At 64.0% G+C, this 115343-nt stretch carries 112 protein-coding genes, 4 pseudogenes and 2 riboswitches (2 of these 118 cut by a window edge); of the genes and pseudogenes, 49 read left to right on the forward strand and 67 right to left on the reverse strand.

The window, feature by feature from the left end:
- The 4 genes from ACE37B_RS01510 to ACE37B_RS01525 all read right to left on the reverse strand — a co-directional run.
- Positions 1–578 carry the beginning of a flavin-containing monooxygenase gene (locus ACE37B_RS01510; protein ID WP_409921521.1) on the reverse strand. 1060 nt of this gene lie to the left of the window's left edge, so only the first 578 of its 1638 coding nucleotides appear in the window; it begins with the start codon at positions 576–578; the stop codon falls past the left edge of the window.
- Positions 575–1597, reverse strand: coding sequence for a TIGR03617 family F420-dependent LLM class oxidoreductase (locus tag ACE37B_RS01515; protein ID WP_409921522.1), 1023 nt, complete (start codon positions 1595–1597; stop codon positions 575–577). Before ACE37B_RS01515 ends, ACE37B_RS01510 begins: the two co-directional genes overlap by 4 nt.
- Positions 1594–3141: an AMP-binding protein gene (locus ACE37B_RS01520; RefSeq protein ID WP_409921523.1), complete on the reverse strand. Its 1548-nt coding sequence runs from the start codon at positions 3139–3141 to the stop codon at positions 1594–1596. The genes ACE37B_RS01515 and ACE37B_RS01520 overlap by 4 nt, the downstream gene beginning before the upstream one ends.
- Positions 3142–3248: 107 nt before the next feature.
- Positions 3249–4058, reverse strand: coding sequence for an enoyl-CoA hydratase/isomerase family protein (locus tag ACE37B_RS01525; protein WP_409921524.1), 810 nt, complete (start codon positions 4056–4058; stop codon positions 3249–3251).
- 433 nt (positions 4059–4491) lie between these two features.
- Between ACE37B_RS01525 and ACE37B_RS01530 the strand changes: the two genes are divergently transcribed.
- The 8 genes from ACE37B_RS01530 (at position 4492) to ACE37B_RS01565 (ending at position 14807) form a co-directional block, all read left to right on the forward strand.
- Complete coding sequence (locus ACE37B_RS01530) at positions 4492–4938, forward strand: PaaI family thioesterase (RefSeq protein ID WP_409921525.1); 447 nt, start codon at positions 4492–4494, stop codon at positions 4936–4938.
- Between the two features lie 65 nt (positions 4939–5003).
- Entirely contained in the window at positions 5004–6296 is a 1293-nt protein-coding gene (locus ACE37B_RS01535) for an acyl-CoA dehydrogenase family protein (RefSeq protein WP_409921526.1), read from the forward strand.
- Positions 6289–7740, forward strand: coding sequence for a flavin-containing monooxygenase (locus tag ACE37B_RS01540; RefSeq protein WP_409921527.1), 1452 nt, complete (start codon positions 6289–6291; stop codon positions 7738–7740). The genes ACE37B_RS01535 and ACE37B_RS01540 overlap by 8 nt, the downstream gene beginning before the upstream one ends.
- 144 nt (positions 7741–7884) lie before the next feature.
- On the forward strand, positions 7885–8682 hold the full coding sequence (locus ACE37B_RS01545; protein WP_348479492.1) for an enoyl-CoA hydratase/isomerase family protein: 798 nt from the start codon (positions 7885–7887) through the stop codon (positions 8680–8682).
- Between the two features lie 115 nt (positions 8683–8797).
- A complete protein-coding gene (locus tag ACE37B_RS01550; protein WP_409921528.1) occupies positions 8798–9928 on the forward strand; it encodes an amidohydrolase family protein in 1131 nt (376 codons plus the stop codon).
- 111 nt (positions 9929–10039) lie between these two features.
- Positions 10040–11911 (forward strand): flavin-containing monooxygenase, encoded by a 1872-nt coding sequence (locus ACE37B_RS01555; protein WP_409921529.1) that lies wholly within the window; start codon positions 10040–10042, stop codon positions 11909–11911.
- A 91-nt stretch (positions 11912–12002) separates the two neighbouring features.
- Positions 12003–13037 (forward strand): aromatic ring-hydroxylating oxygenase subunit alpha, encoded by a 1035-nt coding sequence (locus ACE37B_RS01560; RefSeq protein ID WP_409922871.1) that lies wholly within the window; start codon positions 12003–12005, stop codon positions 13035–13037.
- Between the two features lie 39 nt (positions 13038–13076).
- The gene (locus tag ACE37B_RS01565; RefSeq protein ID WP_409921530.1) at positions 13077–14807 is read left to right on the forward strand and encodes an N-acyl-D-amino-acid deacylase family protein; all 1731 of its coding nucleotides are present in this window, start codon (positions 13077–13079) and stop codon (positions 14805–14807) included.
- 96 nt (positions 14808–14903) lie between these two features.
- Here the strand turns inward: ACE37B_RS01565 and ACE37B_RS01570 are convergent, their stop codons facing one another.
- The 15 genes from ACE37B_RS01570 to ACE37B_RS01640 form a co-directional block, all read right to left on the reverse strand.
- On the reverse strand, positions 14904–15746 hold the full coding sequence (locus ACE37B_RS01570; protein WP_409921531.1) for a DODA-type extradiol aromatic ring-opening family dioxygenase: 843 nt from the start codon (positions 15744–15746) through the stop codon (positions 14904–14906).
- A 47-nt stretch (positions 15747–15793) separates the two neighbouring features.
- On the reverse strand, positions 15794–16705 hold the full coding sequence (locus tag ACE37B_RS01575; RefSeq protein ID WP_409921532.1) for an LLM class flavin-dependent oxidoreductase: 912 nt from the start codon (positions 16703–16705) through the stop codon (positions 15794–15796).
- 20 nt (positions 16706–16725) lie between these two features.
- Positions 16726–17886 (reverse strand): CaiB/BaiF CoA transferase family protein, encoded by a 1161-nt coding sequence (locus ACE37B_RS01580; protein ID WP_409921533.1) that lies wholly within the window; start codon positions 17884–17886, stop codon positions 16726–16728.
- Positions 17887–17900: 14 nt separating this feature from the next.
- A complete protein-coding gene (locus ACE37B_RS01585; protein WP_409921534.1) occupies positions 17901–19163 on the reverse strand; it encodes an acyl-CoA dehydrogenase family protein in 1263 nt (420 codons plus the stop codon).
- 37 nt (positions 19164–19200) lie between these two features.
- Positions 19201–20181 (reverse strand): NAD(P)H-dependent flavin oxidoreductase, encoded by a 981-nt coding sequence (locus ACE37B_RS01590; RefSeq protein WP_409921535.1) that lies wholly within the window; start codon positions 20179–20181, stop codon positions 19201–19203.
- Positions 20182–20197: 16 nt separating this feature from the next.
- Positions 20198–20611 (reverse strand): Zn-ribbon domain-containing OB-fold protein, encoded by a 414-nt coding sequence (locus tag ACE37B_RS01595; RefSeq protein ID WP_409921536.1) that lies wholly within the window; start codon positions 20609–20611, stop codon positions 20198–20200.
- Positions 20608–21801: a thiolase C-terminal domain-containing protein gene (locus ACE37B_RS01600; protein ID WP_348510294.1), complete on the reverse strand. Its 1194-nt coding sequence runs from the start codon at positions 21799–21801 to the stop codon at positions 20608–20610. Before ACE37B_RS01600 ends, ACE37B_RS01595 begins: the two co-directional genes overlap by 4 nt.
- A complete protein-coding gene (locus tag ACE37B_RS01605; protein ID WP_409921537.1) occupies positions 21801–23408 on the reverse strand; it encodes an AMP-binding protein in 1608 nt (535 codons plus the stop codon). The genes ACE37B_RS01600 and ACE37B_RS01605 overlap by 1 nt, the downstream gene beginning before the upstream one ends.
- Positions 23409–23413: 5 nt before the next feature.
- Positions 23414–23995 carry a carboxymuconolactone decarboxylase family protein gene (locus ACE37B_RS01610; RefSeq protein ID WP_409921538.1) on the reverse strand — a complete coding sequence of 194 codons (582 nt, stop codon included), beginning with the start codon at positions 23993–23995 and terminating at the stop codon, positions 23414–23416.
- A 50-nt stretch (positions 23996–24045) separates the two neighbouring features.
- Positions 24046–25149 (reverse strand): zinc-dependent alcohol dehydrogenase, encoded by a 1104-nt coding sequence (locus ACE37B_RS01615; protein WP_409921539.1) that lies wholly within the window; start codon positions 25147–25149, stop codon positions 24046–24048.
- On the reverse strand, positions 25146–26651 hold the full coding sequence (locus ACE37B_RS01620) for an acetyl-CoA acetyltransferase (RefSeq protein WP_409922872.1): 1506 nt from the start codon (positions 26649–26651) through the stop codon (positions 25146–25148). Before ACE37B_RS01620 ends, ACE37B_RS01615 begins: the two co-directional genes overlap by 4 nt.
- Positions 26645–27493 (reverse strand): MaoC/PaaZ C-terminal domain-containing protein, encoded by an 849-nt coding sequence (locus ACE37B_RS01625; protein WP_409921540.1) that lies wholly within the window; start codon positions 27491–27493, stop codon positions 26645–26647. The genes ACE37B_RS01620 and ACE37B_RS01625 overlap by 7 nt, the downstream gene beginning before the upstream one ends.
- 57 nt (positions 27494–27550) lie before the next feature.
- Positions 27551–28708 carry a thiolase family protein gene (locus ACE37B_RS01630; protein ID WP_409921541.1) on the reverse strand — a complete coding sequence of 386 codons (1158 nt, stop codon included), beginning with the start codon at positions 28706–28708 and terminating at the stop codon, positions 27551–27553.
- Positions 28708–28962 carry an OB-fold domain-containing protein gene (locus ACE37B_RS01635; RefSeq protein ID WP_409921542.1) on the reverse strand — a complete coding sequence of 85 codons (255 nt, stop codon included), beginning with the start codon at positions 28960–28962 and terminating at the stop codon, positions 28708–28710. The genes ACE37B_RS01630 and ACE37B_RS01635 overlap by 1 nt, the downstream gene beginning before the upstream one ends.
- A gap of 168 nt (positions 28963–29130) precedes the next feature.
- Positions 29131–30084 (reverse strand): SDR family oxidoreductase, encoded by a 954-nt coding sequence (locus ACE37B_RS01640; protein ID WP_409921543.1) that lies wholly within the window; start codon positions 30082–30084, stop codon positions 29131–29133.
- A 136-nt stretch (positions 30085–30220) separates the two neighbouring features.
- Here ACE37B_RS01640 and ACE37B_RS01645 point away from each other — a divergent pair, with 136 nt between their 5' ends.
- Positions 30221–30838 (forward strand): TetR/AcrR family transcriptional regulator, encoded by a 618-nt coding sequence (locus ACE37B_RS01645; RefSeq protein WP_409921544.1) that lies wholly within the window; start codon positions 30221–30223, stop codon positions 30836–30838.
- 20 nt (positions 30839–30858) lie between these two features.
- On the opposite strand, the gene ACE37B_RS01650 is transcribed toward ACE37B_RS01645, so the two are convergent.
- Complete coding sequence (locus tag ACE37B_RS01650; RefSeq protein ID WP_409921545.1) at positions 30859–32097, reverse strand: cytochrome P450; 1239 nt, start codon at positions 32095–32097, stop codon at positions 30859–30861.
- A gap of 106 nt (positions 32098–32203) precedes the next feature.
- Here ACE37B_RS01650 and ACE37B_RS01655 point away from each other — a divergent pair, with 106 nt between their 5' ends.
- The gene (locus tag ACE37B_RS01655; protein WP_409921546.1) at positions 32204–32632 is read left to right on the forward strand and encodes a PaaI family thioesterase; all 429 of its coding nucleotides are present in this window, start codon (positions 32204–32206) and stop codon (positions 32630–32632) included.
- 4 nt (positions 32633–32636) lie between these two features.
- On the forward strand, positions 32637–33761 hold the full coding sequence (locus tag ACE37B_RS01660) for an NAD(P)H-dependent flavin oxidoreductase (protein WP_409921547.1): 1125 nt from the start codon (positions 32637–32639) through the stop codon (positions 33759–33761).
- 41 nt (positions 33762–33802) lie between these two features.
- On the opposite strand, the gene ACE37B_RS01665 is transcribed toward ACE37B_RS01660, so the two are convergent.
- The 5 genes and pseudogenes from ACE37B_RS01665 to ACE37B_RS01685 form a co-directional block, all read right to left on the reverse strand.
- Entirely contained in the window at positions 33803–33958 is a 156-nt protein-coding gene (locus ACE37B_RS01665) for a hypothetical protein (RefSeq protein WP_409921548.1), read from the reverse strand.
- A 60-nt stretch (positions 33959–34018) separates the two neighbouring features.
- Positions 34019–34216 (reverse strand): annotated as a pseudogene (locus tag ACE37B_RS01670) (MarR family transcriptional regulator); the annotation flags it as partial.
- 167 nt (positions 34217–34383) lie between these two features.
- Positions 34384–34878: a hypothetical protein gene (locus ACE37B_RS01675; protein WP_409921549.1), complete on the reverse strand. Its 495-nt coding sequence runs from the start codon at positions 34876–34878 to the stop codon at positions 34384–34386.
- Positions 34879–35000: 122 nt separating this feature from the next.
- Positions 35001–35150: a hypothetical protein gene (locus tag ACE37B_RS01680; RefSeq protein ID WP_409921550.1), complete on the reverse strand. Its 150-nt coding sequence runs from the start codon at positions 35148–35150 to the stop codon at positions 35001–35003.
- 261 nt (positions 35151–35411) lie between these two features.
- Positions 35412–35699: pseudogene (locus ACE37B_RS01685) on the reverse strand (MFS transporter); the annotation flags it as partial.
- Positions 35700–35772: 73 nt separating this feature from the next.
- On the opposite strand from ACE37B_RS01685, the pseudogene ACE37B_RS01690 reads away from it, so the two are divergent.
- Positions 35773–36003, forward strand: a pseudogene (locus tag ACE37B_RS01690) (integrase core domain-containing protein); the annotation flags it as partial.
- 200 nt (positions 36004–36203) lie between these two features.
- On the opposite strand, the gene ACE37B_RS01695 reads toward ACE37B_RS01690, so the two are convergent.
- Positions 36204–37298, reverse strand: coding sequence for an IS5 family transposase (locus tag ACE37B_RS01695; RefSeq protein WP_409922866.1), 1095 nt, complete (start codon positions 37296–37298; stop codon positions 36204–36206).
- 136 nt (positions 37299–37434) lie between these two features.
- Here ACE37B_RS01695 and ACE37B_RS01700 point away from each other — a divergent pair, with 136 nt between their 5' ends.
- Positions 37435–38568 (forward strand): IS630 family transposase, encoded by a 1134-nt coding sequence (locus tag ACE37B_RS01700; RefSeq protein WP_409921551.1) that lies wholly within the window; start codon positions 37435–37437, stop codon positions 38566–38568.
- Between the two features lie 118 nt (positions 38569–38686).
- Here ACE37B_RS01700 and ACE37B_RS01705 read toward each other — a convergent pair whose 3' ends face one another.
- Positions 38687–39307, reverse strand: coding sequence for a TetR/AcrR family transcriptional regulator (locus ACE37B_RS01705; RefSeq protein WP_409921552.1), 621 nt, complete (start codon positions 39305–39307; stop codon positions 38687–38689).
- Positions 39308–39309: 2 nt separating this feature from the next.
- Positions 39310–40401 carry a hypothetical protein gene (locus ACE37B_RS01710; protein ID WP_409921553.1) on the reverse strand — a complete coding sequence of 364 codons (1092 nt, stop codon included), beginning with the start codon at positions 40399–40401 and terminating at the stop codon, positions 39310–39312.
- Positions 40402–40626: 225 nt separating this feature from the next.
- On the opposite strand from ACE37B_RS01710, the gene ACE37B_RS01715 reads away from it, so the two are divergent.
- The 5 genes and pseudogenes from ACE37B_RS01715 to ACE37B_RS01735 all read left to right on the forward strand — a co-directional run bounded on the left by ACE37B_RS01715 (position 40627) and on the right by ACE37B_RS01735 (position 45216).
- Entirely contained in the window at positions 40627–41292 is a 666-nt protein-coding gene (locus ACE37B_RS01715; RefSeq protein WP_409921554.1) for a UPF0158 family protein, read from the forward strand.
- Positions 41293–41633: 341 nt separating this feature from the next.
- Complete coding sequence (gene bioB / locus ACE37B_RS01720; protein ID WP_409921555.1) at positions 41634–42632, forward strand: biotin synthase BioB; 999 nt, start codon at positions 41634–41636, stop codon at positions 42630–42632.
- Between the two features lie 11 nt (positions 42633–42643).
- Positions 42644–44028 (forward strand): annotated as a pseudogene (locus ACE37B_RS01725) (transposase); the annotation flags it as partial.
- Positions 43979–44452, forward strand: a complete 474-nt coding sequence (locus ACE37B_RS01730; protein ID WP_409922873.1) for an SDR family NAD(P)-dependent oxidoreductase — start codon at positions 43979–43981, stop codon at positions 44450–44452. The pseudogene ACE37B_RS01725 and the gene ACE37B_RS01730, both read left to right, overlap by 50 nt.
- 5 nt (positions 44453–44457) lie before the next feature.
- Positions 44458–45216, forward strand: coding sequence for an SDR family NAD(P)-dependent oxidoreductase (locus ACE37B_RS01735; RefSeq protein ID WP_409922874.1), 759 nt, complete (start codon positions 44458–44460; stop codon positions 45214–45216).
- Positions 45217–45719: 503 nt separating this feature from the next.
- Here ACE37B_RS01735 and ACE37B_RS01740 read toward each other — a convergent pair.
- The 9 genes from ACE37B_RS01740 to ACE37B_RS01780 form a co-directional block, all read right to left on the reverse strand.
- Positions 45720–46490 carry a tyrosine-protein phosphatase gene (locus ACE37B_RS01740; protein WP_409921556.1) on the reverse strand — a complete coding sequence of 257 codons (771 nt, stop codon included), beginning with the start codon at positions 46488–46490 and terminating at the stop codon, positions 45720–45722.
- Positions 46491–47366: 876 nt separating this feature from the next.
- Positions 47367–47825: a MarR family winged helix-turn-helix transcriptional regulator gene (locus tag ACE37B_RS01745; RefSeq protein ID WP_409921557.1), complete on the reverse strand. Its 459-nt coding sequence runs from the start codon at positions 47823–47825 to the stop codon at positions 47367–47369.
- 139 nt (positions 47826–47964) lie between these two features.
- Positions 47965–48240: an alpha/beta fold hydrolase gene (locus ACE37B_RS01750; protein ID WP_409921558.1), complete on the reverse strand. Its 276-nt coding sequence runs from the start codon at positions 48238–48240 to the stop codon at positions 47965–47967.
- A complete protein-coding gene (locus tag ACE37B_RS01755; protein WP_409922875.1) occupies positions 48224–48763 on the reverse strand; it encodes an alpha/beta fold hydrolase in 540 nt (179 codons plus the stop codon). Before ACE37B_RS01755 ends, ACE37B_RS01750 begins: the two co-directional genes overlap by 17 nt.
- A 99-nt stretch (positions 48764–48862) precedes the next feature.
- Positions 48863–50434, reverse strand: coding sequence for an MDR family MFS transporter (locus tag ACE37B_RS01760; RefSeq protein WP_409921559.1), 1572 nt, complete (start codon positions 50432–50434; stop codon positions 48863–48865).
- Positions 50431–51669 (reverse strand): cytochrome P450, encoded by a 1239-nt coding sequence (locus ACE37B_RS01765; RefSeq protein WP_409921560.1) that lies wholly within the window; start codon positions 51667–51669, stop codon positions 50431–50433. The genes ACE37B_RS01760 and ACE37B_RS01765 overlap by 4 nt, the downstream gene beginning before the upstream one ends.
- Positions 51670–51694: 25 nt before the next feature.
- Complete coding sequence (locus ACE37B_RS01770) at positions 51695–52285, reverse strand: TetR/AcrR family transcriptional regulator (RefSeq protein WP_409921561.1); 591 nt, start codon at positions 52283–52285, stop codon at positions 51695–51697.
- A gap of 33 nt (positions 52286–52318) precedes the next feature.
- Entirely contained in the window at positions 52319–52918 is a 600-nt protein-coding gene (locus tag ACE37B_RS01775) for a PaaI family thioesterase (protein WP_409921562.1), read from the reverse strand.
- A 119-nt stretch (positions 52919–53037) separates the two neighbouring features.
- Positions 53038–54621 carry a DHA2 family efflux MFS transporter permease subunit gene (locus ACE37B_RS01780; RefSeq protein ID WP_409921563.1) on the reverse strand — a complete coding sequence of 528 codons (1584 nt, stop codon included), beginning with the start codon at positions 54619–54621 and terminating at the stop codon, positions 53038–53040.
- A gap of 160 nt (positions 54622–54781) precedes the next feature.
- Between ACE37B_RS01780 and ACE37B_RS01785 the strand changes: the two genes are divergently transcribed.
- The 5 genes from ACE37B_RS01785 (at position 54782) to ACE37B_RS01805 (ending at position 60514) form a co-directional block, all read left to right on the forward strand.
- Positions 54782–55264, forward strand: a complete 483-nt coding sequence (locus ACE37B_RS01785) for a universal stress protein (protein WP_409921564.1) — start codon at positions 54782–54784, stop codon at positions 55262–55264.
- A 249-nt stretch (positions 55265–55513) separates the two neighbouring features.
- Positions 55514–56311, forward strand: a complete 798-nt coding sequence (locus ACE37B_RS01790; RefSeq protein ID WP_409921565.1) for an SDR family NAD(P)-dependent oxidoreductase — start codon at positions 55514–55516, stop codon at positions 56309–56311.
- A gap of 195 nt (positions 56312–56506) precedes the next feature.
- Positions 56507–58009 (forward strand): class I adenylate-forming enzyme family protein, encoded by a 1503-nt coding sequence (locus ACE37B_RS01795; RefSeq protein ID WP_409921566.1) that lies wholly within the window; start codon positions 56507–56509, stop codon positions 58007–58009.
- A gap of 37 nt (positions 58010–58046) precedes the next feature.
- The gene (locus tag ACE37B_RS01800; RefSeq protein WP_409921567.1) at positions 58047–59693 is read left to right on the forward strand and encodes an AMP-binding protein; all 1647 of its coding nucleotides are present in this window, start codon (positions 58047–58049) and stop codon (positions 59691–59693) included.
- A gap of 65 nt (positions 59694–59758) precedes the next feature.
- Positions 59759–60514 carry an SDR family oxidoreductase gene (locus ACE37B_RS01805; RefSeq protein WP_409921568.1) on the forward strand — a complete coding sequence of 252 codons (756 nt, stop codon included), beginning with the start codon at positions 59759–59761 and terminating at the stop codon, positions 60512–60514.
- Positions 60515–60564: 50 nt separating this feature from the next.
- Here ACE37B_RS01805 and ACE37B_RS01810 read toward each other — a convergent pair whose 3' ends face one another.
- From ACE37B_RS01810 to ACE37B_RS01830, 5 genes are all read right to left on the reverse strand, one after another.
- A complete protein-coding gene (locus ACE37B_RS01810; RefSeq protein ID WP_409921569.1) occupies positions 60565–61710 on the reverse strand; it encodes an acyl-CoA dehydrogenase family protein in 1146 nt (381 codons plus the stop codon).
- A gap of 12 nt (positions 61711–61722) precedes the next feature.
- Positions 61723–62490: an enoyl-CoA hydratase/isomerase family protein gene (locus ACE37B_RS01815; protein WP_409921570.1), complete on the reverse strand. Its 768-nt coding sequence runs from the start codon at positions 62488–62490 to the stop codon at positions 61723–61725.
- Complete coding sequence (locus ACE37B_RS01820; protein ID WP_409921571.1) at positions 62487–63626, reverse strand: LLM class flavin-dependent oxidoreductase; 1140 nt, start codon at positions 63624–63626, stop codon at positions 62487–62489. The genes ACE37B_RS01815 and ACE37B_RS01820 overlap by 4 nt, the downstream gene beginning before the upstream one ends.
- A gap of 48 nt (positions 63627–63674) precedes the next feature.
- Positions 63675–64463, reverse strand: coding sequence for an enoyl-CoA hydratase-related protein (locus ACE37B_RS01825; protein WP_409922876.1), 789 nt, complete (start codon positions 64461–64463; stop codon positions 63675–63677).
- Between the two features lie 74 nt (positions 64464–64537).
- Positions 64538–65701, reverse strand: a complete 1164-nt coding sequence (locus tag ACE37B_RS01830; RefSeq protein ID WP_409921572.1) for an aromatic ring-hydroxylating oxygenase subunit alpha — start codon at positions 65699–65701, stop codon at positions 64538–64540.
- 92 nt (positions 65702–65793) lie between these two features.
- Between ACE37B_RS01830 and ACE37B_RS01835 the strand changes: the two genes are divergently transcribed.
- Positions 65794–66417, forward strand: a complete 624-nt coding sequence (locus ACE37B_RS01835) for a TetR/AcrR family transcriptional regulator (RefSeq protein ID WP_409921573.1) — start codon at positions 65794–65796, stop codon at positions 66415–66417.
- Here ACE37B_RS01835 and ACE37B_RS01840 read toward each other — a convergent pair.
- Complete coding sequence (locus ACE37B_RS01840; protein ID WP_409921574.1) at positions 66404–67291, reverse strand: SDR family oxidoreductase; 888 nt, start codon at positions 67289–67291, stop codon at positions 66404–66406. The genes ACE37B_RS01835 and ACE37B_RS01840 overlap by 14 nt on opposite strands.
- A gap of 748 nt (positions 67292–68039) precedes the next feature.
- Here ACE37B_RS01840 and ACE37B_RS01845 point away from each other — a divergent pair.
- The 3 genes from ACE37B_RS01845 to ACE37B_RS01855 all read left to right on the forward strand — a co-directional run bounded on the left by ACE37B_RS01845 (position 68040) and on the right by ACE37B_RS01855 (position 71363).
- A complete protein-coding gene (locus ACE37B_RS01845; RefSeq protein ID WP_409921575.1) occupies positions 68040–69335 on the forward strand; it encodes a DUF3644 domain-containing protein in 1296 nt (431 codons plus the stop codon).
- A 528-nt stretch (positions 69336–69863) separates the two neighbouring features.
- Positions 69864–70445, forward strand: coding sequence for a hypothetical protein (locus ACE37B_RS01850; protein WP_409921576.1), 582 nt, complete (start codon positions 69864–69866; stop codon positions 70443–70445).
- Positions 70446–70451: 6 nt separating this feature from the next.
- On the forward strand, positions 70452–71363 hold the full coding sequence (locus ACE37B_RS01855; protein WP_409921577.1) for a hypothetical protein: 912 nt from the start codon (positions 70452–70454) through the stop codon (positions 71361–71363).
- Positions 71364–71441: 78 nt separating this feature from the next.
- On the opposite strand, the gene ACE37B_RS01860 is transcribed toward ACE37B_RS01855, so the two are convergent.
- Together ACE37B_RS01860 and ACE37B_RS01865 are read right to left on the reverse strand one after the other, a co-directional pair.
- Positions 71442–72467: a tyrosine-type recombinase/integrase gene (locus ACE37B_RS01860; RefSeq protein ID WP_409921578.1), complete on the reverse strand. Its 1026-nt coding sequence runs from the start codon at positions 72465–72467 to the stop codon at positions 71442–71444.
- A 503-nt stretch (positions 72468–72970) separates the two neighbouring features.
- The gene (locus ACE37B_RS01865) at positions 72971–74728 is read right to left on the reverse strand and encodes a hypothetical protein (protein ID WP_409921579.1); all 1758 of its coding nucleotides are present in this window, start codon (positions 74726–74728) and stop codon (positions 72971–72973) included.
- Positions 74729–74890: 162 nt separating this feature from the next.
- Between ACE37B_RS01865 and ACE37B_RS01870 the strand changes: the two genes are divergently transcribed.
- A complete protein-coding gene (locus ACE37B_RS01870) occupies positions 74891–75280 on the forward strand; it encodes an ArsR/SmtB family transcription factor (protein ID WP_409921580.1) in 390 nt (129 codons plus the stop codon).
- 5 nt (positions 75281–75285) lie between these two features.
- Complete coding sequence (locus ACE37B_RS01875; protein WP_409921581.1) at positions 75286–76011, forward strand: SOS response-associated peptidase; 726 nt, start codon at positions 75286–75288, stop codon at positions 76009–76011.
- Between the two features lie 12 nt (positions 76012–76023).
- On the opposite strand, the gene ACE37B_RS01880 is transcribed toward ACE37B_RS01875, so the two are convergent.
- Positions 76024–76419 carry an HIT family protein gene (locus tag ACE37B_RS01880; RefSeq protein ID WP_409921582.1) on the reverse strand — a complete coding sequence of 132 codons (396 nt, stop codon included), beginning with the start codon at positions 76417–76419 and terminating at the stop codon, positions 76024–76026.
- Positions 76420–76500: 81 nt separating this feature from the next.
- Here ACE37B_RS01880 and ACE37B_RS01885 point away from each other — a divergent pair, with 81 nt between their 5' ends.
- The 8 genes from ACE37B_RS01885 to ACE37B_RS01920 all read left to right on the forward strand — a co-directional run bounded on the left by ACE37B_RS01885 (position 76501) and on the right by ACE37B_RS01920 (position 81655).
- Positions 76501–77277: a CDP-alcohol phosphatidyltransferase family protein gene (locus ACE37B_RS01885; protein WP_409921583.1), complete on the forward strand. Its 777-nt coding sequence runs from the start codon at positions 76501–76503 to the stop codon at positions 77275–77277.
- A complete protein-coding gene (gene gcvH, locus ACE37B_RS01890) occupies positions 77264–77650 on the forward strand; it encodes a glycine cleavage system protein GcvH (RefSeq protein WP_409921584.1) in 387 nt (128 codons plus the stop codon). The genes ACE37B_RS01885 and gcvH overlap by 14 nt, the downstream gene beginning before the upstream one ends.
- A gap of 28 nt (positions 77651–77678) precedes the next feature.
- Positions 77679–78167, forward strand: a complete 489-nt coding sequence (locus ACE37B_RS01895; protein ID WP_409921585.1) for an FHA domain-containing protein — start codon at positions 77679–77681, stop codon at positions 78165–78167.
- On the forward strand, positions 78160–79080 hold the full coding sequence (locus tag ACE37B_RS01900) for a MerR family transcriptional regulator (RefSeq protein WP_409921586.1): 921 nt from the start codon (positions 78160–78162) through the stop codon (positions 79078–79080). Before ACE37B_RS01895 ends, ACE37B_RS01900 begins: the two co-directional genes overlap by 8 nt.
- A gap of 82 nt (positions 79081–79162) precedes the next feature.
- A complete protein-coding gene (locus ACE37B_RS01905) occupies positions 79163–79648 on the forward strand; it encodes a bifunctional nuclease family protein (protein ID WP_409921587.1) in 486 nt (161 codons plus the stop codon).
- A gap of 174 nt (positions 79649–79822) precedes the next feature.
- The gene (locus tag ACE37B_RS01910; RefSeq protein WP_409921588.1) at positions 79823–80326 is read left to right on the forward strand and encodes a MerR family transcriptional regulator; all 504 of its coding nucleotides are present in this window, start codon (positions 79823–79825) and stop codon (positions 80324–80326) included.
- Positions 80327–80337: 11 nt separating this feature from the next.
- A complete protein-coding gene (gcvT, locus tag ACE37B_RS01915) occupies positions 80338–81396 on the forward strand; it encodes a glycine cleavage system aminomethyltransferase GcvT (RefSeq protein ID WP_409921589.1) in 1059 nt (352 codons plus the stop codon).
- A 4-nt stretch (positions 81397–81400) separates the two neighbouring features.
- The gene (locus ACE37B_RS01920) at positions 81401–81655 is read left to right on the forward strand and encodes a hypothetical protein (RefSeq protein WP_409921590.1); all 255 of its coding nucleotides are present in this window, start codon (positions 81401–81403) and stop codon (positions 81653–81655) included.
- On the opposite strand, the gene ACE37B_RS01925 is transcribed toward ACE37B_RS01920, so the two are convergent.
- Positions 81646–82335 carry a hypothetical protein gene (locus ACE37B_RS01925; RefSeq protein ID WP_409921591.1) on the reverse strand — a complete coding sequence of 230 codons (690 nt, stop codon included), beginning with the start codon at positions 82333–82335 and terminating at the stop codon, positions 81646–81648. The two genes, ACE37B_RS01920 and ACE37B_RS01925, sit on opposite strands and share 10 nt — an antisense overlap.
- A 9-nt stretch (positions 82336–82344) precedes the next feature.
- Positions 82345–85227 (reverse strand): aminomethyl-transferring glycine dehydrogenase, encoded by a 2883-nt coding sequence (gcvP, locus tag ACE37B_RS01930; protein ID WP_409921592.1) that lies wholly within the window; start codon positions 85225–85227, stop codon positions 82345–82347.
- Between the two features lie 23 nt (positions 85228–85250).
- Positions 85251–85358: riboswitch (glycine riboswitch) on the reverse strand.
- A gap of 1 nt (position 85359) precedes the next feature.
- Positions 85360–85443: riboswitch (glycine riboswitch) on the reverse strand.
- Between the two features lie 126 nt (positions 85444–85569).
- On the opposite strand from gcvP, the gene ACE37B_RS01935 reads away from it, so the two are divergent.
- Positions 85570–85725, forward strand: coding sequence for a hypothetical protein (locus ACE37B_RS01935; RefSeq protein WP_409921593.1), 156 nt, complete (start codon positions 85570–85572; stop codon positions 85723–85725).
- A 64-nt stretch (positions 85726–85789) separates the two neighbouring features.
- Here ACE37B_RS01935 and ACE37B_RS01940 read toward each other — a convergent pair whose 3' ends face one another.
- Complete coding sequence (locus ACE37B_RS01940; RefSeq protein ID WP_409921594.1) at positions 85790–86971, reverse strand: LLM class flavin-dependent oxidoreductase; 1182 nt, start codon at positions 86969–86971, stop codon at positions 85790–85792.
- Between the two features lie 14 nt (positions 86972–86985).
- Here ACE37B_RS01940 and ACE37B_RS01945 point away from each other — a divergent pair, with 14 nt between their 5' ends.
- Both ACE37B_RS01945 and ACE37B_RS01950 read left to right on the forward strand, forming a co-directional pair.
- Positions 86986–88848 (forward strand): glycoside hydrolase family 2 protein, encoded by a 1863-nt coding sequence (locus ACE37B_RS01945; RefSeq protein WP_409921595.1) that lies wholly within the window; start codon positions 86986–86988, stop codon positions 88846–88848.
- The gene (locus tag ACE37B_RS01950) at positions 88845–90305 is read left to right on the forward strand and encodes an AMP-binding protein (protein ID WP_409921596.1); all 1461 of its coding nucleotides are present in this window, start codon (positions 88845–88847) and stop codon (positions 90303–90305) included. Before ACE37B_RS01945 ends, ACE37B_RS01950 begins: the two co-directional genes overlap by 4 nt.
- A 121-nt stretch (positions 90306–90426) precedes the next feature.
- Here ACE37B_RS01950 and ACE37B_RS01955 read toward each other — a convergent pair whose 3' ends face one another.
- Entirely contained in the window at positions 90427–92385 is a 1959-nt protein-coding gene (locus tag ACE37B_RS01955) for a peptidoglycan-binding protein (protein ID WP_409921597.1), read from the reverse strand.
- A gap of 499 nt (positions 92386–92884) precedes the next feature.
- Entirely contained in the window at positions 92885–93286 is a 402-nt protein-coding gene (locus ACE37B_RS01960; protein ID WP_409921598.1) for a hypothetical protein, read from the reverse strand.
- Between the two features lie 75 nt (positions 93287–93361).
- On the opposite strand from ACE37B_RS01960, the gene ACE37B_RS01965 reads away from it, so the two are divergent.
- The 5 genes from ACE37B_RS01965 (at position 93362) to ACE37B_RS01985 (ending at position 96582) form a co-directional block, all read left to right on the forward strand.
- Complete coding sequence (locus ACE37B_RS01965; RefSeq protein WP_409921599.1) at positions 93362–94438, forward strand: threonine aldolase family protein; 1077 nt, start codon at positions 93362–93364, stop codon at positions 94436–94438.
- A 219-nt stretch (positions 94439–94657) separates the two neighbouring features.
- Positions 94658–94960, forward strand: a complete 303-nt coding sequence (locus tag ACE37B_RS01970; protein WP_409921600.1) for a WhiB family transcriptional regulator — start codon at positions 94658–94660, stop codon at positions 94958–94960.
- A 73-nt stretch (positions 94961–95033) separates the two neighbouring features.
- On the forward strand, positions 95034–95273 hold the full coding sequence (locus ACE37B_RS01975) for an AbrB/MazE/SpoVT family DNA-binding domain-containing protein (RefSeq protein WP_409921601.1): 240 nt from the start codon (positions 95034–95036) through the stop codon (positions 95271–95273).
- Positions 95270–95674, forward strand: coding sequence for a type II toxin-antitoxin system VapC family toxin (locus ACE37B_RS01980; RefSeq protein WP_409921602.1), 405 nt, complete (start codon positions 95270–95272; stop codon positions 95672–95674). Before ACE37B_RS01975 ends, ACE37B_RS01980 begins: the two co-directional genes overlap by 4 nt.
- Complete coding sequence (locus ACE37B_RS01985) at positions 95671–96582, forward strand: ribokinase (RefSeq protein ID WP_409921603.1); 912 nt, start codon at positions 95671–95673, stop codon at positions 96580–96582. Before ACE37B_RS01980 ends, ACE37B_RS01985 begins: the two co-directional genes overlap by 4 nt.
- On the opposite strand, the gene ACE37B_RS01990 is transcribed toward ACE37B_RS01985, so the two are convergent.
- Positions 96565–97083: a gamma carbonic anhydrase family protein gene (locus ACE37B_RS01990; RefSeq protein WP_409921604.1), complete on the reverse strand. Its 519-nt coding sequence runs from the start codon at positions 97081–97083 to the stop codon at positions 96565–96567. The genes ACE37B_RS01985 and ACE37B_RS01990 overlap by 18 nt on opposite strands.
- Before the next feature lie 60 nt (positions 97084–97143).
- Between ACE37B_RS01990 and ACE37B_RS01995 the strand changes: the two genes are divergently transcribed.
- The 3 genes from ACE37B_RS01995 (at position 97144) to ACE37B_RS02005 (ending at position 99552) form a co-directional block, all read left to right on the forward strand.
- Positions 97144–97542, forward strand: coding sequence for a hypothetical protein (locus ACE37B_RS01995; protein ID WP_409921605.1), 399 nt, complete (start codon positions 97144–97146; stop codon positions 97540–97542).
- Positions 97539–98699, forward strand: coding sequence for a hypothetical protein (locus tag ACE37B_RS02000; RefSeq protein WP_409921606.1), 1161 nt, complete (start codon positions 97539–97541; stop codon positions 98697–98699). Before ACE37B_RS01995 ends, ACE37B_RS02000 begins: the two co-directional genes overlap by 4 nt.
- A gap of 67 nt (positions 98700–98766) precedes the next feature.
- Positions 98767–99552: an enoyl-CoA hydratase-related protein gene (locus ACE37B_RS02005; RefSeq protein WP_409921607.1), complete on the forward strand. Its 786-nt coding sequence runs from the start codon at positions 98767–98769 to the stop codon at positions 99550–99552.
- A gap of 46 nt (positions 99553–99598) precedes the next feature.
- On the opposite strand, the gene ACE37B_RS02010 is transcribed toward ACE37B_RS02005, so the two are convergent.
- The 8 genes from ACE37B_RS02010 to ACE37B_RS02045 all read right to left on the reverse strand — a co-directional run bounded on the left by ACE37B_RS02010 (position 99599) and on the right by ACE37B_RS02045 (position 107532).
- The gene (locus ACE37B_RS02010; protein WP_409921608.1) at positions 99599–100057 is read right to left on the reverse strand and encodes an N-acetyltransferase family protein; all 459 of its coding nucleotides are present in this window, start codon (positions 100055–100057) and stop codon (positions 99599–99601) included.
- The gene (locus ACE37B_RS02015; protein ID WP_409921609.1) at positions 100054–100533 is read right to left on the reverse strand and encodes a hypothetical protein; all 480 of its coding nucleotides are present in this window, start codon (positions 100531–100533) and stop codon (positions 100054–100056) included. Before ACE37B_RS02015 ends, ACE37B_RS02010 begins: the two co-directional genes overlap by 4 nt.
- Positions 100534–100539: 6 nt before the next feature.
- Positions 100540–101046, reverse strand: coding sequence for a hypothetical protein (locus tag ACE37B_RS02020; RefSeq protein ID WP_409921610.1), 507 nt, complete (start codon positions 101044–101046; stop codon positions 100540–100542).
- Positions 101047–101160: 114 nt separating this feature from the next.
- On the reverse strand, positions 101161–102759 hold the full coding sequence (locus ACE37B_RS02025; RefSeq protein ID WP_409921611.1) for an FAD-dependent thymidylate synthase: 1599 nt from the start codon (positions 102757–102759) through the stop codon (positions 101161–101163).
- 84 nt (positions 102760–102843) lie between these two features.
- A complete protein-coding gene (locus ACE37B_RS02030; protein WP_409921612.1) occupies positions 102844–103455 on the reverse strand; it encodes a hypothetical protein in 612 nt (203 codons plus the stop codon).
- A 19-nt stretch (positions 103456–103474) separates the two neighbouring features.
- Positions 103475–106144 carry a DEAD/DEAH box helicase gene (locus tag ACE37B_RS02035; protein WP_409921613.1) on the reverse strand — a complete coding sequence of 890 codons (2670 nt, stop codon included), beginning with the start codon at positions 106142–106144 and terminating at the stop codon, positions 103475–103477.
- A 27-nt stretch (positions 106145–106171) separates the two neighbouring features.
- Positions 106172–106942, reverse strand: coding sequence for a twin-arginine translocase subunit TatC (gene tatC / locus ACE37B_RS02040; RefSeq protein ID WP_409921614.1), 771 nt, complete (start codon positions 106940–106942; stop codon positions 106172–106174).
- A complete protein-coding gene (locus ACE37B_RS02045; protein ID WP_409921615.1) occupies positions 106939–107532 on the reverse strand; it encodes a twin-arginine translocase TatA/TatE family subunit in 594 nt (197 codons plus the stop codon). Before ACE37B_RS02045 ends, tatC begins: the two co-directional genes overlap by 4 nt.
- Positions 107533–107567: 35 nt before the next feature.
- Between ACE37B_RS02045 and ACE37B_RS02050 the strand changes: the two genes are divergently transcribed.
- Entirely contained in the window at positions 107568–108305 is a 738-nt protein-coding gene (locus ACE37B_RS02050) for a glycerophosphodiester phosphodiesterase (protein WP_409921616.1), read from the forward strand.
- A gap of 34 nt (positions 108306–108339) precedes the next feature.
- Here ACE37B_RS02050 and lepB read toward each other — a convergent pair whose 3' ends face one another.
- The 7 genes in view from lepB to ACE37B_RS02085 are tightly spaced (at most 53 nt apart) and all read right to left on the reverse strand, a layout consistent with a single transcriptional unit that may run on beyond the window.
- A complete protein-coding gene (gene lepB / locus ACE37B_RS02055) occupies positions 108340–109035 on the reverse strand; it encodes a signal peptidase I (RefSeq protein WP_409921617.1) in 696 nt (231 codons plus the stop codon).
- 46 nt (positions 109036–109081) lie between these two features.
- On the reverse strand, positions 109082–110440 hold the full coding sequence (gene pafA, locus ACE37B_RS02060; RefSeq protein ID WP_409921618.1) for a Pup--protein ligase: 1359 nt from the start codon (positions 110438–110440) through the stop codon (positions 109082–109084).
- Positions 110441–110493: 53 nt separating this feature from the next.
- Complete coding sequence (prcA, locus tag ACE37B_RS02065; protein WP_409921619.1) at positions 110494–111177, reverse strand: proteasome subunit alpha; 684 nt, start codon at positions 111175–111177, stop codon at positions 110494–110496.
- Positions 111174–111968 (reverse strand): proteasome subunit beta, encoded by a 795-nt coding sequence (prcB, locus tag ACE37B_RS02070; protein ID WP_409921620.1) that lies wholly within the window; start codon positions 111966–111968, stop codon positions 111174–111176. The genes prcA and prcB overlap by 4 nt, the downstream gene beginning before the upstream one ends.
- Positions 111969–111977: 9 nt before the next feature.
- Positions 111978–112175, reverse strand: a complete 198-nt coding sequence (locus ACE37B_RS02075) for a ubiquitin-like protein Pup (protein ID WP_409921621.1) — start codon at positions 112173–112175, stop codon at positions 111978–111980.
- Between the two features lie 45 nt (positions 112176–112220).
- The gene (dop, locus tag ACE37B_RS02080; RefSeq protein WP_409921622.1) at positions 112221–113714 is read right to left on the reverse strand and encodes a depupylase/deamidase Dop; all 1494 of its coding nucleotides are present in this window, start codon (positions 113712–113714) and stop codon (positions 112221–112223) included.
- Between the two features lie 52 nt (positions 113715–113766).
- Positions 113767–115343 carry the 3' portion of a TolB family protein gene (locus ACE37B_RS02085; RefSeq protein ID WP_409921623.1) on the reverse strand. Its footprint extends 814 nt past the window's final position, so the window shows 1577 of its 2391 coding nt (coding positions 815–2391); its start codon lies off the right edge, out of view; its stop codon occupies positions 113767–113769.

The raw sequence follows: 115343 nt of genomic DNA on the forward strand, positions 1-115343 counted from the left end.
TGGGTGACCTGAACGCCGCTGGCTCCGGTGCCGATGATTCCGACGCGAAGGCCGGTCATGTCGAGGCCTTCCTGTGGCCAGCGGGCGGTGTGCGTCGAGATGCCGCGGAAGTCGTCGAGCCCATCGAAGTCGGGGATATGAGGTTTCGATGCGAAGCCGGTGCAGACCACCATGAACCGGCATCGCACTGCGTCGCCGTTGTCGGTGGCAACGTGCCACGTTGAGCCGTCCTCGTTCCAGGTCGCTCCTGTGACTCGGGTATCGAACTTGATGTCGCGGCTCAAGTCCCACTTCTCGTCGAGATAGGCGAAGTAGCTGCGGAGCGCTTTCCAGTCAGGAAACCGTTCGTCCCAGTACCAGTCGCGCCACAGGTCCTCGTCTGAGAACTCGTACACCGGGACGTGTGAGTCGACTCGCGCTCCCGGGTAACAGTTCCAATGCCAGATGCCGCCGAGCCCCGAACCGGCTTCGAGCAGCACAACGGAGAACCCCGATGCACGGAGCTTGTGTAGCTGAAAGACACCAGCGAAACCGGCGCCCACGATGACGATGTCGAAGTCGAGTTGATCATCGTTCATGGATGCGTGACCCCGCGGGCGACCTCGGCCCACTTCGCCATCGATGCAGGATTGCTCGACCAATCGAGGCCGCCGAAGTAGTTGACAACTCGAGTTGCCAGTCCGTCGTAGCGGCTGAGGATCTTGTCAGCGAGTTCGTCGAATGCGCCTGTCACGATGAAGTTGGACAGCAGGTCGTCGGAGACCTCGGCGGACATGCCGGCCATATCTCGGGCCTTTTGTCGCTCGCGAATACGGTCTGTTGTTCCCTCGAATCCAAGTTGCTCGAAGATGAACGCGTAGTTCGGTGTGGACCCGTAGAACGCGACCTGCATGCGAGCGAATTCACGCCACTTTGCTTCATCGCCGTCAGTGGGCACGATGAAGGTGGGCACGATGACTTCCAGCGTCGCGGCATCTCGTCCAGCCACTGCGGCGCCAGCCGCGAGATTGGGCAACACCGTCTCGGTGATGTATGTCGGGTGGTTCAGCGGATGGACGTGCACACCGTCGGCTATTTCACCCGCCATCCGCAGCATCCACGGGTTGACCGCTGCAACATCGATCGGCGGATCTGCGGCCTCGATCCTGCCTGGGGACCACTGGTCAGGCAGGAGGTCGAGATGAAAGAATTCGCCATCGACGGCGAGTTGCTCATCGCCGCGAAACGCCCGGAAGATGGCCTGCATGGCCTGCACATACTCTTTCAGTCGCGGGCCGGGATGATCGAATTCGGAGCCGTAGCGGCGAGTGATGTGGGCCTTCACCTGGGTGCCGAGCCCGAGACGAAAGCGTCCGGCGGTTGCCTCAGCAAGCTCCCACGCGATCTCAGCGGTGACCATCGGGCTGCGCGGGAACGCCACCGCGACCCCGGTCAGGATGTCGATTTCGGCTGCGAGCGCGGCGGCGCCACATCCCATGTATGCGGTACGCGCCCCTTCGGTGACCACTATTCCGGAGTAGCCGGTACGGGCTGCGTCGTCGGCGAACGAGGCCATTGAGCGAAGCGGTAGGCCGCCGGTCATCACGTCGAACTTCATGAGATGTCTCGTTTCTTCGAATCCCAGTGCGGTGCGCGCAACTTGTGCTTGTAGAGCTTGCCGGTCGGGAGGCGGGGGAGTTCGTCGTGGAACTCGAACCCCCTTGGGCACTTGAAGTGGGCGATGTGCTCACGAAGGAAGGCGCGTAGTTCGCGCTCCAAGGCGTCGTCGCCGCGCACCCCTTCTGCGGGCTGTACGGCGGCGTGCACCGCTTCGCCCATCTCGTCGTCGGGGATGCCGAACACGGCGATGTCTGCGACTTTGGGGTGCAGCACCAGACAGTCCTCGATCTCTTGCGGATAGATGTTGACGCCCCCAGAAATGATCATGAACGCCTTGCGGTCGGTTAAGAACAACCATCCGTCGTCGTCGACGTAACCAACGTCGCCGAGCGTTGTCCAACCTCGGCCTCGCGGGTCTTTGGCGCTTTCGGTCTTGTCGGGAGCGTTGTGGTACTCGTAGGCCGGACCATCTCCGAAGTAGACAGTGCCCGCCTCGTTCGCGGCCAGCTCTTTGCCGTTGTCGTCAAGGATGTGGATCGAACCAATCAAGGCTTGGCCGACGGTGCCCGGTCGCGACAGCCACTCGTCGGGCTTGACGAGACAGAAGCCGTTCAGTTCGGTTCCGGCGTAGTACTCCCAGAGCACCGGACCCCACCAGTCCATCATCTGCTGCTTGACCTCGACGGCGCATGGTGCGGCGGCGTGGACTGCCATGCTCATCGACGACACGTCGTAGGCGCTTCGCTCCTCGGGGTTGAGCTTGAGCATGCGCACGAACATCGTAGGAACCCACTGCGATGTGGTCACCTGGTGGAGTTCGATGAGGCGGAGTGCCTCGGTCGGATCGAATTTCTCCATGGCGACGACTGTGCCGCCCAACGACTGCACACCCAAACTGAATCCGATCGGGGCCGAATGGTAGAGCGGCGCAGGTGAGAGGTAAACGGTGTCGCTGTTCATACCGAAGATTCCACCGACCAGATTCCCGGTCGACACTCCCTCCTCGATGGTGGCTTCTCGGAGTGCTCGCTTGATTCCCTTCGGGCGCCCGGTGGTTCCCGACGAGTACAGCATGGTCTCGCCCAAGGGTTGTTCTGCGAGTGGTGTGATCGGCATCGCTTCGATCGCTGGAACGTACTGAACGAACCGCGGGTCGTGGTCGCCAATCAGTAGGGCCAGTTCGACATCAGGTGCAGCGCCGAGCGCATCGGCGGCGACGTCGGCTTTCGCTGTGGTCGTGACGAGCGATCGTGTTCCGGAGTCGGTGAGGATGTACGCGACTTCTTCGGCAGAGAGGTAGCTGTTGATGGTCGTGACATACAGTCCGGACCTCAACGCCGCCCACATCACTTCGAAGAACCGTGGCTGGTTCTCGCTGAAGATCGCAACGTGGTCACCTCGGGTGAGTCCAGCGTCGGCCCACACTCGAGCGAGCTGGTTGGATCGTTCGTCGAGCTGGCGATAGGTGACGATCTCGCCTGATTGGCCCATGATGACCGCTGGGTGGTCAGGCCTCGTCGTTGCATGTACGCCTGGATACATCTGTGCTCCCCTCGCTATAGATACTCATTCTGGCACGTGCGACAGATCCTGTCAGGTGCGTCGTATGTGCCTCGTGCATGTTCAATCCGAACACCGACAGGGGCCTCTCATCGGGCCAGGAACTCAGGTGGGCGCCGGGCCGCGTACGCGGCAATGCCTTCGCGAGCGTCGCTCGTAGGCAAGGAACCGACCTGCTCGGCAAGTTCGTGCTCGACAGCGCGTCTGAGCAAATCGGCTCGACCGCGATTCAACGTTGACTTGATTGCCTGGATAGCCAGCGGCGCGCCAGATGCGATCTCGCTGGCGAACTCGATCGACCGCGTCCGAACCGCATCTGCAGCAACACATTCGTCGGCGAGCCCGATCTCGACGGCTTCGTCACCGTTGATGCGAGCGCCCGTATAGAGCAGCCGTCGGGCGTGGGGTGTTCCGACGAGTTCGGGCAACGTGATCGACAACGCAAACCCAGGGTGGAAGCCGAGTCGGCTGAAGTTGGCCGACCATCTGGCTGTGGGGCACGTGACCCGGAAGTCTGCCGTCAATGCCAGACCGAGCCCTCCACCGATCGCCGAGCCGTGGACTGCTGCGACCACCGGCGTGTTGATCGCGAACAGACGAAGCGCCGTTTCGTACAGCGAGCCAGCGTCGACGATGCCATGTGTATCTTCATCGATCGCGCCGCTGGGCGACCCAGAAAATGACTCAGCATCGGGAGCCTGGCCAGCGAAGTTGCCGCCCGCACAAAACGACGTCCCGGCGGCGGCAAGCACGACGGCTCGGCAGCCGGGGTCAGCATCGAGCTGTTCGAATGCGATCGCCAGGTCGCTGACGAGTGCGCTGTCGAGAAAGTTGTGGGGCGGTCGCCGGATCTCGACGATGGTGACGAATCCAATTTGTTCAAATTCAAGTTCGGTCATCGGTCTCTCGTTCTCGACGGGGTTGCAGTGATCCTGAAAGCTAGTGCGGCGACGGCTTGATACAAAAGTCGGAGCGTGTCGTATTCAAGACAACGCGGCCCTTGATTCGATTCGGGAAGTTCGAGGTGGTCAGAACGCATCGACGGCGCGTCCCGAATCGGGACGTACACGGGGACGTCTCCGCAGGGACCGTTTGAAACCGTGATGAGATCGTGTGCTAGCACTTCTCGCCATGATTGACGCGACGAAGCCCGAGGTCTCAGCGGCGGCAACCGAGAATCGGATCGCGTGCGCGACCGCACTCCGCGAACTCGGCCACTCAATCGTCGGGCATGCGGCTGACGATCGGCTACTCGATCGCATCACAGCATTTGTCTCTGAGGCCACCGCCGAACTGGACTCGTCGCCTTCTCGATCGAGACCAGTCAGTGACATGAAACGCCGACTCTTCGACGACGTTCCGGCCGACGGGGCAACAATGGAACACTATCCGGACTGCATTGTGTCTGGTTTGGCGAACCCGATGGGTATCGCCATCACGTGTCACCGCGAGGGCGATGACGCCGTTGCGACCGTGTCGTTCGGTGCTGCCTTCGAAGGGGCACCTGGCCGAGCCCACGGCGGCATCGTCGCCGCTGTCTTCGACGACGTCATGGGTTTCGTATTGTCGATGGTCCGAACCCCGGCCTTCACCGGTCGCCTCGCGGTGTCGTATTTGGCCCCGACGCCGATTGGCACTGAGTTGGAGTTCCGCGCCCGGCTCCGCGACCGCGACGGTCGAAAGCTGTGGATCGATGGGGAGGCGACATGTGACGGGCAGCGGTTCGCCGAGAGCGAAGGCTTGTTCATCTCGGTTCCTCTCGACCGCCTGTCTACCTAACGAAGTTGGTCGTCGACGGCGACGCGGATTGCCTTCAATGAGAGACACATGACATGATGTGTCGCATGAACAACGATCTGCATGTGGATTCGTCTACCGACGCCGGGACCGATGTCGCCGCCGCTGCACGCGCTTGGTTCGAGGCGAACTGGGACCCGAATCTCGAACTCGGGGCTTGGTGGTCACTGTTGGCTGAATCGGGCTGGGGATTTCCGACCTGGCCAAGAGACCGCTACGGGCGTGAAGTCAGCGCGCACGACGCACCACTCGTGAATCTGGCGCGTCGCGAGGTCGGGGCATTGGGACCGCCCGCCGGGATTGCTGCGAACCTCGCTGGGCCGACAATCTTGTCGCACGGTACCGCGGAGCAGAAAGATCGTTTCCTTCCAGGCATCGTCCGCGGCGAGATCTGGTGCCAGCTGTTCAGCGAACCGGGTTCGGGTTCGGACCTGGCGTCACTGCAGGCCAAGGCGGTGCGCGACGGCGATCAGTGGGTCATCAACGGTCAGAAAGTCTGGACTTCGGGAGCGCACATCGCGAAGTACGGCATCCTCGTCGCTCGCACGAATCCAGACCTGCCGAAACATCAAGGCCTCACGTACATGGTCATCGAAATGGATCAGCCCGGCATCGAGATTCGTCCGATTCGGGAGATGACCGGTCGCTCGATCTTCAACGAGGTGTTCCTCACCGATGCGATCGTTCCGGTCGAGAACACCCTTGACGCTGTCGGGTCTGGCTGGGCGGTGGCACTCACGACCCTCGCAAACGAGCGAACGATGCTCAGCGCGGGGTCGTTCGGCAGTTCCGGCGGCGGCATGTCGATCACCAAGTTCGATCTCACTGCGCGAGCGGGCGACCTCGTGCGCGAGGTCAAGCCAAGTGACGACGCGTCATCGGGCGGTGTTGGCGCATTGTTGCTGAGTCTCATCAGACAATACGGGCGTGCCGATGACCCCATCTTCCGGCAGGAATGGGCGACCATTCACTCACTGCTCGAAATCGCACGGTTTACCGATCTTCGCGTCAAGGGAGCAATCGAGCGGGGTGGCCGTCCTGGACCCGAGGTCTCTGTTGGCAAGCTTGCCGCAAGTCATCTCCTGCGGACGCTGCGCGAGACGATGTTCCGAGTGTGCGGCGCAGACACAACGCTGTGGGGCGACGACGCTCCGTTGGGTGGTCGCATGCACGACATTGGGTTCTCGTCATACCTCATTTCGATCGGCGGCGGAACCGACCAGATTCAACGGAACATCATCGGCGAACGAGTCCTCGGGCTCCCCCGCGAACCCAGCGTCGACAAGGGTGTTGCGTTCAACTCGCTACTCGTCGGTACACAACTCGGTTCTGATGGCTGACCGGCCCGTGCGCGCTGCGGTGATCGGGGCCGGTGTCGCCGGAATTCTCGCTGTGATCGAGTTACGCAAGGCAGGCATCTCGAACGTCGTGTGCTACGAGAAGGGCGACCGAATCGGCGGAACGTGGCGCGACAACTCATATCCGGGCATTGCATGCGATGTGCCGTCGCACGTGTACTCGTACTCCTTCGCCCCAAATCCCGAGTTCAGCCGGATGTTCTCACCTGGGCAAGAGATTCAGGAATATCTCGAGCGGGTCACCGACGACTACGGCGTGAGGCCTCATCTGCGTTTGGGGGACGAAATCAAAAGGGCAACGTTCGCCAATGGGGTGTGGTCATTGGAAACAGCTGCCGGTGACGTCGACGACTACGAGATCGTGATTGCGGCCACCGGAGTCTTGCATCATCCGAAGCAACCGGCCTTCGACGGCCTTGATGACTTCAGAGGCGATGTCTTCCACAGTGCACGCTGGAACAACGATGTCGAACTCGAGGGACGGCGTGTCGGGGTCATCGGTACGGGCTCGACCGCGATCCAGATCACCGGCGCGCTCGTCGATCGAGTCTCTCATTACGAACTCTTTCAGCGCACCCCGCAGTGGGTGATGCCGATGGAAAACCGACCGTTCTCAGACGACCAGAAGGCAACGTTCCGCGACCGGCCTGAACAGTTGGAGGAACTTCGAGATTTTCTTGAAACGACGTTCGCCGAGAACTTCGCTGACGCCGTCGTCGATGCCGAGTCCGAACAGCTCGCCCAGATCGAAGAGACGTGTCGGGCTCACCTGTACGGCCAGGTCTTTGACCCAGCACTTCGGGCGCAACTCGAACCCGATTACCGCGCAGCGTGTAAACGGCTGGTCGTGTCTGGGGACTTCTATCAAGCGATCCAGCAGCCCAACGCAAAGTTGGTGACGTCGTCGATCGAGCACATCGAACCCCGTGGAATTCGGACCGATGACGGTCGCCTGCACGAACTCGACGTGATCGTCCTCGCAACCGGATTCGAAGTCGATCGATTCATGCGTCCGATGGAGATTTTCGGCCTTGGCGGGCGATCACTCGCCGACGTATGGGCTGACGGACCAGTGGCCTATTTGTCTGTGTCGATGCCCGAGTTCCCGAACTTGTTCATGCTCAACGGGCCAAACGGTCCAGTGGGCAACTTCTCACTCATCCAGGTGGCCGAGATCCAGATGGCGTACATCATGAAGCTGGTCTCACGGTTGCAGTCCGGAGCGTCGCAAGAAATCCACGCAACCGAACGGGCGATGCGCGAACACGAGGAGCTCCGGATCGAGGCTGCGAAGTCAACTGTCTGGGTGACTGGCTGCAACAGTTGGTATCTCGACGATCGAGGAATTCCAGCGGCCTGGCCATGGAAGTTCTCGCGGTTCCGTGAAGTGATGGCCGAACCGGATCTGGCGGCCTATCAATCGTGAACCGCTCGGGGCCGGACGCGGCGGATTGGCCGCGTGGGAAACGATCAGCACGACGTTCTGTGTCTCATCTCGGTGGGATGCTCCCAAGGAGGAGAAACGACTATGACGAACCCGACGAAATCTGCGGACCCAACTGAGCCAGCGTTGCTGGTCGACATCGACGATGGCATTGCCACGCTGACGTTGAATCGGCCGAGCAAGCTGAATTCGTTGAATCCGGAACTTGTGTGCCGGCTCGCCGATGCCTGGGACCAACTCGCGGCCGACCCGACGATCCGAGTTGCGATCGTCACGGGCGCCGGCGAACGAGCTTTCTGCACAGGTGCCGACCTGGGGCAGCTCATCCCGCTGTTCACCGGCGCCCGATCACCCGAGGACGAATGGGACGAACGCCTTCACGGCGACCTCAGACTGCTGGACAAGGCGCTCTTGCGACGCACGGATTTCTCGGTGCCGGTGATCGCCGCCGTTCGCGGGTTCGCGCTCGCTGGAGGCACCGAGTTGGTGCTCGGAACTGATTTGCGCATAGCGGCCGATGACAGCGAGTTCGGCCTCACCGAGGTCTCTCGCGGGATCATTCCAGCCGGCGGCGGGCTGGCCAAGCTCGCGCGTCAGGTGCCGTGGGCCAAGGCCGCCGAAATCGTGCTGGTCGGCGACAGGATCAGTGCCCAATCGGCTGCCGAGATGGGTCTGGTCAACCGGCTCGTTCCATCCAACCAGGTGATGCACGAGGCACAGAAGCTCGCGCGGCGAATGGCTGAGAACGGGCCGCTCGCAATGCGCAAGGCAAAGGAAGTCATGATCACCTCCAACGGCCTTCCGTTCGATGACGCCTACAAAGTCGAATCGAGAGCGGCCGGTGTGGTGATGGCGTCCGCCGACGCGATCGAGGGTCCGCGCGCATTCATCGAAAAGCGACCCCCGAACTTCAGTGGCCGTTGAAAGAGCGCCGACTTGTGTGGCGTTGTTCCCAAGGTCGGCATAAAACACAACCTGCGTCTTGTCTCATCGATGGCAAACCATCTAAGGTCAGAGAGATCCACACGAAGGGACCCTCATGTCTTTCAATTTTCCGGTGATCAGCGCCGACTCGCACATCACCGAGCCGCCCGACTGCTACATCGCCAACATCGACCCGGCGTATCGAGATCAGGCGCCGAACATGATCAACGATCCAGTTCGCGGCGATGTGTACGTGGTGCCGGGTATGAAGTCGACCGTTCCGATGGGTCTCGTCGCGGCTGCGGGAAAGCCAGCCGAAGAACTCGTCCAGGAGGGGGTCAAGTTCGACGAACTCCATCAGTCGGGCTACGACGCGACCAAACGGCTCGCCGACCAGGACCGCGATGGGGTTGCGGCCGAGGTGATCTATCCGACGGTTGGCATGGTGTTGTGTGGGCACCCGGACGTGGACTACAAGCGGGCGTGCTTCAACGCGTACAACAAGTGGATCACCGAGTATTGCTCGGAGTCGCCTGATCGGTTGCTCGGTTGTGGCCAGACGGCGCTGCGATCGGTCGAGGAGGGTATTGCCGACATCGAAGCGATCAAGGCGGCGGGGCTGCGCGGTGTGATGATGCCGGGGAACCCGGGAACCGAGGAGGACTACGACGATCCGATCTGGGATCCGTTCTGGGAGGCAGCCGTCGCGCTGGGTCTGCCGCTCAGTTTTCACATCCTGACTGCCAAGGGCGGCGGTTGGCGCGGCCCTCGTCTCAACAGCTTCATGTCGATCATCCGGAGTATTCAGGACATCATGGGAACCCTGGTGTTCGGCGGGGTCTTCGACCGTCATCCGAACTTGAAGGTGGTGTGTGTCGAAGCCGACGCTGGCTGGGTGCCCCATTACATGTATCGGATGGACCATGCGTACAAGCGGCACCGCAATTGGCTGCAGCCAGGTGTGTCGCTGAACCGTTTGCCCTCTGAGTACTTTGCCGAACACATCTATGTCACCTTTCAGGATGACTGGACGGCGTTCTCGCAGGCGGATCAGATGAACTGGCGACGCCTGATGTGGGCGAACGACTTCCCCCACTCGGACTCGACATGGCCGTGGTCGCAAGAAATGCTCGACGAGCAGACCAAGAAGCTGACCGCCGAACAAACCGAAGCAATTCTGTGCGGCAATGTCGCTGCCCTCTATGGCATCGACCTCAGCGCCCTGCTGACGTCCAGCGTCGCTTGATCGATTCGATCATCATGGCAACGACCGCACCACGTCCTGACCTCGGCGGCCGACATGACTGAAACCGGTATCGCAGCCTCGCTCGCCGAGGCTGACCTCAGGGTGCTGGTCATGTGTCTCTTTCACATGACCGGCGACCGAAAGTGGCTCGAGCCGCCGTATCGGCCCATGCGCGATGTTCGTCTGATCGCGGACCCCGACGCGGGCTTCGACGAGGCGGTGTCTGCCGAGATTCGTCAGGCTGCCGAGGACTGGTTGAGCCTCGAACGACGCACGCCGGCAGTCGATGACCCGGGCGCTGACGGATTCGGCGAATTGATCTCTATCTTCCTCGGCGAGCAGGTACCCGCCGAATACATCGCCCTCATTCGCCAAGACATGGGGTTCGAACCCAACGACGTCGACTGGCCCGACGGTGACGCGTCGGAGAATCAGCACGACGTGATCATCGTCGGCGCGGGAGTGTCGGGAGTGTGCCTCGCCGCGAAGCTTCGTCGACTTGGGATCGGGTACCGCGTGTTCGAAAAGAACGCCGAGGTCGGCGGTACCTGGTTCGAGAATCGGTATCCCGGCTGTGGTGTCGACACACCGAATCACTTCTACTCGTACTCGTTCGCCCCGAACTCGGAGTGGAAACACTTCTTTTCACCGCGAGATGAGCTGCAAACGTACGTCGAGGACTGCGCGACGGCGTTCGGGATTCGGGATCGCATCGAATTCGACACAGCGGTCACCGACGCATCGTGGGACCCAGACTCGAGCCGATGGAATGTCACCGTTCGTGGACCCGACGGAATCGAACGGGCTGAATCGGCGGCCGTTTTCGTGTCGGCGTCAGGTCACTTCAACCAACCAACCGTTGCCGAGTTCCCTGGCCAGAGTGAGTTCGCAGGCGAGATCTTCCACACCGCTCGATGGCCAGATAACGCGAACCTCGCCGGCAAACGAGTCGGCATCGTCGGTACCGGCGCCTCCTCGATGCAAGTCGTGCCCACCATCGCGGGCGAGGTCGACTCGCTCACGATCTTTCAACGGACGCCCCAATGGGCCCGTCCGATACCGGAGTACAACCTCCCGGTTGCCACCGAGTCGCAATGGCTGTTCGACAACGTGCCGTACTACGACCGCTGGTATCGGTTCGCCCAGTTCTGGCGATACGGCGACGGCCTCTTGCGGTTCTTGAAGAAGGATCCGAGCTGGGAGCATCCTGATCGATCACTGAACCGGATCAACGAACGCCACCGTGTGGAGATGGCCGACTACATCGCCGAAAAGCTCAGCGACCGCCCCGACCTGATCGACAAATGCACCCCGACGTACCCGCCGTTCGGCAAGCGGATCCTGATCGACAACGGTTGGTTCGACACGCTGTGCGAACCGCACGTCGAACTGGTCACCGATGGCATCGATCACTTCACGCCAACTGGTTGTGTCACTGCCGACGGGGTTACACACGAACTCGACGTGATGATCATGGCCACCGGCTTCACGGTGACAAATCTGGCCGCACGGCTCAACGTCACAGGGCGCAACGGGCGCCGACTGGCCGATGACTGGGCCCACGAAAACCCGACCGCACACCTGGGCATCACCGTGCCGGAGTTTCCGAACTTCTTCGTCATGTACGGCCCCAACACCAACATGGGTCATGGCGGGAGCGGCATCTGGTTGGCCGAAACACAAACGCACTACATCACCAAATGCATCGTCAACATGGCAGACGAGGGCGTTGAAACTGTCGAAGTGCGACCTGAAGTACGCCGCGCCTACACCGAACGAATCGACGAGATGCACGAGCAACTGATCTGGACCCACGAGGGCACGCGCACCTACTACCGCAACCAGTTCGGCAAAGTCCGCTCGCCGATGCCATTCCGTCTCGTCGACTACTGGCTGATGACCCGTGAACCCGACTTCGACGACTTCATCGTCACCGCACTCGAGTCCAAGGCTGCAGCCGAACCCGACGTCGTAGCAAGCTGAACCGATGCGCCCCGAACGACAACGCGAACTTCTCGCACGGGTCAACGCCCACCGCCGTGCCGGCAGGGCGACTGACGAGGCCGAGGCGACAATGGCGCTGCCAACAGCGACCTATACCGACCCGGACCGGCTTGCTGCGGAACGCCGACTACTCAGCAGCGCACCGACCGTTGTCGGTCTGTCCGGGCTGTTGCCGACCAATCGGTCGTACGCGACAGTGGACGTCGGCGGCGCCTCTGTGATTGTCACGCGCAACAGCGACGGGCACGTCTCGGCCATGTTCAATGTCTGTCGCCACCGAGGTTCGGAGATCACCTCTGGTTGCGGCGAAGCTGCTCGTCTGGCCTGCCCATATCACGGCTGGACATATCACCTCGACGGAACGTTGGCGGCTCGGCGCCGCGACGAATACTTCGACGGAGCACCGAGCGAGTCGTTGACCTCACTCCCCGTCTTCGAGCAACACGGCATCATCTGGGTCGCTGGAGATCCCAATGTCGAGATCCCACCGGATCCGCTGCAAGGTGCCGAAGCCGAACTCGCCCCATTCGACCTTGCCGGGTATCGACTGTTCGATTCGACCACGTTCACTCGACCGATCAATTGGAAACTCGCCGTCGACACCTTCTGTGAGGCCTACCACCTGTCGACGCTGCACAGAAACACCTTGGCGCCGATGATTCACGACGACTTCTCGGTGTTCGACGCGACCGGGCTACACGGGCGGATGATCTCGACACGCAAGTCGATCGATCAACTCGACCCGGCCGATGGCACCGCCGATGAGTTGCTGCCACACGCGACGATCCTCTGGTTCCTCGTGCCGAACACCGTGCTGATCCATCAGCAGGACCACGTGCAGCTCTACCAGAGTCGGCCAGGGGCCACCGCCGACGAGGCCCACCTCAGCGTGTCGCTCTATACCCCGCCGAAGTCGGAACGAACCGAGAGGTACTGGGCTAAGAATTTCGAGCTACTCGTCAGCGTCACCGACACCGAAGACTTCGCGACAGCGGCAGGTATCCAGCGCGGCTACCACACGAGAGCCCAAGATCACGTCGTGTTCGGACGCAACGAGCCGGCGCTACAACACTTTCACCGATCGCTCAACTCTCTTCTCGAGTAGCGCGGCGCCGGACAAATCTCGAACACGAAGGGGACTCAAATGACAGGACCACAGCCGGATCTCGTGATCCGAGGAGGCATCGTCGTCGACGGCAACGGCGGCCCCGAACGCGAGGCCGACGTGGCGATCGTCGGCGACACGATTGTCACTGTCGGACACGTCGAGCAGACCGGTCGGCGAGAAATCGATGCCGACGGTTCCCTAGTCACGCCGGGTTGGGTCGACGTTCACACCCACTACGACGGTCAAGCCACATGGGACCAACAACTCGCACCATCATCGGTCCACGGCGTCACCACGGTCGTGATGGGCAACTGTGGCGTTGGTTTCGCTCCCGTGCACAATCGAGATCATCAACGGCTCATCGAGTTGATGGAAGGTGTCGAAGACATCCCCGGCGCAGCGTTGCACGAAGGTCTCGCTTGGAACTGGTCCACGTTCGGGGAATACCTCGACGCTGTCGATTCGATTCCCCACGACATCGACGTTGCGGCGCAGGTGCCCCACGGAGCGCTGCGGCTCTTCGTGATGGGCGCCCGCGGAGCCGACGGCGACAAGGCGACACCGCAAGAAATCGAGGAGATGGCCGACCTCGCCAAAGAGGCCATCGAAGCAGGTGCGCTCGGCTTCACGACGTCGCGCACGTTGAACCATCGCACGAGCCGTGGCGATCCGACCCCAACGCTGAAAGCGGCGCGAGAGGAACTGGTGGGGATCGCGCGCGGTGTTGGCCGGGCCGGTACCGGAGTGCTCCAACTCGTCTCCGACTTCATCGACGTCAGCGACGAGTTCGGCAATCTCCGCGCGATGGTCGAGGCGTCGCTCCGGCCGGCGTCGTTCACCTTGGTCCAATCGCCGCGTGACCCCGATGGCTATCGCGGCATGTTGAATCTGCTCGATGAAGCACATGCCGATGGTCTCGAAATCCGGGGCCAGGTCGCCACACGCGGCATCGGCTTGCTGCTCGGGCTACAGGGAACACTCAACCCGTTCATGGCCAACCCGGTCTACATGGAAGTCGCCGACCTCGACGTGGCTGCTCGAGTCGCTGTCATGGGTGATCCAGCGTTCAAGGAGCGCTTGCTTGCCGCCGACGAAGGCCAACGCGACAAGTCGAAAGTCGGAGGTGGGATCGTTCGGATCTTCGAGAACATGTTCGTGCTCGGTGACCCGCCCGACTACGAACCCGACCCGAGCACCAACGTTGCCGCACAGGCCGGTCGGGCCGGCCGTGAACCACTGGAGTACGTGTACGACCTGCTCCTGCGTGATGTCGGTCGACTCTTTCTGTACATTCCTGCGCTCAACTACGTCGACGGTCGCCTCGACGCGGTGCGCGAGATGCTGCTGCACCCTCGAACAGTTCCGGGACTGAGTGATGGTGGAGCACACGTCGGCACGATCAGCGACGGCTCGTTTCCCACGACACTGCTCACCCACTGGTGCCGCGACCGCGACGGCGAACAACTGACGGTGCCATTCGTCGTGCAAGCGCAGTGCCGCGACACTGCGTGGGCGCTCGGCTTGCGGGATCGAGGCGTCCTGGCACCTGGCTACAAAGCCGACGTCAACGTGATCGATTTCGAACGACTGTCGATCGCCAGCCCGGAAATGCACTTCGATCTCCCTGCGGGAGGCCGGCGACTTCTTCAACGCGCAGACGGCTATCTGCACACCATCGTGTCCGGCGTCCCGATTTACGAATCGGGCCAATCGACTGGCGAGTTCCCCGGTCGATTGGTGCGAGGCGCACGGTCGATTCCGAGTTGATCTGAGCTGATCGCCATCGCAGGCCGTGTCATGTCCCACGGGGTCCGCTGGGTTCCATCTGGCCGGGAACTCTTCAGCGAGTCGCTGAGGCCACCGTCAGGCTTCGATGTTCACCGAAGCGCGCTCACCGAACGCGTAGGCCGAGACGTGGGCACCCATGACTTCGTCGGTGAAGACTCGGCGTCCGGCGTCGTTGCCTGCTGCGCCAGCGACGACCATCAGCGGCAGCAGGTGTTCTTCTCGAGGGTGCGAAGCTCGAGCTGCGGGTGCATCAGCCCACTGCGTGAGCGATTGGTGGCGCTGAGCTGGGTCGGCTGTGCAGGCTCGGGTGAGCCATTCGTCGAAGACCACGGAGTCTCGTCTGGATTGCTCGGTCCCGAAACGGCCCATGTTGTGATAGCTCATCCCGGTGCCGATGATGAGAACTCCCTCGTCGCGCAGGGGTGCGAGAGTTCGGCCCAACCTGAGGTGGAACTCCGGGTCGAGATCTGACTGGAGCGACATTTGCACGACCGGGATGTCGGCGTGTGGGTACATCAACAGGAACGGGACGAACACGCCGTGATCGAATCCTCGTTGCGGGTCGAAGCGGTGTGCTATCGCCGAGTCGTCGAGTAGATCGGCTACCCGCTCTGCGAGTTCAGGCGAGCCCGGAGCCGGGTAGGTGAGCTCGTAGGTGTGGGGCGGGAACCCGCCGTAGTCGAACAGCATCGGTGGGGCCGGCGACGACATGATCTCGACGGTGTCGCCCTCGTGGTGCCCAGAGATCACCAGTATCGCCGCGGGGCGAGTGCCAACGACGTCGTCGAACGATCGCAGAAACTCCGCCATCTTGTCCCACGTGTCGGCGGGTCCCATGGTCCAGTCCATGAAGAAGCACGGCCCACCGCCGTGGGGTATGAACACTGCGGGCAGGCGGTCACCAGCAGAAGAGCTCATTCGTCCACCTTACGAGTCCAGGGATCACCAGCGGAGGCGTTCCAACGTTACCGACACGTATTCAGCAGAGACCGAACCTCGGCAGCGCCGTCGACGGATGCCGCGTCGGGCCCGACCGTGAGCAGGTTGAATGATCGACAGCCTGCATCGACGTATGGCCAGAGGAACTCGGCGACGTCGGCGGGTGATCCTGACGGGCTGTACGGCTCGAACTTCTCGAACGGGACCCGATACAGCTTTTCCATGGACCGGGCGAGTCGATCACGGGCGACGTCGGGCTCGCCGAACGCGCACCAGACCTGCATCGCGTGCTTCCAGGAAACGTCGCCGCGACCGGATTCAGCTGCGATTTCGGCTGTTTCGTCGACGACCCGGGCGAAGCGGCTCGGTGAGGTCCAGATCCCGATCCATCCATCACCGAGAACCCCGGCGCGGCGGACCGCTGCGGCGGAGCGCCCGCCGACGATCAGCGGGATCGCCGGCTGAATTGCTGGCAGGATCTGGGCGTCGGTCACGTTGATGTGCGTGCCGTGGAACGTGACTTTCTCGCCGGTGGACAACTCCCGGACCACGCGCATGCACTCGTCGAGACGCGCGCCTCGCGTCACAGGATCGATCTCGCAGATCTCGATCTCGTGCCGATCCTCTCCGCCGACGCCCACCCCGACCGTCAGGCGTCCGGGCGCCAACTCCGAGATGGTTGCCAACTGCCGTGCTGTCGGCACGGGGTGACGGAGCGCGAGGAGATAGATACCGATCTCGACCGACAACCTGGGCTCGGCGGCGAGCACCATTGCCGCAGATGTCAGCCCATCCATTCCGAAGCCAACATGGAAACTGACGTGATCGCCGACCATCACGTGATCGAGCTTGGCGTCGGCGCGCGCCCGCAACGCGGCCGTCCAGGCCCCGAGGGGATCGTCTGCGGGCAGCGTCGGCAAGCTGGTACCGACCTTCACGGAGGCCACCGTCTCAGTGCTCATGCCCGACCGGCCCCGCCGATGATCCCGGCTTGTTGGAGTTCGGCGATCTCGCCGTCGTCATAGCCGGACGAGCGCATGATCTCATCGGTATGGGTACCTGACGCAGTCGGTGCGCCGGGGATGCTTGTCGGTGTCGCGCTGAAGCGTGGTGCAGGCGCTGGCTGGATGACGCCGTCGACATCAACGAACGTGCTGCGGGCCTGATTGTGAGGATGGTGAGGGGCCTCGGCCAAGCTCAGGACCGGTGCGAAACAGATGTCCGTGCCTTGCATCAGCGCCGTCCACTCATCACGCGTTTTGGTCATGAACACGTGGCTGACACGTTCGCGATACTCCGGCCACCGCGTCCGATCATCGCGATCCGGGAAGTCTGAAGGGTCCAGTTCAAGCGTGGTGATCAGTTCGTCGTAGAACCGTCGTTCGATCGAACCGATCGAAACCCAACCACCGTCGGCAGTCTCGTACGTCCCGTAGAAGAACGCACCACCGTCGATGATGTTGCTGCCACGCTCGTCATTGACCAACCCCGAGCCGTGCATGCCATAGATCGCACTCATCAGCGAAGCCGACCCGTCGGTCATCGCTGCGTCGATGACCTGCCCCCGACCGGTCGCGCGTGCGGACAACATCGCCGCGAGCACACCAATTGCCAAGTAGGCGCCGCCACCGCCGAAGTCTCCGACGAGGTTGAGCGGAACTGTTGGTGCACCTCCGGGAGGGCCGATTGCATGGAGGGCGCCGCTGAGTGCGATGTAGTTGATGTCGTGTCCTGCTGCGTGAGCGAGCGGACCGTCCTGGCCCCAGCCGGTCATCCGGCCGAATACCAGCCGCTCGTTTCTCGCGAGGCACTCCTCGGGCCCGACACCGAGCCGTTCCGCGACACCCGGACGAAAGCCCTCGATGAGCGCGTCAGCGCCCTCGACGAGACGCAACAAAACGCCTGCGCCGCGGGGATCCTTCAGGTTGATCCGGATCGTGCGCCGGCTGCGCAGCAGCACGCTGTATTGACGAGGGACCGCTATCCCGAGATCATGGCCAGTGCTGGTCCGGTCGACGCGAATAACGTCGGCGCCCATGTCGGCCAGCAACATGCCGGCGAACGGGGCCGGACCGATACCGCCCAGTTCAATGATCGTGCAACCTTCCAACGGCCCCATGACGATTGCTCCGCTCAGCCGTTCTTCGGTAGTTCACTGAACGGCGTGTTGCGATCTGGTCCCGGTTCTTTGGGCAGGCCGAGGCCGCGTTCGCCAATGATGTTGCGCTGTACTTGGTCGCTACCGCCGTAGATGGCCGGGGCAGGTGAGAACACGGTGAGCTCCTGAATCGCTCCACCGGTGGGGCTGTCTGGGCCGGTCAACATGGCACCCGCGCCCAGAATCCGGCAACCGACCTCGCGAGCGAGGCGCGTGATGTCGCTGTTGCGCAGCTTCATCAGGTTGCCCTCACTTCCGGTTGCGGCGCTGCCGGACTTCATTCGGCTGACATGCCACCCCGTGATCTGCAACAACGTGTGCAGGCGGATCAGATCTTGGCGAATCGTCGGGTCATCGATGCTGCCGGTGTCGCGAGCGAACTGGATCAGCTGCTTCACTCGGCCTGGGCCCACCATGCCGCCGCCGAGCGCCGGGGTCTGGCCGCCGAATGATCCGGCCGGCCGCTTCAGGTGCCCTGCAATCGTGCCGGCCAGCGCTGCACTCGGCGCGGCGACGTTCTCGCCACCGATGCTGTTGCGTTCGAACATCAACGTGGTGTTGGCAACGCGCCAACCGTCGCCCACGTCGCCAATGACATGATCATGGGGGACTCGGGCCTCGTCGATGAATACCTCATTGAACAGAGCGCGCCCGGTCATCTCGCGCAAGGGCCGCACTTCGACGCCGTCCTGTCTCATCGGGAACGCGAAGTAGGTGATGCCGCGATGTTTAGGGGCATCAGGGTCGGTGCGGGCAATGAGGATGCCATAGTCGGCCCACTGGCCCATCGACGTCCACACCTTCTGCCCGGAGATGATCCACTCGTCTCCGTCACGCTCGGCGCGTGTTTGCAGTCCGGCGAGATCGGAGCCGGCACCGGGCTCGGAGAAGAGTTGGCACCAGCCGTGTTGACCGTTGAGAATTTGCGGCACGTACTGCCCGATCAGTTCCGGCGAACCGTGAGCGAGCAACGTTGGGGCAGCCAGCATCATGCCGATTCCAGCTGGGGGTCCGAGTGCGCCTCTCGCGACCATTGCTTGGGCGAGATCACTGGCGCGTGCACGTGACCACCCGCGCCCGTGGGGCGGTGGCAAGGTCGGTTGGGCGAGCGCTGCGCTGGCGAGGAGTGCCCACCATTCGCCGACCTGGATATCCGGATTCCAGTTCTCGTCGAGCCAGATTTCGACGTTGAACTCTGAGGCGGTCGTCGTGTCGGTGAGTGCTGCTGTGTCGGTCATGAGATCCTCCGAATGCTTGTTTCGAGATGGTGTGTTGTCAGCTTCGTGCCGTCGTGAGGGCACCCAGGCGTGCGAGTTCGCGTTCGGCGTCTTCGATGAACTGACGCACGACATCACTGGCGGGAATGATCTCGTCGATTCCGCCGAGCCCTTGACCGGCGGCGAAGCACTCCTTGTCCTGATCGATTCCTGCGCTGTCAGGTCGCGCTCCGAGATGCATGGCGCCGTCACTGATCGATCGCGCGATCTGCCGAGGGAAGGGGCGCAGTTCGTCCGGGTGATCTTCATAGTGCTGGGTGTATTCGTTGCGGACCGCTCGCAATGTTTTACCCGTATAGGCCCGTGTGATGACGGTGTCGTCGTCGCGCCCATCGACCAGCGCGTCTCGGTAGCCACTGACGACGTGGGCTTCCGGGGTAGCGATGAACCGAGTTCCGATCCACACGCCGTCGGCGCCGAGTGCGAGCGCTGCTGCAAGACCGCGCCCATCGAAGATGCCGCCCGCTGCGACGACCGGCACGCGATCACCGACGGCATCAACGATCTGCGGCACCAGCGGCATCGTGGCGACTGTGCCCGTGTGGCCTCCGGCCTCGGTGCCTTGGGCGATGACGATGTCGCATCCGGCCTCGACGGCAGCGACGGCGTGGCGAACCTTGCCGCACATGTTCGCAACGAGTACGCCGTGGCGATGACATTGATCGAGAACCTCGCGCGGAACACCGAGGCCAGCAACGAACAGCGACGCTCCGCCCGCGATGATCGCGTCGACCTGCGCTTCCATCTGGTCCGGCAGAGCGGTCAGCAGATCAACCCCGAATGGGTTGATTGTGCGCGCCTTGACCTCGGCGATCTCGGCGATCATCCGGTCGAGGCTCATTGGAGCCGCCCCCATTGTCCCGAACCCTCCGGCTTCGCTGACGGCGACGACCAGATCGGCATAGGAAACACCGCCCATTCCGGCGAGCATCACGGGATGATCGCACTGGAGTATCTCGGTGAGTCGAGTTGTGATCATGCTGTGGGTCCAGTCTTCAGGTCGCGGTTGTGGTGACGGTGTCGGCCCAGACGAGGACGAAGTCGTGGCCGTGCGGAACGACCCTGACTGTGACGTGCTGACCGGTGTTGATCTCGTCGGGTGCCGTCGAGGTGGCAGCGAGGACACGTGGGCCCTCGTCGAGTTCGATGAGCAGCGTGGCGTAGGGCGTTTGTTCCTGCCAGCCAGGGTCGAGACTGCGGTGGCTCACTGCTTTGGACAGCACCGTTCCATTGCCGGACACCGGTTGGAAGTTGACATCGTCGGAGAAGCAGCTTGCGCAGAACTTTCGTGGTGGGTGACGCCACACACTGCAGGTTGCGCATTGCTGGACACACAACACCTCGGCGGCGATGCACGCGTGATGCCAGTCGAGAGTGATCCACTCGGGCTTCGGAAGATAGGTTCTCATCGGTCGCTCGCAAGGATTGCGACGCTGCCGTCACCCAGGTCGCCATACCCGGTCACGAGCGCCAGTTCTGCGCCGTCGACCTGTGCATCTGAGGTGCCGCGAATTTGGCGGGTTGCTTCGACGACATGGTTGAGGCCCCAACAGTGGCCTTGGGAGAGCAGACCGCCGTGGGTGTTCATCGGGAACTTGCCGCCCAGCTCGATGTTGCCGTTCGCCACGAACTCCGCGGCACCGCCAGGCTCGGCGTAGCCGAGCGCCTCAAGTTGCAATAGCACGACATAGGTGAAGCAGTCGTAGATCTCGAGCACGTCGATGTCTCGTGGCTGCACGCCTGCGCGTTCGAAGGCGCGTGGAGCGGCGCGATGAATGCCGAGTTCGAGCAGATTTGGGCGGTTGGCGATTTCATCGGCGGGCTCGGGGTGACCTTCGGCGCCCGCGAGATAGACGACAGCGGGGTGCGGGAGATCTCGTGCACGCTCCAGGCTCGTGACGACCACGGCGGTTGCGCAATCGGTCTCGACACAGCAGTCGAACTTACGAAGCGGCTCGGCGATGTACGGCGAGGCGTTGTAGTCCTCACGCGTCAGCGGCTTGCCTCGCATCAGTGCCTTCGAGTTGAGTTGGGCATGTTTGCGGCATGCCATCGCGACCGCTGCGGCGGCATCTTCGGACACGTTGTACTTCTCGACGTAATGCCTCAAATACAAGCTGTAGTGCTGCGCGGCCGACATCAGTCCATACGGTGCGTAATGGTTCCGGACCGTTTCGCCCATCGGGCCGAGATTCATGGTGCGTTTGGTAGGGCGAGCGTCGGGCTTTGGGCTCAGCGCCGAGTACCCGTTCCATCCCATGCACACGAGCACGTTGTCAGCAAGACCACACGCGATTGCCATCGACGCTGTCTGCAACGATGCCGTTGGCGACGCACCGCCCATCAGCACCGACACGTGGTACGCAACGTCGGGCACCCCAAGGTGCGCGGCGATCTCCTCGGTGCTCATGTACCCCGGTGGTGGAATGATGCCGTTGATGTCAGCGGGCGTCAGACCAGCGTCGGTAATGGCCTCCATCGCAGCGTCGAGAATAAGATCGCAGACGTGGCGGTCGCTACCTCGGACATAGTCCGTTTCACCGATCCCCACGATGGCGGTCGTCCCCCAGATGCCGTCGCTCATTTCACGGCCACCCATCAACTGGCTCCTATCGCATCTTCGCGCAGCCGCTTGTAGTCGACTTTCCCATTGGCGGCTCGGCCGATCGTGTCGACTTCAACGATGTGTCGCGGCGCCTTGTAAGCGGCAAGGCGTTCACGTACGTGCCCGATCAGCTCCTGCGGGTCGGGAGTGGAACCATCTTTCGGTTGCACGACACCGACGACCATCTCGCCGAAACGGTCGTGCGGAACGCCCACAACCACGGCATCAGCCACATCAGGGTGAGTCTTCAGCGCCTCTTCGACTTCTTCGGGGAAGATCTTCTCGCCACCACTATTGATGCACACCGAGCCGCGTCCGAGCACGCTCACCGTGCCGTCGGCGTCGATGGTCGCATAGTCGCCAGGACATGAATAGCGTTTGCCGTCGACGATCAGAAAGGTGCGGGCCGTCTTGTCGGGGTCCTTGTAGTAGCCGATTGGTTGGCGGCCACCCACGGCGAGCCGACCGACCGACTCGGACCCCGGTGGGATGCGATCTCCGAGGTCATCGACGACGATCGTGTTCGCTCCGGCCTGGAATCGTGCTGTTTTTGCAGCAGCGCCACCACCGGAGACCGACTGGCCCATTCCGAGCGCTTCGGAGGACGAGAATGCGTCGGCCAGCAGCATGTTGGGCTGATGGAGGAGCATGCCCTGTTTGGTCTCTTCGCTCCACATCACGCCCGACGACGTAAACACCGCGACCGATTCAAGTGCCCATCGTGCCGGTTCGCTGTCAAGGTTGGCGAGGATCGGTTTGGCGAACGCATCGCCGACGATCGCGATCGCGTTGACCTTCTCGCGGTCGATCGTGTCGAGCAGTTCAGCTGCGTCGAAATGGCGCGACTCAAGACAGACAATGCAGCCACCCGATGTCAACGTACCGAATGACGTCAGCGCCCCGGTGCCGTGCATCAAGGGGCATGCCGGCAGACCGATTGGGCCGGGTTCGACGAAGATGCCGTCGAGGAACTCGGCGTCGTACTCTTCGGGCACGGTCAGGCCGAGGCCTGCGCTCAACACGATGACGAGGTCGTCCTGGCGCCACATCACACCTTTGGGCATCCCGGTGGTGCCGCCGGTGTACAACATGTACAGATCGTCACCGCTGCGTTCGACACGGCCGATCACGGGTTCCCCCGCTGTGAGGACGGCAACTTCGTAGGGGACTGCCCAATCGGGACACGGGCCGGATCCGTCGTCGACCCAGATCCAGGTCCGGATACGTGGAACGCGATCGCGGATTGCCTCGATGGTGTCCACGAACGTGCCGTGGAAGACGACGGCGACAGCGTCGGCGTTGTCCCACAGGTAGACGAGTTCGTCCGCTTCGTACCGGTAGTTGGTGTTGACCGGGACGAGCGACGCCTTGAAGCATGCAAAGAAGGTCTCGAGGAACTCCGGGCAGTTGTACATGTACTGGGCGACTTTGTCCTGGTGTTCGGCCCCGCTGTTGAGGAGCGACGTGGCGAGCCCCTCGGCGCGCCGGTTCGCGTCGGACCAGGTCACAGTGCGGTCGCCCTGCTTGGCGAATGCCGCATTAGGGATTTGGGTTGCTGCGGCTTCCCAGATCTCGGTGAGTGTCCAACCCTGTTCGGCCATGATGCTCAGCCTCTCGAATCAGCAGGTGGTGGTTCTCCGGCCGGCGGCCATGGGTCGACGCCGTCTTCGAGTGGCACGTCGAGCGACTTGAGGAGCGCCGAGAACAGGCGCCAGTTTCCAATCGCCGCGACCATCTCCACGAGAATTGCGTCGTCGTCGAACGCTGCGCGACACGCGGTCCAGGTCTCATCAGCGATCGTCCCGAATTCGAGTGTGTCGTCGGTCGCCGCGAGGACCGCTCGTTCGGTGTCTCCGAAGTGATCGTCGCTTCGCCAGTCCCGAACCGCGAGGAGGTCTCGTTCCGGGATGTCGAGCATGCGGGCAACGCGCCAGTGCTGTGTCCATTCATAAACAGCGTCGGTCGCCCATCCGATGCGCATGATGATCAACTCGCGGAGACGGGCGTCAAGTTGTCCTTTCCACAGGAGTTCTTGCAGCATGGTGTTGAGACCCGAGGCCACACCAGGTTGGTGAAGTGCAATTCGGAAGACCGACAGCTCGGCCATGTTTTCTGGGATGCCGTTCTCCGCGGCGCGTTTCTTCGCTTCGGCGATGTCGAGCATCGGTATCCGCGATCCTGCAACCATGTTGAGTAACTCCTCTTGTCGGTGTTGTTGTCGTTGTCGATACGCGTTGTTCAGCCCTGCGGTGAGAACACTCCATGCAGCGGCGGGATGGCGTCTTGGTCGACGCCAGAGAGGACGTCGAGCAGCGCGGGAAGGTCGTCAAAGCCAGCGACTTGACGTGTGAGCTCGGCGAATGGCCAACGCTCAGCAACGAGTAGATCGATTGCGGCTTGGTAGGCGTGGAAGTCGACACCGAGCGATCCCTTGATCGTGAGTTCCTTGTACACGACGTGGTCGGGGTCGAACCCGGGCGTTCCTCCTCCGCCCCGGGTCCCGGCGACGACGACCGTCCCGCCAGGGCGAGCGAGCGAAACAGCTTGCGCAAATGCTGCTGGCGCTTTTGCGGTGACGTCCACGACGACGTCGGCGAGGCCGCCAGTAGAGCGCTTCAACGCAACGGCTGGGTCGTCGACCGCGACGTCGATCGTCAGGTCGACACCGAAGCGCTTGGCCATTTCCAGCCGATCAGCGTCGCGCGGCCCGAGACCGGTCATCGCGACGAACTCGGCTCCTGCTTCTTTGGCTGCGACGGCTGCGCACAGTCCGCGAATGCCGGGACCGAGTATTGCCACGACGTCACCGGACTTGGTGTTGGGAATTGTTGCTCCCCATCGAATGCCGGCTCCGAGCGGATTGAACACGGTTGCCAACACCGGATCGAGTTGGTCGGGGATTGGTAGCAACATCGAGTCCGCGGGCAGATGAAGGTGGGTTGCGTAGCCGCCCCAGAGGCTGGGTTCGATCGCAGCGTCGACGAAGCCGAACATTGTCGCGAGGCCGTTGCGGATGCAACGCCGGTAGTTGCCGGACGCGCATTGTTCACACTGTCGGCAGGAGCGGAACACTTCGACTGCGACCCGGTCTCCGGCTTCGACGCCCCACTGGGCGGCAGCGTCGGGGCCGATCTCGTCGATGACTCCGATGATCTCGTGTCCGGGGATGAATGAGAACGGTGCCGAGATGTGTCCGCTGTACTGTTCGTGATCGGTGCCGCAGAGTCCGCAGGCTTCGATGCGCAGGCGAGCCGTGTCGTTAGTGATGTCGGGCACGTCGAAGGATCGGCGTTCGAGAGTGTTTGGTCCGGTGAGGACGAGCGCTTCGGCCGAAATGGTCATTTCAGTTCGAACTCCGTCTCGAATCGTGCGTGATCGTCGGCGGGTTTCAGGTCAATGGTCTGTCCGACGAACATTCCGCCCGACATTGCCCGGGCGACTGCCCGGTCGTCGCTGCGTGCAACGACGCGTCGCCCGTCCGCTGTCCGGGCGAACACGGGCACAGACGTTGGCCCTTCTTCTCGGTCGTGCATCACGGTGTATGCGTCGATCGTCGCGGTCCCCGTGCCGTCGCTCGCGTCAACGACGTCGAGCGCGGTGGCGTCGATCGCAGCTTGCTGTTCGGTCATGTCAGAATCGACCCAGCGGTTTGGTGGGGGAGTGCCAGACCAGATCCCGAGGGAGTGTTTGGTGATGTACCAACCGAGACCGGAGATCATGCCAATCGCGTCGGGTTCGGCCCTGCAGCGGCGTGCCATTTCGACGATCGAATGGCTGACGTAGTTGTTGCCAGGCCCGCCGTGATACGGCAGCCCGCCAGTGACGGTGAAACCGCGCTCGTCAAACGGGTCGAGTTCGAACGCGTCGATCGCGGCTTCGACCGCAGCGGGAAAGCATGAGTAGAAATCAAACCAACGGACGTCGTCGATGCCGATTCCGGACGCTTCGAGCACCGCGGTGCCAGCTGCGCGGATGCCTGCGGAGCTCGCGAGGTCCGGTCGCTGCACAGGGAAGTACACGTCGTTACATGTCGCGGTCGCCCAACTGAAGACCCAACGGTCACGCGGGATGCCCAGTTCTTCAGCAACCTCGGCTGCCATGAGCACGAACGCGGCTGCCATGTCGACGGTCAAGATGCTGTTCAGCAGCTTCGTATAGGGCTCATTGATGAGTCGATTTTCGGGCGTGACGTCGGAGAGTTCGCTCGGCGTGCGCTCAGCGGGAAACCACGCTTGGTCGGGGTGGCGCGCCGCCTCGGCGGTGAACGGCGCCATCAAACGACCGAGCCAGACGCGATGTTCGTCGAGGGTGTGCCCGGCGCGGGCCGCCATTGCTGACTCGAAGAGGGGATACACCTGATGGGGGAAGTGCAGTCCAGCGGCGTTCTCGGCCGGGCTGAGCCCCGGCCGATCGTCACCCAATGCCGTGTCGACCCCGTCGATGGGATCGGTCGGCGGAAGATCGCCCGTGCGGCGGGTCCGGCGCGCTGATTGGCCGGCCTCGGCTCCGACGATCAACGCCACGTCGCAAGTCCTGGCCATGATCTCTGCGCCGAGTTGGCCAACCAGGTATTGCGGCGTGTTCCCGCCGACTGGACAGCTGATCCGGCGGCCCGGTCTGAGTCCGACAGCTTCAGCAATCCGGTGCGCAGGATTGTCGCGGCGCATCAACAAAATTCCCGGACTAGCAACGGTGTCGATGCGGTCAGCAACCGGAGCGACCGCATCAGCGAACGCGAGCCGCACCGCTTCAGCGGCGAGGTCGATCGGGTCGACAATCGCGTCGGAGCGGTTGGTGAGTTCACCAACCGCGACGAGCACCGGAGTTCGGGGGTTGATCATGATCGCTTCGTGGCGCGCCCGTTCGAGACAACGACGTTGTCGCGTTGGGTTCGGGCTTCGACGATTGCGTGATCGCCTTCGTCCCAGATCTTGGTGAGGATCGTGTCGCTTGGCCACACCTGATCGGCGAACCGACCTTCGATCGATTCGAAGCTGTCGACGTCGCCGCCGCACCAGGCGCCCAGCACGCTGTGACCAATGGTGCCGAAGGTGCACAGGCCATGGTTGAAGGTTCCTGGAAATCCCGCTTTGGCGGCGAACTCAGGGTCGATGTGCATTGGGTTCATATCGCCAGAAAGGCGATAGATCGCGGCCTGCTCTGGTCGAGTCTCACGTTCGACGACGATGTCTGGATCGCGTTCGGGTGCGGCGTTTGTTGCCGAGGAACCGCTCGGGCCGCGCTCGCCACCCCAGCCGCCGCCGCCCAGGACGAAAAGGCTCGCCCCAACGGTGAAGAGCGGGCCGTCGGCGTCGGAGCCTCGGCCCTCGAACTCGATCACGGCGGCCTTGCCCTTGTCCCACACTGCCACGATCTCGCCGTCGACGGTGATGTCCGCGTTGGGCGGTAAAGGCCGGTGGGTCACGACTGATTGTTCGCCGTGCAGCAACGCGGCGAGGTTTATGTCGATGCGTTGCATCGCGTGCCCCATCGCCCGGAGCCCGGGAATAACGGCGAATGTCGGGACGACCTTCGGCCCTCGCCCCTCATAGACGAAATCGAGATCCTCAGGCGGCCGGCAGCCGATGCCGAGCGCGTAGAGCATCGTGTCGCGTTCGGTCCACGAATGGGCGATTGGTTCGACTGAGAGGCCGACGAGGTCGCCGTTGATCGGCAGTTTGGTCATCGAGTCACATCCTTGAGGTGTAGTGGTTGGTCATTTTCTTGCCGCGCTGGTTGCGGCTTACGTTCTTTGCAATACGTGGACAACGCACACCGAGCCAGCGCCGGCCATGTGGCACAGACCAGTGCTCGCGTCCTCGACCTGACGTACACCCGCTTCGTGGCGTAGTTGCAGTGTGGTCTCATGTATCTGGGCGAGGCCGGTTGGACCGCCGGGGTGGCCGCGGGCGGTAAGGCCACCATCGGTCGAGAACGGAATCCGCCCGCCGAGCGAGGTTGCTCCTTCGGCCACGAGGCGGTCCCCGTCGCCATCACCACAGATGCCCAACAGTTCGTAATAGACCAGTTCTTCGACGGGAAACGCGTCATGGATCTGCACCAGGTCGAGGTCGTCAGGACCGAGGCCCGCCTGTTCGTATGCATCGGAGGCCGTGTCGCGGGTCATCTGCGCAGGCCCAATCACCGCACCAAGGAACACGTGTCCCTCGGTGTAGGTCTCCGAGCGTTGTTGTGACGCCGTCACGCGGATCATTGGTCGGCCGTTGCACACCCGTTCTGCAACCTCCTTGGAGGCGACGATCGCTGCGGCTGCGCCTCCGCCTGACGCACACGCCATCATCGACGTGTGCGGGTACGAGATCATCGTCGACGCGAGCACCTCGTCGATGGTGACGTCATGGTCGGCGCGCCGTTGGGCATACGGGTTCTCCCGAGCATGGTTCCAGTTCTTCGCTGCGATCGCGGCAAACGTTTCAGCAGTCGTACCGACCTCATGCATGCGGCGAGTGGCCCACATCGCAAAGAAGGCCGCCGGCAACATGACGTCTTCGGCCCCGACCCGCTTGCCACGGCTCCGCCCAATCCCGCCCAATTTGTTCATGTCGTCGAAGCCGAGCGCCATGGCCACCTCGACCCGACCGCCACCGACTGCGTGGACCGCCTCGCCGAATGCACACGAACCCGTGGCTGACGCGTTCTCGACGTGGGTGACCGGGATGCCGGTCAGCCCGAACTCTTTTGCAATGTGCACCCCAGCTCCCATGCTGCCGCCGAGATGGCCGTTGAAGAGCGCTCCGACCTCAGGAAACTCGATGCCGGCGTCGTCGAGGGCGTTCACTCCGGCGACGTCGGCCATGAGCGCTGCTGCGACCCCGTTGTTGTTGAACGCGTGCATGCCGACGCCGATCACATAGACGTCACGAGCAAGTTTTGACGGCATCAGCGCACCGCCTCGAACCGAAAGGTGACGAGTTCGTTGCCATCATCGTCTTGACCCACCGGGAATGTTGTCAGACCCACTGCGGTCCCAATCTGCCAATCGTCGGTCGTACCCAACAACGGTGTCTGAACGCGGACCCCTTCTGGCAGATCGATCTGCCCGACGCCGTACCCGCCCGTGTCGCCGAATGAAATGTTCCCCATTCTCGGAACGTGCAGGAACGTCCAAGCAAAGAGCACGCCTTGCGCACTCAACACGACATCGTGCACGGCAGTGCGGGTGACGGGGCATCTCAGGCGCCGAGGCCAAAAATACAATTCTGATTCGGGGGCGTAGGACCCCAACAGATGCGGTCGTGTCTCGTCGCCTTCAGGCAGACGAAACAATCGGGGATCGGTCGGAACCATTGCTGACGTCATCGCTCAGCCCTTGCTCCGGCGCCCGAAGTGCGCCATCGTGTCGCCAACCGAGGTGACCATCGATGCGGCCCGCGATTCGTCCGCGAGCAGTGCCGGGGCACGTTCTGCCAACTCGGCCACCGAAAATCTTCCGTCGGTTGCAAGTATCTGATCGTCGTCGAGGCTCCAGCCCGCGTAGAGGCCGACTTCGTTGCCACCGACGTGGAACACACCTCCCGTGAACGGGCACTCCGTCGTGGCCAGGTAGGCGACCAGCGGAGAAACGTTGCCGGGGTCGAACAGATCGAAGGAACCATCGGCGGGTGCTGCGACTGCGTCGCCGACGCCGGGGGTCTGCAATGTCAAGCGGGTACGGGCAAGCGGTGCGATGCAGTTCGCACGCACGCCATACCGTTTCAACTCCAACGCCTGGACCAACGTCATGGCGGCGATTCCGGCTTTCGCCGCGCTGTAGTTCGTTTGCCCGGCGTTGCCGAGCATCGCGCTCGAAGCTGTGTTCACCACACACGCGTTCACCTCCTCACCGGCCTTGGACCGCTCGCGCCACTGTGCAGCGGCCCAGTGTGTCGGTGCGGCATGACCCTTCATGTGCACGTCGATCACAGCGTCCCATTCGGCCTCTTCAAGGTTGACCAGTGAGCGATCGCGCAAGATGCCGGCGTTGTTCACGAGCACATCGAGCCGGCCATACGCATCAATCGCGTCCTGAACGATTCGTTTGGCACCGTCCCAACTTGTCACCGAGTCGGTATTCGCTATGGCCTCACCGCCCGCTGATCTGATCTCGTCGACAACCTGTTGAGCTGGCCCGGCGTCTGAACCGGACCCGTCGATCGCCCCGCCAAGATCGTTAACGACAACACGCGCACCCTCAGCAGCGAGGAGCAGCGAGTGTTCGCGCCCGAGACCCCGCCCTGCTCCGGTGATCACACAGACTCGCCCGTCGAGTGAACTCATCAGCAAATTTCCTCTCTTGTCGCGACCGTCTGGATCCTGTCCCTCCGACGTCGCTTCGGATAAGACACATAGCGCATGATGTCACATGTCATGAAGTTTCATGCAATCGAAGAATCCATCCGCCATACTTGGGCGAGTGACAAACGCATCTCTTCGATGGGGCGACCAAGCACCGCACAACGTGCACGGTGCCCGCGACCGGCTCCTCGACGCCGCCGAGGCATGCTTCGGCCAGTTCGGGATAGCGAAGACCACCGTTGAGGACATCGCCAAGCAAGCAAGTGTCTCGCGAGCCACGGTCTACCGATACTTCGCTGGACGCGACGCCGTGGTCTCAGGTGTCATCCTGCGTGAGACCGAGCGGTATCTCGAGCGTGTCCGTCCGCGTGTTGAGTCCCAGAGCGACCTTGGGGGAGTGATCCTCGAGTTTGTCGAGGTCACCTTGCGAGCAGCTGTGCGCGACGAGACGGTCGGCCTGCTGTTCACCAGCGATCACGGCCTCGACAGTGTCGGCATCATCGAAGGCACATCGGTAGCGCTGTTCGAGTTGGTCAGCGAGTTTCTTCGGCCGATGTTCGACAGCCGATCTGACGAACATCATCCCGGGCTCCCTGTCGAAGACGCGTCAGAGTGGATCCTTCGTGCCATATTGAGTCTGCTCACCGTGAAGGGTCCTAAACGGCGGAGCGGCGACGGGCTCGACACCTATCTGCGCCGATTCCTACTGCCCGCAATCCTGCGCCCGACCTCCTGACCGGGTAAGGCCCGCGACGGTTACCAGCGAACCGGCACGGTACGCGGGCCACGCACTTGTCCGCCGGTCCAGGTGACGAGATCGGGGTCGACCAGTTCATACACTGGGATCCTCCTCAGCCATTCTTCGATCGCAACTTTGAGTTCCATGCGGGCCAGGTTCGACCCGAGGCAGCGGTGAATGCCCGAACCGAAGGCAAAGTGACGATTGTGTTCGCGGTCGATGACGAAGTCGTCGGGGTTGTCGAAGTGTGCTGGGTCGCGATTGCCGGCCGGGAAAGCCATGATCACTTTGTCGCCGGCTTTCATCGGACACCCGGCGACCTCGATGTCGGCAACGACTTCGCGTCCCATGTTGACCGGGCTGTACATCCTGAGCATTTCTTCGACAGCGGTGTCGATGAGACTTGGATCAGCGCGGAGACGGGCCTGGTCGTGCGGATTTGTGGCGAGGTGCCAGAGCGAGGAGCCAATTCCGCTCCACGTGGTGTCGATTCCTGCAATCAACAGCAAGAAGCAGGTCCCGAGGAGGTGTCGTTCGTCGAGTGGCTCGCCGTCGTGATCGGTCTCGATAAGCATGGTGATGAGATCGTTGGGCCGCTCGCCGGCAGGAATCTGGCGTCGTTCCTCGACTCGTTCGCCGAAGTATCCGAGCACCTCCATGATTGCGTCCAGGCTGTTCTGAAGATCCTGGAACCCTTCCTGAAGGATGCGAACCGCCCAGTCGGTGAACATCGACTCATCTGAGCCTGGGACGCCGAGCATGTGGGCAATGACACGGACTGGGATGTGTTGCGCGTAGTCCTTCGCTGCGTCAGCGTGGCCTCGATCGGCGATCTGGTCGAGTAGTTCGTTGGCGAACCCCCGCGTGATCGGTGTCATCTCCTCGATCCGACCTGGTGAGAATGCGGGCAAGAGGAGTCGGCGCGCCCATGTGTGGACGGGCGGGTCAGATGTGATGGGAGGCGCCTGCAGCAGTGGCCGATCACCTCGTTCTGGCAGGTCGATGACCCCGATACGACGCGAGGAGAAGTGCTCGGTGTCGTGCGCGACCGCAGCGATGTCGTCGTAACCGATCGGCATCCACGAGCGGCCGCGTCGCTCGCTGAACGCGACTGGACATTCGCCACGCAATTCGTTCCAGACAGAGAACGGATCGTCGATGTAGCGCTGGTCGAGGATGTCGAGGTCCCGCGCCCAGTCGTTGGTCGCGGCGACGACGGCGTCAGCGGCGTTCGACAGGTTGATTTGATCGGTCATGGGCCCTCCAGGGCAATCGGGTTCGGCGTTCTATTGCGCTGATGATACACAAGACTAGTAGTGTCTTATTCATCAAGTCCATTCAAGTCGGCCACGGAGGTTGTCCATGGAATTCGAGTTCAACGAGCGCACAGCTGAAGCGATGCTCGGCGCAGCAACGGCGGCAGGAGGCATCTCGGCGTATCTCGAATTCCGACACACCGGCTTGACAGCCGGCCGTCTCGTCGCCGAAATGGACGCACGCGATGACCTCCTCACACCATTCGGGAATCTGCACGGCGGCTGCCTCTCGGCATTCGTCGATCATTGTCTCGGCGTCGTGTTCTACCCCGTCATCCCTCACAAGGCGTGGGTCGCCACCACTGAGTTCAAACTCAACCTGCTACGACCCGTCTCGTCGGGCGTCTGCGTCGCCGTCGCTGACATCGTGTCACTGTCCAAGCGCAGCGGCGTCGCCCGGATCGACATCACCAACGATGGGCAGATCGTCTGCGCTGCTCAAGGCACCGTCACCATCGTCGCTCCGAAAGGCTGACCCCATGTACACCCCGATTACAGCAATGTTGGGATGCGAGTTTCCCGTCCTCGCGTTCAGCCACTGCCGCGACGTCGTCGCGGCAGTGTCCAAGGCCGGCGGATTCGGCGTGCTCGGCGCCGTCGCTCACACCCCGGACCAACTCGAGGTCGACCTTGCTTGGATCGATGCCGAGGTGGGTGGCAGGCCGTACGGCGTCGACCTCCTTCTCCCACAGAAGTACGTCGGTGCCGATCAGGGCGGTTTGGATCGCGACGGCCTTCGTCAACTGCTTCCTCCGGAACATCGAGACTTCGTCGATGACATCTTGGCCCGGTATGGCGTGCCGGCGCTCCCTGATGATGAACGACCGAAGGGTATGAATCTCAGCGTGTCACCGGACGGGTACGAGCCGTTGCTCGACGTTGCGTTCGCCCACCCGATCGGACTCATCGCTTCGGCGCTCGGCCCGCCCCCTGCTGACGTGGTCGAGCGCGCCGGCTCGATCGGAGTGAAGGTGGCAGCGCTCGCCGGGACGACCGCGCACGCCGTCAAACATGCCGAAGCCGGCGCAGACATCATCATCGCGCAGGGCTCCGAAGCCGGTGGCCACACCGGCGAGGTGGGCACGATGGTCCTCGTCCCCGAGGTAGTCGACGCCGTGGCGCCGATCCCGGTGCTCGCCGCCGGCGGCATCGCTCACGGGCGACACATGGCCGCGGCAATGGCGCTCGGCGCCGCCGGCGTATGGACAGGTTCGGTCTGGCTCACCACCGCCGAAGCCGAGACCGAACCCACAGTCAAGGAGAAGTTCCTCGCCGCATCGTCGAGCGACACCATCCGATCTCGATCGATCACCGGCAAGCCCGCCCGCATGCTCCGCACGCCGTGGACCGACGAATGGGAAAGGCCCGATGGGCCGGGCACGCTACCGATGCCGCTCCAACCGCTGTTGGTCGGACCCGCGTTGCAGCGCATCAACCGCTCGGCAAACACGGCCGGGTCCGGTGCCGAACAACTCGCGACCTATTTCGTGGGCCAGGTTGTCGGATCGATCGACACGGTTCGGCCGGCAAATCGCGTCGTGCTCGAAATGGTCGAAGGATTCATCGACTCGATCACGGCGCTCTCAAGTCATCTCGACGTATAACCCGCGACCCCTGTCATCACGACAGTGCCCGCTCGCCGGCGCTACCGGGGCTCTTTGTGCGACCCCGCATCCGAACACCGCCGGACGATGCCGTCGAGGTTGATGATGAACCGCTCAGACAACTCAACGAGCGCCGTCACTTCGTCCGTGGTGAAATCGCTCAGTGCATCATTCAGGATGCGCAGTCTATTCTTCATGAGACGATGCTGGAGTGCCCGTCCGCGACGGGTGGCGCCGACGAGCGTCGAACGCTTGTCTCCTTCGCAGCGACGGCGAGCTACGAGACCTTCTGCGACGAGGCGATCGACTGCTCGTGTCGCGCCTGACGGCGAAACGTCGAGCGCGTCAGCGACCTCGGTCATGCGCCACCAATTTCTGCTGATGATGAGGTCGAGGCCGTCGCTCTGTCCGGTCGTGAGGAGCGGTTCTGTCCGGGTCCAGAGGAGAGGGCGTATACGACGCCCGACGGCCCAGCTGTCTGCAGGTTCGCAAGGCCGCCGCCATCCTGATCAGGTGCTCGACATCCGACGAGTTGGTGTCAGGTCCCGACATGGTGTTGGTGAACTCCGCTGATCCCACAGCGGTTGACCGCACTGTCACCGATGCTGTCTGCGTTGGTCGCTCACGCTTGCACCGATGCCGGTGTGGGTGCGTCATAGGGTGCGGACGGCACACCGGAACGGAGTCGGACTTCGCGCATGAACACCGACGCGATGAACGCGGCGAGCATCACGAAGGTGGCAAAGAAGAACACGGTGGTGATTGAGTCCGCCAGCGCAGAGGTGACCGCACGTCTGAGTGGGTCGGCCAGTTGTGAGATAGCGGTGGGGCTCTGCGCGAGCTCGGCTGATTCGATCCCGGCTGGGATCTCGACACCCGTGAGCTGATTGTCCATGTTCTGATCGAGTTTGTGATTGAGCAGGGTGCCGAACACGGCGACGCCGAACGTGCCTCCGATCGTGCGGAAGAAATTGACCGAGGCTGTTCCAGCGCCGAGGTCTCTGCTTTCGACAGTGTTCTGAACGGCGAGGGTGAGTAGTGGGAGAGCGATCCCGATGCCGGCACCGAGCACGATCATCCACATCGACGACACTGCTCGTCCGGTGTCAGGGCCCATCGTGGAAAGCAAGTAAAGCCCCGCTGCCCCCACCGCCGTGCCAATGATTGGGTACATCCGGTAGTGGCCAGTTCGTGTGGTGAGTCGGCCGGTGATCAGTGAAGCGATCATCATCGACATCATCAGTGGCAGAAGCAGGAGGCCGGCGTTCGCGGCAGCTTGCCTTGCACACCTTGGAAGAAGAACGGCAGGTAGACGATCGCGCCGTACATGGCTGCGCCGGAGAGCAGCGAGACGACGCTCGCCGCTGGGTATCCGGTTCGGGAGAACATTCGCAGCGGAAGTACCGGTTCGTCGGCGCGTCGTTCCTGAATGACAAATGCAGCGAGCGCACAAGCGGCGAGTAGGTAGAGGCCGACTGTGTGTGGTGCACTCCATCCGTATTCCTCGGTCGCCCATACGGTGGCGAGCAGCGAACTGACGATGGCCGTGACGAGTAAGGCTGAACCGGTGAGGTCGAGACGGTGCTCGGTCTTCTTTGGTTCGAGTCTGAGGACGATGCCGGTGACGACGAACGCTGCAGCGCCGATGGGCTAGTTGACGTAGAACACCCACCGCCATGACAGTTCGTCGGTGAGGAAACCGCCGACGAGTGGACCAAGCACGCTGGCGAGCGCAAACGTTCCGCTGAGGTAGCCGGTGTACCGGCCTCGTTCGCGCGGTGGCACAATGTCGCCGACGATCGTGAACGTCAGCGCAAAGAGACCGTCGCCGCCGATTCCTTGGAGGCCGCGGAACGCGATCAATTGACCCAATTCCTGGGCGAGGCCGCACAACGCCGAAGCGATCAGGAAGATGATGATTGATGCCTGGTACACCTTCTTGCGACCGTAAGATCAGAGAGCTTGCCGAACAATGGCATACTCATTGCAGACGCAACGAGGTAGGCGCTGAACACACCACGGAGCAACACACAAGTTCATCAGGCCGCATTGCCCGTGGCAGAACGGCAAGGTCGAGCGCTTCAACCGGACACTGCAAACCGAGTGGGCCTACCGCCAACTCTTCGAGTCCAACGACGCGCGATCAGCAGCTCTGCCAGACTTCCTTCACCGCTACAACCATCGACGGCGACACCACGCCCTCGGAGGCCACCCACCGATCAGCCGGCTGTCACCAACCTGACGGCCGAGTACAGCTAGCAGGGTGCTGAAATTCGGGGTCTGAGGGCGGGACGCCCGGATCGAGGGCGGCCCGCCTCGTTGTCATTGCGCTGGCTTGGTCTTCGATGTCAGTTTTCGGGGATCTCCGTTGTCGGTTTCGGGTGATCGCTCACTGATCCCCGACTCCGGAGGCGGCCGGTGGCGACCTTGCCGAGGTGATCTTCATCCGGTTGCGGCGTCGAGGGCCGTGATCCGGATCAGGTTGTAGACGGCGGCTTCCATCTTGAACCAGGCCCGGTTCCGGTCGTTGCCGATGTAGCGGACCTTGCGGCCCTGGCCGACTGTCTTGATCCAGCCGAACGGTTCCTCCACCCGCTTTCGGATCCGCTGCGACACGGTGTAGCCGGCGTGGCGGGTCGTTCTGGCGTCGATCGCCGATCTTCGGTTGGTGTTGTTCTGCGCGACGTGCGGCGTGAACCCGGCGGCGCGAACGTCTTTCACGAAGTTCTTCGTGTCGTAGTTCTTGTCGCCCGCCACCGTTCTTCGCCGACCACTCTTCGGCAGTCGTTTCAACATGTCGATCGCGCAGTCACGTTCTGCGAACCCGGTCGCCGCTGTCACCTCGGCATCGGCGATCAACGCCGAGCGGTGCTCGATCAAGAGGTGACCGGCGTAGCAGAGCTGGGCGGCGGTGTTGTTCGACTTGCGATACAAGCGTGCGTCCGGATCGGTCGTCGACGCGTGCGTGTCGTTCGAGCGTTTCTGGCCGTGCCACTGCACCTCGGAGTTGCGGCCCTTTGGGCCCTCGTTGTTGTCGCTGCCCGAGTCGTCTTTGGGCTTGAACGACTTGTGCGACGCCCACGCCTGCAACAAGGTGCCGTCGACGGAGAAATGATCCGACGACATGTACCGGCGCAGCTTCGCCTGGCGGACCACGGCGGCGAAGAACTCGTCGGCGATGTCAGCGTCGAGGAGGCGTTGGCGGTTCTTGGAGAACGTCGAAGCGTCGAACGAAGCTGCATCGATCGGGAGGTCGAGGAACCACTTGAACAACATGTCGTAGTTGAGGCGTTCGCAGAACGCCCGCTCGGAACGCATCGAGTACATCGCCATCAACACCGACGCCTTCAACAACTGCTCCGGCGGCACCGACGGACGTCCCGACGTCGCATACATCGCCTCGAACGAAGTGTCCATCGAGGCAAGCACGGTGTCGACCACCACACGGATCCTCCGGATCGGGTGCTCGGCCGGGATCAGGTCCTCGGTGCTCAACGACGACAACAGAGCAAGCTGACGATCAGGCGTTCCACGCATGACCCCATTCTTTTCCATCCAGACACAGAACGCGAGCACCAATCCGGGTTTTTCAGCACCCTGCTAGTGCCGTGACCGGCAATGTTGGGGGTGGCGCGTCCACCACTTGATCGGCTGGGTCGCGCAGACTTGGTGGATGGCTGAGCGTGTGTTCGTGCGAGACCTGGAACCGGCGGAGGGCAACAAGTTGTTGTCGATCATCCGGCGGGGTTCTGGGTCGGTGGTCCGTTGGCGAAGAGCGCAGATCGTGTTGTGGTCCGCGCAGCGAATGTCGGTCGCTGCGATCGCGGAGATCGCGTTCACGTCGCCGGATCGGGTGCGCGAGGTGATCCACAACTTCAATGCCGACGGCTTCGACTCGCTCGCCCCAAAGTATTCCGGTGGCCGCCCGCCGACGTTCACGCTGCCGCAACGCCAGCAGATCAAGAAGATCGCGCTCGCCCGCCCGACCGATCACGACCTGCCGTTCTCGACCTGGAGCCTGTCGAAGCTGGCAGAGTTCCTGGTCGCTGAGGGGGTGGTCGACGACATCAGCCATGAGGGCCTCCGGGTTCTGCTCCGTGAGGAGGGCGTGTCGTTTCAAGTGATCAAGACCTGGAAGCAATCCAACGACCCGGACTTCGAAACCAAGAAGAACCGGATCCTCGAGCTCTACGCGATTGCTGACGGCACTACCGAAGCTGGGCCTGACGATCCGACTGTGGTGATCTGTGTCGATGAGTTCGGGCCACTGAATCTGCAGCCGCATCCTGGCAAGCAATGGGCCACGAAAGCAGCAGGCAAAGGCGATGTCGAAGCTCCCCGCCGGCGCCGGATGCGCGCCACCTACAACCGGCCCCACGGAGTCCGCCACATGATGGGCGCGTATGACCTGGCCACTGATCGGCTTTACGGCCACGTCGTCACCACCAAGGATCGGACGGCGTTCATCCGGTTCTTGCGCTACGTCCGAAAGCTGCACCCGCCCGAAGTCCGGATCGCGATCGTGCTCGACAACTTCTCACCGCACCTCTCGACGAAGAAGGACCAACGCGTCGGCGAGTGGGCGGCGGCGAACAACGTCGAACTCGCCTACACCCCGACCTACTCATCGTGGTTGAACCGGATCGAGGCCCAGTTCCAAGCGCTGAGATATTTCTCTCTCGATGGCACCGATCACGGCACCCACGCCGAGCAAGCCTCGATGATCCGCCGCTACATCCGCTGGCGCAATCGCCACGCCCGAGACGAACAACTCCGAGCCCTCGTCAAACGCGCAAACGTTGCCTGACACGGCACTAGCTCGCGGATCCGCCGATAGGACGGGTACGGGTTCGCACGCGTCTCGACATCGCTGAACAATGCGGCCAACTCGTGATCGGCCCCAGCAGTGCGTTCGGACAGGTCGGTCATTGGTTGTCTCCTTGGGCTGGTGCCGCGCCGAGACCGGCCAGCATGGCGTTGAAGAGAGTTCGAGAACGTCCGTCGCTGTCGGCGCCGTCGCCGAGCAGCAGTTGCATGCCAGTGACAAGCACCGCGCCGTACACAATCGATGTGGCGGCCGCAAGGTCATTGACGGCCAGCGAGCCGTCCTTGGCACCGTCGCGCAAGGCCTCGCGGATTGGCGACAAGATTGCGTTGTCGACGCCGGCAGCGATGTCGACGAGCGACGCAGCTCGCCCGAGTTCACCGAACAGCAGACGGTACGTGGGTCCGTGACCGGTGATGAAGTTGAGGTGCGCGATGACCAGCCGCTCAAGCCGTTCACGGCCTGTGCCGGGCTGCTCGGCAGCCGACAACAAGCACGACGAGATTCGGCCCAACGTGCGCGACAGGAGATGGGCCAGAATGTGCTCTTTGCCCGGAAAGTAGTAGTACAGCGTTGCCCGCGGCACTCCCGTGATCTTGGACAACTCTCCGATTCGCGTTGCTTCGAGGCCGTTGTCCGCAAACAGCGGAGCTGCCCGGTCGATGCGTTCGGCCAAGTCTTCGGGGATCGCTCGGAACGGGAGCGTCGTTGCTGGGGTCATCGTCACAGCCTCGCTGGTGTCGGCGGCTCGATGTTCGGTGTGGGACCGAGCGCGTCGAAGTCGGCGAGCATCTCATCGCCGTCGTCGAAGCGAGCCAACTCGTCGCGGATCTGCGAGTAACGAAATGCAAACGTGCGCGCAAGACGATCACCTGTTTGACTCGACTTCGCCTCCGCAACTGCTGCCTCGACGAGCTGGGCGCCAGGCATCGTTGATCCGTCGGACGTGCGGACGGTACGGACGGCCAACTCGGCCAGCGCCGTCTGGAGATAGGCGACGTGGATCTCCTCGTCGCGGCGGATGTGACCGATCGTTTCGGCAGCGAAATGTGGATCGACAGAACACGCCGAATCACCGAGCACAGAGGCTGCCCACGAGAACGTACGGAAGGCCATCAACTCGATCTGCAAGATCATCGCCATGCCGCGGATCGTCAACTGGAACATCGGGTCGACGTTGTCGACCAACGGTGTCGTGTTGCCGCTGACACTCATTGCTTCGGGCGATGGTTGCGCTGGTCCCGTATATCCGGGTGGTGGAGCAATCGGAAGGTTGGTGAAATAGTCAGGCAAGATCTCGGGGCGATCAAGGGCTGCGTCACGTACCGCGTACCACATCTGATCATGCCCGGATTCTTCGCCTCGTCCGGCCTCGTCGTTGCCGTGCGCCTCAAACAGGCCAACATGGAGATGCGCCAGGCAGGTGCCCGCAATCGGTTCGACAATAAAGTCGCTGAAGTCGAGGAGCGGCATGAGCTTGATGCCGTCGTTGCCGAAACCTTCGACCACGCCGATCAAGGTGAGGATCCGGGCCATTGCGCCTCGAGCGCCCTTTCGAAGTAGTAGGCGGGCTTGATCCTCATTGGGGAAGTACGTGTCGGGAATGGCTTCGGGTCCGAGCACGTCGGTCGAGTGTCCGGCTGCGCGGAGTTGCTCGCGCCAGGCTTCGATGGCGTCGAGACGGTGTAGTGAGCGTGGCGGTAGATAGTTGCCGTCAGGGTCGAGGCCGCCGTGAAGCAGGCGGCCGTTGTGATGCACGCGTGCTGCGAAGTCGCGATCGGCCATGAGTTCTTCGTGGGTGTAGGTGGTCTGCATCAGTGTCGTTCCTTTGTCCATTTCTTGTAGCGATGGGCTGCAGTTGCACTGCAACGAACGATACAATCTCTGTGTTTGGAACGACGTTACAGCTTCGGTGTCCAAGACCTATATCTGGAGATGGCCATGGCAGGTTCGTCAGCACCGAAATGGGGCGCCAGCGAGCAGCCGGACAATTCGCGCCGGTTCCAGATCGGGACAACGCGTCTCGTCCATCATGGGGACATGACACCAACCGGTGGACCTCACCCGCATGCACAGCGGCGTCTCGCCGACATCGACGTGCGAGGCGTCGCCGACGCCCTCGACGACGCCAGCCCGGAAACCCAATGGTGGTACGACCCAGCGACCGGCCGGGTCGAGCCGACCCTCGCGGACGACCTCATGCTCGGCCTCGATGACGACGAAGATCAACGTGAACTCAGCTGGGTGCTCGTCGACTCGCCCGGCTCACGCGCCGCGTATCAGGACATGGTCGACTTCGCGAACGCAGTTGGCGACCCACGAGCGTCGGAGATACTGACGCGAGCACTCGAAGGACGCGGTGCGTTCCGCCGCTTTCGCGACACGCTTGAGCAGTTCGACGACATGCGTCACTGCTGGCTCGGCTACACAAGAGCGGCCAGCGAACAGCGAGCGATCGACTGGCTCGTCGACGAGAACCTCGTCACCGGCGACGACACCGACACAGAACGAAACGCACGATCAGCGAACATGAGCGCCGGGCTCGCCGATGTTGCAGCCCGCCGCGGTCAAGTCGTCGCCGAAGCCGACCTGCCCGGTCGATGGGACGAGGTCAGCTACCTGATCGACGCCGGCCACGCCGTCACCGTCACGCGCGACGGTCAAGCCTGGGCGTCGATCACCCCCTTCAGCGGGCCAGATCGCTGAGCGATGTCGAGCACTCGTCCTCCCTGCCGGTTCTGAGCGGCACCAGCAGGCAGCGTCGTGAACATTCTAATCGCCTTGGCGGGCGGTTGGCGGCGTGGCTTGGCGCCGAGCGCCGGGGTGCGAGGGGTGAATCGCGCTCGCAGTTTTCCATCCGGCTTGGCGATCGTGATGAATGGCGAAGGCGCCCCGGAATTCGATGAGGCAATCCAGCCACTCCCTATCTACCCAACTCGGTTCGCGTGCGCTACACGACTGCAACCGCTGGCGGGTGGGGACCCACACCAGAGAAGTCATCGCTGGACGCTTCTCGAAACACTTCCTCGCCGCCTATGGTCCAACGGATGTCCCTCACCGCCACTGACGTATCAGCGAACGCTTCCCAGAAGGTGCGCTATGACTGGACGCTGCACGAGGCCGAAGCATTGTTCGAGTTGCCGTTCCCGGAGCTGTTGTTCCTTGCCCAGCAGGCACATCGAGCGAACTTCGACGCCGCTGAGGTTCAGCTCTCGACCCTGCTCAGCATCAAGACCGGGGCCTGCCCCGAAGACTGCGCTTACTGTCCGCAGAGCAGCCACCACAACATCGAGCTCAAGCCTGAGCCGTTGATGGACGTCGCTTCCGTCGTGTTCGAAGCCCGAGCCGCGAAGGCGTCCGGCGCAACCCGCTATTGCATGGGCGCTGCCTGGCGCGCCCCCAACGATCGCCAGATCGATGCGGTGTGCGAGATGGTGACCGAGGTCGCCAAGCTCGGTATGGAGACCTGCATGACGCTCGGCATGCTCACGCCGACCCAAGCCAGCAAACTCGCCGATGCCGGGCTCGATTATTACAACCACAACATCGACACGTCCGAGGAGTACTACAAGGAGATCACCACCACCCGCACGTTCGATGACCGCCTCGACACCATCTCCAACGTCCGCGACGCCGGCATGAACGTGTGCTGCGGCGGCATCATCGGGATGGGCGAAACCCGGAGCGACCGGGCCGCAATGTTGACCACGCTGGCAACCCTGCCTGAACACCCCGAGAGCGTCCCGATCAACCAACTGATCCGAGTTCCCGGCACCCCGCTCGACGGTGTCGATGAGGTCGACCCGATCGAGTTCGTCCGCACCATCGCCGTAGCCAAGGTGATGATGCCCGCATCGTCAATCCGACTGTCCGCAGGCCGAGAGGAAATGAGCGACGAGCTGCAGGCTCTCTGCCTCGCGGCCGGTGCCAATTCGATCTTCGTCGGCACCAAGCTGCTCACCCGCGACAACCCCACCCGCGCGCACGACGACAAACTGATCCAGCGGCTCGGCATGCGACCGATGCCACTAGCTACTTGCCCCTGAAAAAGGGGGGGCTGAGCTGGGTGCTCGCGATTTTCGGAAGGAAGGAGGATGATGGCTCCAATCACAGTTTCCCGCTGAAGATTGGAGCCATCATCGTGTTTCGTACCGTAGAGCATCGAGCGACGTTGTGGGAGGCGATGCTGCCTCGGGAGGCGTTGATCATGTCGCCCGAGTTGGTCGCCGTCGACTGCTTGTTGGACGACGCCCGGTTCTTCCAACCGCTGCGTCGCTGGTTCGACCCGTTCCATGGTCGGCCGTCGATTCCGATGGAGACGTATCTCCGGTTGATGTTCCTCAAGTACCGCTACCGGCTCGGCTACGAGACGTTGTGCGCGGAGGTGTCGGACTCGTTGTCATGGCTGCGGTTCTGTCGGATCCCGCTCGGTGAACGCGCACCTCACCCGTCGACGTTGATGAAGTTGACGACGCGGATCGGGGCCGACACGATCCGCGAGTTGAACGATGTGATGATCACCGTCGGCGTCGAAGCCGGCAAGGTCGACATGGGCTGGCTGCGCGCCGACACGACGGTGGTCCCGGCCGACATCAAGTATCCGACCGATTCGGGGCTACTCACCAAAGGCGTCACTCGCATCGCCGGCCTCGTCGCCCGGTTGCAAGCAGCGGGGATCGCGCCGCGAACCTCCTTCGACGACCCAATCGCGACTGCCCGCCAGAGCGCGCACCGGATCGGCTCCAAGCTGCGCCGGCGCACGAACGAAGCCAAAGACGAGGTGTTGGCGATCACGGCGAACTCGCCGACCTCGCGGACACGTGCATCTGCCAGGCGAGACGCGTGTTGCTGAACGCTCGACGGGTCAGCGACCGGCCGATCAAACGACTTCGTCGGATGCTCGCCGATCTCGCCAACCTCCTCGACGCACTCTCACAGATCGTCGCGCAAACACGTCAGCGGCTCGCCGGTGACATGCCGCCCGGAAAGACCCGCCGGGTGTCGCTCCACGATGCCGATGCGCGCCCGATCCGCAAAGGCAGCCTCGCGAACTCGACCCAGTTCGGCTACACCGGCCAAGTCACCGACACCCGCGACGGCATCGTCGTCGACTACGAACTCGAAGCCGGGATCCCCGCAGACGCGCCACGACTCGCGCCCGCCGTCGCACGCGCCATCAAGGTGACGGGCACCGTTCCCGACTCAGTCACCGCCGATCGCGGCTACGGCGAAGCCGCTGTCGACGCAGCGCTCGACGAACTCGATATCGCCATGATCGCTGTCCTACGCAAGGGCAAGGTCAGCGTCACTCGTCACGACATCGAGACCGGCAACGAGTTCCTCGAGCTGGTCAAGTGGCGCACGGGACCTTGCGATCCAGAAGGCGTTGCCGGTGTTCATCCGCAAGGGTGGCGGCACGATCCTCAATACGGCGTCGGTGGCGGGCATGATCGGGGCGGCGATGCCCGGCAACGCTCCCGGCAATCTCGTACACAACGTCGCCAAGGCTGCAGTCCTGCGTCTGACGGAGAACCTGGCGGTGGAGCTGTCCCCCTGGAACGTCCGGGTGAACGCGGTGTCGCCCGGGATCATCGACACGCCGGCGACGCGGCCGCTGCTCCAAGTTGGTGCCGACGAGATGTTCCTTTCGAGCCTGCTCACTCAGCGGCTCGGCCAGCCCGAGGACATCGCCCGGGCGGCGCTGTTCTTGTGCTCGGACGAGTCGGAGTACGTCAACGGTGCCAACCTCGTGGTCGATGGTGGCTGGGTCGCATCGGGCGGCGCGGGGCGGCCGGACCCCGAGATCGCCGCGAGCCTGGGCGACGCCATGGCCAACTTGACCAACATCTCGACGGCACAGGAGTGAACGCCATGTTTAAACTCACCGATCAGGTCGCGATCGTGACCGGAGCGTCGGGCTTCCTCGGCCGGAGCCACGCAGTCCATCTCGCGCGGGCAGGTGCCAGGATCGTCGTCGCCGACATCGCCGACGGCTCGGAGACTGTGGCCGCCGTGGAGGAGGCTGGCTCGACGGCCAGTTGGATCGAGACCGACGTATCCGACATGGCCTCCCTCGAGAAGATGACCTCAAGGGTGGTCGCAGAGTACGGACGTATCGATGTGCTCATCAACAACGCCGCCATCGTGGCCGGCATTCAGAAGCCCTGGACCGACATCACTCCCGAGGAGTGGCGCCGCAACATCGACGTCGACCTGACGGGGATGTTCCTGGCTGCCCGTGCGGTCCACCCCGCGATGGCGAGCCGGGGGTATGGGCGGATCGTGAACATCTCATCGGGCACGATGGTCATGGGGATGCCTCACTTCTTGCACTACGTGAGCGCGAAGGCCGGGGTGATTGGGTTCACACGTTCGCTGGCCACGGAGGTCGCAGCCGACGGGATCACGGTCAACGCGGTGCTCGTCGGGTTCTTCCCGCACGACTTCGGCGGAGGTATCGAAGGGGTGGAGGAACTCACTCAGGCAGTCCTGGGCATGCAGGCGGTCAAGCGTGTCGGTGGGCCCGAGGACCTTTCCCCGGCCATCGTCTTTCTGTCCTCCGAGGAGTCGCGCTGGATCACGGGGCAGGCTCTGGCGGTCGACGGCGGCCTGGTCAGATCGGGAGGATGAACCGGCACGATCCGTGTGGTAGGGACATGCGTAGGAGCCGTGAGGGTGCAAAAGGTGCAACCGGGTAGTGCCCGGGCACTACCCGGTGCCTGACGCCGACACCCGCGACATCCTGCCTATTGGCCGCACTCCGGACGGTCGTCGACCGCCTGTCTGGTCAACCGAACCCGGGCGGGCTCTATTCGTGGGGCACTGCTCAGGCAACGGGACCTCGGACGTGATCACGGACCAGACCCGACGCATCTTTGTTGTCGGGCTTCCGAGCCCGTGCCGGGCACGAAAGCGGACAGCGGCGCACGGGGCGGCTGCCACAGCCGAGGGTTCGGCCGGGATCGATGCGCGACTGGGGACCGACGCCGGAGGCGTGGATCCGCATCTGGCCCCGGCAGCCGGCCGACCGCAACTCCTCGCGGCCACCGACCAGGCTTGTTCGGTTCCCATACCGACCGGTCGGGTCGTGGGGAGTAACCCTGCGACTGCGGGGTGCCGGCCGGTGATGGGAGCTACGGCGCTGCGAGGCAAGCGGGAGCGGTGACCGCATCGCCGTTGTCGAGGAGTGCGCTCAACCGTTGCCGAATGTCGGCTGGCGCCCCAGCGGCGATCAGGTAGTTGGTGATCGTGCCGTGGCGCGTTCTGATGTCTTGAAGCACCTCGGCCAACGCCGCTGGTTCAACCGCGAACGCGGCCGGTGGGATACGCGCGAGGTCGTCGCCGACGAGGCGGGTGATGATGCGATCGCGCAGCATGGCAAGACCTGCTGTCGACTGTTCGTAGTCGGCAAGAATGGCTTCGTCGGGAACGTCGAGGACGGCGAGCAGCGTCGCAACAATGATGCCGGTGCGGTCCTTGCCAGCGGTGCACGAGATGACCGCTGGCAATCGATCGGGGTCGGAGAGCAACGTCAGGACGGCGGCGATCTCGTCGGCGTGGTCGAAGACGATGGCCTGGTACATCGAGGGCAGGTCGAGAGACCCGTTGTGCGCGTTCTCGCGGATCAGCGCCCCGTCGAGCACGGGGAGGTGTACGACCTCGCCCACGTCAGCGAGGTCGTAGCGCCCCATCCGCTCATGCTCCATGGACGTCCGCAGGTCGACGATCGTTTGGATCTGGAGTATGTCACGCAGGACCGCGCGGTCGTTCTCGGTGACGAAGCACAGCGCGTCGCTGCGGTATACCAGCCCGGACTTCAGCGTGCGTCCGTCGGAGGTGACGTGACCGCCGAGACCACGAAAGTTACTCAGTTCCTCGAACACCCAGTTAAGTGTGCCACTCATCAGGTACGGGTAACGAGTGACCGCGGTGAACGTGGGGTGAACATCGCGCAGCGCGCTCGACGTGGCTTCTGCCGCGATCGCATATCACTTGGTGACGGCGTCGGCGACGATGTCGAGGATGGAGTCGAGGTTCCTGCCACTCGTCGTGGAACAACGAAGTCTTGCGGTCGATCTCGGACGACCTGGCAGCAACGCTACGAGTGGCCTCGGTGTTCGCCGAACGCGGCTTCGAGGCAGCATCGAGTTGCTCAGCGATGCAACCGGCGTCCGGCATCGACGCTCGACTACAACTTCGACGGCAAACAGGAGATCCGTGCGCTTCTCCTGTAGGACGGCTCGACCGGACCGCTGAAGTTGTTGAGTGCGCCGCGACAGCTAGTCCTGCGGCGGTCCGACTGCGTCAGTCATCGAGAGCGTCACATTCCGGGGCCGGGTCGTTTGCCGTAGGGGCAGTCGGCAGCCGCCCGTCTCATCGCTGAGCCCGTCGATGCGGAGCAACCGGGGATCGACCCGTCGCCAAACTCTCCGTTCATCTCAAGACCTCCCGCGGAATGTGACGCCTTTCTGAATCCTTGGATGCTGAACTCCTCGGCGGCCCCGACCAACGAGCCAAGCCACAGCATGCTCTGCAATCGCGGTCCAGGTCTCGTGGCCGACGATTCGTGAACTGGCGAAGATCGCAGACCCTCGACGGTGAGGTAGGCCTCACGCAATATTCACTGTGACTCGACCTCCCGACCCGACGCTCCAGTACGAATTTTTCCGCGCTCGGCCAGATACACGAGACCGTGCGTCGCCACAATCAGACCTCAACGACTCGGGCGACCGGACCTCCCTGCCGGATCTGCTCAACCAGACCCCGTCGCGGCGCGGCAACTAGTCCTCGCACCGAGTTCGGTCGGTCGTGTGCTGGCCTTCGCTGCCCAGTTCATCGTCATGAGTCAGCCCCACCTGCGCATCGGTCTCGGTGCGCAGGGCGGCGTCGAGCTGGGTGATGAATCGTTCGGTGAGGTCGGCGAGCGCGAGGCGTTCTGTTTGGTCGAATCCTGCGAGTGCTTGGCTGACGATGTCGAGGCGCGACTGCATGAGGGTGCGTTGGACTCGGCGGCCTTTGCGTGTTGCGCTCACGAGGTGTGATCGCTTGTCTTGCTTGCACACGGTTCGCAGCGCGAGTCGATCGTTGACAAGTCGGTCGGCCGCCCGCGTCGCACCCGACGGCGAGAGGTCGAGTCCTGCAGCGAAGTCGATCATGTTCCAGCTTGGGCGGGTGACGAGGAGGTCGAGGCTGTCGACTTGTCCGATGGTGAGTTGCGGTGGGCCGGGTTCCCAGATCATTGTGCGGAGTTGGCGCGCGGCGGCCCCGCGTCGAAGGGTTCGCCAACTCTGAGCGACGCGTGCTGTGACCTCGTCGGCACCGCACGTTGCCATCTGACTTGTTGTTTGCCGGAGGTCGTACATGGTGCGGGCCTTTCGTTCAGTTGAGTGGGTCGAGGTGGTTCAAGAAGTCGAGAACGGCGGTGGTGAAGGCGTCGTTGTCGTCACCGGCGACCATGTGGCCGGTGTTGGAGACGTCGACGGCTGTTGCGTGTGCGACGGTGGCGAGGAATTCGTTGACGGTGTCGGGACTGACGAGGTCAGACATTGCGCCGCGAACGAGCAGGGTGGGTGCGGTGATGCGCGCGGCTCCCTCGAGGAGTTGAGTCGCGATCAGTTCGAATCGATGTTCACCGCCTTCAGGGTGTTGGGTCATTGCGTCGGTTTTGGAGGTGATGAGGCGGGGTCCCAGCGCCAGACGTATCGGCCGTCGTCGCGTTGGCGCAGCACTTTGAGGAGGCCGTCGAGGTTGGCTGGCCGTGGGCGGTGCGGGTTGTAGGCCGCAATGACGTCGGAGGCTTCTTGGAGTCTGGTGAAGCCGTCTGGGTGGGCGGCCATGAATGCCACGACGCGTTGGGCGCCGGCGATCTCCATGCGTGGGGTGACGTCGACGAGCACGACGCCGGCCCACAGGTCTGGTGGGCGTGGCGGTGGGCGTTGAGGATGGTCATGCCGCCCATTGATGCGCCGACCGCGACGACTGGGCGTCCCCTCGACATCTGGGTGTGGATGGCGAGTAGGTCGTGGGTGAGATCATCGGTTTCGTAGTTGCCCGACGGGTCCCACTCGCTGTCGCCGTGGCCGCGAGTGTCGATGGTGACCACGGTGTTGCCGTGGTCGCTGAGTGATGTTGCTGTGTTGGTCCAGGCGTGTCGGTTCTGGCCGCCGCCGTGCAGCATGAACACGGCGGGTCGCCGGCTTTGAGGGTCTCCGTCGAAGATCTCAGCGGTGATCTTGATCGAGTCGTGGCCCACGCAGTGTGTGGACCGATGTGTTGTTCATGCGGGTTCCTGGGTGAGTGTGGGCGCAGTTGCAGGCTGGGCGTCCGTGGTCGTTCGAAGTGCGACTTCACGCATGAATACAGCGGCGATGAACGCGGCGACCATGACGAATGTGGCGAAGAAGAACGTGGTGGTGATCGAGTCGGACAGCGCCGTGGTGACCGCGGTCTTGAGTGGTTCGCCGAGTTGTGAGATGGCGGTGGGGCTCTGGGCGAGACCGGATGTTTCGATCCCGGCGGGCACGTCGATGCCGGCCAGGTTGGTGTCGAGGTTGGTGTCGAGTTGGCGGTTCAGCACGGTGCCGAAGATTGCGAGGCCGAAGGTGCCGCCGATGGTGCGGAAGAAGTTGACCGATGCGGTGCCCGCGCCGAGGTCTCTGAACTCGACGGTGTTCTGCACGGCGAGGGTGAGCACGGGGAGTGCGATGCCGATGCCGGCGCCGAGCGTGATCATCCACAGCGACGACAGTGTTCGTCCGGTGTCTGGGCCCATCGTGGAGAGCAGGTAGAGGCCGAGTGCTGCGAGGGGTGTGCCGATCATCGGGTAGATCCGGTAATGACCGGTGCGGGTGGTGAGCCGGCCGGTGATGAGTGAGGCGAACATCATCGACACCATCAACGGAAGCAGGAGGAGGCCGGCGTTGGCTGCTGCTTTGCCTTGCACGCCTTGGAAGAAGAGCGGGAGGTAGACAATGGCTCCGTACATTGCTGCGCCGGCGAGTAATGACACGATGCTGGCTGCGGTGTAGCCGGTGCGTGTGAACATGCGCAATGGGAGGACAGGTTCGTCGGCTCGCCGTTCTTGGCGAATGAACGCTGCAAGGGCAACAACAGCGAGCAGATACAGCCCGATGGTTTGGGGTGTGCTCCATCCGTATTGTTCGGCGGCCCAGACGGTGGCGAGCAGCGAGCTGACGATGGCGGTGACGAGGAGTGCAGAGCCGGCGAGGTCGAGGCGGTGCTCGGCCTTTTTGGGTTGGAGTTTGAGGACGATGCCGGTGACGACGAACGCTGCGGCGCCGATCGGGAGGTTGACGTAGAACACCCAGCGCCATGAGAGTTCGTCGGTGAGGAATCCGCCGACGAGTGGTCCCAGCACGCTGGCGAGGGCGAATGTGCCGCTGAGGTAACCGGTGTAGCGGCCGCGTTCGCGTGGCGGCACGATGTCGCCGACGATCGTGAACGTGAGTGCGAACAACCCGCCGCCGCCGATTCCTTGGATGGTGCGGAACGCGATGAGTTGGCCGAGGTTCTGGGCGGCGCCGCACATGGCGGACGCGACGAGGAAGATGATGATCGCGGTTTGGTACACCTTCTTGCGGCCGTAGAGATCGGAGATCTTCCCGAACAGCGGCATGCTCGTCGCGGACGCGACGAGGTAGGCGGTGAACAGCCACGAGAGGTGATCGATTCCGCCGAACTCGCCAACGATGGTCGGCAGGGCCGTTGACACGATCGTGCTGTCGAGTGCGGCGAGCATCAGCCCGGTCATCAGCCCGATGATGATGATGGTGCGTTGCCGGTGCGTGAGGTCGGTCGCCGGGGCTGCGTCGGCGTGCTGTGTGGTCATGACACGTTGACGTCGAGTGTTTCGAGGCCCCGCAGTGTGAGGCTTGGGCGCCACGGTGCGTCGGTGTCGCCGTCGACATTGGGGAAGCGTCGTAAGAGTTCGTTGAACACGATTTCGCCTTCGAGTCGTGCGAGTGGAGCGCCGAGACAGAAGTGGATGCCAGCGGCGAAGCTGAGGTGTTGGATGCCGGTTCGGGTGATGTCGAATCGGTCCGGGTTCTCGTATCGGTCTGGGTCGCGGTTCGCGGCGCCGAGCATCGTGAGTACGACGTCGCCTTCGGCAATGTCGCATCCGTCGATGTCGGCGGGCTCGAGTGCGATGCGTGCGTCGAGTTGCACCGAACTCTCGTAGCGCAGCATTTCTTCGACCGCGCTGTGGGCGAGGTCGGGTCGCGACCGCAACAGGTCGAGTTGGTCGCGGTTGCGGAGCAGGGTGACGAGGCCGTTGCCGATCAGGTTTGTCGTGGTTTCGAAACCCGCCGCGAATATCAAGATGATCGTCGCGATCAGTTCGTCATCGTTGAGCCGGTCACCTTCCTCTTGTACCTCGAGCAGTGCGCTGATGAGATCGTCGCTCGGGTTGTGGCGTCGTTGCGCGATCAGTCCGGTGAAGTAGTCGGTCATTGCCTGGCTTGCAGCACGCGCCTTGTCCGCGGTGGCGGCGTCGACCATCGGTTCGAGTGCGGCGGCCGCGTCGCGGACGAGATACCGGAACTGTTCTCGGTCGGACTCGGGGACACCGAGGAGTTCACCGATCACTTGCACCGGCAGCGGAAAGGCGAGCACGTCCATCACATCGCCGCCACCGTTGTCGGCGAGATGGTCGAGGTGCTGGTTCACCATGTCGGTGATTGCGGGGCGGAGTTGCTCGACGCGGCGCGGTGTGAACTCGCGCGATACGAGCCCGCGGAGCCGGGTGTGGTCTGGTGGGTTCTTGCGCAACATTGAGTCGTTGGACAGCAACGGCACCTGACGGTCAGGGTCATCCGCTTCGGCCGGGTTCCCGAAGATGCGACTGGTGCCGTCGCCCTTGCCGAACCGGTTGTCGCGCAATACCGTGCCGCAGTCCTGGTAGCGGGTGACGACCCACATCGGCAGCACCTCGCTCCGATGAATCGGTGCGGCCTCGCGGATCCGCTGATACGCCGGATACGGATTCGCCCGGGTGTCGAGGTCGCTGAACAACGCCATCAATTCAGCGTCCGCTGCAGCAGTGTCTTGGGTGAGGTCGGTCATTGGTCTTCTCCTGTGTCGTCGTTGTTCATCGTGAGCCGAGTCCGTTCATGACGAGCCCGACGACGTCGGTGGCCACGGCGTCGACATCGAATGCGGGGGTGTGTCCGTCGCTGGCCACGACGTGATGCAGACCGGTCAGGGTGACCGCGCCATAGATCACCGCTGTCGCGTTTTCGATCGATACCTCTGCCAATGAGCCATCGACAGCACCCTCGACGAGCAGTTTCGCCACTGGTCGGTGGAAGGCCTGCTGCACCGCGTCGGCAATGTGGGGCAGACGATCGATACGACCAAGTTCGGCAAGCAACATCTGACACGTCGATGGATCGTCCGCCATCGCTGCGAGCTGCGCTCGAATCACTGCTTCCAACCGGACCGCGGCGGTGGCGGGCCCCTCGATGGCTGTTGCGACAACGGCTGAGGTGCGATCGAGCCAGTCCTGGAGCAAGAACGCCAAGATCTCCTGCTTGCCATCAAAGTTGTAGTAGAGCGTCGAAGTTGGCACCCCCGTCGCATCGCTCAACGCTTCGATCGTCGCTGCGTCGCACCCCCGTTCGGCGAAAACTGCGGCAGCGAGGCGGAGTTTGGCTGCCAGGTTCTTCGATATCGCCCGCATCAGTGCCCCCTTCGTTTGGCGTTGAGGTTCGTGTCAGTTCGGTACATCGTCGGTGTCCTCATTGAGCGGTGAGTTCGTCGCTGTGAGACGAGCGATGTCAACGGCGATGAACAGGGCGGTCGACTCGACGAACACGCCGTCGGGTCCGGTGCCGGACGCAGAAAGGTGGAGACGGCGGCCGTCGCGCTCGACGAGCCAGGCCCGAAACTCGAGTGGCACACCCAGCGGGCATGGTGCCCGATACCGCAGCGTCAGTTCACCGGTGAACGCCATCGTCCCCAAGATCGGGAGCAGACCGCCGATCGTTTCGTCAACGCAGGCGGCCACCACGCCGCCATGGCCGCGGCCCGGTGCGCCTTCCCAACCCGGCGCCAGTGTGACTGTGCCAACGGACTCGTGGTTCTCTCGCCGGATCCGGAGTCCGATGCTCAACGGATTCGCGGAGCCCGAGACCGGCGAGTCGTGGAAGAGATCGACGAATGCGCCGTCTTCGACGACGTCGCTCATCGTCCCCGACTTCAACGCGGCAGCAAAGCGAGGGTTCGCCATCATCTCATCGAGCCGACTTCGAGCCGGTGAAGCCTCGATCTCCGTCACCATCGCCTCGACCTCGGCGGCGATTCGATGCAGCATCGAGACATCGACGCGCCGCGAAACAAGACCGTGTGCGAGCTGTTGCACAACCGTCGCGGCATCGATCCGTGCTGGTAAATCCGAGTGGTCGTCGATCATGCTCGTGTCATTCGCATCGGTCACGACTCGACCTCGTCGTGATCGTTAGACACAACGCTCCCCACTCCGGACAATGCCGTGTACGCCGCCGCCGCGATGGCCAGGCCAGCGCCGAGCCACAACGCGGGCCGCATCCCGTCGAGCCACGCTTGGCGCGCAGCATCGAGCAGGCCGGCACCATCGGGGCCGAGCTGAGCTGCTGTTTGCAGCGCCCCGCCGATTCCTTCCTCGACCCGTTCCGCGAGTTCCGGGGGCAAGGAGTCCGTTGCGTCGCTCACGTTCGATCGGTACTGGGCGTTGAGCACCGACGCGATCAACGCAATGCCCACAGCGCCGCCGATCTCGCGGACCGTGTCGTTGAGCGCGGAGGCCACACCTTGTTTGTCGGCGGGCAACGACGACGTGATTGCCTCGGTCGCCGGGCTCATCGAGAGACCCAAACCGCTACCGAGTAGCAAGATGCCCGGCAACACTGACCAATAGCCCCAATCGAGATCCGCGAACACTGCGAGCGTTCCGGTTCCGGCAGCCAAGAGAATCATGCCGAACGTCGATACTTGTCGGTACCCGAAGCGAGCCGCCAACGCGGGCGCTACTGCAGACAGTGGCATCATCACCGCCGCCATCGGCAACAACCCTGATGCCGCGCGTAGGGCGGTGTAACCGAACACGGCCTGCAGCAACTGGACCAGGATCAGAAAGATCGCGAAGATCACCGCGAACGCAACAAACAGGTTCACCGACCCGGTCGCGAGACCGCGATGACGAAAGAGCCGAACGTCGAGCAGCGGATGATCACGCCGCATCTCCACGATCACGAACAGCACCACCCCAACAACTGCGACCGTCATTCCCAACGCCGCCGCCGGGTGCGACCATCCGCGCTCGGGTCCCTCCTGTACACCGAGCACCAGACCTCCAACCGCAGCTGCGGACAGCACCGACCCCAACACGTCAAACCGGGCCTCTGAATGTTCCCGGGACTGCGGGACCGCGGCCCACGTCAAAGCGAATGATCCCAACGCCAACGCCGCCGGGAACGCGAACACCCACGGCCACGTCGCGTTGTCGATGATCGCCGCGGACACGAACAGCCCAATAATCCCGCCCGCACCCGCGACGCCAGCCCAGATACCAACCGCCTTACCGCGCTCTTCTGGAGGAAACGTCGTGGTGATCACCGACAACGTGACCGGCATGATCATCGCCGCAGCAACACCCGCAGCGACACGCAAAGCAATCAGAACCTCAGCCGACGACGCAAACGCTGACGCTGTGCTCGCGGCCGCGAACCCGATCAGGCCAAGCATCAGAATCGGCTTGCGACCCCATCGATCACCAATCGCACCGATCGGCATCAACAACGCAGCCAACGCCAACGTGTACCCGTTGATCACCCACAACAACTGACTCTGCGACGCATCAAGATCGACAGCCAACGCCTGCTGCGCCACGTTTAACCCCGACACCGACGAAATCACCGCCATCAACGCGACACACATCGCAATCAGAATCAACCGACGCTCCCACAACGTCGCGACCACCTCCGGCGCGTCCTCGCCAGAGTCACCGAGACCCGAAGCGACCGCCGAATCCGCCGTCACAGCGACCAACCCGAAACAGCACAACGAACCCACAACAAAAGCGACATCAGACCCCCAGGGCCAACAGTTGGATACTGATACTGTAATCATATTCCAACTCGGCAGTCCAAGTCGGACGATCAGCGGGTTGCGATTCCCGGATCGACGACAGGAGCACGACGTGTCAGAAACAGCACACAACGAAGAGGTCGAACAGGCCTTCCAGACAATTGTCGTGGGTGTCGATCTCTCACCCGAGTCGTTGTACGCCCTCGACCTCGCCGCAACGATCGCACAGCCCCAAGGTGCTGCCCTACGCGTCGTTCACGTCCACCACCGCCCCGCAACACTCGCCTTCAGTCCAGCCGCCAGCCTCGAATTCGCGCGGGCCGAAGAAGAGACCGACGCAGCGATCCGCGACACCGTCACCCAACGCCTCGCCGACTTTGACGGACGATGGACCATCACCTCCCGCAACGGCCACATCAGCCAAGAGATTCGCGGCGAAGCCGACGACATCAACGCAACCCTCATCGTCCTCGGCCACCAAAGCCACAGCACCATCCACGACGCAATCCTTGGCTCGGTCGCCGCAAGCACCGTCCACCACAGCCGCCGCTCGGTCCTGGTCGCAGTATCCCCAAGGCCAGACTCCGAATTCTGAATAGAACACAGCGGCGCAGTCGATCGCCATCCACTTGGCTCCGAACCAGGTTGTATCGATCGTGCGCCAGTGAGTCATCTTGCTTGACGCCTCGGCGACGTGCGCTACCGATCGCCGTGATGGTGATCTGCCGCCTCACGTACACCGATGAGGATGAATGGTTGCCATGAGGTGGCAAGACATGGGGACCACCGTGTCTCATCGCGCTACTCTGGGGGACCACCAGAAGTGCTACCGAGGGGAAACCACGTGGATCTAGAATTTCAAGGAAAGTCAGTCGTCGTAACTGGGGCGGGATCGAACATTGGTCGGGCAGTCGCTCTCACATTCGCTCGCGAAGGCGCTGCACTCACACTCGGTGACATCGATCAAGAACAAACTGAGCGAGTCGCCGAGCAAGCCACCATTGCGGGGGCACCGAGCGCCCAGTTCGTACGCACCGATGTCACTGATCTCGCACAAGTCGAAGAGCTGATCGGCGCCGCGAACGACGAGCACGGGGGCGTCGATGTGCTTGTCAATTGTGTCGGGTGGGACAAGCTGATGTATTTCACCGACACGGAACCAGAACTCTGGCAACGAATCATCGACATCAACTACGTCGGTGTGCTGAATTGCACTCGTGTCGCACTGCAGTACATGATTCCCCAAGAGGGTGGCTCAATCGTCTCGATCTCCTCTGACGCAAGCCGCCAGGGCGAACCGCGCGAAGCCGTCTACGGCGGCGTCAAAGCAGCGATCAACAGCTTCATGAAGACCATTGCCAAAGAAAACGGGCGCGCCGGCATTCGTTGCAATGTGGTGTGCCCCGGTGTCACGATCCCTGAAGACGACGAAGAGGTCGGCGAAACGAGCATGTGGCGCGACAAGGATTCGATGTTCACGCCAGAGCAACTCGACAAGGTGGCGCGGGCGCTCCCTTTGCGCAAGGTCGGCAGGCCACAAGACATCGCCAACGCTGTCCTCTTCCTCGCCTCAGATGCCGTTGCCGGCCATGTAACGGGACAGGTCTTGTCGGTGTCGGGCGGCTACACGATGATTGGCTAGTTCAAACGCTCCCGATGACCGGGGCGTCCGGAATAGTACAACGCACTGAATGCGGCGGTTGTCGATTGACGGAGGTGCCACCTGTCGATCTAGTATGCGACATGCAACCGTTTTTGTCCCACGTCCAGGACTTGGCGAACGGATCGACATCCGACGTGATCGCCGGGTCGGCCGAATAGAGAGCGGAGAGCTGTCATGTTCACAACACTGGATCCACTGAATCGGGCCCTGCGCGTCGCGTCGGCAAAGCACGCCGCCGTCCTCGGTCAGCAATCGATGACGTTCGGCGACTTCGGAACTCGGTGCAGAAAGATTGCCGGAGCGCTGAGTGGACTTGGTGTCGACTTGGGTGATCGCGTCGCAGTCCTCGGACCCAACTCGGTGAAATACTTGGAGCTGTACGTGGGAGCGCCATGCGCAGGCCGCGTCGTCATGCCACTCAATACTCGGCTCACAGGACCTGAACTCGAGTATCAACTTCGAGACGCCGAAGCCGCGCTGGTGGTCACCGAAGGGCCGCTGCCGTGCGGTGAGGTGGCAGGCATGCAAGTTCTGTCGATGAAGGAGTGGGATGCACTGGTCGACGCGTCCCCGGAGGAGGAACTCGGCCGCGGGGTTGTGCCGGAGGCTCTGGCTGGCCTGTTCTACACAGGCGGCACGACCGGTGCCTCGAAGGGAGTGATGCTCAGCCATCGCAACCTCCTGGCAAATACGCAGAACATGCTGATCGCCGCAGCGTTGTCGCCCGACGATCGGTATCTCATCGCTGCACCGCTCTTTCACGCGGCCGGCTCGATCGCGGTGCTCCCCTGCCTGTGGCTTGGTGCGACGCAGCTCGTACTTCCGGCTTTCGACCCAGGCAACATGCTCGACATCATCGCGTCTGAGTCGGTCACGGTCACGTTGGGTGTTCCGACGATGGTGGCCGCGCTCAACGATGAACAGGCCCGGCAACCACGCGATACGTCAAGTGTTCGGATGTTGTTCTATGGCGGCAGCCCGATCCCGACCGAAGTTGTCCGCGGTGCAACGCGGACCTTCCCGAATGCTGAACTGTGCAACCTCTACGGGGCCACCGAACTGGCACCACTGGCTACCATCCTGCGCCATCACGAACGCTGCATTGACGACAGCAAAGCCAAGTCGGCGGGCCAACCAGTGCTGGGAGTGGACTGCCGAATTGCCGACGACGAGGCCAACGAGTTGCCGATCGGTGAAGTGGGCAACGTCGTTGTTCGCGGCCCAAACGTGATGATGGGGTACTGGCGGAAGGAAGAACAGACAGCTGCTGTGATGAGGGCCGACTGGTACGTCACCGGTGACCTCGGAAGGGCCGACGCTGAGTCGAACATCTACCTCGTGGATCGCGCCAAGGACATGATGGTGACTGGCGGTGAAAACGTCTATTCGACAGAGGTGGAAGAGGCGCTCTACTCACATCCGAAGGTGCTGGAGACGACTGTCTTCGGCATCCCAGACGACAAGTGGGGTGAGACGATTCACGCAGTCGTTGTGCCCAGAGAGTCGGTCACAGCCGACGAGCTCATCGAACACTGCCGGGCCAGAATTGCTGGATACAAGGTTCCACGGAGCATTGAGTTCCGAGACACCGAGCTCCCGAAATCAGGGCCCGGCAAAGTGCTGAAGCGCGAACTGCGCAAACCATATTGGGAAGGTCGGACCACCAACATCGTGTGATGTCGGTCCGACGCGAAGGCGACATCGCCTCGATGTCATGCAACAAGGGAGCAACGTGTTTGAGACGACGCTGACAAGTGAACTCGTACGGGATCGATCAGAGAGCGGTGTCTGGAAAGACCGCATCCTGGGAGAAGTGTTGCGCTCGACCGCGGCGTCGCGTCCCGGCGACCTGGCAGTCGTCGATGTGCGCGGTCGGGTTACCTACGGCGAACTCGCGGCCAGCGTCGACGATGTTGCGGTGGGTTTGCTTGAACTTGGTGTACGCCACGGCGATGTCGTTGCCGTTCAGATGCCGAACTGGTCCGAGTTCATCGTCGCCGCGTTCGCTCTGGAGCGGATTGGTGCCGTGATCAATCCAATCGCACCGATCTTTCGCCAGCACGAGCTGCGCACGATGTTCCGGCTGGCGCAGCCCAAGGTGGCAATCGTCCCAGCCGTGTTCCGTGGCTTCGACTATGCGTCGATGCTCGCCGCGCTCGTCCCGGAGACGCCAAGCCTCCGATCCGTGGTGGTTGTCGATGGAATCGAGGGGCAAGGCGATATCTCTTGGGCAGGGCTCGTCGCGTTGGGTCGGGCCTCCGAGATCGACCGTCGTTCCCTCGATCTGCTCACGCCAGATCCGAATGACGTGTACGAGATCATCTTCACCTCCGGCACGACCGGTGAGCCGAAGGGGGTGATGCACACCCACAACACATTGTGGTCCGCCAATCAGGCCATGATCGACACTCAAGCCTTTACCTCGAGCGACGTCTTCCACATGGCATCGACGTTCGCACACCAGACGGGCCTCCTCTTTGGTGTACGCCTCTTCATCCAGACCGGCGGGGCCGGAGTCTTCCAGGACATCTGGGATGCTGCGGCATTTGCCGATCTCATCGAGCAGGAACGAATTACGAGTTCGGCAGGTGCCGCGCCGTTCCTCGCCGACGTCTTGCGCGTCGAAGGGCTCGACGATCGTGACCTGTCGTCATGGCGGGTCTTCGGGTGTTTCGGCGCGCCGATCCCGCTGCCACTGCTCGAAGAGGCAGCCCACCGTCTGCCGTGCCGGGTCATGCCGGGCTGGGGCATGAGCGAAGTCGGCCTCGTCACCTCCACTTCTCCGTCCGATCCGGACGACTCGGTGATGACAACCGACGGCAAGCCGCTCCCGCAGATGGCGGTGCGCGTCGTCGACGATGACGGCAATGAGGCCGACCCGGGCGTCGAAGGCGACCTCTTGTGCAAGGGCTGTGGCGAGTTCGTCGGCTACGTCCAGGGCAGAGCGTTCACTGAGGCGTGCTACGCCGCAGACGGCTGGTTCTCAACCGGCGACCGGGCACGGATGAGTCCAGATGGATTCATCCGCATCACGGGGCGAACGAAAGACCTCGTCATTCGCGGCGGCGAGAACGTGCCAGTGAAGGAGATCGAAGACCTGCTGGCCCGTCATCCGAAAGTCCGGAGCGCGGCCGTGGTCGCGGCTCCTCACGACCGCCTCGGTGAGGTCGGGTGCGCCTTTGTCGTGCCGGAGGGCGATGACCCGCCGACGCTCGGTGAGCTGAGCGACTACTTCGAAACAGCGGGCGTGACCCGCCAGTTCTGGCCCGAACGGCTTCATGTTCTTGACGAGATGCCGTTGACACCGAGCGGCAAGATTCAAAAGTTCAAACTTCGCGAGGCAGCTCAGGCTGATTCGTGATCACGCCTGACAGGGCCCGCCTCTGATTGGAGAATGTCGTGCAACTGAGAGCCAAAACACTCATCGTGACCGGTGGCGCGAGCGGAATCGGAGCAGCCCTGTGCCGGCGATTCGCACAAGACGCCCCAACAGGCATCACCGTCGCAGACAAAAACCTCAAGGGCGCCGAAGCGGTGGCTGCCGACATCGCGGGAGCAATGGCAGTCCATTGCGATGTGTCAGACCCCGACAGCATCGCCGCGTGCATCGCCGCGACAACAGACCGGTTCGGGCCCGTCGACCTGTACGTCTCGAACGCCGGGATCTTCGACGGTGGCGGGCCGATCGACGCGCCCATTGATTCGTGGACTGCACAATGGGATATCAACGTGATGGCACACGTGCACGCAGCCCGCCAACTGCTGCCGTCGATGTTGGAACGTGGCGACGGCTACTTCCTCATCACCGCCTCGATGGCTGGCATACTCACCAGCCCCGGCAACGCTGTCTACGCGACGACGAAACACGCGGCCGTGGGGTTGGCCGAGTGGATGTCGATCACCTATCACGGCCAAGGTGTGCGCACATCCTGCTTGGCTCCACTCGGTGTTCGCACGCCCATGCTCGAACAACTTGGTGACCCAGACGACGAACGTTTCGCATCAGTCGTCGGCGACGCTGCAGCGCCAGAAGATGTCGCTGAGCTCGTGGTCGAGGCAATTGGCGACGAACGTTGCCTGATCACAACCGATGATCAGGCAGGGGAGTGGATGCGCCGCAAGGTCACCGATCACGAGCGGTGGTTGGCAGGTATGCGCCGGTCCGGTGTGACCCTCGGGTGAAGCAATTCTTCGACGCGCTGGGGACCAAAGACAGGAGCCGATAAGTCGGCCTACTTGTACGAGCTGAACTCTCTTCCGAAGGCTTCTCGGGCGATGATGGCCTTCATGATCTCGGGGGTTCCGTCACCGACTTCGAGGCCCATGACGTCGTTGAGGCGTTGAACGAAGGGGAGATCGGTGCCGTATCCGGTCCATCCGTGCAGGAGCAGGCAGGCGTGGATTGCTTCGACGGATTGTTTGGGTCCGAGCCACTTGCACATCGCGGCCTCGGATGTGTGGGGGAGGCCGGCATCGGCGAGGGCGAGCACTTCGTAGGACAGGAGTCGTGTTGCGTGGAGCAGGGCGAGGTGCTCCGCGATTTGGAACGCGACCCCTTCTCGTTTCGCGAGCGGTTGGCCGAACGTTTCCCGAGTTTTGGTGTACTCGATGGTTTCGTCGAGGCTTTGGCTGGCGGTGCCGATGGCAGCCAATGCAATGATCGCACGGTTGAAGTCGAACGCTTCCATCGCCCCGATGAAGCCAGTGCCTTCTACTCCGATCTGGTGGTTCGCGGGGACGCGCACATCGTCGAAGAAGAGCGAGCCACGCTCACTCAGATGGCCGCCCGCACTCGCATATTTCGTGCGGCTGACTCCAGGGAGGTCGAGGGGCACGAAGATCATCGAAATGCCTCGGGCGCCGGGACCGCCAGTGCGGCAGAAGACGACACATCCGTCAGCCGATCCGGCAAACGTGATGGAGGACTTCTCGCCGTTGACGATCCAGTCGTCTCCGTCTCGACGAGCGGAACACGTCAGATTTGCGGCGTCAGAACCCACGCCTGGTTCGGTCAGTGCAAACGCGACGATCGAGTCGCCCGACGCAATCGCTGGCAGCCACTGTTGTTTGATTTCTTCGTCGGCGCCGTCGAGCAACTTGGCTGCGATCGCCGAAAGTTGCAGGAAGTAGCTCACGTTGAAGTCGCCGCGGGCAAGTTCCTCCGCGGCGATTCCCATTGCCACGAAGGAAGCCTTGGAACCTCCGTACTCGGCGGGAACGCGCATGCCAAGAATGCCGAGGTCTCCGAGTTCTTTCACGATCTCTGGAGCGAACGGCTCGTTTTTCCATCGGTCCGCTTCGGGTGCGAGGCGCGTCAGCGCATATTTGTTGGTGACCTGCTGGAGGAGTTGTTGCTCCTCGTCGAACTTGAAGTCCACGTCGTTGTCCCTTTATTCGAAGGTTGGTTCGCGTTTGGCGAGGAATGCGGCGATTCCCTCGCGCGCGTCGGGTGTCGAGAAGAGTCGTTCAACCTGGTCCGCCTCGACGTCCATTCCGTCGGCGAACGACAGGTCGGCTGCGGCGTCGACGCAGTGCATGATGGCGGTGATTGCTTGTTTGGGTCCGTCGGCCAATGTCTGAGCGAGTTGCATGGTTTCGTCGAAGAGTTGTGGTGACGGCACGAGGCGATCGACGAGGCCGAGGTCGAAGGAGCGGCTGCCGTCGATGCTTCGACCGGTCACCAGGAGATCGACGGCGGCGGCGCGGCCGATCAGGCGTGGCAGCCGCTGCGTGCCGCCGGCACCAGGCAGCAGACCGAGCTTGACTTCTGGCACGCCGAGCTGGGCGTCGGGTGAGGCGGTCCGGATGGTGCACGCGAGAGCGAGTTCGAGTCCGCCCCCGAGTGCCATGCCGTTGATCGCAGCGATTGTTGGTTGGGGAAGCTGGTGGAGCCGTTCGATGAGGGCTCGCAGCGTGACCAGATAGTGCCGAAAGTCGGCCGGAGTTGCGTCGCCCAGCATCTTGAGGTCGGCGCCGGCTGCAAAAAACCTGTCGAGGCCCGACGTCAACACGAGGACCGCTGCGCCGTCGGCCACGGCGGTGGTGACGGCGTCATCGAGCGCGGCGACGAGGTCGAACGAGAGGGCATTCGCGGGCGGACTCGTCATTGTGACGACGGCAACCTTGCCGACGAGTTCCGTGGAGACGAGTTCGCTCACCATGTGACGCTGGTGCCGGACAGCGTGCCGGCGACGTCAGTCGGTGGCCCGGCTCGGCCGACGTCAGATTCGGTCTCGTGTTCGTGGAGTTGGGGCATCACCTTCTCGGCGAAGAGGCGCATGTTTTGTTCGGCTTCGTCGTGGGGCATGCCGCCGTAGCTGAACACTCCGATGATTCCCGCCGCACCAACCATGCGCTGGTAGTCCTTGAGTTGCTCGGCCACCTCATCGGGGGTGCCCCAGACCTGGAGTTCGGCCAGGAACCGAGCGAACGTGTCGCGGCCGTGTTTGGCAATGTTGCCCGAGATGCCTGCGTAGTACTCGTACCCGGCGATGTCGGCGATGCCTTCGTCGTAGAACTGATAGTGGTCGACGGCGGAGTGCGAGTAACTCATCATGTAGTTGTCGAACATCTCCTGTGCCCTCTTTGGGTCTTCGTCGACCGCGACGAAGACTGCGATGATCGGACCGGGTGGAGGTTCGCCATTGAGTTCGAGGTAGCGCTCCCCGTACGCGGCGATCTCGGCGGTGGTGACGGCCCACGGTTTTTGGGCGATGATGAGCAGGCCGATGCCGAGTTCGGCCATGAGGTCGATCGACTGTGGCGACACGGCCGAGGCGTACGTGCGCCCCCGAAACGATCGGCTCGGGTAGGGACGGATGGCGGCACGCGGCTGCTGCAAGAACTCGCCGTCGTACTCGATGTGGCCCGACTCGAGCGCGTTGACGATCGCCTGCGTGTAGTCCGTGAAACGGCCCCGGGACTCACACATCTCGGTCCGGAAGCCGTCGAATTCGACTCGGCCGAGCCCTCGTCCGAGCCCGAGGATCGCGCGACCGTTCGAGAGTTCGTCGAGCATCGTCCATTCCTCGCACAGCCGAACCGGGTCGTGCCACGGCAACACGTTGATCATCGACCCGACCTGCACACGCTCGGTGCGCGCCGCGACCCACGTCAAGAACTGCGTGGTGTCGGGCATCATGATGTAGTTCGTGAAGTGGTGCTCGGGTGCCCAGACCGAATCGAAACCGAGCGGTTCTGCCAGGTCGGCGAGCGCGAGCTCGTGCCGGTACACCTCGGCGTCGGTGTGTTCACCGGAGAGGTTCTGGAAGAAGGCGCTGTATCCGACGTGCATGTGTTCGTGCTCCCTGATTGTTGTCGTGCGACGGTCGCTCGACCGGTGTTACCGGAAGCGCTGGAAGTCCGGCGGCCGCTTTTCGTTGAAGGCGGCGATGCCTTCGGCGGCTTCCTCGGTTTCGACGAACAGTTCGAGCGAGTCGAAGGCCATCGAGCCGACACCCGCGATGTGTTCGGTCTCTGCGTTGAACGAGTGCTTCAGTACCTTCAGCGCGGTTGGTGAGAGGGCGAGCGCGTCGTCGGCCCACGATCGAACGGTCGCCCGGAGCTCCGGCATGGGGACGACTGCGTTGACCAACCCCCAGCGTTCGGCCGTTTCGGCGTCGTACTGGCGGCAGAACATCCAGATCTCCCGAGCGCGCTTCTGTCCGATGATTCGAGCGAGATAGGCCGACCCGAACCCGGCATCGAAGGAGCCGACCTTCGGGCCGGTCTGACCGAACTTGGCGTGATCGGCCGCGATCGTGATGTCGCACGTGACGTGAAGGACGTGCCCGCCGCCGATTGCGTAGCCGTTCACCGCCGCGATGACCGGCTTGGGGATGTCGCGAACGAGCCGGTGGAGAGCTTCGACTTCGAACAGTCCGGTCTCGGTCGGGCCGTAGTCGCCGGTCTCGCCTCGCTGTTTCTGGTCGCCGCCGGTGCAGAACGCCTTTTCACCCGCACCGGTGAGGGCCACAACACCAACGGCGGGGTCCGCCCACGCCGCCTTGAACGCTCGAATGAGCTCATCGATCGTGCGGCCGCGGAATGCGTTGTACCGGTCGGGCCGGTTGATCACGATCCAGGCGAGGCCGTTGTCGACGTCGTAGGTGATGTCTTGCAGATCGTTCATGTCGATGGTCATGGTGCTCTTTTCTTGTCGAACCGCAGCAGGTGCGTCGACGATGACGGTTGATTCGGGTTGTTTCAGTTGGTGATAGCTGGGTTGGTGAGGCGGGCGTCGAGTTGGGAGTGGAAATGCTGGAGCGCTGCTTCTTGTCGACCGAAGACGGCGTCTCGACGTGAACCGGCAACGTTGTTGCGGTGGATTGATCGGGCGACGACGAAGTCCTCCAGGAGGACGGTGTCCATCAGGATCTGCCAGTTCTTGTCCCAACGTCGCTCGTGTTCCGGATCGGTGAGATTCGGAGGAACAAGCAGGCTTGCTCTGGCAGCCATCGTCGACGCTCCGTCGTCGGGATGGCTCGACCAGACCTCGAAGTGGTCGCCCTGCCAGACCAACACGGTGTTGGGGAAGATCTGGTAGATGATCGCAACATGGGGGAGTAGCTCGCGATCGTCGGCCGGGAGATCGCGCATGGTCCCGAACGAGTCGCGCAGAGCAATCATCCGGCCGTGCGGTCCGTAGGAGTCGAAGAGCGCGAAGTTCGATGTGATGTATGGGCCGATCGTGTCGCGGTGCAGGAATCGCAGGTGGTATGTCTCGAGGAATCCGTCGACCACCTGCTTCCAATTGAATGAGTCTCGGAGCACATCGGAGCGGTCATGGTGGTAGCCGTCAATTTCGAACGTTGCGAGTTCGGCGTCGAGGTCGCCGAGAAATCCAGCCACATCGATGGCTTCGTCAGCAGAGGCTGTTGGGCGGGCCCAGACAAGTCCGTGACGTTCTTCGACGGGAAACTCGACGAGCCCTCGCTTCGAGCGGTCGACGCCGTTGAAGCCCTCATCGTTGGGTATCGACACGAGCGTGCCTCGGGTGTCGTAGCTCCACGCGTGGTACGGGCAGGTGAAGCGCCGTGCGCATCCGGCCTGCTTCTGTTCGACTGCGGCTCCTCGATGGCCACACGAGTTGTGAAAGCCGCGCAAGACGCCGTCGTCGCCGCGAGCGACGAGCAAGGGGTACCCGGTGAGGTCGTCGGTGAAGAAGTCGCCGGGCCGGCGCAGGCGGTCACTCGCTCCGACGACGAGCGGAAGCGAGTCGAAGAGTGCAGTGCGCTCACGATCCATTCGATCGGCCCCGACGTAATGGCGGGATGGCTGCATCGTGACCGAACTCGCCATCGGGTCGGAACCTGAGTCGAGCTGCGCCGAGATTCGCTCGATGAGTTCGCGTTGCGTCGTTAGGTTCATGCCGGCTCCTTCCCGCATGGATGTTACATCATGTAATAGATGTAACACAAACGGTCGCCAACGGGGAGCAGCCTTCAGCTACGCTGCGCGGCATGTTCACGCGGTGGCCCGACAACGTCGACGTCGATGACGTGATCCTCGATGCCGCTGAACGTTGCTTCACCGAAGCCGGTGTGTCGAACACGACGATCGAGGAGATCGCAGTGGCTGCAGACGTTTCCCGGATCACCGTGTACCGGCGAATCGGCAACCGCGACCAACTTGTTCTCCTCGTCCTCCTGCGTGTCACCGACCGATTCTTGTCGACCTTGCGTCCTCGCCTGATGACCGAGTCCGACCTCAGCGCTGCGCTCGTGCTCCTCGTCCGATCGACCACGCGCGCCGTTCGTCGCGAAGACCTCAGCCTGCTCTTTGCATCGACGGAACGCGGTGCAATCGGGGTGCCGATACCTGGTGTGCTGGCCCCGTTGACAGATCGCTTCGGCGGCATCGTCGCGATGTTGGCGGATCAATTCCCCGCCCAACTCTCCGACAACATTCAGCCCGCTGAAGCCGGAGAGTGGCTCGTTCGGATCATCGTCAGCCTGGCCACCTTCGAGCGGATCGACAAGCCCAACGAGGCTGACGTCGACCGCTGGATCAGAACCTTTGTGCTGCCAGCGTTTCTCGCTGACCGTGGACGCTCAGGCCGTGCCCTGCGAGCTACAGCGGACTGACGTCGTCGAGCGCGTCGGGTCGCCTCGATCGGTGGAACCCGTCAAAGGCAGGCAGCTTGTCGTGAAGTTCGATGTCAAGCAGGCCATTCATCAGATCACAGCCCCCGCCGACAAGGAGTTCCTGACCAGTGATGTAGCTCGCTGCCTCAGACAACAAGAAGGCCACAGCAGCCGACACCTCGGCTTCGGTGCCATGCCGCTGTGCGAGGGTCAGGCTGGGAAGCATGGCCAGACGGTCAGCGAATGGCTCGCCCTCGTAGGTGTCGTAGCCGCTTGAAGCGACGAACCCCGGGGCGACCGCATTCACCCGGACTCCCGACGACGCCCACTCGACCGCGAGCGTCCGCGTGAGGTTCGCCATCCCGGCGCGTGAAGCGCTGGAGTGACTCATGAGCGGGATACCCCGGCTGTGATCGGCGGTGATGTTGACGATCGCTCCGCCCTGTGTTCGCATCGACGCCCGATAGCAGGACCGGGCCACAAGAAACCCGCCGAGCAGGTTGTTGCGGACCACGGCGTCGAAGCCATTCGCACTGATATCGGCAGCGAGAGCGCTGAATTGACCCCCTGCGTTGTTGACGAGCGCGTCGATGCGGCCATGACGCTCCATCACAGAGTCCACCGCCACCTCGACGGCCGATTCGTCTCGGATGTCACCAGTGACGAACGTCGCCGTCCCCCCATCCTCGGCGATCTCCGACACGGTTTGTTCGAGTGCTTCTCTTCCTCGCCCCCATAGCACCACAGTCGCCCCGAGTGACGAAAGCTCGTGTGCGATGCATCGTCCAATTCCTGAACCGCCGCCCGTGACGATTGCGACCTGCCCGCTGAAAAGGTCCGGTCGATAGACCGATGAGTATCGGTTCGTGGTCATTGGTTGCCAGCCTTGATCATGTCGAGTGATGTAACAGAGATCACTAAGTGTTGCACACGCCTGGCGATCGGCTGCGACCCGCGATCTGCACGCCCGCGGCGGAGTCGCAGCAACAGAACAGCGGCTCAAGTCGCCGCCGGTGCACCGCGGCGGTGATCAGTGGTCTCGTGGCTGGTCCGGATCATGACGTTGAGTCCTGGGGCGTCGTAGTCGTTGCGGCAGGCAGTCCCGCCGAGTTGGTGTGTGCGTTCGAAGACGATCCAGAACCCGCGTCCGCTTTCCGCCTGGTGTGTCGTCGGACCGCCAGTTGCCTTGGAACGCTGAGGAAAGGGTTCGAGCAGGCCAGGACCGCGGTCGCCGACGCAATCTCGAAGGCATCGCCGCCGATGCGAGACGAGATTTCGAATCGAATCGGCTCGGGGAGGGGGAGGGAGGGCATCCCGCGCTGGTGGGGTTCCGCGTGGCCGCCGCGTAATCACCGGTTTGATCGGCGCCAATGATCCCAAGATGTTCACAGGATTCCCCGACACCAGCCGGATTTAGCCGCACTGGACGGATGACCCGGACGGCAAGCCCGCACAGAACGTGAACATCCGGACGAAACCGCAGGATACGGACGCCAAACTGAGGGCTTACACCTTCCTCATCGCATGGTCGAGCCTGCGGGGATCTGGTCCGGCGTGTCGCACTCGTGTAGCTGCGGCATGTATCCCACCCTTGCAGCCAACCGGGCGGACACAATGGCGCCGTGGCTGCGGAAAAGTTGACGGACGACGAACATCGTCAAGTGGCCAAGGAGATGCACGCCCTATGGCAAGCCGGAGCACGCAAGTCTCAGCTCGAGATCGACTTCTGGGGAAACACCGGTGCGCATGGCAAGGCGTTCAGTGGTTACGTGAAGCGGTGGCTCGGCGTCGCGACGGAGAGCAAGTCGAAACAGAGCGGCGAACTTGAGCGACTCCGCGGACTGCTTCGAGCCCACGGGATTTCTCCGAGTTCGACGGGTGACCTCGAAGAGGAGTTTCGGCTTGTTGGAAAGTCACGCGACAGCGCACTCGCCGCCGTCCGCATTCAGAACGATCCAATCGCGACGTTCCGCACCGAGACATTCATCCTGCTGATGATCATTGCCTGGAACTCGCTGTTCCAGGCGATTCTTGAGCGAGACGGAGTGGACTACTACGAACGCGACGATTCAGGACGCCAGGTGAAAGTTGACGGTCGACCCAGGGTTCTCGACACCTGGAAACTGATGTCACTCGCCATCGGCGCACCCGAATGGCAGGCGGTTCGGTGCAACGTGGACTTCTTTCTCGGACTCCGGAACCAGATCGCTCACAGATATCTACCAGCTCTCGACGTCGTTGTTCTCGGAGAAGCCCAGGCAATGCGGCTCAACTTCGAGCGGCTGCTCTCTCACCAGTTCGGCGACGAGGCTGCCCTGGGAACGCGCTTGTCGGTGCCGCTGCAGCTGAGCGGCTTTCGAAATTCAGATGCGAACGCTTCATTTCGGCGGGCGCAGGCGAAACTGCCGACCGACGTCTCAAGCTTTCTCGCCCAGCATCGGCATGACGTACCGGAAGAGGTTCTTGAGAGCGCCGAGTACTGCCTCCGGATCTTCTTGGTTCCGGTCACAGCGAACCATGAACATTCGGCCGACGCCGCGGTTCACTTCGTTCCGATGGACAAGGTGACTCCGGCGATGAAGGAAGAACTCCAGCAGCTGGGAGTGGTGACGAAAAGGCGTCGAACGCCAGTCGCCTCCGCTGACCTATTGCGCCCAAGCGAGGTGGTGAATCTTGTCGTGGAACGTCCGCCCTACCGATTCACGATGACCACGCACACGAGGTGCTGGCGCCACTACGAGGTTCGCCCGGCGGACGGGGCGAAGGAGTTGGACGCCACCGACGACCGCTACTGCATCTTCGACCGGCTCTCAAGGGGATACGGCTACACGCAGGCGTGGGTGGAGAAGATCGTTCGCGATCTGAGCAAGCCGGCGACCTACGAGACGGTCGTCGGTATCGAGCCGGACATGCGGTAGCAACTCGCTTGCCAGCCACAGACATGCATACCGCCTTGCCAGGGGAGTGCATCAGGTGGATCGAGCGATTGTCTGCCGCTCCTCAATGAGTGCCCGTCCGACTCACTCCCGTCATCGGATGTCGACCAGTAGTTTGTGAACATTGGACTGCGCATGCCGATCTCGGAAAAGGCTCAGGCGCCACTCGTCCAGGCCCACGCCTTCGATCACTACCTTCATGGCACCTGCACCGGAGAGTTTCCGATCGCAAACGCTCGGTCAAATCTGAGATGCCCCATGTGTCTGCGCTGGTTGTCGAGGGCTCAGTTCAGTCTTGAACACGCTCCACAGTGGTCGAAGCAGTCTCGCCTTGGGCCAGCTTGGATGGTGCTGTCGTGCTGCGCCGAGTGCAACTCGAAGACTGCTGGCCAGACGTTCGAGCGTGAGGCGGCGGTCGTCGCCCGCGCAGACGCTCGGCGAAACCCCGACCGCGTCAGATGCGGTATTCACGGTACGAAGAGCGCTGACACAGGTTTCGAGATTGGGTGGATGGTCGGTCACGCACCGGTGACGCTCGCCGATATCAAGAGCGCCTACCTGATCGCGTTTGCTGTGCTCGGCTACTCCTGGGTGACTAGCTCGCGCCTGGAATCCGTGCGCTTCGGATTTCGTTCGTCGTCTCTGGCGGCGGAGGATGATGTGTTCGCAACGTGCGGACTGCTCGGTAGCGAGCACGAGCGCACCGTGGTCGAGGTTTGCTCGCCGTTTTCCGCCGTACTTGTCGTCGGTCCGAAGGCCGACGTGGTGATCGCTTTTGCGACCGACGGCACGCGAGGAAGCGTACGGCGCTCCTTCGAACTGGTGCAGGGGCGACGTCTTACTGGTCGACAGTTCGACTGGCCGCTGATGGTGCGCGAGACGCAACGCCAACTCGAACTGGACTCGATAGAGAAGCCCGAAACTGCCTGGGACGATGGGCACACGTTTCATCTAGACCGTTGCGACCAGCCCCACGCTGGCACGGTCGTGGGTTCCAGAGCGTCGACTCGCGCCATCAACGCTCGATTGTCTCAGCCGACCACGCGGCCTCAACAACGGCCCCCAGTTGCGTCGCCCGAGACAGATAGGTAGGCACCCGTGGCAATTAGATTCACGACCCAGGGCGACATCGCTCAACAGATGCATCTTGTCGATCGGCCCGATGTCCTCGACCTTGCAGTTCTCAATAAAGCCCTTCGCCACGCACTCGAGCAGTCGAGACCGCCGAACTGGTGGGGCACTGGGCTGACCCCTGCCGAGTTAGTCACTGTCGCAGACGAGTCGGGCATTCCGGTGGTCTGGGTGCCATCTGCAGCTGTTCTCCAGCCGCTCGGTGCGGCCACGGCTGGCAATCGGCGCCAAGTATTAATCCGGTACGAATCGCAGGTCGTCGCCGACTGCTTTGCGGCTGTCGCCGAATGCGACGACCCTTGGATATCGAGTGACCAGGTCCTCGTGCGCCGGGCGGCCGAGACCTACAAGGCTGGCTACTTCGAGGCCGCCATGGCGTTGGCCGTCGCGGTCGGCGAACCTCTTGCGATTTGGGGTTCGAAGCGCCGCGTACATGCATTCAGCAGCAGAGACGACAGCGATGACTTCAACTACTTGCGCAAGCGCCGAGAAGACCTAGATCCTGACCGGATCCAAGCCGTCAAACGGCGCCTCCAGGACCGTGGATTGGACATCGGCGAGGAGATCAAGAGATACGGCAAGTACAACCTCGCGGAGACCGAACTACAAGGCGGGTCTGTCGGCTTCGGCTTTCCACCGGAGCCGTGGCGAGAAGCACTCATCACCCCAATCAAGCACTTTTTCAAGACCTATCAGACGGACAAAGGAGATGCGATCCCGGCCCTGGCTTCCCGCCACGCAACCGTTCACCAACCCACCGTCGAACACCTGAGTCGAGAGAACGCTCTGACCGCCGTGATGCTGGCGACCTCGCTCTTGCGAGAAATGCAGGAGTGGTGCCTCGACGTGCGCATCAGCGACAGATTGCCTGCCGATTGAGAGCTCCCCTGATAGAGAGCGTTTGCTCGCTAGGCCGATCGCTGAAGCGTCCAGAAACTATTCGGTGGCCTTTGCCGGTCACCCGCGTCCGTCGTCTCCGTCGCCCCCTTCGAGAATGCGTTGCATTGCGTTTGCAGCGTCAGCTTTCGCTGGCGAGAACAGGTGGCCGTAGATGTCGCTGGTGACTCGAATCGATGAGTGTCCGAGTGAGTCGGAGATCGTCTTGAGTGGAACGTCGGCTGCGATCAGCAGCGAGGCGGCGGTGTGCCGCATTCGGTGAGGGGTGAGTTCTCTGCCGAGAACATCGAGAGTCATTGCCTTGACGAGTCGGTTGCATCGGTTGAGTCCAAGCGGTGTGCCGATCGTCGATGCGAAGACAAGATCGCCGGGCCAGCCCTCACCCCAACCTGAGCCAAACGCTGCACGCTGTTGTTCTTGATCGTCTCGGTGTTTACGAAGCACGTCGACTGCGATCTGGGGTAGGTGAATGGTTCGGCGTGAGCCACTTGTCTTCGGCTCGTCGAGGTACAGCGCATCGCGTTCGCCGCGCTTGAGCGCACGCACGACCGTGAGCGTGGCCGGCGAGGAGTCGAGATCAATCGAGGACCAACCGAGGCCGAGCGCCTCTCCTTTGCGAAGTCCCGTGAGCAACAAAATCGCGACGAGCGGGCCGATCTCGTGATCGTCCACGGCTGCGAGCAGCGTCCTTGCGTCCGCCGGGTCGAGCGTTTCGCCGTCGGAGCGTGGCACTTTGATCCCGTCGACGAGCATGGCCGCGTTTCGGTTGACGTGGCCCTCTTGCTCGGCCACGCGAAGCCCGCGTCGCAGCACTGCTCGCGCCTGACGGATGGTGTTTGCTGATCTGCCCTGCTTTTGAAGCGTCGACATCATTCGTCGCACATGAGCGGGTGCGAGATCGTCGATGCCGACGTCGCCGACGTGGGGGAGTACATACAGTCGGGCGATCTGGACGTAGCCGCGACGGGTCACGTCCGAGATGTCGGCGAGCGGCAGGATTTCGTCGGTCCAGACGTCGAACCACTGACGAACGGTCATTTCGAGTGGTACGCCTGGATCCAGGTCGAGCGCGATCTGTCGGGTCACCCGCGCAGCTCTTGCGACGGCCTCTTGCTTCGTTCGGGCGGTAACGGTGCGTCGGTGATGCTTCCACTTCGTGACTCGGCCTTGCTCGTCCCATTCGACAGGCTCGGGCGCACTCGTGGTGACACGGGCTTCCCACCGCTTGCGCGCCTTGTTGTGGAACACGGTGCCGGTTCGAGAAGAGTGCTGCGTGCGAGACAAGGGGTGCTCCCAGGAGGACAATTGGAGGACAATTTGGTCATACTCTAGCGAACGCCGACGAACGATGCTGAACAGAACCTCCTGGTAGATGGGTTGATTCCGAACGACGGCGAACAAGCCCGAACGGGATATCACTTGTCTGGGGGACAAGGGGTCGCAGGTTCAAATCCTGTCAGCCCGACGAAAGAGCGTCCTGGGCAGAGGTTGGATCCTCTGACCAGGGCGTTCGTCGTTTTCGGCGAGGGCGGACGAGCGGCGCCCGAGTTCACCGCGAATCGTGAGCACTGGCTTGCCGCGCACGCGTGTCAGCCGGAGCGTTCGAACCAGATGCGATCGATGGCCGCGGCGACGGGTTCGTCGATCGTGACCGGGTCGAGTCGGATGCTGCGAACCGTGCCAATCCATTCCGGATGCTCACCGAGTTCGATGACGATGTCGGTGAACTCGCCAGTGCCGAGCACCTCGAACGTCGTGTACTTCTCGCCGTCGAGCACCAGGTCGGTGTCGGTGACCCAGAACAGTTCACCCTGCGTCGACAGCCCGTCGGGCGTTCGCAGACGGATCGTCAGCCGGTCGAGGTCGGTCGGCACGACGATCTCGCCGGTCTGCATCGCCGGGTCACCGCCGAGCGTCTGGAACTGCAATGCACCGTCGACGACCGCGAGCGGGTCGAGGTCCGACCGGGCACTCCAGCCGCCGACCTCGTCGTCGAGGTCGCTCGCATCGTCGAAGGTCCAGTCCGGAGCCTCCGGTTCGTACTCTTCGACCGCGATCGGCCAGCGAACGAGATCACGGTCGAGGCTGTTGCCACCCGCGTTGAATCGGCTCAGGTAGAGATACATCCCGCCGTCGGAGGTGCCAAAGCTCATGGATTCGCTGTCGGGATCGATGATGGCGGGGTAGGCGTAGTACACGTCGTTGTCGGGGTCGGCAACGCTCGGTGGGATCGGCACCTCGAGCAGGTGTTCACGCACCGTCCACTCGATGAGGTCGTCGGACGTCGAGGTGTAGACACCCCAGTCGGGGCCTGAACCGAACGGCCCGCTCGAGATACCGGCCATGAGCCATCGCCCCATGGCCTCGTCGTACACGATCGACTCCTGGACCGATCCACCCAACGCGTCGAAGGCGAGCGGCGCGCACTTGTCATCGTCGGTGACCGTGTCGAGGTAGGGGTTCTTCCACTTGCCGGCGAAGTCGGTCCCGTCCCAGTATCGCCACGCGGCCGGATCGCTCAGGTCGTCGGTTCGCATCGCACACACCCATTGCGACTCGTCGGGACGATCGCTGACGTTGCCGAACAGATACCAGTAGCCACCAGGCCCCTCGACGATGTTGCTCGGCTGGCGGATGCCGGTCGGGATGCTGTCGTCGACGTAGGAGTAGGGCAGCGATGCGATGAGATGGCCGGGCGGCTCGGCGAGGTGCGCGAACGTCCGGCCACCGTCGGTCGACACCGCCATCGTGAACGACGTATCCAGGCACGGGAGGCGCTCGCCGGACGGACACTGGCCCGGACGAGCAACTCCATGGGTGTCGCCGCGGTACTCGTTGTGGATCACGGCGTACACGGTCTGCCCGTCGTCGGTGTACACCGAGCCGATCCATTCCGAGTCGTTGAACGCTGCCGGGTCGGGGTCGTAGTCGGAACCGAGCTGCAGGCGGCCGCAATCGGTCGACAGGTCGCCGAGCGACGGGCCGACCATCGGATAGCTGTTCCAATGGCTGATCGTCAGGTTGACCTCGCCGTCGGTGTTGCGGAACGCTCGCGCGGTGATGTCGGGAATATGAGCGTCCTCACATCGATCGGTGGTCCAGTCCCACACCACCTCTTCCTCGCCGGTCACGACGAGCCGCTGGCGGGCCGATGGTTCGGGCAGCGGTTCCGTCGTCGACGTACTGGTCATCAGACTGGTCGTCGTGCTGGGGGCCGCAGTAGTGGCGGGAGCGACGGTCGTCGACGTCGCGTCGGTCGACGCCGGCGGGGGATCGGCGATCTCCTCGCCGCCTGCAGAGCAGGCAGCGAGGACGAATACCGCGAACACAGCAGCGAGAGCTCTCATGATCTCGATCATGACGATCGTCGCGCCGCGGCGCCTGAGTAGTCACTACCCAGGCCGCCGCCGATCGGACACTCGCCGCGCGATACCGTGAGACGTGTACCGACCACGACCTCCCGATCCAACGCCGACCCACTCACCTCTCTCCCACCTGCCTCCTCGAAAATGTCTGCTCTGACCAGTTCCAGCGCGTCGAACGCCACTGCGATCGCCACGGCCGCCACAGCTGGATCGTGCTGCGGCGGAGCGGACGGAGCGATCGATCACGACGAGGCGGTGGTGCACGCCGCTCGTCTCGCGGCGTTGGCCGACCCGACCCGACTGCAGATCGTCTCGATCATCGCCAACGCGCCGGCAGGCGAAGTGTGCGCGTGTGACTTCGTCCGACCGCTGAACAAGTCGCAGCCGACGATCTCGCATCACCTCAAGGTGCTGTCGATGGCCGGACTCGTCGAGGGCGACAAACGAGGCCGCTGGGTCTGGTATCGGCTCGCGCTGGACGGCATCGCGGAGGTGCAGGCGATGCTCGACTCGATCACCAGCGGAATTCGCTGACCACCATGTGCGGACGCTTCGTCTCCACGCAGCAACCCGGCCAGATCGGGGCCTACTTCGACGCCGAGGCGACCGTGGCCACGCTCGGCGAGAACTACAACGTGGCACCCACGCACGACGTCTACGGCGTCGTCGAGTCGGCCGACGGACATCGGCGTGTCGAGGCGTTCCACTGGGGTCTCGTACCGGTGTGGGCGAAGGACCGCAAGATCGCCTCGAAGATGATCAACGCCCGTTCAGAGACGCTCGCGGAGAAGCGAAGCTTCAAGAGCCTGTTCACCAAGAAGCGGGTGCTCGTGCCGATGGACGGCTTCTACGAGTGGAAGGCCGGCACCGCCGACGGGCCGCTGACGGCAAAGGGCAAGCCGGCCAAGCAGCCGATGTTCATCCATCGCCGCGACGGCGCGCCGCTCGCGGTAGCGGGCCTCTGGACGGCGTGGAAGGACCCCGAGACCGCCGACGAGGCCGACGGCCCGAAATGGTTGCACAGCGTCACGCTCGTCACCACCGCCGCCAACGAGACCATGTCAGCCGTGCACGACCGCATGCCGGTGTTCGTCCCCTCCGAACGGTGGGAGGAATGGCTCGACCCGAACAACGGTGACATCGAGACGCTCAGCACGCTGTTCACCTCGGTCGACGACGGCTCGCTCACCATGCATCCCGTCTCTACCGACGTCAACAGCGTTCGCAACAACCGAGCCGATCTCGTCGATCCGCTCGTCGACTGACGGCGCCGGAGTTCAGGCCAGTTCGCGACGGATCGCGTCCGCCCAGGCGTCGAGATCGTCGCGCTCGACCGAGGCCGCGGCGTTGGCGAAGCTGAGCTCGCTCATCTGATTCGTCGGCACGAGGTGGATATGGGCGTGCGGCACCTCGTAGCCGGCGATGATCATCCCGACCCGCTCGCACCCGAACGCCCGCTCCTGCGCCTTGGCGATGCGATGCGACACCGCGAACAGATGCGCCGTGAGATCCTCGCTGGCATCGATCCAGTGGTCGACCTCCTCGATCGGCACGACGAGCACGTGCCCCGCAGCCATCGGGTTGATCGACATGAACGCGACACAGCGATCATCGCGATGCACGAACGTGCCCGGGATATCGCCGTTGATGATCATCGTGAAGACCGTGCTCATCGCGAGAGTGTCCACCATCGCGGCACCCGGCCGCAAGCACGGCCCTGTGCTGTGCCGTCACCAGTCACCTACGATGTCGGCGTGCCGTCTCCCGAACCCACCGACGCGGACGAAGCGTCATTCGACGACGGGTCGAGTGAGGGCGCGTCGAGTGAGGGCGCGTCGAGTGAGGGCGCGTCGAGTGAGGGCGCGTCGAGTGAAGGAGTCTTCGACAACATCTGGACCCTGCCGAATCTGTTCACCTTGATCCGGCTGCTGTGTCTGCCACTGTTCTTGTACCTCCTCTTCGCGCAGGACAACCGGGCCGGTGCGGCGTGGCTGCTCGCCGGGCTCGGCAGTACCGACTGGGTCGACGGCTACGTCGCTCGTCGCTTCGACCAGACCAGCGAGTTCGGCAAGGTCTTCGACCCCACCGTCGATCGTCTGCTCTTCATCGTGGCCGTGACGGCGATCATCATCGACGGGTCGATCCCGCTGTGGTTCGCGATCGCGGTGCTCGCCCGCGAAGTGATCGTCGGGGGAGTGATCGCCTTCGCCACCTTGTTCCTCCGAATGGAACGGTTCGGGGTCACCTGGCTCGGCAAGGTCGCCACGTTCATGCTGATGGGAGCGGTGCCGAGTTTCTTGATCGGCACCACCGACGTCTGGGAGGCACCGTTCTTCGAGGTGCTCGCCTGGCTCCTCGGAATCCCTGGCCTGTTGCTGAGCTACTGGACCGGAATCGCCTATATTCCACTCGTCCGCCAGGGGATCGCGGCCGGTCGAACCTCGGCCACCACCAGCACCGCTCTGGTCTCATCGGCCCCCGTTCCCGCTATCGAACCCGCCACAGAAACGAACGACCATGAACGTCCCTGACGACCGCCGATACTCCTCCGACCACGAGTGGATCCAACGCATCGGCGACTCCGACGTCGTTCGCGTCGGCATCACCGACTACGCCCAGGACTCGCTCGGCGACGTCGTGTTCGTCGAGGCACCCGAGGTCGGCCAGCAGGTCGCTGCATCCGACTCGGTGACCGAGGTGGAGAGCACCAAGTCGGTCAGCGACATCTACGCCCCGGTCAGCGGGGTCGTGAAGGAAGCGAACGATGCGCTCGATTCCCAGCCCGAACTACTCAACTCCGATCCGTACGGCGACGGGTGGATCTGCGCCATCCAGATGTCCGACCCCTCCGAGTTCGACACGCTGCTCGACGCTGCCGGGTATCGTGCCCTGACCGACGGGTGAGAGGAACGATCAGGGTGAGAGGAGCAACGTGAGCACCTACGTTTTCTGCAACCAGTGCGGTCACCGCAACCCGCCGGGCAGCACGTTCTGCTCGAGCTGCGGGTCACCGCTCGACAGCCTGAACGACCGCACGATCAACCTCACGCGGGTCGACCCACTCCAAGACGCTCCCGGTCCCGACGACGACCTCGTCGTGCCCGTGGGGGAGTTGCCCGCCGAGACCGGTGTCCTGATCGTCCGAGCTGGCGCGCAAGCCGGCGATCGGTTCGCCCTCGAGGGCGAGTTGACACGTCTCGGCCGCCACCCTGACAGCGAGATCAGCCTCGACGACATCACCGTCTCGCGTCGCCACGTCGACATCACCCGCACGCCCGACGGCTACGTCGCGTCCGACGCCGGCTCCCTCAACGGCACCTACGTCAACCAGGAGCGCATCGATCGGATGCTGCTGCGTCATGGCGACGAACTCCAGGTCGGCAAGTTCCGACTCGTCTTCTTCGAACGCGCCGATGTCTGAGATCGCCGGCGTGGACACTCCGAGCGAAGCAGGCAGCCGAGCGTCCGGCTCGCACTTGTCCATCGGCGAGGTGCTCGCGCTGCTGCTCGAGGAGTTCCCCGACGTCACGATCTCCAAGATCCGGTTCCTGGAGAGCCAGGGCCTGATCGCCCCCGAGCGCACCGCGTCGGGCTACCGCAAGTTCTACGAGGTCGACGTCGAACTGCTTCGCTGCATCCTGCGAGAGCAGAAGGAGAACTTCCTCCCGCTCAAGGTGATCAAGGACCGCCTCGACACCGGCGAGATCGACCCGACGAGCGAACAGCCACGTCCCCTCGGGATCAAGAACGTTGCCGACGAGGTCGACGCTCAGTCGCTCGCCGAGTCACGTCGCGGCCACCCGGCAGCGCGAGCGGTTTCGAATCCCGGGACCGCCGTCGACCCTCCGGCAGCGCCCACTCCAGCCGCTGACCCAGCGCCGGACGTCGATCGAGATGCGACCCGCCCCGGCGGGATCTCTCGTCCGCGACCTGACGAGACGGGCAGCATCGCGCTCACCACCGGCGTGGTGCTCGACGCCGACGAAATGTGCTCGATGGCCGGACTCGACCAGACACAACTGGCGCAACTCGAGTCGTACGGACTCATCGTCCAGCGCCCAGGCCGCCGCTACGACGAAGACGCCCTCGAGATCGCGCGCATCTGCAAGCGTTTCCTCGATCTCGGCATCGACGCTCGGCACCTACGGGGCTGGCGGGTGGCCGCCGACCGCGAGGCCGGGCTGTACGAGCAGCTGATCCAGCCGTTGATCCGTCAGCGCAACCCCCAGGCCAACGACCACGCGCTCGCTCAACTCTCGGAGCTCGATCACTTCGGCTCACAGCTCCGATCCGCACTGATGCGCACGCTGCTGCGCCAGCACTTCGACCGCTGACCGGTCCGCTCGTCGGGCACGACCGCGGGCCGAATTGTCGGTCCTGCAGATTGGTCGCCGTCGAGAGGGGTACGCTCGACGCATGATCCCGTTGGAGTTGATCGGTGTCCGGGTCGAAGTCCCTGCGAACACGCCGATGATGCTGCTCCGCGAAAGCGACGGGCAGCATCGTCTGCTGCCGATCTACATCGGCAGCCCCGAAGCGTCGTCGATCCATTACGCGCTCGAAGGCGTCGAACCGCCACGCCCGCTCACGCACGATCTGTTCCTCACCACGATCGACGAACTCGGCGCATCGCTCGATCGGGTGGTGCTCACCGAGATGCGTGACCGCACCTTCTTCGCCGAAGTGCACCTCACGACCGAGCACGGCGACAAGGCGATCTCGGCCCGGCCGTCCGACGCCGTCGCGCTCGCCGTCCGCTGCGGGGCTCCACTGTTCGCGAGCGAGACGCTGCTCGACGAGCATGGCCAGATGCCTCCCGAGGAACCCGAGGAAGACGCCGCCGAGATCATCGACGAGTTCAAGGACTTCCTCGAAGACGTCAGCCCCGAAGACTTCGTCTGAGTCGGCGTCCGCGCTGACCTCGACGCTTCCAACCCTTGACGAGCGCGCGACCGCACCGTAGGGTTCACGATCTCACATCTGCGTAACTACATTCGAGTAGGACGCGTCGTGAGGTTCGCTGCCGGCGCACCGGGGGCGACCATGGTTGTTGGGACCAACGAACGAGGAGACCCCGTGCACGCAGCGATACCGGAACCGAACGACGCACCCGTCGAGTTGGGCTACAGCGGAACACACACCGCGAAGATCGTCGGCATCACGTACCGCCAGCTCGACTACTGGGCTCGTACCGATCTGATCCGCCCGTCGCTCACCGACGCCGCGGGCAGCGGGAGCCGTCGGCGGTACTCCTACAACGATCTCCTCGAACTCAAGACGATCAAGAAGCTCCTCGACGCCGGCATCAAGCTCGAGCAGGTTCGCAAGGTGTTCGAGTACCTGCGTGAGCACGTGTCGACCGACATCGCTGCTGCGCACATCGTGATCGACGGTGGCAGTGTCAACCTCTACGACGGCGAAGAGTTGATCGACGTGCTCCGGAACGGGCAGGGCGTGCTCAACGTGCTGTCGCTGGGCGGCGTGAAGACCGAGCTCGAAGCCGACCTCGCGCCGTTCCAGGCGGAGCTCGACGCGGCGGCCGATCTCGACGCCGAGCGCGCTGCTCGCCGCATCGGCTGAGCGTCTCGCCGATGACGCTGCGTCAGTCTCCGCTCGTCGAGCAGCACCGCGCCCTCGGAGCGAACCTCGTCGAGTTCGGCGGCTGGGAGATGCCGATCGCCTATCCGACCGGCACGATCGACGAGCACCTCGCGTGCCGCAACGGCGCCGCGATGTTCGACGTGTCGCATCTCGGCACCGTGCGGGTCGAGGGTGACGGTGCGTTCGAGCGCCTGCAGTCCACGCTGACCAACGATCTCGGCAAGGTCGCACCCGGTCGCGCGCAGTACACGCACTTGCTCGACGAGACGGATGCGTCGGTGCTCGACGACATCATCGTGTGGTGGCATCCCCGTGGCGATGATGACCCAGATGTGTTCGACGTGATGCCCAACGCGTCCAACACCGACGACGTCGTGGCTGCGATCGGTGGTGTCGACACGACCTCGACCCGAGCGATCATCGCCGTCCAGGGCACGGCGGCACGTGATCTGGTCCGTACCGTGTTCCCGGACGCCGCCGACGTCGGACGATTCCGCGTCGCCCAGTGCTCGTGGCAGGGCACCGACTGCGTGGTCGCCGGGACCGGCTACACGGGCGAGCCGGGCGTGGAGATCGCCGTGCCGGTCGATGCCGCCCCCGAACTGTGGGAACGCCTCCACGCCGCCGGCATCACGCCCGCCGGCCTCGGGGCTCGCGACACGCTGCGTCTCGAAGCCGGGCTCCCGCTCCACGGGCACGAACTCGGCCCGGGCATCACGTCGCTGCAAGCCGGTCTCGGCTGGGTGGTGGCGTGGGACAAGCCGTCGTTCCAGGGACGCGCCGCCGCGCTCGCCGAACGCGACGCAGGAATCACCCGCATGTTGGTGGGGCTCGCGACCGAAGGTCGGCGACCGGCGCGAGCCGAGTGTGCGATCGTTGTCGACGGCGCCTCGATCGGCGTCGTGACCAGCGGCAACTACTCACCGGTGCTCGGCCACGGCATCGCACTCGGCTTCGTTCCACCCGACCTCGAGGTCGGCGAGCAGGTCGAGATCGACGTCCGCGGCAAGTCGCTGCCGGCGACGATCGTCGACCCGCCGTTCGTCTGATCCCGTGCAACGTGTCGCAGTCGACACGGCGCTGCGCGAACATCGCACGATGAGCAGCGGCATCGCGTCAGGTGACTGGTACTGGGACATCGACCGGCAGATCGCGGTGCGAGCCGACAACCGCGGTCGTCATGACGTGACGATCGGTCCGTATCCGACGAAGCACGACGCCGAGATCTGGATGCCGTCGCGATCCTGGACCGCTCGCCCCGACGACGGCGACGACACGTGGGTCGACGTGAACTCCGCCTACGACTGACCGCTCGTCGTCGACGTCTTGGCCGCAGTCTTCTTCTTCGCCGCGGTCTTCTTGGCCGCGGTCTTCTTCGCTGCGGTCTTCTTGGCTGCGGTCTTCTTGGCTGCGGTCTTCTCGGTCGCCGGCTTCGACTCCGGAGCCGCCTCAGCCGTGTCGGACGGGTCGGTGGCCGGTGGCGACGGGGGATCGGGGGGCGTGGCGGGTTTGGTCGGCGCGCCGCCGAAGCCGGGGAAGCGCAGGCCGCCGAACAGGCCGCCCGCCGACTCGGCGAGTTGGCCGAGCGGCGCCAGACGAGTCGTGACCTCGCCGAGCAGGTCGGTCATCTGACCGAGTTGGCTCGGCATCTGCTGGAACGCCGGGTTGTTGAGGGTCTCGCTGAGCTTGATCAGCCCGGGGGCGATCGCCATCGCCGGTCCCGCGACGACCTGCATCATCTCGTCGGCGGCCTTCACGGTGCGCGTCACCTGCGGCACGGCCGCCTTGATCGGCTCCTCCACCTCGGCGAGCAACCCGTTGATCCGCTCGGCCGTCTCGTTGAGGCTCTCCATCGTGCGGTTGAAGTTCTCGACGCCGCGCAAGAACTCGTCGACGCCGCGCCGGAACTGCTCGAAGGAGCGGATCGTGCCGGCGAGCGGCGCCGCGAACAGGTTGAACACGTCGGACAGCGGATCGGAGTCGGCCATCTCTGCAACCTACTTCGACGCTGCCATCGATGGCATCGCCAGCGCTTCCAACGGCTCGCACGAGCAGACCAGATGTCGGTCGCCGTAGGCGCCGTCGATGCGAGACACCGGCGGGAAGTACTTCGATCCCGCCTGACCGACGACCGGCAGCGCACCGAGCGTCCGCTCGTACGGGCGCTCCCATTCGCCGAGCACCTCCTCGGCGGTGTGTGGAGCGTGGCGCAGCGGGCTGTCGTCGACCGCCCACTCGCCCGATGCCACGCGGTCGATCTCGGCACGAATCGCGATCATGGCGTCGCAGAAGCGATCGATCTCTCGCAGCGACTCGCTCTCGGTCGGTTCGATCATCAGCGTGCCCGCCACCGGGAAGCTCATCGTCGGCGCATGGAAGCCGTAGTCCATCAGCCGCTTCGCGACGTCGTCGACCGTCACGCCGGTCGCCTTCGTGATCGGACGCAGGTCGATGATGCACTCGTGTGCGATGCGGCCGTGCTCGCCCCGATAGAGCACGGGGAAGTGCTCGTCGAGACGGGCGGCGATGTAGTTGGCGGCCACGATCGCGACCTCGGTCGCAGTGGTGAGCCCGGCGCCACCCATCATCTCCAGATACATCCACGGGATCGGGAGGATCCCCGCCGACCCGAACGGCGCGGCCGAGACGGCGCCGACGGGCGCGGTGTCGTCGAGCGGATGCCCCGGCAAGAAGGGCCGCAGATGCTCGCGCACGCCGACGGGCCCGACACCGGGCCCACCACCGCCGTGCGGGATACAGAACGTCTTGTGCAGATTGAGGTGGCTGACGTCGGCGCCGAACCGGCCGGGCTTGGCGAGGCCGACCAGTGCGTTGAGGTTCGCACCGTCGACGTACACCTGGCCACCGGCGTCGTGGATCATCGCGCACAGGTCACCGACCGAGGCTTCGAACACACCGTGCGTCGACGGGTACGTGATCATCAGCGCGCCGACGCGATCGCCGAACTCGTCGAGCCGGCGTCGCACGTCGTCGAGGTCGACGTTGCCCTGGTCGTCGCACGCGACCACCACGACGTCGAAGCCGGCCATCACGGCGCTCGCCGCGTTGGTCCCGTGGGCGCTCTCCGGGATCAGACACACCGTGCGCTGCTCGTCGCCGTTCGAGCGATGGAACGCACGAATGGCGAGTAGCCCGGCGAACTCGCCTTGGCTGCCGGCGTTGGGTTGCACCGAGACCGCGTCGTAGCCGGTGATGACCGCCAGGCGCTGCTCGAGATCGGCGATCATGCGCCGGTAGCCGACGGTCTGGTCGTCGGGGGCGAACGGGTGCACGTCGGCGAACTCCGGCCAGGTGATCGGCACCATCTCCGAGGTCGCGTTGAGCTTCATCGTGCACGACCCGAGTGGGATCATCGTCCGATCGAGCGCGAGGTCCTTGTCGCTCAGTCGACGCAGGTACCGCAGCATCTCGTGCTCGCTGTGGTAGCGGTCGAACACCGACTGCGTGAGGAACTCGTCGTCTCGGCGCAGCGATGCCGGGAGTCCGTCGGGCGCGATCGCGGCATCGTCGACGTCGTCGATGTCGTCGATCGGGGCGCCCCCGAGCGCATCGACGATCGCGGCCACCGTGGCGAGTGTCGAGGTCTCGTCGAAGGTCACGCCCACCGTCGTGTCGTCGACGCGTCGGATGTTGTAGCCCGCGGCCAGCGCCGCGCCGAGCGCGTGGTCGGCATCGGCGACGTCGATCGTCAGCGTGTCGAACCAGGTGCTGTTGCGCACCACGACGCCACCCGCGCGTAGACCGGCAGCGGCGATCGACGTCAGGCGCTGCACGCGCTCGGCGATACGGGTGAGCCCGTCACGACCGTGCCACGCGGCATACAGCCCGGCGATGTTCGCGAGCAGCACCTGCGCGGTGCAGATGTTCGACGTCGCCTTCTCCCGTCGGATGTGCTGTTCGCGGGTTTGCAGTGCGAGTCGCAGCGCTGGCCGACCGGCGGTGTCGGTGCTGACCCCGACGATGCGGCCCGGCATCGAACGAGCCGCCTTCTCGCGGGCGGCGACGAACGCAGCGTGCGGGCCGCCGAAGCCCATCGGTACGCCGAAGCGCTGCGCCGAGCCGACCGCGATGTCGGCCCCCATGTCGGCCGGGGGAGTGGTGAGCACGCAGGCGAGCGGGTCGGTCGTGATCGCCGCGATGCCGCCCAGCTCGTGTACCCGAGCGATCGCCTCGGTCCAGTCGATCACCTCGCCGGACGACGTCGGCGAACTGAACAGTGCGCCGAACACGCCCGCCTCGTCGTCGAGCAGGTCGACGTCGCCGACCACGAGCTCGACCCCGACGGGCTCGGCACGCGTGCGAAGCACCGTCAGGGTCTGCGGATGCGTGTCGTGGTGCACGAAGAATCGCTGCGTCGACGCCTTCGAGAGCCGTCGGGCCATCGTCATCGCCTCGGCAGCGGCGGTCGCCTCGTCGAGCAGCGACGCGTTGGCGACGTCGAGCCCGGTGAGTTCGGTGACGACGGTCTGGAAGTTGAGGATCGCTTCGAGCCGACCCTGGCTGATCTCGGGCTGATACGGCGTGTACGCGGTGTACCACGCGGGGTTCTCCAACACGTTGCGGGCGATGACCGGCGGGGTGATCGTGCCGGTGTAGCCCATCCCGATCAGGCTCGTCACCAGCCGCTGATCGGCAGCCAACGCGCGGAGTCGACGCAGCGCCTCGGCTTCGGGGACGGCGTCGCCGAGTTCGAGTGGCTCGTTCGCTCGGATCGACGCGGGCAGCGTCTCGTCGAGCAGGTCGGCGACGGAGTCGATCCCGAGCACCGCGAGCATGTGGGCGAGATCGTCGGGCGACGGTCCGATGTGGCGGCGAACGAATTCGTTCGGCTCGAACAGGTCACGGATGGGTACGGGCACGGCAGCCTCCGGCTGGGTCGGCCCCCGCTGTCATGGATACCTGAGAGTTTCGGTGAGCCCCAACGCTCACCTTTCACCGTGGGTGGAAACACCGAGCCGGTGGGCGGCGCGGTGTTCCTCTTTCCAGCGTGCCTGCCTCGACCGGTCCGGATGCCTGAGAGATTCCGGGGTGGTTGCTCCTTCGGCGCCAGTGACTGGCTCTCCCGATCGAAGACGACGGCGTTTCGATTGTCGACGTGAGCGTAGCCCGCGTTCGCCTGCCGAGCCGGACACGGTGTCGTGGTGTGCCATCATGTTGGCGAACAACCACGACCGCGACCGCGACGAACCGAGGGCCTCGCCATGCAGAAGTTGCCGAAGTTGCTGCGAGTGGTCAGGGACTGGGTGCGACGCGACATCGACGCAGCTCCCGTTCCTCCGCAGACGTCGGCACCCGCTCGCCGATCGAACCGCGACGACGACCGGGCGCTGGCGCACTTCCACAGCCCGAAACCGTGAAGAGCGTCGAGGGCGCCTACCCGGCTGTTCGGTCGCGTCCGCCGCTCTTCGCCACTGCGACAGGTCAGCGGGCGGCGCGCTCGGCTTCGTACTTGCCGATCTCGGTGAGCTGCGCGCCGAGCGTTGCATCGACCCAACGACTGCCGGCATCGACGATCTTGTCGTAGCTCGCCTGCACGGGGCCGACCTGGCCGGTGAAGTGGGGCATCACCTCGTAGGCGAACAGCTCGTAGCTCTCCTTCGTGGCGTTCCAGTCGGCGAAGTCGGCGCCCATCATCATGTAACACCCGAACCCGCCGGTCTTGTCCTGCAACCGCTTGATCTGCGCGACCGCCATCTCGGGGGTGCCGATCACCATGCGGCCCGACTCGTTCAGGTAGTCGACGAACTCGTCGTAGTCGGACGGGGGAGGAGGATCGTTCGGGTCGCCCATCGGCAAGATGTGCGCCAGGTAGCTGAACACCCACTGGAGCCCGTACTTGCAGTTCTCGCGAGCCTGTTCCTCGGTGGCGGCGATGTGCATCGGGCCCATCAGACGCCAGTCGGCGCGATCCGCGGTGTGCCCGTTGAGCGCCGCTTCCTCCTGCCAGACGTTGAAGTTGTAGTCGAGCACACCGAACCCGGCCGGCTCGGTCGCGGCGATCGAGGTGAGCCCGGCGCCGTAGCGGCCGGCGAGCTTGGAACCCGACGGCGACACCGACGACACGACCGCCACGTCGAAGTTGCTGTACGGGCGCATCTGCAACACGCCCTCGTCGCAGATGTACCAGTCGGTCTTCGAGGTGACGGTCTCACCGGCGAACAGCCGCATGATCACGTCGAAGGCCTCCTGCATGCGCGGCCGTTGATCGTTGGGATCGATCCCGAGCATCGCCGCGTCCGACGTCAGCTGGCCTGGGCCGGCACCGAACATCATCCGGCCCTTCGTGAGGTGATCGAGCATGACGATGCGATCGGCGAGGATCAGCGGATGGTGATACGGCAGCGAGTTGACGCCCGTACCGAGCTTGATGTGCGTCGTGCGCTGCGACGCGGCGGCGATGAACACCTCCGGGCTCGCGATGAGTTCCGAGCCCGCGGAGTGGTGCTCGCCGATCCACGCCTCGTGGTAGCCGAGCCGGTCGAGGAGCTCGACGAGCTCGAGGTCGCGGTGCATCGCAAGCGTCGGGTTGACCCCGGTCTTGTGCATCGGCGGGAGAAAGATCCCGAAGCGGAGTTGCTGATCGGAAGGAACGAACTGCGGCATGCCACGATCCTTGCATGAACTCGGGAACGGTCACGATGTCGAACGTGCTGCAACGGCAGCGCATCTCGCTCGACGGCGACTGGAACGTCATCGTCGACCCCTACGAGATGGGCTATGTCGGGATCCTCGAGCAGCGCAACGACCGCGGGTTCTTTCGTGACCACAAGCCGCGACATCCGGGCGACCGTGTCGAGTACGACTTCGACGCGTCGCCGACGCTGCGCGTGCCCGGCGACTGGAACACGCAGCACGAACGCCTCCACTACTACGAGGGCACCGTCTGGTACCGACGAATCATCGAAGGACCTCCCGAGGAGCAGCAGCGCAACCCGCCGGGGCGGGTCTTCGTGCACGTCGGTGCGGCGAACCACACGTCGCGGGTCTTCCTCGACGGACAGGAACTCGCCACGCACGTCGGCGGCTTCGGCCCGTTCGCCGTCGAGGTCACCGGCCGGCTTTCACCCGGAGCCCACTCGCTGGTCGTCCAGGTCGACAACCGACGCGAGAAAGATCGCATTCCGGCGATGCGTTCCGACTGGTGGAACTTCGGCGGCCTGACCCGATCGATCGACCTCGTGTTCGTGCCCGACACGTTCCTCCGCCATGCGTGGCTCACCATGTCGCCCGACGGACGCGTCGTCGGGGGAGTGGAGATCGACGGCCCGACGGCACCCGTTCGACTCCGGATTCCCGAGCTCGACCTCGACACGGCAGTCGAGCTCGACGCGAAGGGCCGATTCGAGCTCGACCTCGAGCCAGAACGCTGGCATCCCGGCGCACCGCGACTCTACGACGTGCACTGGAGCTGCGGCGACGACCGGATCGACGACCGAGTCGGATTCCGCACCGTGGAGACCGTCGGCGAGCGCATCGTCATCAACGGCGAGACCACGTTCCTGCGCGGCATCTCGATGCACGCCGAGGCGCTGTCGGGCGGTCGACGCTCGCACGGGCCGGACGATGCCGCAGCACTGTTCGACCTCGCGGAAGAACTCGGCGTCAACTTCGTTCGCCTGGCGCACTATCAACACGACGAACACATGGTTCGCGAGGCCGATCGACGGGGCATCCTCACCTGGTGCGAGCTCCCCGTCTACTGGGGCATCGCGTTCGATCAGCCGCACGTGCTCGAGAACGCACACGAGCAACTCGACGAACTCATCACCCGCGACCGCTGCCGAGCCTCGACGATCTTCTGGTCGATGGCCAACGAGACGATGCCGTCGCCGGAGCGCAACGCCTTTCTCGCGTCCCTCGCGGAGCGCGCCCGCGAGCTCGACGGCACCCGCCTCGTGTCGGCCGCCCTCCTCACGTTGCCGACCGCCGATCGGGACCACCTGGTGGATGATCCGCTCGGCGCGATCGTCGACGTGGTCGCCATCAACCAATACCTCGGCTGGTACTACGGCGAGCGAGCGCTGATCCCGTCGACCACGTGGTCGACCCCGTTCGGCAAACCGGTGATCTTCACCGAGATGGGCGGGGGCGCCAAGTACGCCAACCACGGCGACGACGGCCAGATCTGGACCGAAGAGTTCCAAGCCGCGATCTACGAGGCGCAACTCGCAATGGTCGACGCGAATCGTGCCGATGCCGGTCGCGGTCCGGTCGCCGGGCTGTCACCCTGGATCCTCAAGGATTTTCGTGCGCCGGTGCGAGTACTGCCCGGCATTCAAGATGGCTACAACCGCAAAGGACTCGTCAGCGAGGAAGGCGAGAAGAAGCTCGCCTTCGACGTGCTGCGCTCCTACTACGACGAGATCGAGCACGCCGGCCGAACGACCCCCGGACACGACCGCGATCGTGACCCCGACAGCGACCCTGCACCTGAGCATGACCAGCACGCCGGACACGGCAGCGAGGACGACCACCGATGACCACCCTCTCGTTTCCCGCGCGCCTGCGCGCCCTTGCGGCCAGCGATCCGGATCGGTTGGCGATCACCTGCGGACCCGTGTCGTTGACGCACGACGAACTGCAACGACGGGCCGCACGGCTCGCTCGCGAGTTCTTGTCGCTCGGCGTCGAGCACGGCGACTTCGTCACGATCGCCGTGCCGAACTCCGTCGACTGGTTCATCGCGTACGTCGCGTGTTGGAATATCGGCGCGATCCCTCAGCCTGTGTCGGCGAAGCTGCCCGCCCGAGAACTCGCAGCGATCGTGGAACTGGCCGGATCGAAGGTCGTCGTCGGCGCACCCGGGGGAGCGGCCGACCTCCTCGGCGACGACACGGTGCATCTCCCGCTCGATCATCAGCCGGGCGACGAGTTCTCCGACGCGCCGCTCCCCGACGCCACGTCACCGGCGTGGAAAGCGCCGACATCGGGCGGCTCGACGGGGCGGCCCAAGCTCATCGTGTCGGGCGACCCCGCCACCTACGACACCGAGGCACCCTTGCCGCTCGGCTTGGCCGAGGGCGGCTGCCTCGTGATGCCCGGCCCGCTGTACCACAACGGGCCGGCGGTCTGGGCGTGCCAGGCCCTCCTCGCCGGCAACCACGTGGTCGTCCTGCCGCGCTTCGACGCCGAATCGACGCTGGCGGCGATCGAGCAGCATCGGGCCGACGTGACCTACATGGTCCCCACGATGATGAAGCGGGTGCTTCGCCTCGACGACGAGACCCGCCTCGACTACGACCTGTCGTCGTTGCGCGTCCTGTGGCACCTCGCCGAGCCGTGTCCGGCGTGGCTGAAGGAGGCCTACATCGACTGGCTCGGTCCCGAGCGGATCTTCGAGCTCTACGCCGGCACCGAAGCACAGGCCGTCACGATCATCACCGGAACCGAATGGCTGGAACACCGGGGCTCGGTCGGACGGGTCACGAGCGGCGAGATGAAGATCTGCGACGAGGACGGCAACGACCTGCCCATCGGCGAACAAGGCGAGGTGTGGATGCGCGCCACCCGCGACACACCGACGTATCAATACCTCGGCGCAGATGCGAAGACGCTCGACGGAGGCTGGGAGTCCCTCGGTGACATCGGCTGGTTCGATGCCGACGGCTACCTCTACCTCGGCGACCGGGTCGCCGACATGATCCTCAGCGGGGGAGCGAACATCTATCCCGCCGAGGTGGAAGCGGCCCTCCAGGAGCATCCGGCCGTGCACTCGTGCGCGGTCATCGGGCTCCCGCACGACGACCGCGGCAACGACGTCCACGCGATCGTCGAAGCCGACGAACAGATGGCGCCGCGCGACGAACTGTTGGAGTTCCTGGCCGAACGGCTGGCGGTGTACAAACTGCCGCGCACGATCGAATACGTCACCCAGCCGCTTCGCGACGACGCCGGCAAGGTACGTCGCAGCGCGCTGCGAGCCGAACGCATCGGCTGAACCACGGCGACCTCACGAAAGGTCATCGTGCCTGGCACCATGACCTTTCGTGACTCTTCACGTCGCCCGCATTTTCGTCATGACGCAATTGCGCCGGGTCAGGGGCGAAGTCGTGATGTGATCAGTCGGGGGAGGGGAACGACTGCTGGTGTTGCGCGGTGGTGTTCTTGCAGTCGTCGATGGCCTTCACGTACGGATACGGATTGACCGCCGCACCGCCACCCGGGTGGATCTCGAAGTGCAGGTGGGGCGTCGCACTCGAACCGGTGTTGCCGATGTAGCCGATCACGTCGCCAGCCTTGACCTCCGTGCCCACCTCGATGCCGGGAGCGAAAGCGCTCAGGTGCAGGTAGGTGAAGTAGGTGCCGTCATCTTGAGCGACACGGAGGCCATTGCCGGCCAAGGCACCGGGGAAGTCCCAGTACATCTTGGAGATGTGGCCGTCGACCACGGCATACAAGAGGTTGCCCTCCTTCGCGATCACGTCGACGCCTTCGTGTTTACGGCCGCCCGAGCGGGGAGCGTGCCACGTGTCGCCGAACCAACACGGCCCCTGGACGGGGAAGCGATCCATGAGGATCGGCGCCGACGAGTCGTTGTCGGGATTGGTCGCGCCCTGCGGCGTCGTCCCGAGCCCGAGGATTCGGGCGCCACGCTCGGTGACCACGCCGGTCTGCGCGATGTCGTTGACCGACTGGAACGCGACGAGGGCCGAGCGAGTCGCGGGGCCAAAGTCTCCGTCGGCTCCGCCTCGCACGACGAGACCGGTGCGCTGGAGTGCCCGTTGCAAATCACGAACCAAGTCGCCCTGCGCTCCGACCGTGAGGCCGACGTACGGATTGCTCGACGACGGAGATTGGGGAGTCGGGGGAGTCGTCGGAGCGGGGGCCGGTGTCGGGTTGGTGACACCGACGGGTGCGTCGAGCGTGATGTTCATCGCAGCGAGCGTCGCTCGATTGACGACACCCGTCGCAGGAATCCCGTTGCGCTGCTGGTACATGGCCAGGCCACCCTTGGTGACGTTGCCGAACACACCATCAGCGCCACCGGCGAGGTTGATCCCCGACGAGATGATCGCTCGCTGCACGTTCTTGACGCGCTCACCACGAGCGCCCACGGTCATCCCGAGGTACGGGCTACCGAGCCCGTCCTCGGCCGTCGGCGCCGGAGCGGTCGGAGCTGGCGTCGCCGGTGCAGGCGCGGTCGGTGCGGCCGGATCGGAATGATCGTGGTCGTGCGGGCCCAGGTGCAGCGCCGACGCATCGGCGAACGACACCACGCCCGTCTGGGGCAGCCCGTTGCGAGCCTGGAACGTCTTGAGCGCCGCCTGCGTGACCGGGCCGAAGGAACCATCTGCACCGCCGCGAACCGTGATGCCCGTCGCAATGAGCGTGCTCTGCAGGTCCTTGACCAGATTGCCCGTCGAGCCGATCTTGAGCCCGACGTACGGGTTCGCTTGCGCCTCGCCGTTGGTCGACCCCTGCGACACCGGCTGCGGCGTGGCAGCGGGCGCCGCCCCGGACTCACCGAGTCCCAGACGGTTGGCCGTCGCCTGGGTGACCGTGCCGGTCACCTGGAGCGTATTCCAGCGCTGGAACTGCGTGACCGCCTTGGTCGTGGCCGGCCCGAACACGCCGTCGGCACCACCGGGCACGAACACGCCGAGATCCATCAACGCTTGCTGCACGACCTTCACGTTGGCACCCTGCGCCCCCTGAGCAAGACCGACGACGCCGGTCGACGGGGCCGCAGCCGACTCCGAGGAGTTACCGGAGCCCGACGACGCCGAACCGCTCGCTGCAGCCAGTCGATCCGCCGTCGAGGAGTCGACCACACCGGTCACGTCGAGAGCATTCGCTTGCTGAAACGACCGCACCGCGTTGCGAGTCATGGGGCCGAAGATTCCATCGGCACCGCCTGGAACCTGCACGCCTGCCGCCAGCAACGCTCGCTGGAGCGCGGCAACCTCCTCGCCTTGCGCGCCCTGCTGTAGGCCGGTGATCGAAGCGACTTCCAACGGCGCCTGCAACGCAGACGAGTACATCACACCCGGGGAGGCGGACACCGGCGATGACGACATCGCAACACCGAGCACCCCAAGGACGCCCGCACACGCGAGTTGCGCACACCGTCGACCGAACCGGCCGCGACGTGACGGTCGCGACGGCGGGGACTCGAATGGCGACGTGCTCGACGCGAACGCTGAGCGTTCGGGGTCGAGCTCGAACGAAGAGATCATGGACGGCGTACCTCCTGCACAGCAGAAATGTCGGTCCACCCGCGCTACGACTCAAATCTCAACGGAAGGTCGAGGCTTCACAGCGTCCGACCGGGCGCCTCGTCGACACGCTCGATCGCCCTACGGGCCAATGTTTCCGGCGATCATCGTGCCGCAGGGCCCATCTTCGTCGAGATCGAGGTCGATGTCCATCCCGTTACGTCGAATTGACATAACGGGCATTATCGGCGCCACGGGCCCTCGCTGCGCTGACCCTTGGTGCCGAGAATGTTCGGCCTTCGCTGGCTCGGCCTCGTCTCCCGAACACCTACGCCGCCCGGCTTGCCTGACGGCTTGCTGATCAGGGCGTGTTGAGGGTTCGGTCTCTCAGTGGGGTCGCTGCTTCGAGGAGCCATGCCAGGAGGTCGTCGAGTTCTCTCTGTGTTCTTTTTCCCGGGGCGTTCAGGTCTCGCAGGGTGTCGTCGACGGCGCAGGCGAGGATGTACAAGTCGTCGTGGAGCCGATCGAGTTCGTCTCGGGCGATGATCAGTTCGTTGTCGCTCAACTCGAGCTCCGCGGCTCGCTGGCGGGCGACCCAGTCCCACTGACGGCAGCGCTGGCTGCAGAACTCCCGCGGACGGCCACGGCCGGTCGCCGCCGGGATGACTCGACGGCACCAACGGCAACGTCGGGGCTGCGTGGCTCCCCCGTGCGCTGCAGCGCGCGCTCCCTCGTCGCCGACCGGCCGCTCCAATTTCGTCATGACGTATTTGTAGTCGGTACCGACGGCGCGCAGCGCGGATGACCTGCGGCGGCCACGACCTGCGAGACTGCGACGGTGACAGGTTTTCCCCCCGCACCCAGCGCATCGTTCTCGAGCGACAACGCCGCCGGCGCCCACCCCCTGGTGATCGAGGCGGTGATCGACGCCAACACCGGCCCAGCAGCCGCCTACGGCGCCGACGAGCACACCGCAGCGTGCGAACGACGATTCTGCGAACTGTTCGACGCCGACGTGGTCACCCGGCTCACCTTCAACGGCACGGGCGCCAACGTCGCAGCGCTGGCCACGATGTCGGGAGCCCTACGCGGCCCGCATCACGCCGTCGTCTGCACGAACTGGTCCCACATCGAAGCCGACGAAACGGGCGCCCCGGAGCGGATCCTCGGCACGAAACTCATCGATCTCCCCTCCCCCGATGCCAAACTGCGGCCGTCCCAGCTCCGAAATCTGGCCTCCTTGCAGGGAGTTCAACACCACGCTCAGCCGGGAATCGTGTCGATCACGCAGCCCACCGAGCTGGGAACCCTCTACTCCCCCGACGAGGTGCGTGAGCTCTGCGAAACCGCCCACGACATGGGCATGCTCGTACATCTCGACGGCGCACGGATCGCCAATGCCACCGCAGCGCTGGGCGGTTCACTGACCGCGTTGCGCAGCTTCACCATCGACGCAGGCGTCGACGTGATCTCGTTCGGCGGCACCAAGAACGGGCTCCTTGGCGCCGAGGCGGTCGTGTTTCTGGACCCCGATCTCGCCATCGGCTCCGAGTACGTGCGCAAACAGGTGACGCAACTCCCCTCGAAGATGCGCTTCCTCGCCGCTCAGTTCAACGCCGCGCTGCACGACGACCTCTGGATTCGCCTCGCCGATCACGCCAATTCGCTGGCGAGTGAACTCCATCGCCTCACCGGCGACGTTCCCGGCGTGAGCATGCCCGAAAAACCCCAGGTCAACAGTCTTTTCCCGCACCTGAACCCGGCGATGATCGAGCCGCTACGGGCGTGGAGCGTGTTCTACGACTGGGACCCTTCCGTGCATCAGGTCCGCTGGATGACCGCCTGGAACACCACCGGCGACGACGTGGATCGCTTCGCCGACGGCGTCCGTCACGCCGCTTCGATCACCGACTGAACGCGTCCCGCACGCGCTCCGAACAGGGCGCCTCGCACGCGCTCCGAACAGGGCGCCTCGCACGCGCTCCGAACAGGGCGCCTCGCTCCCGTTTCGCAAATAGTTGCAGACGGCAATTGACTGCTGAGTTGATTTGCCCTAATCTTTCGATGCAACGCCAAATCGTGACCGCTGAGCAGGGGAAATGCCGGCGATCACACAACTCGAGGGGAACGAGTAATGACCACGATTGACCTGCCGATCCGCTCCGCCGAAGAGGACAACGCCTGGATGGCCGACGGTGCCTGCAAAGGCTTGACGCACCTGTTCTTCCCCACTGCGGCCGAGCGCCCGCAGGCGCGTGAACGTCGCGAAGCAGCAGCCCGCGAAGTCTGCGGCGACTGCAAGGTGCGCGTCGAGTGCATGACCTTCGCCCGCGATCACCACGAGTACGGATTCTGGGGTGGCGAAGCCGAAGACGAGCGCCATGCAGCCGGCTACCGCCTGATCGCCCCGATCGGCGTCCGGGCGCGCGCCTCCTGATCGTCTCAGCCCCTGTACATCGCTGACCTGGGCTGATACGTTTTCCTTACTTCTTGGAGAAAGTAAGGAAACGATGCATTCATCCGCCAAACTCACGGCAAAAGGCCAGGTCACGGTCCCGAAAGCCGTCCGTACCGCACTGCAGCTCGACACCGGCGACTCGATCGTGTTCCGTGTCGAAGGACACCGCGCCGTCATCGCCAAGACGCCCGACCTTCTCGATCTCGCGGGAACCCTCCGACGAGGCGCCGTCCGCCGCAACTCGACCTGGGACGACGTGATCGCGCGAGCAGAACGACGAGGCGAGTCGTGACCGTGTTCGTCGACCCCAGCATCCTCGTCTCACATCTCATCGGCGAACCCGATCACCTCGCTCGGGCATCGACCGCCTGGATCGCCGACGGCGAACTGATGCTGGTGTCCGACCTCGTGCTCGCCGAAACGATCCGGCTCCTCGAAACGGTGTTCGACGTCGATCGACATCTCATTGCCACGGCGACGCGCTCGCTGCTCGTGCACGACGCGACTGTTGCCGTCGACATCGACGTCTTGCTGCGAGCGATCAGCATCTACGAGATCGACGGACTGACATTCCCCGCGGCACACCTCGTCGCCCTCGCCGAGAGCACCGGCGTCACACGGATTGCCTCGTTCGACCGGCGATTCGACCGCTCGACTACGGTCCGGCGCATCGACCCCTCGGAGGCCGCATGAACACATCGGACGACGACTCGACTGCCACATTCGATGTCGTGGTGGTCGGAAGCCTCAATCTCGACCTCGTGGCGACCACCGCCCGTCATCCCACGCCGGGCGAAACCGTGCTCGGCGCGCACTTCGCCGAGTTTCCCGGCGGCAAGGGCCTCAACCAGGCAGTGGCGGCCGCGCGGAGCGGGGCGCGCGTGGCGATCGTCGGGGCCGTCGGCGATGACGACGCCGGACGCACTCTGCGATCCGTCGTGCGCGACGAGGGCATCGACGACACCTACCTCCGGACGATCGACGAGTCACCGACCGGACGCGCCCTGATCACCGTCGACGCCACCGGTGAGAACTCGATCGTCGTGATCCCTGGGGCGAACGCTGCCGTCGAGGTCGACGCCGACCACTTGCCGAGGGGTCGCGTGACACTGCTCCAGCTCGAAATCCCGATCGATACCGTCGTCGCGTCCGCAGCGATCGCCAGCCTCCGCGAGTCGACCATCGTGCTCAACCCGGCACCAGCCACCACTGCTCTTCCCACCGAGCTGCTGGCGCAGTGCGACGTCGTCATTCCCAACGAACACGAGATCGACTTGATCGGCGGCGCCGCGCAGCTCCTGGCCGACGGCGTCGCGACGCTGATCGTCACCCGCGGCGGCGCAGGATCGGATCTCGTCACGATGACAGGTCACCTCACGGTGCCGCCGTTCGCCGTGACTCCGATCGACACGACGGGAGCGGGCGATGCTTTCTGCGGCGCATTGAGCGCTCGGCTCGCGGAGCACGCCGACGTGATGGATGCGGCCCGCTACGCCAACGCCGCCGGCGCGCTCGCCACGATGACTGCGGGTGCGGTGCCGTCGCTTCCGACGCGCCAGGCGGTGGAAGCGTTCATTGCCGAGTCAGTCGAGCCGACGTAGGTCGGTTCGATACTGCGCGCCGCGCCGAACGTATTCCTGGACGCCATGCAAGATGTCGTCGCGGCGCGCGCGGCCTTCCTTGATCGTGGCCGGCGTGCCCACGGCGATGGCTCCCGTGGGCACCTCGGTGTCGTTGAGGACCACGGCGTTCGCCGCGACGATCGAGCCCGTGCGTACGACGCAACGATGCAGCACCATCGACGAATTGCCGATGAGGACGAAATCCTCGATGGTGCAGCCTTCGAGATGGATGAGGTGTCCGAGCACGCAGTCGTCACCGACCACGGTCGGCCACATCGGCGTCGTATGGAGCACAGCGTTGTCCTGCACGCTCGTTCGATCACCGATCCGAATCTCACCGCCGTCGCCACGAAGCACCGCCCCCGGCCAGACCGACGACTGCGCGCCGATCGTCACCGAACCGATGACCGTCGCTTCGGGATGGACGAATGCATCCGAACTGATGGACGGAACCTGGTCGCCGAGTGCGTAGATGGCCATCACGGCAACGTAGCGAACGGACCTGGGTTCTCCGACGTTTGGCGAGTACGGTTGGGAGCTATGCCCCGCAGGATTGACATCGAGCTGACGAGCGCGCTCGCCGACGGCTCTTGGACATGGCGCGCAGCCGGAGCCCGCAACCCGAAGGGAGTGGTCGATGCGTCGGTCCTCCCCGATGGCGCCAAGGTCGGCGACGAGTTGAAAGTCGAGATCGAGCAGGGGCTCGACGGCATCGACATCTTGTCCGTCGTCCATGGTCGCCGGAAATCCGAGCGGGACCTGCTCGAGTTGCTCCCGGCCGAAGAGAACTTCCAAGCCGTGATCGAAACCCGCGCCAAGCGCGATCGCAGCGATCGACCGGGAGGCCGAGACGGCAAGCCCGGCGGACGCCGCGATGGTCGGCGACGCGATGGCGATGGCCGCGGTGACGGTCGCGACGGTCGCGGTGACGGCCTGTGACGGTCGCGACGGCTGCGAAGGTCCGCGTTCGCGGACCTCGTCGTCCGCACTTCGAGGCACCCCCTGAGCTCCCCAAGCGGCCCAAGCCGAAGCGTTTGCGTCCCGGCAAAGCTCGGCGCAACGAGGTGCTGGAGAGCATCCCCGAGGGGCAGCGTCAGATCGCAGAGCTCGCGCTGCAAGGAATGGCCGCCGTCCGGTCCCGCCTCGCGGAGGAGAACAAGAAGCTGGCGACCGAGGGCAAGCCGACGATGCCCGAGGCCAGCGTTCTCAAGATGGCCGAGGATCTCCTCCCCAGGCTGCGCGTCGCCGATTGGCTCGACCGAGCCGACGCAGCGCAACGACAGATGGAGCATCTCGACCTCCGCGATGTTCGCAGCGTGGTCGCCGCCGGAGAAGACCCGGTGGTCGCCCGTGACGAGTCGACGCGAGCGATCAACGAACAGCTCAAGCAGGAACTGGCCAAGAAGCAGGACCTCGAACTCAAGCTCTGGCTCGAAGACGTCGACGCTGCACTCGGAGTCGGCCGCTCGATTCGCGCACTGCGTCTCTCGTCGCAGCCGCCAAAGGCCGGCGTGATGTTCCCGCCCGAACTCGCCCGCAAGCTCGGCGCCGCAGCAACCGCCGGTCTGACTCCGGACGACACCGCTGACCGCTGGGCCGCCGTGATGGAAGCCGGAGCATTCTCGCCGGTGCGGACGCTGATCACCCCGACCGCTCCCCCGCAGCAGATCACCGACGACCTGCGCAAGACCGCGCTCCGGCTCGGACCGCTCTTGCCTCAGATCGCCGCGCTGCTCGGCGTCGAGGTTCCGGCCGATACCCCGCGTCCCAAGCCCCTGCGTCCTGGCCCTCGCCGTGATGTGAAGAAGAAGACGGCCGCACGACGCGAGGACACACCAACGGGACGCGGTAGCGACCGCAAGCCAGCAAGCGAACCCGAGCCAGCAAGCGAACCCAAGCCAGCAAGCGAACCCAAGCTGGCGTCGGAGGCCAGCGCGTCGACCGAGCAGGCCGAGGCGCCAAACGACGAGATGCCCGCCAACGCGCCGGTCACCGTCGAAGCAGAAGCACCCGCAGAACCACCCGCCGACACCACCGTCGAAGCAGAAGCACCCGCGGAAGCACCCGCAGCTTCCGACGACGCCACAACGAACTGACCCAATCGCTCGCGCTGGTCACCGCTGATTCGCCGAGCGACTCGGCGCAGCCGTAGCCTGCGACGTCATGTCCGACATCGTCACTCTCGAGATTCGTGGGCGCGTCGCGCTCATCACCCTGAACCGTCCCGACGCCCGCAATGCCGTGAACGGTGACGTCGCCGAAGGCCTCGAGGCAGCCATCGACGCCCTCGAAGCCGACGACGACGTCTGGGTCGGGGTCCTCCAGGCCAACACCGAAGGACAGGATCGTCCGGTCTTCTGCGCCGGCGCCGACCTCAAAGCGATCAACAGCGGCGATGCCGCTCGCCTCAACACCGAGCGCGGAGGCTTCGCCGGTTTCGTCTATCGAGACCGCACGAAACCCGTGATCGCCGCGATCGACGGACTCGCGACCGCTGGCGGCTGCGAGATCACGCTCGCTGCCGACCTCGTCGTCGCAACGACACGTTCGGCGTTCGGTCTCGCCGAGGTCAAACGGAACCTCGTCGCCGGTGCCGGCGGGCTCTTCCGTCTCCCGCGCGCGATCGGCCAGGCAGCGGCCATGGAGGCAATCCTCACCGGCGAGCCGATTCCCGCTCAGCGGGCATTCGACCTCGGGCTCGTGTCGAGACTGGTCGAGCCGGGCGAGGCGACGAACGAAGCGTTGCGACTCGCCGAGCAGATCACGCAGTCCGCACCGATGGCCGTCTGGGAGAGCCGCAAGGTCGTGCTCGCCGCGGCGTACGAGGACGACGAGACCCTGAAGAAGATGACGAACCGGGCGATGGCAAAGGTGATGTCGTCGGAGGACCTCAAAGAAGGGCTGACTGCATTCATCGAGAAGCGTCCGCCGGCGTGGAAGGGCCGCTGACCGCCAGCGATCGTTGTCGGGCTCAGCAGCTCAGAACGGCTTGTAGTCAGAACGGCTTGTAGGTCGTGATGAGCCGCGCGACGATGCCGGCCCGTTCGTACAGATTCTTGGTGTGGCGGTCGCCGGGGAGCGCCTGGCCTTCGACGGCGACCGCGCCGGACGATCGGGCCCGCTCGATCACGACCGCGAGCATCTCGTCACCGAATCCGCACTCACGTGCCTCTGGCGTGACCCAGACCTGATCGACACGGATGATCTGATCGGTGCCGAGCACGGCGACCAGGTAGCCGACGATCACGTCGTCGATGTGCGCAACGACGACATCGACACCGTCGTCGTGCAGCCGTGCTGCCCACGCATCACCGATCTCCGGGTGCTCGACCAGCCACCGCTCGCCGCCGCGCTGGCCATCCAGTGCCGCTCGAGCCTCCGATTCGAGGAGCGCCAGCTGCGCGACATCGACCGGGTCGTCAGGGTCGACGGGACGTACCAACGGGTCGATCACGCCGATGCGTCCAATTGCGCGATCTTGCCCAACACGGTTCGGCGACCTCGATGAGCTCGTTCGTAGCGCTCGACCTCGGCACGCTCGTCGCTCGACAATCGATCGAGTTGCCCGACGATGTCGAGTGCCGGCAGGTGGTCGTAGTCGGGAATCGCCAGTTCGTCCGCGTCGATCGATCGACTCAGCGCATCGTTCTCCGCCGGGGTCAGGAGATCTGGTCTCTCGACAACACCAGCGTGCTCGACCGCAGCCTCGTCGCGCATCGGCGGTGCAGGCGGCCGCGGTGCGAGCCTGGAGGTTCCCTGTTCCACGACCATGCGCCCGATGAAGCGCGCGTTGGACAGTTCTTGACGGGCACGACTGACCGCTTGCGGCAAGTCGGACGCCAGGCGTGCTCCTGCGCCGAGTGGCGCGAGGACGAACAGCTCGACGAGTCGAGCACCCAGATCACCCGGACGTGGAGATGCGCCGCTCACGAAGCGTCAGCTGAAGATCGGGCAGTCATCATCACCGACGGGACAATTCGGCGCAGAGGATTTGACCAGGAGGAAGCACGATGAACAGAGCTGCTCGTTCTGCTGTTTCGGCAGGAGCTTGTCGCCCCCCTCTGATCGGTCATCGACTTCGGGCTCGTCGTCGTCATCGTCGTCATCGTCGTCGTCCGTTGCGACGAGACGATCCTTGAGGATCTTGTCGAGATCGTCTTCGACGTCGTCGTCGTCGACCAGGTCGTCGTCGTCGTCATCATCATCGTCGGCTTTGCGGCGCTTCGTACGCGGCTTCTCGACTTCCGGTTCGTCGTCGTCATCGTCGTCATCGTCGTCATCGACGACGTCATCATCGTCGTCGTCGGCCAGATCATCGAGGTCGTCGTCGAGGTCGTCGTCGATCTCGTCGTCGTCGGGCGCATCGGCCTCGTCGACGTCGTCGTCGGCCTCCACGTCGTCGGTCTCGGTGGTGTCGTCATCCAGAATGTCGTCGTCAGCCATGTACGTGGGTCGATTCTTCCGTCGTGGGGTTCAGCCGCGCATGATGCGCGGCCGCTTCGGGCGGATCATACGCAGGGTGTGCGCACCGTCAGGAAAGCTGAAGCGTGACAACCGTCACAGATCGCGTCGAGCCTCGGCTCGGCGCTCGGATTCGAGCCGCTCGAGCTCGGGTGCCTGCGTCGTCATGAAGGTCATCGCCGCCGCGAGCGCTCGATGCCCGGCGACCTCGGCGATCTGACGGTGCATGTCGAGAGCCACGCGTCGATACGACGGATGGCCTTGCGGCGAGGATCGCAACTCCAACATGTGAAACGCCTCCCGCACGTTGAACTGCATGTTGTAGCGCATGCGGTACGCCATCGCCACGGCGTACGGCGCCTGCTCGTGGTGCGGGCCGGCGAGCGCGTCGTACAGCGCAGCGGAGCGCTCCATGGTCTCGTCGAAGAGCCCGCCGACACCGGCTTCCTCTACGAGATCCGGACGCGTGTAGCCGTGGTTCGGCGTGAGCCGCTGCCATTCGATCGTGAGCATGCGATGGCGCTGCATATCGCGAAACGCCCCGTAGTCGCTCAACACGTCGAAGCGGTAGAAGGCACGCTCGAAGGCGCGCCCTGGCTTGTGCCTGCGGTTCGATCGCTCACCGACGTAGGCCGTCAACAATGCCACACGTTCGTCGGCACCGAGCTCACGCACCCGAGCGAGGAGTTGATGCTCCGGCAGCGACGAATGGCTGTAGCAGATGGCCGCGAGGATCTTGTCTTCCGCCTCCGGATCGAAGTCGACCAACTCGACCTCCGACGTCGGTTCGACCGGCGTCCCGCCGAAGATCTGGTCGACGACGTCGGCGGTGCCGGTGCGAGTGTTGGCGAGGTAACTGCTCCAGACACCACCGCGCTCCGGGATGTCGACACGACGCAGGAACGACGGAATCACCTTCCGGAGTTCGAGCAGCATCAGGTCGGCGTACTCGCGCGCCTCGGGGAGCGGGTGCGACCGCATCCGCAGCAACAGCGCCTCGTAGGCCTGCCCGGTCCCATAGATGCCGACGTTCGACGTCGCGGCCGCGGGCAGCATGCCTCGAACGGCGTCGAGCGCCTTGGCCCGCGTCGCGGTCCGGTAGATGAACTCGCTGTCGCGTTCGTCGCGAACGACGGTGGTACGGACGTGATCGGTGACGAACTCGGCGCACTGACTGTAGGCATCGAAGATCCGGTCGAGGTCGCCGACGTAACGGGTTCCGAGCGGGCCGGCGAGCACGTCGGGGTCACGGAAGTACCGGTAGCGACCACCGAGACGACTGTCGTAGGAGATGTAGCGCGTGCTCTGCTCGAGGTAGCTCATCAGCCGCCCCCACTCGAGCACCTTGGTGAGCAGGTTCGACGCCTGCTCGCAGGCCAGGTGGGTACCGCCGAGCTGCGCCACCGAATCGTCGCCGTAGTCGAAGAACACGCGCTCGTAGAGTTGCTCGGCTCGATCGAGTCCGATGGTGGCGTCGATCGATTGGTCGCCTCTGATGTCGAGGTCACCGACGAATTCGTCGAGGAACAACCGCCGAAGTGATTTCGGGCTCCGGCTGTACCGAGCGAACAACGCGCCCTTCACCACCTCGGGCAGATTCACCAGCGCGAACACCGGACCGTCCAGGTTGGTGAAGTACCGCCTGAGGACATCGGCCTCGTCTGAGGTGAAGGACTCAGGGACGTACACAGCCACGAGAGGACACTCTAGGAGGACCACTCCCGTACGTGCGGGATCCGGCGGACGTCTGACCTGGGGCGTCGCGAAGCCGACGGTGATTCACCCGTAGACGAGCGCAGCGTCAGCACGAACACATATGTCGACGCGCCGAGCGCTGCCGATGACGCGACCGTCGACGACGACCACGTGCGGCCGTTCGAACTGCCACGACGCGCTCCGAACCGAGCGGGTCGACAGCAAGGGATGCGGGAGGTGGGTTCCCGAGCGAAGCCGCCGTCGTACTGCCGACCGCTGCCTCACCGTCAAGGCCGGATCGGCCTCGACGACCTCCACGCGCCCATCGTTGGGATGCCCACGAGCGATCACGCTGCGCTGACGGTGGTACTCGGCATTCATCACCGCCACGACACGCCCGCGCCACGCCCCACCGGCGGTCCATCTCCGTCGGACCACGACGTGGGCGATTGCCGTCGCTGCGCACTCCTCGTCGAGTACCACGTCGACGAGATCGATCGGAAGCGCGAGCAAGGTGTCGCGCTCGGCGACCGGCCGAGCGCCAATGGTGGTGAAGACGTCACCTGCCGCCGCGGCGGTCGGTTGACCGGTGTCGTCGTCCAGCCAGGCCGCGAGCTGCGCATCGTCGGATGCCAGACGCAGCGTCTCTGGCCGCGCGACCTCCCGGCCCCAGTTCTGTCCCTTGCTGATCGTCATCGCCGATCCCCCATCGTCATCACGCCCCAACGGCGCTGTCGGCCACGACGCCGCGGAACGCCTCGCGCGCCGCCCGCTCGGCGGCTTGGCGAGTCGCGTGCTCCGGGGCCACGATCGCGACCTGGCGCAGCACATCGATGAGTTGTTTCATGGTGCGTACGAAGTCTCCACCGGTGAGTTCTTCCTCGCCGACGATCTCGGCGAATCCCTCCCCGGCGACCCACGCGTGAGCGATGGCGGCGAACGTCGGATCCGGTGCTCGGTGCACCGAGAGCGACAGCGATTGCTCGCGAGCTCGCAGGTCCTCGCTGAGGGCAGCCAGCCGCTGCCAACGTTCACGAACATCACGAGAGGAGAACCACGGTGCGGGCGGGAACTCCGCACTTCGATGCTCATACACGATGCATGCCGTCAGCGCAGCGAGATCGGCCGGCCCGAGCCCGTCGAGGAGCCCGGAGCGGATCGTCTCCGAGACGAGCAGATCGCTCTCGTGAAAGATGTTGGCCAACATCTCACCGGCCTCGCTCAACTGCCATTCGCCGACGTCGGCGTACCCGTACTCCCCGAGCACCTGCAACACGTTCTCGAACTCACGCCCCAACGATCGATGTTTGCCGTCGATGCGCTGCGCCAGTTCGGCGATCTCGAACTCGAGTCGGTCGGCGCGACCTGCGGCGTCGAGGCGGGCCCGAAGTTGCGGGTCGCGGGTCACGTCGAGTTCATCTGAACGCCGTCGTCTCTGTCGGCCGCTCGAAGCACCCCCTGACGCCGAGGTGCGATCCGACTCGATCTTCGCCGTACGCATGCGCTTGGCCACCTCACGCCGATAGTCGCGTCGTTGCGGCCCGAAGTGCTTCGGGAGTCGGATGTTGCCGACGGCGACCGGGAGACGGTCGAAGTCGTCACCGTCGGCCGTCAGGAGCTCGGCGCCCTTGGTGACGAGCGTGAGCCGCACGCCGGCTTTGCGATGCGCGATGGCCACCACCGCCACCGGGCCCTTGTGATCGCCGCGGACCAGACGAATGATGTCGCCGGGACGGAGCTTCGCCAGTGCACCACGCATCTGCCCCGCCGACGCAGCTCGCCCCTCACGACGTTCGTCCGCCTCGCGCTTGAGCAGACGCCGATACTCGTCGATGTCGCCATACTCACTGACCGCATCGCCCCGATGGGTCGCCAACGACTCGCGCTTGCGCGCCAATCGTGCCTCGATCTTCACCACGTCACGATCGGCCTGATACTGCGCGAACGACAGATTCAGCAGCCGATGCGCCTCCTCGTGCGAATGCGTGCGGATCAGATTGGCCGCCATGTTGTACGTCGGCCGGAACGCGGAACGCAGGTGGAACGACGAACTCGACGCGAGCTGCGCGACCTCGTCGAAGCGCACCCACGGGCTCCACAACACGATCGCGTCGCCGATCTCGTCGAGGCCTCGCCGCCCGGCACGGCCGGTGAGCTGGGTGTATTGGCCCGGGGTGAGTCGCTCGTGATGTTCGCCCGTGAACTTGGTGAGCTTCTCGATGACGACCGATCGCGCCGGCATGTTGATGCCCACCGCCAACGTCTCGGTCGCGAACACGACTTTGACGAAACCCGCGACGAAACAGGCTTCGACGGTTTCCTTCATCGCCGGAACCATCCCGGCGTGGTGCGCGGCGATACCGGCTTCGAGCTGCTCCACGAAACGGTCGTAGCCGAGGACCTCGAGGTCGGCGGGATCCAGTTCACCCAGCCGTTCGTCGACGATCGCACGGATCGCCAACTGTTCGGCCTGATCGGTGAGGCAGAGCCCGGCGTCGATGCACGATCTCGCCGCCTCGTCGCACTGTGCACGACTGAAGATGAAGAAGATCGCCGGAAGCAGCCCCTCGTCGTCGAGTCGTTCGACGGTCTCGACCCTGCCTGGGGTGGCGAGCCGACGAGTTCCCGACCCTTTCGATCCGCGATCGGGGTCGCCGCCACGACGATGACGGCTCGATGCGTTGCGATCACCGCGCCGGAGTCCGGATTCGTCGAGGCGCACGGCATCGCGGTTCACCGCACCGCCGACGAACATCGGCATGAGGTGGAGGCGCGAATTCGTGCGGTCCGCGACGAAATAGCGGTTCTCGAGCGCCACCGGACGCCGTGTCTCGGTGACTGCGGTGGTCGGACCACGAACGGTCGTGATCCAGTCGGCCAACTCACGCACGTTGGTCACCGTTGCCGACAGACACACCAGTTGGACGTGCATCGGCGAGTGGATGATCACCTCTTCCCAGACCGGTCCTCGATACGCGTCCTGCAAGAAGTGCACCTCGTCGAGGATGACGACGTCGAGATCGTCGAGGCTGCGACCGGCATACACCATGTTGCGCAGCACTTCGGTCGTCATCACGACGATTGGCGCATCCGGGTTGATCGCGTTGTCTCCGGTCAACAGCCCGACGGCGTCGTCGCCGTGAAGCGCGACCAGATCCCGGTACTTCTGATTCGACAGCGCCTTGACCGGGGTCGTGTAGAACGATCGTCGCCCCGCCCGTCGGGCGACCGCAATCGCGTATTCGGCCACGACCGTCTTGCCGCTTCCCGTCGGCGCGGCCACGATCACGTGCTCGCCGGCATCGATCGAGTCGAACGCCTCGAGTTGGAAACGGTCGGGTGGGAAGCCGAACGCGGCAACCAGTTCGGCTCGATCGTCGCGCATGTCAGCCCGGACGCAGCTCGCCGAGGCTCATGACGCTCGGCGACGGCGGCGCATCACACCGAAACCGATCAGCACGGCGATGAAGTACATCGCGATCATCGGCCCGGCGAGCATCATCAACGTGACCGGATCGCCCGACGGGGTGATGAGCGCTGCCAGCACGAAGATTCCGACGATCGCATAGCGCCATGCTCCGAGCAGCGTCCGGGGCTGGACTGCGTTGACCAACTGCAAGAACACGAGCAGCACCGGGAGGAGAAAACCGATGCCGAACGCAAAGATCATGAGTCCGAACAGGCCGACGTACTTGTCGATCGCGAACGCCTGATTGACCTCCTCGCCCGACCATGCGATGAGAAACTCGAGGGCGCGCCCGATCGTGAAGTAGGCCAGGGTTCCACCGAGCGAGAACAGCACGACCGAGGAGAGGACGAAGGGAATCGCGTACCGCTTCTCCTTGGCCTCCAGTGCTGGGACGACGAAGCGCCAGATCTGCCACAAGATCACCGGCAGCGCGAGGATCACGCCGCCGTACATGCCGATGCGAAGTCGGGCCGAAAAGCCCTCCGTCGGACTGAACGCGAACAGGTCCGCGGTGCAGAAGTCTTCGGGTTTCGCCTCACACAGATCCCGATACGGGCCGAGCAGGAAGTCGTAGACCTGTTCGTAGAAGACGATGATCAGGACCATCCCGATCGTCACCGCGAGGGCCGCTCGGATGATCCTGGTCCGAAGTTCGGCCAGATGCTCCGTGAGCGTCATCGTGTCGGGTACCGACGCCGCTTTGGTGTCACTCACGCCGATGCCTCCCCGTTCTGGCGCCGCTCACGAGCCGACTCCAGATCGATGGGATCGGCCCATTCGTCCACGTCCGCCGACTCGTGGTCGACGGGAGTCGCCGCGGCGACGTCGGTCGGCTCGTCCTGATCGGTCGGTTGTTCGTGCTCGGCGTGCGCGACGTGCTCCGCTTCGGCAACGGGCTCGGAGGCTCGGTCGTCTGCGCCGACCTCGTCGGATGAGTCGACGTCGCTCTCGGACGCAGGGCCCATGCGCTCGGCGGCGCGCTGGTCACCGATCGCTTGCGCTCGTGCTCGCTCACGCCGCATTCGCTCGGCCTCCGACTCCGACGACGAGCTCGATGCAGCGTCGGATCCGAGCAGCTTCGATGGGTCGGCCTGCTCGCGCAGCAGATCGGCGGTTTCGCGCATCTCACGCATCGGCTCGTCGAGCGCCGACTTCAACTCGGTCTGGAAGCCCGTTCCCATCTTCCGCAGTTCGCCGTACACCTGGGTGAACTTGCGGATGGCACCAGGCAACTTCTCGGGGCCGAGCACGACGAGGGCAAGCAGCAAGATGAAGATGATCTCGCTGCCTTGCAGATTGAACACGCGATCAGTCTACGGTCCTGGCATCATCGGGAGCTGTGCAACAGCGCCTCCCCTCCCGTCTCGATCCTCCCGTCGCCTTCGCGCACCGAGGAGCGAAAGCACACGCCCCGGAGAACACGGTCGAAGCCTTCTCCCTCGCGTTGCGACTCGGAGCGACAGGGCTCGAGAGTGACGTCTGGCTGACCAGCGACGGGGTCCCGGTACTCGACCACGACGGCGTCGTGGGACGCCGACTCCGACGCACCCCGATCGCCGAGGTCTCGAGCGCTGACCTTCCCGACCACATCCCGACGCTCGCCGAGCTACTCGCTGAGTTGTTCACCGAACAGAACCACGGCGTGCATCTCTCGCTCGACGTATGCGACCCCGGGGCCCACGAGCCGGTGGCAGAGGTCGTTCGTGCCGCGGGGTCGACGTTGCCCGAACGCACCTGGCTCTGCGACCCGGTGCTGGAACGCCTCGTCGAGCGCCGAGAGCACCTTGCCGACTTCCGTCTCGTGCACTCGACCCGTCTCCACCGGTTGAGCGAGAGCCCCGAGCTCCACGCCTCTCGGCTCTCCGCTGCCGGCATCGACGCCATGAACATGCATCACACCGATTGGAGCGGAGGTCTTGTCGTGATGTTCCACCGTTTCGACGTGTGCGCGTTCGGTTGGGATCTGCAGTTCGACCACCAACTCGAGTCCGGTGTGCGAATGGGTCTCGACGCCGTCTACAGCGATCATGTCGACGTCATGATGGACGTGATGTCCCGCGAGACCGGCGTCATCTGACGCGTTCAGCACTCCAGAGGTCGAACGTGTCGGCTCAGAGCCACTGCCACGACGACTGCGGCCAGAACACCACGAAGGCTCGACCGACGAGGTCGTCTTCGGAGATCGGCCCCAGCTGCCGACTGTCTTGTGATCCGCCGCGGTTGTCGCCCATCACGAACACATGGTCGTCGGGCACCACCACCGGATCGAAGTCGCCGCCGCAGCTCGCCGACACGACGGCCGGATCGAGGTACGGCTCGATGAGGCGTTGGCCGTCGATGCGCACCTCGCAGTCGGTCATCTCGATGGTCTCGCCAGGCAGGGCGATCACTCGCTTGATCAGATCTCGTTCGGCCCGTCCGCTGATCTGATGCAGCACCACCACGTCGCCGCGGTTCGGGTCGTGGAGTCGATACGACAGCTTGTTGACGAACACACGGTCTCCGGTGGTGAGCGTGGAGTCCATCGACGAGCCATCGACGACGAAGTGCGCGAGGACGAAGCCGCGCACCAAGAACGCGACCGTGAGCGCGACCGCGACGACAACGATCCAATCGACGAAGGCTCTCGCGCCGGAACCGAGCGGCTCGACGTCGTCTGCCTCGTCGGTCCCGTCGTCGTGGTCGTGATCGCCCCGGGTATTCATCGGGGGCGTGCTGGCGCCCGTTGCCAACGGCGCGACGGGAACTGCGAGCGGTGCGCCCGCTCGTGACGGTTCGGGAGAAGGAGACTGGTCGTCGACGGTCACGCGAACCCCACCGTACAACCGGATCGGGCGCCTCTGGCGCCAACGATCACAGCGATTCGATCAGGCGCTCGACTCGCTCGTCGCGACTCTTGAACGGGTCTTTACAGAGCACGGTGCGCTGCGCCTGATCGTTCAGCTTCAGGTGCACCCAATCGACGGTGTAGTCACGCTTGCGCTCCTTGGCCCGCTTGACGAACTCGCCGCGCAGGCGTGCACGCGTCGTCTGTGGGGGCACGTCGATCGCCGTCGCGATGTCCTCGTCGGTGCACATCCGCTCGACGAGACCTCGATCCTGCATCTTGTAGAAGGGGCTCCTCGTGCGGGACACGTCGTGATATTGCAGATCGAGCAACTGCACGCGGGCGTGGCCCAACGGAAGGTCGTGTCGCTCACGGAACGCCTCGATCAGCTTGTACTTGATCACCCAGTCGACCTCTCGATCGAGCTTGAGCGGGTCGTCTTCGATGGTCGTGATGCAGTGCTCCCACATCTCCAGCGCGCGCTGTTCGAGCGGCGGAAAACCCTTCGTGTCCGCATAGCGAAGCGCCCGATCGAGGTACTCGCGCTGGATGTCGAGCGCGCTGACCTCGCGTCCGTTGGCCAGCCGGACCGTGCGTCGACACGTGATGTCGTGGCTGATTTCTCGAATCGCGCGGATCGGATTCTCGAGCGTCATGTCACGGAGCACGACGGTCGGATCCTCGAGCATCCGCAACATGCACGCAGCGGCTCCGACCTTGAGGAACGTCGTGTACTCGCTCATGTTCGAGTCACCGACGATCACGTGCAAACGCCGATACTTCTCCGCGTCTGCGTGCGGTTCGTCACGGGTGTTGATGATCGGTCGACTTCTCGTCGTGGCCGACGACACGCCTTCCCAGATGTGTTCCGCACGCTGGGCGATCGAATAGGTGGCGCCGCGTGCGGTCTGAAGCACCTTGCCGGCCCCGGCGTAGATCTGGCGGCTGACGAGGAACGGGATCAGCACCTCGGCGTAGTGCCCGAGGTCGTCGTCACGACTGGTCATGAAGTTCTCGTGGCAGCCGTAGCTGTTGCCCGCGGAATCGGTGTTGTTCTTGAACAGGTAGATCGTGCCGCGTATCGACTCCTCCGCGAGGCGCTGCTCCGCCGACTCGACGAGTTGTTCGATGATCCGCTCCCCCGCTTTGTCGTGCACGACCAAGTCGTAGAGCGAGTCGCATTCCGGCGTGGCGTACTCGGGATGCGAGCCGACGTCGAGGTACAGACGTGCACCGTTCTGGAGGAACACGTTGGAGCTGCGTCCCCACGACACGACCCGACGGAACAGGTACCGGGCGACCTCATCGGGGCTCAGCCGACGTTGCCCTCGCAGCGTGCACGTCACGCCGTACTCGTTCTCGAGCCCGTAGATCCGTCGCTCCATCGGTTCAACCTATACGCCTCGCTGCAGCAGGACCCGACGGGTCGAGCCGCATCTCAACGCGAGTTCAGGGCGCTGCCCAACTCCTCGCCTTCGATCCGGACGAAACAGCGGCGACCGTTACCGCGGCGGAGGTGTGCGACTTCGAGATCGCTGGCCGGAATCTCCCGATCGGGACCCGCCAACGCAGCGACACCGATCGCGATCGCGCCGGCGAGGTCGAAATCGTCCTGGAACGATTCCGACAGACGGCTGCGAATCGCCTCGGCATCGCCGCCGATGGCGGCGTAATCGCGCTCGTCGACGACCGTGCCGTCGTACAGGATGTGAAACATCTGATCGCCACCGGCCTCCAAGCCGACCTCGGCAACGAGGATCTCCACTTCCATCGGCTTCATCTCATGGGTGAAGATCGTCCCGAGCATCTGGGCGTAGCTGTTGGCAAGGCTGCGAGCGTCGACGTCGTCGCGCGAGTACTGGAAGCCCTTCAGATCGGCGGCCCGAACCCCAGCGACCCGCAACTGATCGAACTCGTTGTACTTGCCGACACCGGCAAAGGCGATGCGGTCGTAGATCTCGCTCACCTTGCGAAGGGTCTCGGAGGCGTTCTCCGCGACGATGACGATGCCATCGGAATAGCGAATCGCAGCCAGCGCTCGACCGCGAGCGATGCCCTTGCGCGCGTAGTCGGCGCGATCCTTCATCATCTGTTCCGGAGCGACGTAGAACGGCATACTCATCGCTGTGACACCTCGTCCACGATCGAGGCATATCGGGTCGCGAGGTCGTCGTCGTCGAGGCGTATCCACCCGTCGACGTCGATCGTCGCGACGACCGGGTAGATGCCGCGCAACACGTCGGGGCCACCCGTCGCCGAGTCGGCGTCGGCTGCTTCCCACAACGCCTTCGCAGCGAGGTCGATGGCCTGATCGCGCTGCAGGCCGGTGCGATATCCGACCTTCACGACGGTGCCGGCGTGGAGGCTGCCCGAACCGGTCGCCACGTAGTCGCGCTCCTCGTAGCGGCCGCCCGTGGCGTCGAAATCCCAGAGCCGACCGGTCTCTCGCCGGAGGTCGTAGCCCGCGAAGATCGGGACGACGACCATGCCCTGCATGGCTGCCGGCAGGTTCGCTCGCACCATCGTCGACAACTGATTCGCCTTGCCTTCGAGGCTCAGCGCCGACCCTTCGACCTTCTCGTAGTGCTCGAGTTGGAGTTGGAACAGTCGGATCATCTCCATCGCGGGGCCAGCAGCGCCTGCGATCGCCACACCGCTGTGGCGATCGGCTTGGACGACCTTTTCCATCGAACGATGAGAGATCAGATTGCCAGCGGTCGCGCGGCGGTCACCCGCCATCACGACGCCACCGTCGTAGCGCAGCGCGACACAGGTGGTCGCGTGTGGAGCGCCGAGTGAGTGCATCACGTCGACGGCGCCGACGCCCGCGTCGAAAGTGGTCGTGAGACCAACTCGGCGCAGCAACTCCGGGAAGCTCGCGCCGGGGTCGTCACCGGGAGTGAAGAACGGCATCGACACCGTTCACTGCCCGCCCTTCTGGACATACGACTTGACGAAGTCTTCGGCGTTGGTCTCCAGCACACCGTCGATCTCGTCGAGCAGATCGTCGAGTTCGGCCTTGAGTTTCTCGCCGGTCTCGGTGACGGCGGGCGCTGCCTCGTCGACCGACTCGTCGTCACGAGTCGGCGTCTGCTTCGACTTCTGTTGGCGTTCTGCCATGTTGGTGTCTCCGGTTCTGGATGATCGAACGGCTGGACGATGACGCTATTGGCCGAGACGGTCGAGCAGTTGGCGCGCCGTCTCGCTCTCGTCGATCAAGGTACCAACGTGATCGGCGGTGCCGCGCAGTGGTTCCATCATCGGCACGCGTCGCAGTGGGTCCCTCCCGATGTCGAACACCAGGGAATCCCAGTTCGCCGCCACGATGTCGTCGGCGAACTTCTCCAAGCAGCGACCGCGGAAGTAGGCGCGCGTCGTGGTCGGCGGCGTCGTCATCGCCGCGTGTGCCTCGACCGGATCGACGATCGTGTCGAGTCCTGCTCGCAATGCCAGACACCGCTCCACACGCATGTCGTGATACTGCAGATCGATCGCCTTGAGCTTCGGCGAGTTCGCTGGCAAGTCATGTCGTGCGGCGAAGCCTTCGACGAGGCGACGCTTTGCCACCCAGTCGACCCACGTGCGAACCGAGTCGGGGTCGGACTCCAATCCGGTGAGCACGTGTTCCCAGCGCTGCATCAGGTCGGCCCCGACCTCGGCGTCGACGCACTCGAGCCCATGCGATTGCTCGTACTTGCGGGCCCGCTCGAACAGACCCCACTGCACTTCGAGAGCGGTCGCTCGTCGTCCATCGGCCAGCATGATCGTGCGCTGCAACGACGGGTCGTGGCTCACTTGGCGAATCGCCGTGACGGGGTTGCCCAGTGTCCAGTCGTCTCCGAGTTCGTCGTCTTCGATCATCGCGAGCACGATCGCGGTGGTGCCCACCTTGAGATAGGTGGCGACTTCGCTCATGTTGGCGTCGCCGACGATCACGTGAAGGCGGCGGTACTTCTGCGGATCGGCGTGCGGTTCGTCACGGGTGTTGACGATCGGACGTTTGAGCGTCGTCTCCAGGCCGACTTCCTCCTCGAAGAAGTCGGCGCGTTGGCTGAGTTGGTACTCGATGTCGTCGTTCGGGCGCCCGGGGAGTTCGCACCCGACCTTGCCCGCGCCGGTGAAAACCTGCCGGGTCACGAAGTGCGGTGTGATCTGGCGCGCAAGGCGACCGAACGGCAGTTCACGCGGCAGCAGGTAGTTCTCGTGACAGCCGTAGCTGTTTCCCTTGCCGTCAGAATTGTTCTTGTGGATGATGACCTCGGCGCCGTCGTCGAGGCGACCGTTGGCCGCGGTCATGGCCGAGCGGATGATCTCGTCGGCACCGCGATCCCACACCACGATCTCGCGGGCGGTCGTGACCTCCGGGATCGAGATCTCGGGGTGAGCGTGATCGACGTAGAAGCGCGCCCCGTTGGTGAGCACCGCGTTGACCAACGTGGTCTCGATCTCGGGTGCGAGCGAATCGTCGAGCGAGAAACCGCGAGCGTCGTTCGCCGGCTGCTCGTCCTCGAAGTCCCAGCCCACACGACTTCGCTCGCGAGCCGTCTCTGCAAGGTAGGCGTTGATCAGCAGCGAGGACGCGGTGACCGGGTTGTTGTCGGCGCCGCGCACGACGATCCCGTACTCGGTCTCGATGCCACACACCTTCGGCATTGCCATGTACAGAACCTACCGCGCCCCGCCCCGATCGTGCCGCGCCCGAGGGAGACGTTCACGCGCCATTCGTGCCGACGAACCCGGTGAGGTCGACCGTCAGATTCGTCGCCGCCTGCGAGAACACACACACCGTCCCCTCGTCCGACAACCTCGCGATGATCTCATTGCCCACCACATCACCCGGCCCATAGTTCAACGACGACGCCGTCGGCCGATCCACCCCACACGGAAACACCGTGAAGAACCCCACACCCGCCGGACGAATCGCCGTCACGTTCAACACCGCCGCCGACGCATCCTCCGGCACAGTCCCACGACCAGCCACCTGCACCGTCACCACCCCACCAGCAGCAACCACACCAAACCCCTCCGACACCCCATCCACCGTCACGCCACCCACACGCGAATCCACGAACCGCGCCGGCGTCACCGACGTGTAGGCAGCGCCCGCCGGCACATAGCCGGTGAGGTCGACCGTCAGATTCGTCGCCGCCTGCGAGAACACACACACCGTCCCCTCGTCCGACAACCTCGCGATGATCTCATTACCCACCACATCACCCGGCCCATAGTTCAACGACGACGCCGTCGGCCGATCCACACCACACGGAAACACCGTGAAGAACCCCACACCCGCAGGACGAATCGCCGTCACATTCAACACCGCCGCCGACGCACCCTCCGGCACGCGACCACCACCAACTCCACGACCAGCCACCTGCACCGTCACCACCCCACCAGCAGGCACCACACCAAACCCCTCCGACACCCCATCCACCGTCTCGCCACCCACACGCGAATCCACAAACCGCGCCGGTGTCACCGACGTGTAGGCAGCGCCCGCCGGCACATAGCCGGTGAGGTCGACCGTCAGATTCGTCGCCGCCTGCGAGAACACACACACCGTCCCCTCGTCCGACAACCTCGCGATGATCTCATTACCCACCACATCACCCGGCCCATAGTTCAACGACGACGCCGTCGGCCGATCCACACCACACGGAAACACCGTGAAGAACCCCACACCCGCAGGACGTATCGCCGTCACATTCAACACCGCCGCCGACGCACCCTCCGGCACGCGACCACCACCAACTCCACGACCAGCCACCTGCACCGTCACCACCCCACCAGCAGGCACCACACCAAACCCCTCCGACACCCCATCCACCGTCTCGCCACCCACACGCGAATCCACAAACCGCGCCGGAGTGAGCGAGGCGATCTCGCTGGAGGAGGAACCGCCGCCCGAGCCGCCACCTGAACCGCCGCCAGAACCGCCGCTGTTTCCCGGAACCGGGGTCGGCCCGACCGTTCCGGATGCTGGTGGCGTGGTTCCGAACGCGGGTCCAGCATCGGGCTGCAGGTGGGAGTCAGCGGGACCGCCGACGGTCACCGCCACCCCGGGCGCTGTCACCTGTCCAGCTGCGGGAAAGGCGTAGATGCGCGGCGTCTGGCTCGTCGAGAATGCGGACACGAGGATCTGCTCGCCGCTCGAAGAGAACGACGCACCGCTATACGACCAGACCTGGTCGAACTCGGTGACGATCCTGAGCCCGGTGCCATCTGAGTTGATCCGACAGATCAGTCCGTTGTTCTCCTGCAACTGGTCGTCGAGGAAGCCGCAGTTGA

Source organism: Ilumatobacter sp. (genome assembly GCF_046290335.1).
Taxonomy (GTDB): Bacteria; Actinomycetota; Acidimicrobiia; order Acidimicrobiales; family Ilumatobacteraceae; genus Ilumatobacter_A.

Coding starts and splice junctions, on each gene's coding strand:
- ACE37B_RS01515 (WP_409921522.1), bottom strand. CDS start 1,597: ATGAAGTTCGACGTGATGACCGGCGGCCTACCGCTTCGCTCAATGGCC.
- ACE37B_RS01520 (WP_409921523.1), bottom strand. CDS start 3,141: ATGTATCCAGGCGTACATGCAACGACGAGGCCTGACCACCCAGCGGTC.
- ACE37B_RS01525 (WP_409921524.1), bottom strand. CDS start 4,058: ATGACCGAACTTGAATTTGAACAAATTGGATTCGTCACCATCGTCGAG.
- ACE37B_RS01530 (WP_409921525.1), top strand. CDS start 4,492: ATGAAACGCCGACTCTTCGACGACGTTCCGGCCGACGGGGCAACAATG.
- ACE37B_RS01535 (WP_409921526.1), top strand. CDS start 5,004: ATGAACAACGATCTGCATGTGGATTCGTCTACCGACGCCGGGACCGAT.
- ACE37B_RS01540 (WP_409921527.1), top strand. CDS start 6,289: ATGGCTGACCGGCCCGTGCGCGCTGCGGTGATCGGGGCCGGTGTCGCC.
- ACE37B_RS01550 (WP_409921528.1), top strand. CDS start 8,798: ATGTCTTTCAATTTTCCGGTGATCAGCGCCGACTCGCACATCACCGAG.
- ACE37B_RS01555 (WP_409921529.1), top strand. CDS start 10,040: ATGTGTCTCTTTCACATGACCGGCGACCGAAAGTGGCTCGAGCCGCCG.
- ACE37B_RS01560 (WP_409922871.1), top strand. CDS start 12,003: ATGGCGCTGCCAACAGCGACCTATACCGACCCGGACCGGCTTGCTGCG.
- ACE37B_RS01565 (WP_409921530.1), top strand. CDS start 13,077: ATGACAGGACCACAGCCGGATCTCGTGATCCGAGGAGGCATCGTCGTC.
- ACE37B_RS01570 (WP_409921531.1), bottom strand. CDS start 15,746: ATGAGCTCTTCTGCTGGTGACCGCCTGCCCGCAGTGTTCATACCCCAC.
- ACE37B_RS01580 (WP_409921533.1), bottom strand. CDS start 17,886: ATGGGGCCGTTGGAAGGTTGCACGATCATTGAACTGGGCGGTATCGGT.
- ACE37B_RS01585 (WP_409921534.1), bottom strand. CDS start 19,163: ATGACCGACACAGCAGCACTCACCGACACGACGACCGCCTCAGAGTTC.
- ACE37B_RS01590 (WP_409921535.1), bottom strand. CDS start 20,181: ATGATCACAACTCGACTCACCGAGATACTCCAGTGCGATCATCCCGTG.
- ACE37B_RS01595 (WP_409921536.1), bottom strand. CDS start 20,611: ATGAGAACCTATCTTCCGAAGCCCGAGTGGATCACTCTCGACTGGCAT.
- ACE37B_RS01600 (WP_348510294.1), bottom strand. CDS start 21,801: ATGGGTGGCCGTGAAATGAGCGACGGCATCTGGGGGACGACCGCCATC.
- ACE37B_RS01605 (WP_409921537.1), bottom strand. CDS start 23,408: ATGGCCGAACAGGGTTGGACACTCACCGAGATCTGGGAAGCCGCAGCA.
- ACE37B_RS01610 (WP_409921538.1), bottom strand. CDS start 23,995: ATGGTTGCAGGATCGCGGATACCGATGCTCGACATCGCCGAAGCGAAG.
- ACE37B_RS01615 (WP_409921539.1), bottom strand. CDS start 25,149: ATGACCATTTCGGCCGAAGCGCTCGTCCTCACCGGACCAAACACTCTC.
- ACE37B_RS01625 (WP_409921540.1), bottom strand. CDS start 27,493: ATGACCAAACTGCCGATCAACGGCGACCTCGTCGGCCTCTCAGTCGAA.
- ACE37B_RS01630 (WP_409921541.1), bottom strand. CDS start 28,708: ATGCCGTCAAAACTTGCTCGTGACGTCTATGTGATCGGCGTCGGCATG.
- ACE37B_RS01640 (WP_409921543.1), bottom strand. CDS start 30,084: ATGAGTTCACTCGACGGGCGAGTCTGTGTGATCACCGGAGCAGGGCGG.
- ACE37B_RS01650 (WP_409921545.1), bottom strand. CDS start 32,097: ATGACCGATCAAATCAACCTGTCGAACGCCGCTGACGCCGTCGTCGCC.
- ACE37B_RS01655 (WP_409921546.1), top strand. CDS start 32,204: ATGGAATTCGAGTTCAACGAGCGCACAGCTGAAGCGATGCTCGGCGCA.
- ACE37B_RS01660 (WP_409921547.1), top strand. CDS start 32,637: ATGTACACCCCGATTACAGCAATGTTGGGATGCGAGTTTCCCGTCCTC.
- ACE37B_RS01665 (WP_409921548.1), bottom strand. CDS start 33,958: ATGAAGAATAGACTGCGCATCCTGAATGATGCACTGAGCGATTTCACC.
- ACE37B_RS01675 (WP_409921549.1), bottom strand. CDS start 34,878: ATGGGCCCTGACACCGGACGAGCAGTGTCGTCGATGTGGATGATCGTG.
- ACE37B_RS01680 (WP_409921550.1), bottom strand. CDS start 35,150: ATGTTCTCCCGAACCGGATACCCAGCGGCGAGCGTCGTCTCGCTGCTC.
- ACE37B_RS01695 (WP_409922866.1), bottom strand. CDS start 37,298: ATGCGTGGAACGCCTGATCGTCAGCTTGCTCTGTTGTCGTCGTTGAGC.
- ACE37B_RS01700 (WP_409921551.1), top strand. CDS start 37,435: ATGGCTGAGCGTGTGTTCGTGCGAGACCTGGAACCGGCGGAGGGCAAC.
- ACE37B_RS01705 (WP_409921552.1), bottom strand. CDS start 39,307: ATGACCCCAGCAACGACGCTCCCGTTCCGAGCGATCCCCGAAGACTTG.
- ACE37B_RS01710 (WP_409921553.1), bottom strand. CDS start 40,401: ATGCAGACCACCTACACCCACGAAGAACTCATGGCCGATCGCGACTTC.
- ACE37B_RS01715 (WP_409921554.1), top strand. CDS start 40,627: ATGACACCAACCGGTGGACCTCACCCGCATGCACAGCGGCGTCTCGCC.
- bioB (WP_409921555.1), top strand. CDS start 41,634: ATGTCCCTCACCGCCACTGACGTATCAGCGAACGCTTCCCAGAAGGTG.
- ACE37B_RS01735 (WP_409922874.1), top strand. CDS start 44,458: ATGTTTAAACTCACCGATCAGGTCGCGATCGTGACCGGAGCGTCGGGC.
- ACE37B_RS01740 (WP_409921556.1), bottom strand. CDS start 46,490: ATGAGTGGCACACTTAACTGGGTGTTCGAGGAACTGAGTAACTTTCGT.
- ACE37B_RS01745 (WP_409921557.1), bottom strand. CDS start 47,825: ATGATCTGGGAACCCGGCCCACCGCAACTCACCATCGGACAAGTCGAC.
- ACE37B_RS01750 (WP_409921558.1), bottom strand. CDS start 48,240: ATGACCCAACACCCTGAAGGCGGTGAACATCGATTCGAACTGATCGCG.
- ACE37B_RS01755 (WP_409922875.1), bottom strand. CDS start 48,763: ATGCTGCACGGCGGCGGCCAGAACCGACACGCCTGGACCAACACAGCA.
- ACE37B_RS01760 (WP_409921559.1), bottom strand. CDS start 50,434: ATGACCACACAGCACGCCGACGCAGCCCCGGCGACCGACCTCACGCAC.
- ACE37B_RS01765 (WP_409921560.1), bottom strand. CDS start 51,669: ATGACCGACCTCACCCAAGACACTGCTGCAGCGGACGCTGAATTGATG.
- ACE37B_RS01770 (WP_409921561.1), bottom strand. CDS start 52,285: ATGCGGGCGATATCGAAGAACCTGGCAGCCAAACTCCGCCTCGCTGCC.
- ACE37B_RS01775 (WP_409921562.1), bottom strand. CDS start 52,918: ATGCTGCATCGAATCGCCGCCGAGGTCGAGGCGATGGTGACGGAGATC.
- ACE37B_RS01795 (WP_409921566.1), top strand. CDS start 56,507: ATGTTCACAACACTGGATCCACTGAATCGGGCCCTGCGCGTCGCGTCG.
- ACE37B_RS01800 (WP_409921567.1), top strand. CDS start 58,047: ATGCAACAAGGGAGCAACGTGTTTGAGACGACGCTGACAAGTGAACTC.
- ACE37B_RS01820 (WP_409921571.1), bottom strand. CDS start 63,626: ATGCACGTCGGATACAGCGCCTTCTTCCAGAACCTCTCCGGTGAACAC.
- ACE37B_RS01825 (WP_409922876.1), bottom strand. CDS start 64,463: ATGAACGATCTGCAAGACATCACCTACGACGTCGACAACGGCCTCGCC.
- ACE37B_RS01830 (WP_409921572.1), bottom strand. CDS start 65,701: ATGAACCTAACGACGCAACGCGAACTCATCGAGCGAATCTCGGCGCAG.
- ACE37B_RS01835 (WP_409921573.1), top strand. CDS start 65,794: ATGTTCACGCGGTGGCCCGACAACGTCGACGTCGATGACGTGATCCTC.
- ACE37B_RS01840 (WP_409921574.1), bottom strand. CDS start 67,291: ATGACCACGAACCGATACTCATCGGTCTATCGACCGGACCTTTTCAGC.
- ACE37B_RS01850 (WP_409921576.1), top strand. CDS start 69,864: ATGGTCGGTCACGCACCGGTGACGCTCGCCGATATCAAGAGCGCCTAC.
- ACE37B_RS01865 (WP_409921579.1), bottom strand. CDS start 74,728: ATGAGAGCTCTCGCTGCTGTGTTCGCGGTATTCGTCCTCGCTGCCTGC.
- ACE37B_RS01870 (WP_409921580.1), top strand. CDS start 74,891: ATGTCTGCTCTGACCAGTTCCAGCGCGTCGAACGCCACTGCGATCGCC.
- ACE37B_RS01875 (WP_409921581.1), top strand. CDS start 75,286: ATGTGCGGACGCTTCGTCTCCACGCAGCAACCCGGCCAGATCGGGGCC.
- ACE37B_RS01880 (WP_409921582.1), bottom strand. CDS start 76,419: ATGAGCACGGTCTTCACGATGATCATCAACGGCGATATCCCGGGCACG.
- gcvH (WP_409921584.1), top strand. CDS start 77,264: ATGAACGTCCCTGACGACCGCCGATACTCCTCCGACCACGAGTGGATC.
- ACE37B_RS01900 (WP_409921586.1), top strand. CDS start 78,160: ATGTCTGAGATCGCCGGCGTGGACACTCCGAGCGAAGCAGGCAGCCGA.
- ACE37B_RS01905 (WP_409921587.1), top strand. CDS start 79,163: ATGATCCCGTTGGAGTTGATCGGTGTCCGGGTCGAAGTCCCTGCGAAC.
- gcvT (WP_409921589.1), top strand. CDS start 80,338: ATGACGCTGCGTCAGTCTCCGCTCGTCGAGCAGCACCGCGCCCTCGGA.
- ACE37B_RS01925 (WP_409921591.1), bottom strand. CDS start 82,335: ATGGCCGACTCCGATCCGCTGTCCGACGTGTTCAACCTGTTCGCGGCG.
- ACE37B_RS01935 (WP_409921593.1), top strand. CDS start 85,570: ATGCAGAAGTTGCCGAAGTTGCTGCGAGTGGTCAGGGACTGGGTGCGA.
- ACE37B_RS01940 (WP_409921594.1), bottom strand. CDS start 86,971: ATGCCGCAGTTCGTTCCTTCCGATCAGCAACTCCGCTTCGGGATCTTT.
- ACE37B_RS01945 (WP_409921595.1), top strand. CDS start 86,986: ATGAACTCGGGAACGGTCACGATGTCGAACGTGCTGCAACGGCAGCGC.
- ACE37B_RS01950 (WP_409921596.1), top strand. CDS start 88,845: ATGACCACCCTCTCGTTTCCCGCGCGCCTGCGCGCCCTTGCGGCCAGC.
- ACE37B_RS01955 (WP_409921597.1), bottom strand. CDS start 92,385: ATGTCGTCATCGCCGGTGTCCGCCTCCCCGGGTGTGATGTACTCGTCT.
- ACE37B_RS01960 (WP_409921598.1), bottom strand. CDS start 93,286: ATGACGAAATTGGAGCGGCCGGTCGGCGACGAGGGAGCGCGCGCTGCA.
- ACE37B_RS01970 (WP_409921600.1), top strand. CDS start 94,658: ATGACCACGATTGACCTGCCGATCCGCTCCGCCGAAGAGGACAACGCC.
- ACE37B_RS01975 (WP_409921601.1), top strand. CDS start 95,034: ATGCATTCATCCGCCAAACTCACGGCAAAAGGCCAGGTCACGGTCCCG.
- ACE37B_RS01985 (WP_409921603.1), top strand. CDS start 95,671: ATGAACACATCGGACGACGACTCGACTGCCACATTCGATGTCGTGGTG.
- ACE37B_RS01990 (WP_409921604.1), bottom strand. CDS start 97,083: ATGGCCATCTACGCACTCGGCGACCAGGTTCCGTCCATCAGTTCGGAT.
- ACE37B_RS01995 (WP_409921605.1), top strand. CDS start 97,144: ATGCCCCGCAGGATTGACATCGAGCTGACGAGCGCGCTCGCCGACGGC.
- ACE37B_RS02005 (WP_409921607.1), top strand. CDS start 98,767: ATGTCCGACATCGTCACTCTCGAGATTCGTGGGCGCGTCGCGCTCATC.
- ACE37B_RS02020 (WP_409921610.1), bottom strand. CDS start 101,046: ATGGCTGACGACGACATTCTGGATGACGACACCACCGAGACCGACGAC.
- ACE37B_RS02030 (WP_409921612.1), bottom strand. CDS start 103,455: ATGACGATCAGCAAGGGACAGAACTGGGGCCGGGAGGTCGCGCGGCCA.
- ACE37B_RS02035 (WP_409921613.1), bottom strand. CDS start 106,144: ATGCGCGACGATCGAGCCGAACTGGTTGCCGCGTTCGGCTTCCCACCC.
- pafA (WP_409921618.1), bottom strand. CDS start 110,440: ATGGAGCGACGGATCTACGGGCTCGAGAACGAGTACGGCGTGACGTGC.
- prcA (WP_409921619.1), bottom strand. CDS start 111,177: ATGAGTATGCCGTTCTACGTCGCTCCGGAACAGATGATGAAGGATCGC.
- prcB (WP_409921620.1), bottom strand. CDS start 111,968: ATGCCGTTCTTCACTCCCGGTGACGACCCCGGCGCGAGCTTCCCGGAG.
- ACE37B_RS02075 (WP_409921621.1), bottom strand. CDS start 112,175: ATGGCAGAACGCCAACAGAAGTCGAAGCAGACGCCGACTCGTGACGAC.
- dop (WP_409921622.1), bottom strand. CDS start 113,714: ATGGCAATGCCGAAGGTGTGTGGCATCGAGACCGAGTACGGGATCGTC.